Here is a 93331-nt window from a genome sequence, read left to right on the forward strand (position 1 = left end):
CGAACTGATAGCTCATCACCACGCCGGAGACGACGCCCATACCGAAGGCGACTGCGAAGATCTTCGACCAGAACAGGCAAAGATCTTTGTAGTACGCCTTGCCGGTTTTCAGCCAGCGCCATTCGAGGACGGCGATGAAGCTGGCGAGGCCGATGCTGAGCGCCGGGAAAACAATGTGAAACGAGACGGTGAACGCAAACTGAATGCGGGCGAGATCGAAGGCCGAGATTGCGGAGTTCATGAGCGTGAAAGTCGTGATGCCGGTGAGGGCGGACTACGCGCGTCGACCGTTGTCGGTGCGCACTGCGCTGGGCAGATGGCGCAAGAGTAGGGGATGAGCGAAATTTTTGCTGCAATGCGACGTGCGTCAAAAAACCGCGTTGTTTTGCGCGTATTTTCGTTTTTGAGACGGCAAAGGCTTGATAGGTATCAAGTTTTCCTTATTACGCGTTTGCGTGTGTTTCTGGTGATCGACACCGAACTGCGGCAATAGACCGCGCTGCAACAATGAGGCGCCGACGCGTTCGCGGCCCATTGCACCGGCCTGGTGTTTCCCCTCATCCGGCTTGACTTCGATATTTCCTGGGCATAAAGTTTTATTCATGTACAGGAATAAACGGCCGTGGCGCGTCCTCGGTCATTCAGGAGACAAGCCTTGCTCAATCTCACGCCCGGTTCGCTCGCAGGGATTCGCATCGTCGATCTGTCACGCGTGCTCGGCGGCCCGTATTGCACGCAAATCCTTGCCGACCACGGCGCCGAGGTGATCAAGGTCGAACCGCCGAACGGTGACGAAACGCGTACGTGGGGCCCGCCGTTCGACGGCGATACTGCGTCGTACTTCATCGGCGTGAATCGCAACAAGCTCGGGGTGGCGCTCGATCTGACGCAGGAGCCGGACCGCCGGAAACTGCTGACGCTGCTCGACACGGCCGACGTGCTCGTCGAAAACTTCAAGATCGGCACCCTGGAACGCTGGGGTCTCGGCTACGACATGTTGCAGGCACGCTATCCGCGCCTCGTGCATTGCCGCGTGTCCGGTTTCGGCGCGGACGGCCCACTCGGCGCCTTGCCTGGCTACGACGCCGCCGTGCAGGCGCTGACCGGTTTGATGAGCGTGAACGGCGAGGCGGGCGGCGCACCGTTGCGCATCGGCGTGCCGATCGTCGATCTGGTCACGGGGCTGAACGCGGCGCTCGGCATCCTGATGGCGCTGCGCGAACGCGAGACGAGCGGGCGTGGTCAGTTCGTCGAATCGACACTGTTCGACAGTGCGCTGTCGATCCTGCATCCGCATACGCCGAACTGGTTTTACTCAGGCAAGGAGCCGCAACGCAGCGGCAACGCACATCCGAACATTACGCCGTACGACATGTTCCATACGGGCAGCGTCGACATTTTTCTGGCGGTGGGCAACAACGCGCAGTTCGCGGGATTGTGCGCTGTGATTGACGCTCAGGCGCTCGTCGACGATCCGCGCTTTGCGAGCAACAAGGAGCGCAGCGCCCATCGCCGCGAATTGCGTGCCGAACTCGAGCAGCGCTTTGCGTCATGGGAAGGCGAATTGCTTGCCGATACGCTGATCAGGCGCGGCGTGCCGTGTGCGCCGGTGCTGGGGCTGGGTGCGGCGCTGGAGCATCCGCATACGGCGCATCGCGGCATGCGGGTGGAGATCGGCACGTACAAGGGCATTGCATCGCCGATCAAGCTGAGCCGCACGCCAGCCAGTTACCGCAGCACACCGCCGGCGCTCGACGAGCATGCCGGGCAGGTCTTCGGCAAGCGACCCGGGAACGACTGACGGTTCGCTTCGCCTCGCTCAACCTCGTTAATCCCGTCGATACATCAAAGAGCGGCCGCGTGCCGCCAAGGAGACAGCATGTGCACGAACCGCGCAGGACGACGCTCGCCGTCGGGTTTTACGTCCCGTTCCATGGGGCGCATTGAAGGGACGTCCAGCACGCACGGAGACGCACAATGCTCGCGCTGATCGGCACGGTCGCCATCGTCGCGCTGTTCGGGCTGATCATCACGAAGCGCCTTTCGCCGCTGGTCGCGCTGATCATCGTGCCGATCGTGGCGGCGCTCGTTGCCGGCTTCGGGCTTTCGACGGGCAAATACATCGTGCATGGCGTGCAGAATATCGGGCCGGTGGCCGGCATGTTCGTGTTCGCCATTCTGTTCTTCGGCATCCTGACGGATGCGGGCATGCTCGATCCGATCATCAACGGCGTGTTGCGCGTAGTTGGTTGCCACCCGACGCGGATCGTGATGGGCTCGGCTCTGCTCGCGCTGCTGATTCACCTCGACGGTTCCGGGGCGGTGACGTTCCTCGTCACCTTGCCTGCGATGCTGCCGCTCTATACGCGCCTCGGCATCGACAAGCGGATTCTCGCGTGCGTGGCCTCGATGGCGGCGGGCGTCAATTTTCTGCCGTGGGTGGGGCCGATGCTGCGCGCCTCGGCGGCCTTGCATATTCCCGGCACGGTGATTTTCTATCCGATGATCCCGGTGCAGATCGTCGGTCTGATTTTTGTATTCGGCACGGCATATATGCTCGGCAAGCGCGAAGAAAAACGCCTCGGCCTCGATCGCGCGAGCGCCGCCGCGGTCGCGGCAACGACGCGCGAATTGACCCCCGAGGAGCAGGCGTTGCGCCGCCCCGGCCGCTTCTGGATCAACCTCGCGTTGACGCTGGTCGTACTGGTCACGCTGGTATCGGGCATTGTCGATCCGATGGTGATGTTCATGCTCGGCACGGTGGCCGCGTTGATCATCAACTATCCCGACGTCAGGCAGCAGCGCGAGCGAATCGACGCGCACGCCAAAGCCGCGCTGATGATGGCGAGCGTCCTGCTCGCGGCGGGCGCGTTCACCGGCATCATGTCCGGCACCGGCATGCTCACGGCGATGGCGCAGGTGGTGGTGCAGCACGTGCCGGTCGACCATGCGCGCCATATGCCGTTCGTGCTCGGGCTCGTCTCGATGCCGTTGAGCCTGCTGTTCGATCCCGATTCGTTTTACTTCGGCATTCTGCCGGTGCTGGCTGAGAGCGCGAAGATTCTCGGCGTGCCGCCGGTGCAGATGGCGCAGGCCGCTTTGCTCGGTCAGATGACGACCGGTTTTCCGGTCAGCCCGCTGACGCCCGCAACCTTTCTGATCGTCGGCCTGACCGGTGTCGAACTTGCCGAACATCAGAAATTCACGATTCCCTTTCTCTTCGCCGCCACGCTCATCATGGTGTTGACCGCGGTGCTGGTCGGCGTGTTTCCGCTTTGAGCGCGCTTTGCATGTGTTTCGCATGTGCTTTGAACGTATTGCGCATGTATTGCGCGAGGCGCAGGTAACTTAGGACATTGACATGAATTTCGATCTCACCGAAGACCAGCAATCGATCCAGGCCGCGATCGAAAAGATCTGCGAAAAATACGACGACGAGTACTGGCTCGCCCGCGATCGCGACGGCGGTTTTCCGCACGACTTCCACCGCACGCTAGCCGATGCCGGCTGGCTCGGTATCGCGATGTCGCCGGAATACGGCGGCTCCGGTTTAGGGATGACCGAGGCCGCGCTGATGATGCGCACGATCAGTGGATCGGGCGCGGGGTTATCGGGAGCCTCGGCGGTGCATATGAACATCTTCGGGCTGAACCCGGTGCAGGTGTTCGGCAATGAAGAGCAGAAACGCCGCTTTCTGCCGCCGCTGATCGAGGGCCGCGACAAAGCCTGCTTCGCAGTGACCGAACCGGACGCCGGCCTCGATACCACGCATCTGAAAACCCAGGCCATACGCGACGGCGACCACTATGTGTTGACCGGCCGCAAGATCTGGATTTCCACGGCGCAGGTCGCGAGCAAGATGCTGATCATCGCGCGGACCACGCCGCTCGAGCATGCCGCCAAACCGACCGACGGTCTCACGCTGTTCTACACCGACCTCGACCGCGAGCGCGTGGAAGTGCGCGAGATCGAGAAGATGGGCCGCAAGGCGGTCGATTCGAACATGCTGTTCATCGACAACCTGCGCGTACCGGTCGAGGATCGCATCGGCGACGAAGGCGCGGGCTTTCGCTACCTGTTGCACGGGCTGAACCCCGAGCGCATCCTGATTGCCGCCGAAGCCGTCGGCCTCGGTCAGGCGGCGTTGAAACGCGCAACGCAGTATGCGAAGGAGCGCGTGGTGTTCGGCCGGCCGATCGGCCAGAATCAGGCGATCCAGCATCCGCTCGCCCAGGCCTGGATGCAGCTCGAAGCGGCCAGCCTGATGGTGTTCAAAGCCGCCTCGCTCTACGATGCCGGCCAGCCCTGCGGCGCCGAAGCCAACGCGGCCAAGTACCTTGCTGCCGAAGCCGCGTTCCAGTCGTGCCAGACGGCGATCGCCACGCTCGGCGGGATGGGCTATGCGAAGGAATATCACGTCGAACGCTATCTGCGGGAGTGTATGATTCCGAGGCTCGCACCCGTGAGCCCGCAGATGATCATGTGTTTCATCGCGGAGAAAGTGCTGGGCCTGCCGAAGTCGTACTGAGCGTTTCTCCTCACCGCCATGGATGTCAAACTCGTTGCCCGCACGTTAGACCTGTTCGAATTGTTCGCCGCCGAGCAACGGCCGCTGCCGCTCACTGAACTCGCGCGTTTGCTGAACGTGCCGGTGTCGAGCTGTCTCGCGCTCGCTCGTACGCTGGTGAGCCGCGGCTATCTGTACGAGGTCAGAAAACGCGGCGGCTACTATCCGACGCGTCGCTTGCAATTGCTCGCGAACGCCATCAACGCGGTTGACCCGATTGTGGAGATGGTGCATCCACGGCTCGTCGAATTGCGCGACGCGAGTGGCGAGACGGCGGTGCTCGGCAAGATTCACGGCACGGCCGTGGTGTATCTCGATGTGGTCGAGTCGACCAAGGCGATCCGCTACACGCGCGCGCCCGGCGAGTTGCGGCCCTTGCACGCCAATTCTATCGGCAAGGCGATTTTCGGTGAGCTCGATGCTGCCGCGCAGCAGTCGCTCGGCGCGCAACTGTCGTTCGAACACTTCACCTCGGCGACCGTCGCCGATCTGCCCGCGCTCGTCGCGCAAGCGGCGGATGCGAAGGCTCAAGGCTGGTGCTCCAATCTCGGCGAAAGCGCGCCGGAGTTGTCGGCGATCGCGGTGGCGGTGACGATTAGCGGAGACCTGTACGGTCTTTCGGTTGTGGGCCCGACCGAGCGCATACAGAAGGATCAGAAGGCCCACGCGGTCGAATTGATGCGCGTGAAGCAGGCGATCGAAGCACAGGAAAAGCAAGAGCCGCAGGAATAAGCGGTGCGTGGGTGTCATGTTTCAATCCTGCGAGGTTTTAACGTTGCGATTCAATGTTGAAACCTACCGCAGCGGCCCATTGCTGCAACCCACCGCTGCGACCCACCGCTGCGACCCACCGCTCCAAAGAGTCCCCCCGCAAAACGCGCTCCTGCAAAAACTCAACACCGCTGTTACGCCGGCTACGCGATCGAGATAAACAGTTGCTTGCCACACGCGGCGGCGTATCTGCGCAAGGTATCGATAGAGGGTGAATGCTGCCCCGACGCAAGCGCCCGCTCCAGCCGGGTGATGGCCGGTGCTTTCGTGCCCATGCGTTCGGCGACCTGCGCTTGCGTCAAGCCGGCTTCGCGGCGCGCGGCGAGCATCTGGTCGAGCAGCGCGAATTCTTCGCGGTTCAGCCGCTCGTATTCGGCGCGTACTTCGGGATCGGCGAGCGCCCGTTCGCGCATTGCCTTATAGGTTGCCATTTCGGGTCTCCAGCAGTCTTTTGCGCGCCACGTCCAGTTCATTGCGCGGCGTTTGTTGCGACTTCTTCACGAAGCTGTGAAGCATGACGATTTTCCGTTCCACGATCGAGCAGTAGAACACTCTGGCGATGCCTTCGGCGCCTTTCAGGCGCATCTCGAACAAACCACCGCCCATTGACGCGGTGTGCGGCTCGCCGAGATTCGGGCCGTATTCCTCCATGCGATCGGCCAGCGCGATGAAGCGTGCAAGCAGCGTTTTCGGCAGGGAGGCAACGTTCACTTTGACCTTTTCGTTGTAGAAGTCGATCGTAAATGCCATTGAAATTGATGATAACAAATATGTTATTTGTGCGCAAGCAGGCCGGCTCGCGGTGTGCTGCTGTGATTCAGCAAACGGCGGCCGCGCTGCGAGGCAAGGATCGAACGACGAGAAGAGGGCGAAGGCAGGACCGCGATGAGCGGTTACGACGGCGTTGGCGCAACTAGCTGTTCGGCCGGGTTGAGTGGTGCTGAACGCGATATCGGGCGCGGCACGATGGAGGTCTCCTGTGGCATTGGCTGGCTGAATGGGCGGCGCGAATCAGATCCGCGCGTCATTCACCGACAATAACTCCGTTCGCGCCGACTTTCTATTAGCCGGATGGCTAGCCAATCCGTCAAATAGTCGGCCAGCCGATGAGCGCCGCGCGGCGCAACGTCGAACGAACCACCAGGCGGTGGAACGGTGCGATGGCAACGATATAGAACCGCCCGAGTCCGTTGTGACACTGCACGACAGTGGACAGAGTCAGATAGCGTGCGCTGCCCTCGCGGGTATCGCGCGTTTGCTGCAATACCGAAAGCCTGAAGTCGAGATGACTGTCGTTCTCGCCGAGGATGATCTCGCGCGCGCTGCGCGTGTAGATTCGGAAAATGTCGACTCGATCCCGCGCGCCGGGGGAAATCGCCGCGCGCAACTCTTTCGACGTTTTGAGCCCGAAGCGGGTGACCAACGCATCGCGTAGTCCCAGTAACTTCGCCACCCATTTCGCCTGATGCGCGAACAGAAAACGCGCGAGCAATTCCGGATCGTCGATCGCGTTGTCCGGCAAGCGGATCGCGTACGCGTCGGCAAGGTCCGGCGCATCGTACAGGCGAGCTACGCCGGATTCGGCCGGCAAAGCGACGGAAAGCACGGAACGGTTGGCGTCTGGCATGGGAGGGGGCTGCGCTAAAAGAGATCGGGGTGGAAAGGGCGACCTCGCCGCAGGATGCCGCAGGTCGATCGCGCGCGTGCGCATCAAGTCTACGCGTGCGCGACGATGCGCGCTCGGCAACGCGTGCTAAAGCGCCGGTGCTCGTCGAGCGTTCGGGGCGGCGCGTTGCTGGCATATGACTCAGCTTTATTTGCGCTTCTAGTTATATGACGTCGCATGAGCGGCGTGCTGATATGTGCTTGTTTGCAAAAGATAAATCTCCGCCTGATTAAGGCTCGTACGGGTAAATGCCTAGTTGAAATTCACTCGTGAATCGATAATAGTACGTTATCGTACAACTAGCTTATCGAAGCTGATCCGCTGCCGCCACGGCTTAACCGCTTGCCGTCCTCCGGCTTCAAGCGCGCGGCGCTGTAAAGGAACCTTATGAAAAAGATTGCCCTGAGTGGGGCCGGCGGCCAGCTCGGCTCGGTAGTGCGGGCGGCGTTAGTCGGCCGTGGCATTCCGTTGCGTTCGGCTGCGGGTTCGAAGCCCCTCGCACCGCTGGTGGAAGGCGAAGACGTGATGCACGGAGACCTGCGCGATCCCGCCGTCGTGGATCGACTGCTGGCAGGTGTCGACGTGCTGATCCACTTCGCCGGCACCAGCGTGGAGCGTCCGCTGCCCGAAATCATCGACAACAATCTGCGCGCGCTGGTCGAGGTGTACGAAGGCGCGCGCCGGCAAGGCGTTCGGCGCGTGGTGTTCGCCAGCTCGAACCATGCGATCGGCATGTATCCAGTCACTGACCACCTCAGTCTTGATTGCGCGCTGCGTCCGGACGGTTTCTACGGCCTGAGCAAGGTGTGGGGCGAAGCGCTGGCAAGAATGTATTGGGACAAGCACGGCATCGAGAGTATTTGCGTGCGCATCGGCAGTTGTCTTGAGCGGCCGACCGAGCCGCGGCACCTGAGCACCTGGTTCGGTCATCGCGACCTGCTGCATTTCCTCGACCGCTGTGTCGACGCAGAGGACGTCGGTTTCATCACCGTGTGGGGTGTGTCGGCCAACACACGTAGTTGGTGGGACAACAGCGGCGCGGCGCGCCTCGGCTATCAGCCGACCCAGAACGCTGAAGTCTACGCCGAGGAAATACTGGCGCGGCCGAACCCGCTCGATGCTTTGGGGCAGCGTTACCAGGGCGGCAGCTTCGTCGGCATCGATTACTCGCGCGACGACGCAGTTGGCCACGGCACAGCGGGCCGGCCGTTCTGATCGGTTAAGGAATACGAGGAAACGCAGTCATGAAAATCAAGGGCATCCGCTGGTGGATGGTCAGCCTGGTCGCGGCCGGGCTCATCATCAATTACCTCGCGCGCAATACGCTGTCGGTGGCGGCGCCGACGCTGATGAAGGACCTCGACATCACGACCGTGCAGTATTCGCATGTCGTGGTGGCGTGGCAGCTTTGCTATGCGTTCATGCAGCCGGTCGCGGGCTACGTGCTCGATACCGTCGGCACCAAGATCGGCTTCGCGGCGTTCGCGCTGGCCTGGTCGCTGGCCTGCGCTGCGGCGGCATGGTCGACGGGCTGGCGCAGCCTGGCGTTTTTCCGCGGCGTGCTCGGAATCGCCGAAGCGGCCGGCATCCCGGCCGGCGTCAAGGCGACGAGCGAGTGGTTTCCGGCCAAGGAGCGTTCCGTTGCGATCGGTTGGTTCAATATCGGCTCATCCGTCGGCGCGTTACTGGCGCCGCCGCTGGTCGTCTGGGCGTTGTTGCACGGTCAATGGCAATGGGCTTTCCTGATCGTCGGCGTGGCGGGGATAGTCTGGAGCGCGCTGTGGATGCTGCTGTACAAGCACCCGCAGAAACAGAAACTGTTGAGCGACGCCGAGCGTGATTACATCCTCAGCGGGCAGGAAGCAAAACACAGCGACGCCGGTGCGGCCAAACGCAGTTGGGTGTCCATGCTCGGCAGCCGCGATTTCTGGGCAATCGGCATTCCCCGCATTCTTTCCGAGCCGGCCTGGCAGACCTTCAACGCGTGGATCCCGCTGTACATGATGACCGAGCGGCACATGAACCTGAAGGAAGTCGCGCTGTATGCGTGGATGCCTTTTCTGGCCGCGGATATCGGTTGCGTGCTGGGTGGCTATCTCAGCCCGCTGTTTCATAAGTACGCGAAGGTCTCGCTGTTCACGTCCCGCAAGATGGTATTCGTTGTTGGCGCGCTCTGCATGATCGGGCCGGCTTGTGTCGGGTTGGTGGCGAGCCCTTATGCGGCCGTTGCGCTGCTGTGCGTCGGCGGCTTTGCCCACCAGACCCTGTCGGGTGCGTTGTACGCGATTACCTCCGACATGTTCGGCAAGAACGAAGTGGCGACCGCCACGGGGATGGGCGGCATGGCGGGTTACCTGGGCGCCGCGGCGTTCACGGCGCTGTTCGGCGTGCTGGTCACGCAGATCGGATACAGCCCGCTGTTCGTGGTGCTGGCGGTGTTCGACATTGTCGCAGCGGCTGTGGTGTGCCTGCTGGCCCGAAGTGGTGATAAGACCGTCGACCCGCGCTGGGTGGCGGCGGGTGCGGCGGCCAGGTGAGTTGCGGTTGTTGGGTCCGGGCCGCGAAGTGAATGGACGCGCCGTTCCCCTTTCTCTATTTGCATGGAGCAGGGGGAGCGGCGTTTGGAGTTGGATCTTCGGGCTTAAGCGGTCTTCTGGCCGATTTCGTGATTGGCCAGTATTTCGAGCGCGCGCACCATGGCGGAGTGATCCCACGCCTTGCCGCCATGCGCCACACAGGCGTTGAAGAGCTGCTGGCAGGTGGCCGTGTTCGGCAAGGAAACGCCGAGCGCCTGGGCCGTCGAGAGCGCGAGATTCAGATCCTTCTGGTGGAGCTCGATCCGGAAGCCCGGATCGAAGGTGCGCTTCGTCATCCGCTCACCGTGCACTTCGAGAATGCGCGAGGACGCAAAGCCGCCCATCAACGCTTCGCGCACGCGCGCCGGATCGACGCCGGCTTTGGAGGCGAGCAGCAGCGCTTCGCCGACGGCTTCGATCGTCGCAGCGACGATCACCTGATTGGCCACCTTGCACACCTGGCCCGCGCCAACAGCGCCGATCAGCGTGACATTCTTGCCCATCATGTCGAAGAGCGGCTTGACGCTCTCGAAGGTCGCCGTTTCGCCGCCCACCATGATAGTCAGCGAACCGGCCTTCGCGCCGACCTCGCCACCGGAAACCGGCGCATCCATATAGTCCGCGCCATGCTCACGCACGCGGGCGGCGAAGTCGCGGGTGGCCATCGGCGAAATCGAGCTCATGTCGACCACGGTTTGCCCGGGACGCAAGGCCTCGGCGAGGCCGTGTTCGCCAAACAGCACGCGTTCCACGTCCGGCGTGTCCGGCACCATGACGAAGATCACGTCGGCATGCGCGGCCACCGCGGCCGGGCTGTCACACGCGACGGCGCCCGCCTGGACGAGGTCGTCGGGTACGCCGCTGCGTGTAAACGCCGCAAGCGCCACGCCGTTCTTGAGAAGGTTGGCGGCCATGGGCTTGCCCATGATGCCGAGTCCGATAAAGCCTGCTTTTTGCATGGAAATCTCCGGAGATGTCGTGGCGGCCGTCTTTACTTCCGGTCCGCCTGTTTCTGCATGAAGTGTTGCTGAACGGTCTGCGCGGCGGCTTTCAGCAGCCCCATATCGGCACAGACTGCGATGACGCGGCAGCCCATCGAGAGATAGCGCTCCGCGTCGGCCTGCACGGGCGCGAGGATGCCGCTCGGCTTGCCGGCGGCCTGGGCGCGCTCGAAAACGCGCGCTATCGCCTGTTGCACGTCAGGATGATTCGGCTTGCCGATGTGGCCATAGGCTGCTGCGAGATCGGACGGTCCGACGAAAACGGCATCGACGCCGTCCACGGCGAGAATCTCGTCGATATTATCGACCGCCTTGCGGCTTTCGATCTGAACGATGACACAGACGTTGTCGTTGGCGATGTCGAAGTAATTGGCAATGGTCGCGTAGCGATTGCCTCGTTGACTCACCGAGACGCCGCGGATGCCCTGAGGCGGGTAACGCGTCGCCGCGACGGCGCGCGCCGCATCTTCGGCGCTGTCGACGAACGGCACCAGAAAATTCGAGAAGCCGCTATCCAGGAGTCGCTTGATGAACACGCTGTCGTTGGCCGGCGGGCGCACCACCGGCGCGCTCGGGCTGTCCTTGAGCGCCATCAGCTGGGGAATCAGCGTCAGAACGTCGTTCGGCGCGTGTTCGGCATCCAGCAGCATCCAGTCGAAGCCGACCGTGCCGAGCAGTTCCGTGGCAATCGGGCTAGCGAGCGAAGCCCAGCAGCCGATCAGGGTTTCGCCACTGCGGACGGCGCGGCGAAAGCTATTGGGTAAGGGCTGGTAAGGCGTGACGGCTGTCATGCGGGTGTCTCCTCGAACTGTGCGGTGAACTGGGCGAGCTCCAACGTTTACTAAAAGTGGATGTTATAAGTCATCGTATGTCTTGGTGAAGGTTAGCATCGGTGCGATAGGTTGTAACGGCCACGTAAACCCGGATTACTCCTAGGGAAAGGGTTTCAGGTTGCGCGGACGCCATTTAATGTTATAGGATGACTTATATCTATGGTGTCCATCCAAGGAAAGTGAAATGTCTATTACCGGCGAAATGTTGATTGGCCGCAAAGCAGTGCGTGGCGAGGAAAAACCCCTGCGTGCGTTCAATCCTGCCACGGGTTCCGATATCGCCGAGCCGGTGTTCGGCAGCGGGTCGGTCGCGAATGTCGAGCGTGCCTGTGAACTCGCACAGAAAGCGTTCGATCCGTACCGGCATTTGCCGCTCACGTTGCGCGCCGAGTTTCTGGAGCGTATCGCGGACGGCATCACGGCGCTCGGCGACGCGCTGATCCAGCGTGCGCACGAAGAGTCCGGCCTGCCGAAGGCTCGTCTCGAAGGCGAGCGCGGCCGGACGACCGGCCAGCTCAAACTGTTCGCGCAAGTCGTGCGCGCCGGTCAATGGCTCGCCGCCACGCTCGATTCACCGTTGCCCGAGCGCAAGCCGCTGCCGCGTTCCGATCTGCGGATGCAAAAGATTCCGGTGGGCCCGGTCGCCGTGTTCGGCGCCAGCAATTTTCCGCTCGCGTTTTCGGTGGCGGGCGGCGACACCGCTGCGGCACTCGCGGCGGGCTGCCCGGTGGTGGTGAAGGCGCATCGCGCGCACCTCGGTACGTCGGAGATGGTCGGCCGCGTGATCCAGCAGGTCGCGCAAGACATGGACCTGCCTGAAGGCGTGTTCTCGATGATCGTCGGCGCCGGCAATGCCGTTGGTGAAGCGCTGGTCGCGCATCCGGCGATCAAGGCGGTGGGCTTCACGGGTTCGCGCGCGGGCGGCACGTCGCTGATGCGTGTCGCGGCCGCGCGGGCCGAGCCGATTCCGGTCTACGCGGAAATGAGCAGTATCAACCCGGTGTTTCTCCTGGCGAATGCATTGTCGCAGCGCGGTGAGAGCATCGCGCGGGGCTTCGTCGATTCGCTGGTGCTCGGCGCGGGGCAGTTCTGTACCAACCCGGGGCTTGCGATCGCCGTCGACGGCGAGGCGCTCAAAGGCTTCCTTGCAACGGCGTCCGAAGCGCTGAGCGGCAAGCCGGCCCAGACCATGCTGACGGCCGGCATCCACGCCGCCTATGAAGAGGGCGAAGGCAAGCTGGCGGCAACGCGGGGTGTCGAAACGGTCGCGCAAGGCGTTGATGCGACGGGCCCCACGCAAGCGCGCGCAGCCTTGTTCGTGACCGACGCGCTGACCTTCCTGTCCACGCCGGCGCTGGAGGACGAGGTTTTCGGGCCCGCGTCGACCGTCGTGCGATGCAAGGACGAGCAGGAACTGCTCGCGGTTGCCGAGCACTTCGCCGGTCAGTTGACGGCCACGGTGCAAATGGATAGCGCGGATCTGGCGGTGGCGAAGAAATTGGTGCCGATTCTCGAGCGCAAGGCCGGGCGGATCCTGGTCAACGGTTTCCCGACCGGCGTCGAGGTGTCGCACGCGATGGTGCATGGCGGCCCATTCCCGGCCACGTCCGATAGCCGCGCGACGTCAGTGGGGACGACGTCGATCGAGCGTTTCCTGCGTCCGGTGTGTTATCAGGATTTCCCGGCTGATCTGCTGCCGGAATCGCTGGCCGATGCCAACCCGCTGGACCTGTGGCGTTGTCGTGATGGCGAGATCACGCGTAGCTGACCGATGCATGAGCGGCGCCTGAGCGGGCGCCGCGCGAGATAAAAAATGGCCGGGATGCATGTCAATGCTCCCGGCCATTTTCTTGCGTTTGGCTGTATGGATCGGGGAGATGGATAACAGGAATGAGCGGACTATGTGTTACCCATGTCTCCGCACACCTGTTACCTATGTCCCCGGTCCATACCGTTCAGCGTAATGAATCAGAGGAACTGACGCGTGCCCAGCGCAAAATTCTAGCTATTGGCTTCCGCGCTTTCGTTGGCGCGCCGCAACCGCTCGCGGCTATTGGACAGGTGCATGCGCATTGCCGCGCGCGCCCCTTCGGCGTCGTGCCGCGTGATCGCCTCGAGAATGCTTTCGTGCTCAAGGTTGACGAGCGACAGATACGCGTCAGGTTCGGCGCGTGCGATCCCCGCCGAATCCAGCCGATTGCGCGGGATCAGCGCGCTGCCCATTTGCGTGAGGATGTCGACGAAATACCGGTTGCCGGTTGCTCGCGCCACGGAGATATGGAACTGCAGATCGGCGTCGACGCTATCCAATCCGTTGTGGCGGGTGGCTTCGATCGCATCGAGCGCGGCGCGCATGCGCGCGAGATCGTCCGGTTTGGCCCGTTGAGCCGCCAGACCCGCGCATTCCGTTTCGAGGCTGATGCGCAGTTCCAGGATCGACAGCACGTCGCGCAAGGTGGTGGCGGGCACCATGTCGATACCCAGCTTTTCGCGCTGCGGTTCCAGCACGAAACTGCCGATGCCGTGGCGCGTCTCGATGATCTTGCCCGCCTGCAGGCGTGAAATCGCTTCGCGGATAACCGTGCGGCTCACGCTTAGCGTGACCATCAATTGCGACTCGGTCGGCAGTTTGTCGCCGGGCTTCAAGGCGTTAGACGCGATTTGCTCGGTAACGTAGCTGACGACAAACTCGGCAAGATTGCGCGCGCGTCGTGGCGGTACCGCGGATGCCAGTGGTGTAGCCATCAAAAACGCCCCTCGAATCAGATAGTTGCAGATACTTTCTGTGATTCATTATACCGTCGTCTGACGACTGATTATATAAACGCCAGATCATTTTTAGGCATCGGCATTAAACCCGGTGTCGATGCCCGGTTTCAGGTGCCTGGCGGACGCGCCGCCTGGTTTTGCAAGGTGCGCAGGGAAGTACGATAACAGCCTGACCGCGGGCTCCGGCGCAGTTTGATCCGTTTGATGGCTTTCACGATCACGGGGTAGCTAACGCCGTCAGCAGGGCGTTCAGGCCGAAGAAAACCGGCGCGCTGTTGAGCACCAGGTCTTCGCGAGGGACGGGGGGCGGGCTCGCGGTGCGGCTCCATTCCGCCGTTGTCTACAGAATTTTTATCAATGAAAAAGCGCCCGGCGACGTTGCCGTCCCGGGCGCTCTTTGCGGTGCTGCATGCGTGAGCCAGCTTTGCGCTGGCTTCGCGCGTTACTGCGTTACTGCGCGCCGAGCTTCTTGATCAGCGTGTCGAGTTGCGCCATTTCTTCTTCGGTCAGATCGGTCAGCGGCGCACGCACCGGACCTGCGCTGTGGCCGACCAGTTTCGCGCCGGCCTTCACGATGCTGACCGCGTAGCCCTGGCGGCGGTTGCGGATCGCCAGATACGGCAGGAAGAATTCGTCGATCAGCTTGCCGACCGTTGCATGGTCGTCCGCGGCAATCGCGCGATAGAAATCCATCGCCGTCTTCGGGATGAAGTTGAACACGGCCGACGAGTACACCGGTACGCCCAGCGCCTTATAGGCTGCGGCGTAGACTTCAGCGGTCGGCAGGCCGCCGAGGTACGAGAAGCGGTCGCCGAGGCGGCGGCGGATCGACACCATGTTCTCGATCTCGCCCACGCCGTCCTTGAAGCCGATCAGGTTGGGGCAGCGCTCGGCCAGCTTTTCGAGCATGTCGGCGTTAAGCTTGGAGTTCGCACGGTTGTAAATGATCACGCCCATGTTCGGCACGGACTTGCAGACTTCTTCCGCGTGCGCCGCAATGCCTTCCTGGCAGGCTTCGGTCAGATAGTGCGGCATCAACAGAATGCCGTTCGCGCCATGACGCTCGGCTTCTTGCGCATACGCGATCGCCACGCGGGTCGGGCCACCCGCGCCGGCCAGAATCGGCACCTTGCCTTTGCAGACCTCGGTTGCCGTACGCACGACGTTCGAGTAGTCGTTATGCGTGAGCGAGAAGAATTCGCCCGTGCCGCCGGCGACGAACAGGGCCGACGCGCCGTAAGGCGCGAGCCATTCGAGGCGCTCGGCATAGGTGTCGGCGCGGAAATCGCCTTGCTCGTCGAAGTCGGTAACGGGGAAGGACAGAAGGCCTTCGGAAACGATCTGCTTCAGTTCCTGCGGTGTCGTCATGATGAGTATCCAGGGCGTCGAATAGGGGCGGTATGTAGAAATGAAGATTTCTTATACGTCATCGTACAACAACAATTCGACTAACTCAACGGGGTTTTGGCGGCATAATGCACGCTATAGGGTAAATACGGAACGTCTGAGCAATCTTTCATGTTGTAGGATGACGTATGAATGATTGATGCAGCCGGCGTGAAATCGCCACAAGGATCGATGTGATGCAACAAACTCCGCTCTACATTCGCGTTCACCCCAATGACAACGTCGCGATTGTCGTCAACGACGGCGGTCTGGGTGAGGGCGCCGTATTCCCCGATGGCCTCGCGCTGCGCGAGCGTGTTCCGCAAGGGCACAAAGTCGCGCTGGCCGATCTCGCGGAAGGCGACGAGGTCATCCGTTATAACGTGGTGATTGGTTATGCGCTGAAGGCCTTGCCGAAGGGCAGCTGGATCAACGAACACGTGATCCGCATGCCGAGTCCGCCGGGACTGGAAGATCTGCCGATCGCCACCATCAAGGCGCCGGACATGCCGCCGCTGGAAGGCTTCACGTTCGAGGGCTATCGCAATGCCGACGGCTCAGTCGGCTCGCGCAACATTCTGGCGATCACGACCACGGTGCAATGCGTGGCCGACGTGGTTCAGCACGCGGTCACGCGTATCAAGGCCGAGCTGCTGCCGCACTACCCGAACGTCGACGATGTGGTGAGCCTCGGCCACACCTATGGTTGCGGCGTCGCGATCGACGCGCCGGACGCGATGGTGCCGATCCGCACCGTGCGCAATATCAGCCTGAATCCGAACTTCGGCGGCGAAGTGATGATGGTCAGCCTCGGTTGCGAGAAGCTGCAACCCGAACGCCTGATGCCGCCGGGCACGATTCCGATTGCCGCTGCAGCGAATGTCGCCGAAGTGGCTGACATCGGCGACGTCGAGGCCGATCTGAACGGCGACGTGGTGGTGTTGCAGGACGAAGCGCACGTCGGCTTCCAGTCGATGATCGAGTCGATCACGAGAATGGCCGACGGTCACCTGAAACGGTTGAACAATCGCCGCCGCGAGACCTGCCCGGCCGCCGATCTGGTGGTCGGTGTGCAATGTGGCGGCAGCGATGCGTTTTCCGGGCTGACTGCGAATCCCGCTGTGGGCTTCGCCACCGATTTGCTGGTGCGCGCCGGCGCGACGGTGATGTTCTCCGAAGTCACCGAAGTGCGCGACGGTGTCGATCAACTGACGGCGCGCGCGGCGAACCCGGGGGTGGCTGCCGCGATCATCCGCGAGATGCAGTGGTACGACGATTATCTGAAGCGCGGCGGCGCGGACCGCAGCGCCAACACCACGCCCGGCAACAAGAAGGGCGGTTTGTCGAACATCGTTGAAAAGGCGATGGGCTCGATCATCAAGTCGGGCAACTCGGCGATTTCCGGCGTGTTGTCGCCTGGCGAAAAGGTCAGGCAGAAGGGCCTGATTTACGCGGCCACGCCGGCCAGCGATTTCATCTGCGGCACGCTGCAGGTCGCAGCGGGCATCAACCTGCATGTATTCACGACCGGCCGCGGCACGCCCTACAGTCTCGCGGAAGTGCCCGTCATCAAGGTCGCGACGCGCTCCGATCTCGCGCGCCGCTGGCACGATCTGATGGATATCAACGCCGGTACTATCGCGACCGGCGCCGCGACGATCGAAGACGTGGGTTGGGAGCTGTTCCGGCTGATGCTCGACGTTGCAAGCGGGCGTAAAGAGACCTGCGCGGAAAAACTCAAACTTCACAATGCGCTGACGCTGTTCAATCCGGCGCCGGTGACCTGATAGTACCGATCGTAATCACGACAAAGACTGAGACATGACTGACTCGAACCTTGACCGCCCGGCGGCGCAGAAACCTTTCCGCCGTCTTCTGCTTACCGGCGCGGCCGGCAACCTCGGCAAACAGTTGCGCGGTGCGCTCGTTGCCTGGGCCGACGTGGTGCGCGTCACCGATATCGCGCCGCTGGGCGAAGTGGCGGCGCACGAAGAAGCATCGATCGTGAATCTCGCGGATGAAGCCGCCGTTCACGCGCTGCTCGAAGGTGTGGATGCGGTCGTTCATCTTGGCGGCATCTCCGTCGAGGCGCCGTTCGAAGATCTGCTCGAAGCGAATATCCGCGGCCTGTACAACCTCTATTCGGCCGCGCAGAAGCAGGGCGTGAAGCGCATCGTGTATGCGAGCTCGAATCATGCCGTGGGCTTCCATCCGACGACATCGGTGGTCGATATCGACGCGCCGCTGCGTCCCGACAGCCTGTATGGCGTGACGAAGTGTTTTGGCGAATCGCTGTCGCGCTATTACTTCGACCGCTTCGGTCTCGAGACCGTGTGTCTGCGAATCGGTTCGTCGTTCGAGCAGCCCAAGAATCCGCGCATGCTCGTCACCTATCTGAGTTTTCGCGACTTTATCGAACTGGTGCGCTGCTCGCTGTTCACCAACCGGGTTGGGCATGCCATCGTCTATGGCGTGTCGGATAACCGGACCAAGTGGATCGACAACACCAAGGCGGCGTTCCTCGGTTTTCGCCCGCAGGACAGTTCGGTCGAGTTCGAGCACCTCTTTCCGGTCACGGCGCCTACGGCCGACCTCGGCGATCCGACGCAGCATTTCCAGGGCGGCCCTTTTGTGCTGGCCGGTCCGATGGAGCCGAAACGGTGAGCGCCATGGCGAATCCGCGGGTGGAGCGTGTCGAGGCGGCAGGGGAGGCGCCCGCGTCGGTCGGCGAGAGTCCGGTGTGGCGTGCGGTGGAACAGGCGCTTTACTGGGTGGATATTCCGGCGCAAAAGATCGTGCGCTTGCGGCCCGATTCGGGGGAGCGCGCCGAGTGGCAATTGCCGGAGCGGGTGGCGTGCATCGCCTTCGATCATCGCGGCACGGTGCTGGCGGGCTGTGAGACGGGGCTCTTCGCGGTCGCGCTGACTGAAGGCGCGGCGCGCGGCGAACCGATGAAGGTGGCGGGCAGAAAGCTCGCCGCGCCGCACTTCCCGTTTGCCGACATGCGCTTCAACGACGGCCGTTGCGATCGGCAAGGGCGCTTCTGGTCCGGCACGATGGTGCAGGACATGGCTGCGGCAAATCCGGCGGGTGCGCTCTATCGTTTCGACGAGCGCGGCGTGCTGTCGGAGCCGGTCATCGACGCGTTGATCACGCAAAACGGTCTGGCGTGGTCGCCCGACGGGACCACGATGTATCTGTCGGACTCGCATCCTCTGCGCCGGCAAATCTGGGCATTCGACTACGACATCGAGTCGGGCGTACCGCGCAATCGGCGCGTCTTCGCTGACCTCCATGATTACGCCGGGCGTCCGGATGGCGCCGCGGTGGATGCCGACGGCTGCTACTGGATCTGCGCGAACGACGCCGGCCTGTTGCTGCGCTTTACACCGCAAGGCAAGCTCGATCGGCAGATCGCTGTGCCGGCCGTGAAGCCTGCCATGTGCGCGTTCGGCGGCCCGGATCTGGATACGCTGTTCGTGACGTCGATTCGCCCCGCGACGGGCGCGAGCGAACATGACGGCCACCTGTTTGCCGTGCGCCCCGGCGTGACCGGGCTGCCCGAGCCCGAATACGCGGGCGAACTCTAAAAAGCGACGTACATGGGGTAGGGCGCCGGGGTATTAGCACGTCGGCGCCCAACAGTTTCAGCTTTTTATTCATCACTTGTCGTACAACATAGTGGCAAAAATGCCACTCTCGGGTCATCTTCCTCTCTACGAAAAATATCAAGCCGCCAGGTGGGGATTTTGCTCGACTCCCATTCTGACATGGCTTTTAAGCCATTTTTCGGCCTGAAAATTTTTAGCTCCAATTCATCGTCGTGCGGGTAAATACCGGCTGTACAACTCAAACTGCGTTTTATAGACTTCATATGTCGTCGTACAACATATGAGCCCCAACAAATTCATTTCAAGATAGTTTGAGGCTGCGGGACAAAGCGGGCAACGTCCTCCAAGCGCATGACGCCGTGCGTGGGATTTATGCCGAAGCAGTCGGAGTAAAGAAGTCGAGTTGTCTGACAGGAGTGCTGAGCATCTGTGCCGGGGAAGTCAAAGCAGGCCAGCACGGCAAACCGCTCGCTACCCAAAGGGGCTGCGTGTGTGGAGCCGGGAGACGCATCAAAACCATGTCGCATCCATAAGCGGCCCTCCGTAAGCGGCCCCGCGAAAGCGGTCTTCCGCAAACGGCCTTCCGCATCTGGATGATCTAATTTCAAGGAATGTCACGATGAAAAACAAGTTTGCCTCTTCCCGTGTTTCGATGATTGTCGCGGCCTCCGTGCTGGCGTTCAGCACCGTGTCGGCACACGCGCGCGTGTTCCGGGTGTCGGACGTGCATGGCGACACCTATCCGACCAATATGGCCGTGAAATACATGGGTGAAGAAATCAGCAAGGCAACCGGTGGCAAGGATTCCGTGAAGGTCTTCGGCAACAGCGCGCTCGGTTCCGAAAACGACACGATCGACCAGGTACGGATCGGCGCACTCGATATGGCGCGCGCCAACGGTGCTGCGTTTAACGAGATCGTGCCGGAATCGATGATTCCGTCGCTGCCGTTCCTGTTTCGCGACATCGACCATTTCCGCAAAGTGATGTACGGCCCGGAAGGCCAGAAGATTCTCGACGCCTTCAAGGCGAAGGGCATGATCGCGCTGACGTTCTATGAGAGCGGCGCGCGCTCGATGTACGCGAAGAAGGCCATCCATTCGCCCGCCGACATGAAGGGGCTCAAGGTGCGTGTGCAGCCTTCGGATCTGATGGTCGACGAAATCAAGGCGATGGGCGGCACACCGACGCCGATGCCGTTCGCCGAAGTCTATACGGGCCTGAAGACGGGTCTCGTGGATGGCGCGGAAAACAATCTGCCGTCGTATGAAGAGACCAAGCATTTCGAAGTCGCGCAGGTCTATTCCGAAACCCAGCATTCAATGACGCCGGAAGTCCTCGTGTTCTCCAAGAAGGTATGGGACACGCTGACGCCGCAGGAACAGGACATCATCAAGAAGGCGGCGGCTGACTCCGTGCCTTATTACACGAAACTGTGGACTGCGCGTGAAAACGACGCGGCAAAGACGGTGACCAAGGGTGGCGCGACGATCGTTACCGCGTCGCAGATCGACCGTCCTGCTTTCGTGAAGGCGATGCAGCCGGTGTGGGCGAAGTATGAAAAGACGCCGCAAATGAAGCAGCTCGTCGACGAAATCCAGGCAGTCAAATAAGTTCGGAAATAACGTGGCGGGGAAAGACCGCGCAGCACGCGCTGCGCGGGTTTCCCGGCACGCGGTTTCCTGAATCCGGTGATAGTCAGAAGGATTCCTGAAGATTAAATATAAATCCGCCGTATGCAAGGATGGGGTCAATGAGATTCATGAAACGCCCAAATGATTTTCTCTTCCGCGTGCTGGTGGTCGTGGCGTCGGCGAGTCTCGCCACGCTATGCCTGCTGGTGATTTATAGCGTCGTGATGCGCTACGTCTTCAGCGATGCACCGGATTTCGTCGAGCCCATCGCCCTCCTACTGGTGATTGTGATCGCCATGTTCGGCGCCGCGCTCAAAGTTCGCGAAGGCGGCCACATCGGGCTTGACTCGCTAGTCAAGAAACTGCCGCCGAAAGGCCAGTTGATCGCCCATGCGTTCCAGCATATTTGCCTGATCGTGCTGGCGGTGGCGATTTTCTTCGGCTGCGGGCAAATGGCGGAGACCACCATGGACGACAAGATCCCGATTCTGGGCCTTCCGGAAGCGCTTCGTTATCTGATTCCGGTCATTGCCAGCGCCTGCATCGCTCTGTTCTCGTTCGAGAACCTGCTGGGGCTTTTCGCACAGAAACACAAATAGAAGAATCATGGAACTTGCCATCCTCTCAGTTAGTTTCCTCGTTTTCCTCGTATTCGGGGTTCCTGTTTCGTTCGCGTTGGGACTCTCGTGCGTCCTGACGTATCTGTATGAGGGCTTGCCGGCGGCCACCGCCATGCAGTCGATGATTTCGGGAATGAACGCGTTTTCGTTTCTCGCGGTCCCGTTCTTCATTTTCTCCGGCGAGTTGATGCTGCACGGCGGTATCGCCGACCGCATCCTGCGCTTCGCGCAGGCCACGGTGGGGCATTTCCGCGGCGGGCTCGGCATGGCTAACGTGGTCGCGTGCACGCTGTTCGGCGGCGTGTCAGGTTCGCCGACGGCGGATACGTCCGCCATGGGCGGCGTCGTCATTCCGTTGATGAAGCGCGAAGGCTACAGCGCGGCCTACGCGGTCAACGTGACGACCCATTCGTCGCTGGCGGGCGCGCTCATGCCCACGTCGACGAACATGATCATCTATGCGTTCGCGGCCCAGGGCATCACCGGCACGCTGAACGGGCATCAGATGAGTGGTGTGTCGATCGGCGATCTGTTGTTTTCGGGGCTGTTGCCGGTTCTGTGGGTGATGGGTTTCGTGCTTATCGCCGCGTACTGGCAAGCGGTCAAATTCGGCTATCCGCGCCGCGCTGACGGCTCGACCGAATTGCAGCGCTTTCCGGGCTGGTTCGCGGTGGCCCGCACGTTCCTCGGCGCGCTGCCCGGCTTGATGGTGATCGCGATCATTCTGTTCTGCGTAGCGAGAGGGATTGCCACCGCGACAGAAGCAGCGGCGATTGCCGTGGCTTATTCGCTAGTCTTGACCATCGTGGTGTATCGCACGATGACGATGAAGAAACTCGCTCATGCGCTCGCCAAGGCGGCGAAAACCACCGGCGTGGTGTTGCTGCTGATCGGCGTGTCGAACATGCTGCGCTATCAGATGGCCTATCTGGAGATTCCCGACGCCATCGAACACATGCTCGACGGTGCAACGAGCCTGCCCTGGTTGATGCTGCTTTACATCAACATCATCCAGATTTTTCTCGGCACGTTCGTCGACATGGCCGCGCACATTCTGATCACCACGCCCTTGTTCCTGCCGATGGCGATGCATGCAGGCGTCGGCCCCGTTCAGTTCGGGATCATGATTCTGCTGAACTGTGCATTGGGCCTCGTGCATCCGCCGATTGGCTCGGTGCAGTTCATCGGTTGCGCGATCGGCAATGTATCGATAGGTGAAACCACCAAAGTGGCGTGGCCTTATTACCTGGCGATCTTCAGCGCGATCAATATCGTGACGTACGTACCGATGTTCTCGACATGGTTGCCTAGCCTGATCAATGGTCACCCGGTGTTCTGAACGCTCGATCCAGAATCGGCGCCGGTGTGGCACTGCCAGATACGACAAATAAGTTTTTTACAGAGGAGCAGAAATGAAAAAGGTAATAGCAACCTCGGCCCTTGGGTTGGTCGCCCTCGGCGCACACGCCCAAACCAGCGTGACGCTGTACGGGATCATCGATACGGGGATCGGTTATCAGAGCAGCCAGACGTCACTCGGTTCGACGACCGGCGGCCGCTCGGCCGTCAAGATGGTGAACGGTGTCTGGGCAGGCAGCCGCTTCGGCTTGAAGGGTGCCGAAGATCTGGGCGGCGGCACGAAGGCGATCTTCCAGTTGGAAGAAGGCTTTAACAGCGCAACCGGCGCGCAATCGACCTCGGGTCTCGCGTTCAACCGGCAGGCGTATGTCGGCGTGGCCAACGCAACCTACGGCTCGCTCACGGCCGGCCGTCAATACACGTCGTACTACACGCTGCTGTCGCCCTATAGCCCGACCACGTGGCTGACGGGCGCGTACGGCGCACACCCGGGCGATCTCGATTCGATGGATACGCTGTACCGTGCGAACAACTCGCTGGTGTACACATCGCCGAACATGTACGGCCTGACTGTGAGCGGTTCGTATTCGCTGGGCGGCGTAGCGGGCAGCACCAATGCGGGCTCGACGATCAGCGCGGCGATCCAGTACCTGCACGGTCCGTTCGGGATCGCGGCGGGCTACCAGCGCATCAATAACGCGGCGCCGGGCGGCGGTGCGTGGGATCCTAACTCCACGACGTCGAATGCGGGCGCGCAGACGGCTGTGTCGGGCATCAATAACGGGTACCAGACGGCGCAGGCGCAGCAGCGCGTTGCGGTGACGGGCGGCTATGCATTCAGCTCGCAGTGGGACGTCTCCTTCTCGTATTCGAACGTGCAATATATTCCAGGCGTCAACTCGCTGTTCCACGGTGAGGCGATCTTCAATACGGCTGGCGCGGTGCTGCACTTCAAGCCGTTGTCAGCGCTGGACCTGGCGGCTGGTTATAGCTATACGCGTGCAACGGAATCGAATGGCATCTCGAGCTCGGCACGTTATCAGCAATTCAACCTTTCGCAGTACTACAGCCTTTCCAAGCGTACTGGGCTGTATGCCGTGGAGGCCTATCAACGTGCGGGCGGCCAGACCTTGGCGCCGACGAAGACTGGCACAACCATCATCAACGCAACGGCCGATATCGGCGATGGCCAGAACAGTGCGCCGTCCTCGTCACGCAGTCAGTTTGCTGCGGGTGTGGGCATCATTCACCGGTTCTGATTGCCTGGGGGTGTAGCGGCGTTTGTCGACGCTGCTACGGCGACGCGTTTCAGCTACGCGTCGCCCGGAAATACCTGCTGCGCGCGCAACGCGCGCGGCATTTACGCGTCCGCGTCGGACCACAAACGCCCACCCGTCGCCCAGTTTTCGCGTTTGACGTCGGTCAGGATGATGTCGACTGAATTCGGTTCAACGCCGAGCGATTCGCAGGTCGCTTTAGTAATGGCTTCGACGAATTGGCGTTTCTGTTCCACCGAGCGGCCTTCGAAGAGTTCGATATGAAACGTGGGCATTGTTGTGGCTCCGTTTAAGAATGTGATTGAGGACGTTAAGGCTGAGGACGTTGGGGCGCGAATTCAATCGCGATAGGCGCGATCGATCCGGTCGAGCTTGCGTAGCAAAGCCGGCCATTCCAGCGCGCCTTCGATCGCACCGCCGTCATACAGTTGGTCGGCAGTGCGTGCGGCTACGGCATCGCCCGGCACGACAAGCTCGCTGCCGCATGCTTGCGCCTGCAACTGGATTTCGCAGGCCTTGATCAGCGTCGCCATCAATACATAGGCTTCCGCAACGGTGCGGCCGGCGGTCAACGTGCCGTGATTGCGCAGCAGCATGGCGGGTTTGTCGGCGAGATGCGCGACGAGGCGTTCACCTTCGGCCGGCGTAAAGGCGAGACCTTCGTAATCGTGATACGCGAGGTGACCGTAAAAACGCAGCGCATGTTGCGACGCGGGCAGCAAACCGGCCGGTTGCGCGGAAACCGCTACGCCCGCTGTATTGTGCAAATGCATCACGCAAAAAGCATCGGCGCGGGCCGCGTGCACGGCGGCGTGCAAGGCGAAGCCGGTGGCGTTGACCGGATGCTCGCTCGCGCCGACGATATTGCCTTCGATATCGATCTTCACCAGGTTCGACGCGCACACTTCGTCGAACGCGAGGCCGAACGGGTTGATCAGGAAGTGGCCGGGTTCGCCGGGAACGCTCGCTGAGATATGCGTGTAGATCAGATCGTCCCAGCCGTTGAGCGCCGCGAGGCGATAGGCGCCCGCCAGGTCGACGCGGGTCTGCTGTTCCGCTTCGGACCTTGGGCCTGCCTCGGCGACACGGCCGGTGGGCGTGTGGGTGAACGACATGTCTGTCTCCTGAGATTGCTTGACGGGCTGCGGCCTTGGCGGATTAACCCGCGCGCCGGGCCGATGCCGGCGAAGTCACGCGCCGTCTGCCTTCTGCACGCTCCGCCGGTTCGGGCACTGCCGTACCGCGCGGAAAACGATTAGCGAGCCACTGCATGCTCCACGTCGCGAGTACGAACGGCGCGGTCATGGCCGGTAACGCATAGTAAGCGGCCGCCATCTGCAGCGCGACCGAAAATACGATACCGCCGAGCGTCATCGCGATGCCGCAATCGGCCAGCGCGATCGCGGTCAGCACGCCGTTGAATCCTAACAGGCCTGCGTCGAACGAGCTTGCAGTCGCACCTAGCAGCAGGTGCACGGCGCTTGCCAGGCCCGCGCCGACCAACGCCCACAGCGCGTGCCGTCTCGAGGCAGCCGCAATGCCGATCAAAACGAGCGCACCGGGCAACGCGCCGGATGCAAAGCCGGTTTGCGCGAATCCGGCAAGTAAGCCGCTGCTCAATTGCGCCGCGCTGAGCGTGGGTTCAGTGGCGACGCCTGCTTGCTGAGCGACGTGTGCCACCAGCGGCAGCCAAAGCCACGTGACGATCAAACAGGGGCTTGAGAAATAGCCGAGGCCGCGCGCGCGCAACCAGCGCGACCAGGGTTCCAGCAGCCATGCTGTGCCCGTCGCGGCCAGAATGGCCACGGCGGCGGCTGTCGCGTTGTCGGCGATGAAGCTGAACGCGGCGAGACCGGCCAGCGCGCCATTAAATCCGTGCAGACCGGCGCGGGTCTCGTCCTCGCCGTAGCCGGCCAGCACCGCGCTCACATTGGCCGCGATTGCGCCAATCAGCGCCGCACAGGCGAGGCGCGGATCGTATAGCAGCCACGCGCCGAGCAGGCAGGCGCCGGTGAAGGCGTTCGGCTGCAGCACGATCTGGCCGAGACTGCGCAGCAAGGTGCGCAAGGCGGCGGATTGTGCTTCGGTTGCGGCGGCGTGCATGGTTTGAAGGCGGCGAATTCGATGCGGCACGACTTTGTCGTGCGCAGATCAGCTGCGCGCAGCGGGCCAGGTTGAGAATGAACCGCGAGCATAGACTACTGGTGCCGCGCCGGGCATCGCCGCCGTTGATAGTGGCTATTTGCGACAGACGCGCAACCTGGCGTCATGCGCCGAAAGCCGAAAAACCCCTGTGTCGGCGAACCGAAAGCTTTCGCGCTACGATAGAAACCCGGCGCGTTTGCCGCGCCGTTTCACAAGGAGACGGGCTGATGCGTGAATTAAGGTGGGCATCGGAAGAGGGTGATGGCTTCGAACATCTGGCGTTCGAAGCGGGCGCAGACGGCTTTGCGGTGGAAAGCGTTCTGGTTGGGCAGCGCTACGGCAAGGCATACGGCCTGCACTATAAGGTGCGCTGCGATGCGCAATGGCGTACCACGTACGCATGGCTGAAAATCGTCGGCGGCGGCGAGCTGGAATTGCACGGCGACGGCGCCGGCCATTGGCACGACGGCCATGGCCTCGTACTGAGCGCGATTGAAGGGTGCATCGATATCGATATCGCCGCCACGCCCTATACGAATACGTTGCCGATCCGCCGTTTGCAACTGACTGAAGGCGAACGCCAGCCGATTTCCGTGGCCTATATTTCTACGCCGGATTTACAGGTCACGCGTGCCGAGCAGGCCTATTCCTGCATCGAGTTGAATCGCATATATCCATATATCGCTACGAAGGTATCTTCCGCAATTTCACCGCAGACCTGACGGTGGATGAAGACGGCCTTGTGATCGACTATCCGACGTTATTTACGCGCCTGCCGCGCGGGCGTTGACCGCCGAGGTGCCGGGACCGCCGCTGTCTGCTGGCTGCAGCGCCCGGTGCTGCTCGACAAAGCGCGCGATGCCGGCCGCGATACGCTCGGGTTCGCGTAATACGACCCAATGGCCGGCATCGATTTCAGTGCGGCTATACGCGCCGAGCCAGCCTTCGAGCCCGATGGAGAGCTCGGGCCCGACATAGCGATCGCGCAGCGGCACGATGAATTGCACCGGCGCATGCGCGTGGCGCGCGCGGGGGTGCAGCAACCTGTCGATGAAATTGGCGCGATAAAGATTCAGGCCGTTGATCGCGTTGCGCATCTGCGCAGGATCGCGTTCAGGACGCACCCGTTCAGTCAGGCGCAGCCATACAGGCCACATGCGTGCGCCGCCCGCGCGCCACACCAATTCCGGCAGCAACGGCAGGTGAAAGAAGAAGATGTACCAGGATTTGAGTGTCTGCCGAAGACTGCCGCCGGGCGGCCGCCTGGTTGCCTGAAGCGCATTGGACTGTTCCGCACGATCCGCGCCGGCGCCGCGTAAGCCGAAAGACGCGTGATCCAGGCACGGCCCGGAGATCGACGTGTACGACACAATGCGGCCTTTGAAAGCCGGATCGGTGACCGCTTCCCAGCTTTGAATCGAACCCCAGTCGTGGCCGACCAGGTGAAATGGCCGCGCGCCGCATGTCGCATCGGCGACGGCCGCGAGATCAGCGGCCAGCCGTTCGAGCCGGTAAGCCGCGCGCGAGTCAGGCGCGTCGGACGCCCCGGCGCCGCGCATGTCATAGCTGATTACGCGGTAGCGCGCGTCGAGCTGTGCGCGTACCGGTTCCCACACTGCCGCCGAATCCGGATAACCGTGCACCAGCACGATCGGCGGCGCGTCGCGCGGCCCACTTACGTAGACTGCGAGCCGCACGTCGCCGGCCTCGACCGACAGCGTGTCGCGTATCACGCGGCCGCCTGCACGCCGCGTCGCGCGGCTTTGCGTGCGCTCGGCGTGGCCGCGTTGGTGGCGTCGACCGCTGCGACGAGGCCGTCGATGCGCGACAGTTGCGCGCGATTGTCGTGATCCCACGGATGGAAGCCGGGCCGGAAAAAGCTCAGCCATTCACCGGCAATACGCGGAAACACGCCATGACGCGGGCCGTACAGATACTTCACGACGCGCCACATGCCGCGGATATGCTTGCCACGCTTGCGGTCGGCGATCAGCAGACGCACGTGGTAGTCGAACACGATCAGCCAGAACAACAGCGTAGTGGACAGCATCGTGCCGGTGCGCAGCAGATAGCGTCCGAGTCCGGGTTTGAGCACGGTATTCCACACGTCGTACGAAACCGACTTGTGTTCGGTTTCTTCGAGCGCATGCCACGTCCACATCTGCGTATAGCCTTCGACCGAACCGCCGATCCGCGATGCGTCTTCCAGCAGCAAACCCGCCAGCATCGCCGTGTAATGCTCCAGACAGACCGTGACCGCAAGTTGATACGAATGCGGCAGAATCTTGCGGCCAAAGTTGAGAATCGCCCACAGCCGCTTGTCGAGTTTATGCGCGGGCAAACCCGCTTCCTGAAGCAGATCGTTGTATTCGACGTGCTCGCGCGTATGCATCGCTTCCTGGCCGATGAAACCGAGCACCTGCTTCTTCAGCACGGGGTCGTCGATCTGGTCGCGGTAGTTGCGCACGCTGTCCATGAAGAAACGCTCGCCAGCCGGGAATAGCAGCGAAAGCGCGTTGAAGAAGTGTGTCACATGCGAGCCCTGTTCGTGCCAATCCGAGGCACGTTCGGGCGGTAAGTTGAAGCGAAGGTCGCGGCGAACCGGCATCATGGCCATTCTCCTTGTAATCCCTTATGTCCTGTTGATGGTGCTGACCGGGCGGATTGCATTGCGCGCTGTGTGCCAGCGGGTGGCGGGCGGCGCATCACGCACGCCGGCCGTCCAGTTGCGCGGCGCGGCGTGCGCGCTTTTCCGCAATGCGTTTCATGCGGCGCGTCTGCATCACGACCAGCGCCTGATAGGCCGCCGGCAGCGTGCGGGCCAACCAGTCGGCGGCGCGCGCATCGCGGCCGATCAGCACGCGCCGCTTGTTCTTGCGCACGCCGTCGAGAATCACGCGTGCGGCTTCGTCGGCGGTGGTGATGAAAAACTTCTCGAAGTCGTCTTTGCCCTGCTGTTCGTTTTCCAGCATGAAGCCGACCATGTTCGACGAGATCCGGCTCGATTGCGCGATGCTCGTGCGAATGCCGCCCGGGTGCACGCACGTCGCCGACACGCCGCATTTCATCAGATCGAGTTCCTGGCGCAGCGCTTCGGTAAAGCCGCGCACGGCGAACTTGGTCGCGTTGTAGCCGCTCATGCCGGGCTGCGAGAACAGGCCGAACACGCTCGAGGTATTGACGATGTGTCCCGCGCCGGATGCCTTGATATACGGCAGAAATGCCTTCGTGCCGTGCACCACACCCCAGAAATTGATGCCGACGATCCACTCCAGGTCGGCGTACTCCATGCCTTCGATGGTGCTCGACAGCGCCACGCCCGCGTTGTTGAACACGAGGTTTACGCGCTGATGCTGCGCGGCCGTTTCGGCGGCCCATTCGAACATTGCGGCGCGGTCCGATACGTCGAGCACGCGCGTGGTGATACGCAGCGGTGAGCCGACGATGTGCGGCGCGGCAGCCTGTGCGAGTTGCGCGGTTTCGGCGAGGCTCGTGGCGTTGCGGTCGGCGAGCGCGAGGTGGCAGCCTTCGCGTGCCAGCCGGATCGCGAGCGAACGGCCCATGCCCGAGCCGGCGCCCGTGATCGCGGCCACTCTGTCGGTGAAGTTTTTCATTGGCTTATCTCCTGTCCTCTCTGAACGGTGCCTTGTCGTTATGCTTTTTTGTAGCGTGCTTTTATCAGGTTGCTTCCGCGGATGTCGTGGCCGCAGGGGTGGCCGCTGGGTTGGCCGCATTACCATGCGTATGCACAGGTTGCTGCTGCGAGCCCCCGTGTCCGCTCAGCGGTTGCGCCGCGGGCGAATATGCGAGGTAATCGTCCATGCTGAAGGTGCGGGTCGCCTGGCGGAATTTGTAGGCGAATCCCGGCCACAGCGTCGTGTTCTTGCCGGTCTTCGGATCGAGATACCAGCTCTTGCAGCCGCCCGTCGACCAGATTGCCCGGCCGAGTTTCTGCTGGATCTGCTCGTTGTAGGCGCGCTCGACATGCGGACGCACTTCGATCGCATCGGCGCGTTCCGCGTTCATCGTCTTCAGCGCGCGCAGGACGTATTCGACCTGCGACTCGATCATGAACACCATCGAGTTGTGACCGAGGCCGGTATTCGGACCGACGATCATGAAGAAGTTCGGATAACCAGGCAGTGTCGTACCGAGATACGCATGCGCACCATCGCGCCACGTATCGACGATATCGACGCCGCCGCGGCCGCGTACCACGCCCGCCGGAAACGGATCGGCCACCTGAAAGCCGGTGCCGAAGATCAGGCAGTCGGCGGGATGGCGCGCGCCGTCGGTCGTGATCACCGCATCTTCTTCGACACGGGCGATGCCGGTGGTCGTCACCGACACGTTCTGGCGCGAGAGCGCCGGGAAGTAGTCGTTCGAGATCAGAATGCGCTTGCAGCCCATCGTGTAGTTCGGCGTGAGCGTGGCGCGCAGTTGCGGATCGGGCACCTGGCGGCGCAGATGCCGCTCCGCGACTTTCTGCGCGGTCTTCATCAGCGAAGGATGAACCGCGAAGCCGAAGGCGCGCGATTCGAGCATGCAGTAGAGCGCTGAGCGCATGATCTTCTGCGTGAACGGCAGACGCTTGAACAACCACTGTTCGAATGGCTTCACCGCGCGGTCGGCCTTCGGCATGATCCACGGCGGCGTGCGCTGGAACAGGTTCAGATGCGAGACGTGCGGCGCGATCTGCGGCACGAACTGAATCGCGCTCGCGCCGGTGCCGATCACCGCGACGCGTTTGCCTTCGAGCGGATACGTATGGTCCCAATGCTGCGAGTGGAACGCTTTGCCCTTGAATTTCTCGATGCCGGGAATGTTCGGAATAGCCGCGCGCGACAGTCCGCCCATGCCTGAGATCAGCACGCGCGCCGACCATTGCTGACCGTTTGCGAATGTCAGTTGCCAGCGATGGCGGGTTTCGTCGTAGATCGCGGAGGCGAGTTCATGGCCGAAGCGCAGATGCCGCTGAATGCCGAACCGTTGCGTGCAGGCTTCCAGATACGCGCGAATTTCCGGTTGGCGCGCGAACATGCGGGTCCAGCGCGGATTCGGAGCGAATGAGAACGAATAGACGTGGGATTGCACGTCGCAGGCACAACCGGGGTAGTGGTTGTCGCGCCAGGTGCCGCCGACCGATTCGGCCTTTTCGGCAACGATGAAATCAGTCATGCCGGCTTGCCGCAGGCGGATCGCCATGCCAAGGCCCGCAAAACCGGAACCGATGATGGCGATATCGGTATCGACGGGCGCGTCGTCGGGGGGCATCATGCGTGCGTTCATCCGATCCGTCTCCTTTTGTTCGTTCTTAACTGTTACATTGGTTGATGTAACAATAGAGGCTGTCAACGGATGACGCAAGTGGGCGGTTAGACGCCCGGCTCTAAGACAAGTCGCGCGATTTTTCGCAATGTGAAATAAAGGCGCGGACGTCAGACGTAAAAAAGCGGACCTTGGGTCCGCTGTTCCTAGTCACGCTGCTCAGGTGTAAGACGCGCAGCAGGGCAGCGTGCTGCCCCGTTTCACTTCGCGGCCAAGGCCGCAGCCACCTCGCGGTTCTGCCAGACGTTGTCCTTCACGGTGATTTTTTGCGGAATCAGGTGCGCGCCGTAAAACGCATCGGCGACGACCTGCTGCGAGCGCGCGATGTCGTCGGTCACGGCGGTGGTGCCATATGGATAGCGACGCACCCAGGTTTCGACCAGCTTCTGATCGAGACCGACCTTCGGCGCGATCAGCGCAGCAGTTTCCACCGGATGGGCGTTCACCCATAGGCCCGTGGTGCGCAACTGCCCGAGAATCTCGCCGATCACATCCGGATGCTGCTGCGCGAAGTCACGCGTCGCTTCATAGAAGTTGTAGGGGCTGTTGAGCTCCGAATAGTCCACGAGCGTGCGCGCTTTCAGCGCCTGCTGCGCGGCCGCGTAGTACGGATCCCAGATGACCCATGCGTCGACAGTGCCGCTTTCGAAGGCGGCTCGCGCATCCGCGGGCGCGAGATACACCGGCCGGATGTCCTCGTAGCGCAGGCCCGCTTTCTTGAGCGCTTCCAGCAACAGATAGTTCGAGCTCGAACCCTTCTGCAGCGCGACGCTTTTGCCCTTCAGTTCCGCCACGCTACGCAGCGTCGAATCGCTTCTGACCAGAATGGCTTCGGCATGACGCCCGGACGGCTCGGCCCCCACGTACACGAAGCGCACGCCGCCGGCTTGCGCGAACACGGGCGGCGGTGCGCCGGTGTAGCCGAAGTCGACGCTGTTCGCATTGAGGGCTTCGAGCAGTTGCGGACCCGCCGGAAATTCGAACCATTTGACGCTGTAGCCGAGCGTTTTGAGCTTGTCGTCGAGTGAGCCTTGTGCCTTGAGGATCGCGAGCAAGCCTGATTTCTGATAGCCGATGCGCAGCACCTTGCCCGCCTCCTGGGCGCCGCCGCTACCGCTGCTTTGCGCGGTTGCGCTCAAGGTGGTGAATGCCGCCAGCAACGCGGCGGCGACGTGAAGCGAAATACGGGTGTGACGGGCCATCTGGCGGATCTCCATTGCGTTCGATTGATCGAAGATCGTCGCATGGACGTCCCGCCGGTCAAACGAAGCAATGCAGATTTGAATATGACGCGCGCGCGAACGGCGGGGGCATGAAAGCCCTTGCGTGAACGCTGGAAGCGAGCGCGTTTGCCGCGGACACAAAGCAACAAGCAGCTTAGCTAGCGAGCGCAAATGGCCGCGTGCAAACGCTATTTTTTAGGCTTATCTTTCTTTGCCGCGGCACGTAAGGCAGCCGCGCCTTCGGGTGCGTGACCCAGCTTCTTTTCCATGATCGCCGCGACGCGGTCGCCGAGATAGTCGCCGGAGGCTTCTTCCAGCGCGCGGTTCATTTCGCTTTCCACCAGCACCATGGCCAGCGGCCGCACGCGCCAGATGGCGTCGACCAGGGCGGGCACGTCGGCGGGCGGCGGCAGGGCGTCGGCGTCATAGCGATCCAGTTGACGAACCACCAGATCGACCAGCGCCTTGGCGACCGCATTGAAATGCGGCCTGGCGATGCCCACGGCGTCGAGCAGGTCGGCGAGCGGTATACCTTCCCTGGCCATGGTCGCGCCCGCGGCGAGCGCGGTAGGGCTGCCGGAAACGAAGGAGAGGCCGTTGCGCTCCAGCAAACCCAGATCGACCGCTTTGCCCAGCGCGCTTGGTGAGGCTTTGTCGCCGAACATTTGCAGCAGTTCGATCAGCGAGTATTTTTTCGGCCGCTCGCGCGACCAGCGGCTGCCGATTGCGGTTTCAAGACCGAGGATCGAACGCAGGTCGTGGCCTTCGTCGACGGCCATGATCAGGTCCTGGATATTGGCGAGCGTGTAGCCGCGCGCGAGCAGATGGTTGATCAGCTTCAGACGCGAGACATGCGTGTCGTCATACACGCCTACGCGGCCGCGCTTTTCCGGCGGCTCGAGCAGGCCGCGGTCCTGATAGGCGCGCACGTTGCGCACGGTGGTGTCGGTGACGCGCGCGAGCTCGTCGACCGTGTATTCGTTGCGCGGCGTGGCGCTTGCCGGGACGCCTGGGGCATCGGACAAGGACGGCATGGGGGGCGGCGTAGGGGTGGGCATGGGGGGATTTTAACGCGCCACGTCGTCCGGCACGGTTGAATTGCCTACGCCCAGGGTTCGCTGCATCAACGTGGTGTCGAGCCAGCGGCCGTGTTTGAAGCCGACCGCCTTCAACGTGCCGGTCAATTCGAAGCCCAGTTGCGCATGCAGCGACAGTGAGCCGCCGCTGCCGCCGTCGGCGATCACGGCGACCATCTGACGCCACGGGCCGGTTTCGCAGCGCGCGATCAGCGCCTGCAATAGCACGCGCCCCAAGCCTCGCCCGCGATACGCGTCGCCGACGTAGATCGAATCTTCGATGGTGTTGCGATAGGCGGCGCGCGGCCGGTACGGCGTCGCGTAACAATAGCCGGCGACTTCGCCGCCGATCTCGGCCACCATGTACGGCAGTCCGTGACTGCGTACCGACGCGAGGCGCGTGCGCAGTTCGTCGACGGAAGGCGGGATTTCTTCGAACGAAGCGACGCCGGTCAGCACGTGGTGGGCGTAGATCGCCTGGATCGCGGGCAGATCGGCTTCGGTGGCATCGCGGATCAAGGGCGCGGTGGACAGCGGGGCGGTAGTGGAGTCGGCTGAATGAGGCGCGGAGGGCGCGGGGCGGGTGGTGCTCATACGGGTTCCTGACGTGGCCGGTGAGTCTGCGGATTCTTTTACTATGCCCGCCGCGCGCGAGAATTTGAAGCGGGTCAAAAATCGCCACGCTCTATAGGGGGTATCAGTGCATGCATAGGCGGCCGGCGCGATCGAGGTGTGGTGCGTAGCGCCCGGCCATGTGGTTGTGCCGGGCGCTACGGATTTTCGTCGCGAAGACGCATGCACGTGGCATGCGTTTCGCCTATTAGTTGTGCGAGTACGTATCCGGCTGCGTCACATGCCCGCGATGACGCCGGTGATGCTTTGCCTTGTGCTTCGGCTTGGCCTTGGACGAAGCATGCTCCGCGGGAAGCGGTTGCTGCTGGGCTTGCTGCGGTTGCGACTGTTGCGCCTGCGCGCCGGCTGCCGGTGCCGGATGGGCATTGCCGGACGGCAGCGTGCTCTGGCCTTCGCCGAAGCGATAAGTCTGCGAGGTTTGCGCGTACGAGGTGGCGGACAGCGTCAGGGCGGCAACGGCGAGGCAAATCGAAAACTTCATGAATCCTCCTTCTGAACGAGCCGGTGAGGATACCGCAACGCGGCTCCCGTATGCACCGATGCCTCGCTCGGGCATTACGCGCCAGCTTGCGGAAACACGGGTTCGCCAAGCGTCAGCATCAACCGGTTGGCCCAGGCGAAGATTGCGATAGCGTGGGTCAGGTCGAGAATTTCCGCGTGCGTCAGGCCGTTCGCTTCGAGCCGTTTGATTGCCGCGGCGTCGACGTTTTCCGGGTGATCAGTCAATTCGATCGCGTACCGGATGATCGCGCGCTCGCGTTCCGTGGTGCCTGCCGTCGATGGCTCTTCGAAAACCTGTTCGATCGCGTCGGTTCGCTTCGCGAGCTGGCCGAATCGTTGTGCATGCACCGAAGCGCAATACACGCAGCCGTTCACGCGCGACACTACGGTACTGGCGAGTTCGCGCTCGGCGCGCGGCAGGCCGCCAGGCGCATACATGATCGCGTTGAAGACCCCGGAGCGCTGCCGCAAAATTTCCGCCTGTTGGACCAGCAGCAGATAGTAGTCGGAGGTTTTTGCGTGCGGATGACTTTCTTCGAGCACGGCGATCTGCTCCGGCGTGGCGTCGGCGAGGCTGACTGTGTCGAGCCATGCGCGCCAGCCGAGCGTTTCGAAGGTGAAGCCGTTGAGGCGGTCAACTGGCGATGTACTGGTGTTCACATGACTCATGCTGCCTCCTGCACTGCGCGCAATGCCTTCAGGCCCGCTACCACGCGTAATTGGTAGGTGACGAACGCAATCAACTGCGACAACGCGACGATGCCGCGTGTCGTGATACCGGCTTGCTGCAGCGTATGCAAATGCTCGGGGCGCGCATCGACCGGTTGGTGGGTCAGCAGCTTGACGTGCGAGAGGATCGCGATCAGGCGTGCGTCGGTGGCGGCGTCGAGCGTGCCTGCTTCAATTGCGTCGAGTGTGACCGGTTGTGCGCCGGCGGCGATGAGCTTCGCCGTGTAGGCGTCGGCGAGATCGTTGGCTAGCGAGAGGCGCGCGGCATACCACGCGGCAAACAAACGCTCCTGCAGCGACAGGTCGGGCAACGCCGGATCGAACAACGCGTCTTCGCTGCGTTGCGTGTGCAGCGCGACTTTGTCGCGAGCATGGCGGAGCGCGGCGAGCGGGCTGCCGGCTTGCAGGCCGGCGAGGGCGTCGATGGTATCGATGGTATCGATGGTATCGGCGCCTGAGGGCGCGGCGGGTTGGGTCGGTGACGCGAGGTCGGGCATGTCGGCTCCGGCGGGTTAGTCAGTGTTTTCAGCAGCGTTCTCTACCGGCAAGCGAGCGCGCGAAGTCTCGGACGATGCATCCGCATCGGTCCATTCATCCCCTCGCAATTCCGCCGTATCGAAGGCGAGCAGCGCCTGATAGTGCCGCTCGCGATCCGCATCGAACAGGCGGCTGGCGATGCCGCGCGCAAGACGCTGCGCGCCGTCGCTGATCGCGGGGATGTCGCCGGAAAGCTTGCCGTGGCTGAGGCTTGCCGCATGATTGAAACAATGAATCTGCGTCAGCGCGGCACACGTGCCGGGCTCGCGCTCCTGAAACGCGAACGCGGCGCCGAGATCCGGCGACTCGGCCAGTTCATACGAAGGCAGCGACGGGTCCGCCCGATAGCGGTCTTTCCAGCGCCGCACGAAGCGGGCGAACGGCGCGAATTCGGCGCGCGTGTCGATATCCGAGTGAAAACCGGTCGCGAAGATCAGAAAGTCCACCACGTAGCGGCCTTTCGGCGTCGTGACCGCGAGCGCGCCGTCGAGTTCGTCGAGCGCAAGCACCGGGCTGCCGACGTGAAAGCGCGCGCTGGCATGGCGTGAAACTCGCAGCACGCTGTCTCGCGGCGGCGGCGTTTGTTCAGTTTGCGCGTAATGCAGGAAACGCCATTTGGATGCGTCGTCGAGATCGGCGAAACCGTGCACAAGGCCAGGACTGCCGATGCCGGTCAGCTTGTTCACGCGCGGAATATCGTTGCGGCGGATGAACAGATCGACGCTGGCGGCCCCCGCTTCGAGCGCGGTCGCCGCATTGTCGAAGGCGGACGCCCCCGCGCCGATGACACCGACACGCTTGCCGGCCAAAGCGGCGAAATCGATTGCATCCGCGGAATGCGCCCAGTAGCGGCGTGAGACCGTATTGGCGATAGCCGGCACGGATGGGCCGCCCAAACCGTCGCGTCCGGTGGCGAGCACGACATGCCGCGCGAGCACCGTGCGTTGTACGCCTGCTTCTTCGAGATCGAGTGCAAGCAGACCGTCGTCGCGCGGACGCAATGACGTCAAGGTGGTGTCGTTGTGTACCGGGAGATCGAGCACCTCGCGATACCAGCGCAAATAGTCCATCCACTGCGTTCGTGGAATCTTGTAGAGCGCGTCCCACGCGGCGCCGCCGAATTGCGCCTCGTACCACGCGCGAAACGTGAGGGCCGGCATGCGCAAGGCAGGACCTGTCAACTGCTTGGGCGAGCGCAGCGTTTCCATGCGCGCGAAAGATACCCACGGGCCTTCATGTCCCGCTGGCGCGCGGTCGAACACCTGCAGATTGTCGATGCCGAGCCAGCGCAGTTCCGCCGCCGCCGCGAGCCCTGCCATGCCGCCGCCGATCACGGCGACATCGAGTACGCGTTCTGCGCCGGCGAAACGCGGTGGGACCCATGAAGGCGCGGGCAATTCCAGCCAGCGCAGATCTTCACGCAAGCGGGCTTCGAGAGCGGCAAGGCGGTTCATACGGTGTGTTCCGGATGTTTGGTGCGCGCACGGGAGACGCGCGTTTCGCGCTGTAGCAGCGCATCGTGTTGCTGGGCAGGATGCAGCACCACGCCTTCCAGCAGATCGCGGGTCGCCTGTTCGATGGTTTGCAGCAATGCGTCGACGGCGGCGCGGCGCGGTTTGCCCGCCGGCGTCACGACACCGAAGAAGAACGGAATCGCGCAGTCGAGCGGTCGCGCCGTCACACCTTCGATCGAAAGGCCGAGCCCGGTGGCGGGATCCACGATCGCGACACCGGCGCCCGCGCGAGCGGCCATCACCGCGTTCAGCGAGGCATTGGTTTCGAGAAACACTTCGGCGGACAGGCGCGCGGCCGCGAACGCCGCGTCGATCCGATGCCGCAGCCGAAACCGGTTCGCCACGGTGACGATGCGCCGGTCGACCAGATCGCGCAGCGCGATGTGCGGCTGCGTGGCGAGCGGGTCGCCGCTCTGCACGAGCGCCACGCAGGGCGCTTCGGCGATCCAGTGGATGTCGAGCCCCGCATGCCCGATCGGCAGCGTGACCAGACCGATATCCGCGGTACGGGTCAATACTTCATGCACGACGTGTTCCGCCGACAAACTGCGCAACTGGAATTGCGGCGTGTGGCCGAGCGGCGGCAGCGACGCGATGGCGGGCGGCACGATCGACGCCGCCAGCGAAGGCGTGGCCGCCACGCGCAACGGTTCCGCTTCGTCCAGACCGATGGCACGCGCCCGTTGCTCGATGGTCTTCAGCCCGATAAGCGAGCGCTCGACTTCTTCATAAAGCAGAAACGCACGATGCGTCGGCGTGACACGCGGGCCATTGCGATTGAAGAGCGCATAGCCGAGATCGGCTTCGAGTTCCTGAATCTGGCGCGTGACGGCCGGTTGCGAGCGGTTGAGCAAACGTCCCGCGCCGGTGATGCTGCCGGCGGACATGACCGCCGAAAACGCTTCGAGTTGATGCAGCTCCATGACTCGCCCTGGCAATTTGGTCTGCGCATTGTAGGGTTGTCTGAATGCGGGATTTATATAATCAATTCCGATATCGACAGCCAAAAAAATGCGAAGCGAGTCGGCGGGCGAGCGCGCGACGCCGCCGATTTTCTTTCATGCGATGCGTGCCGGAAGAGAGAAAAACCAATTGCGTCAAAGGGATGCCTTAACGTGCCGGCGCACGGGCGTGAACCGAGGCTCGTCGCGTTGCTGTGCGCGAGCGAGGACATCCTCTGCGGCGTGATAACCATATTCCCAAAACTTCGTTGGTTCGCCGGAATTCACCGTGGTTACATGGCCCCACTTTGAAGATGACAGCAGGGGCAATCATGAAACACGTATCCAAATCATCGCGAACCAGCTGGTCACGCTGGCTGAAAACGCTGCCGGTGCTCGCCGCAATGGTGGGCATCACCGCGACCTCGGTGGCCTATGCAGGCGCCGCGACGGGCGAGCCGTATCTCATCGGCGTGAGCGGACCGTTGACCGGACAGGATGCGCAATACGGCACGCAGTGGAAGCGCGGCTTCGATCTCGCATTGGAGCAGATCAACAGTGAGGGCGGCATCAAGGGCCGTCCGCTTGCTTATGACTTCGAGGATAGCCGTGGCGATCCGCGCCAGGCGGTGTCGATCGCGCAGAAGTTCGTCGGCGATCCGCGTATTCTGCTGGAGCTGGGTGACCTGTCGAGCACAACCTCGATGGCGGCCTCGCCGATCTATCAACGCGGGCAACTCGTGCAATTCGGCTTCACCAATTCGCACCCCGACTTCACCAAGGGTGGCGACTACATGTGGAGCACGGCACTCAGTCAGGCCGAGGAGCAGCCGCTGCTCGCGCACTATGCGACGAAAGAACTCGGCTTCAGGCGTATTGCCGTGCTCTATCTGAATACCGACTGGGGCCGCACCAGCAAGGACATTTTCGCCAAGGCCGCTGCGCAGGATGGCGCGCAGGTTGTCGCGGCAGAAGGTTATCAGCCGACGGAAAAAGATTTCCGCGCGACGCTGGTGCGCGTGAATGAAGCGAAGCCCGACTCGCTCGTGCTGATCTCGTACTACGCGGACGGTGCGCAGATCGTGCGCCAGGCGCGTTCGTCGGGTTTGACGCAACCGATCGCGGCGGTGGGCTCGGTGTATTCGCCGAAGTTTCTCGAACTGGGCGGCGAGGCCGTGAACGGCGTCTTCACCGAATCGAATTTCTTCCCGGGCGACAAGCGGCCTGAAGTGCAGGACTTCGTGCGGCGTTATCGCGCGAAGTACAACGGCGAACCCGATACCTTCGCCGCGCGCGCTTACGACGCGATGATCGTCTCGGCGGAAGTCATGCGCCGCTACGGTGCGACCCGTCAGGCGGTGCATGACGGTCTGAAGCAGATCAAGGATGTGCCGAGCCTGATTTTCGGCAAGGTGCAGTTCGATCAGGAGACGCGCCGCGTGGCCGGCGCGCGCAGCGTGTACCTGGTCGTCAAGGACAACCAGTTCACGCAATGGGACGGTGCGAAGCCGCAGATCGCTTCGAAATAACGTTTCAGCAATGCACAGGCAACGCCTGAGCAACGTGTCTGCTTTTCACCGGATCTGAATGCTATGGCTTCATGGCTCGACTACACGATCAACGGACTGATCGTCGGCAACATCTATGCTTTGCTGGCGGTCGGCCTCGCGCTGATTTTCGGCGTATCGCATCTGATCAACTTCGCGCACGGCTCGGTGTACATGATCGGCAGCTTTATCGGCTGGTTGTGTTTGACGCGGCTCGGTTTGCCCTTGCCGCTGGCCTTGCTGGCCGTGGTGGCCGGCTGCGGGCTGCTGGGCATCGCGATCGAGCGCATCGGCTTGCGGCCGCTGCAGGGCGCGGCGCGGATTGCTCCGCTGCTGGCGACGATCGGCATCAGCTTTGTGCTCGATCAGTGCGCGCAGTTGCTGTTCGGCGCCGATCCGCGGCCGGTGCCGAGCACGCTGCCCGAGTGGCACATTCGCCTTGGCGGCGCGACGATCGGCTCGCTGGATCTGTTGATTGCCGGCATCGGCGTGACGGCGGCTGCCGTGCTCTATGTGTTTTTGCGTTTCACGCGTTTGGGCTGGGCCGTGCGCGCCACCGCGCAGGACCGCGACGCGGCGCAGCAGATGGGCGTCAACGTCAACGGCGTCAATCAGGCGGTGTTTGCGATCGCCTGCGCGCTCGGCGGCGTGAGCGGCTTGCTGGTCGGCATGTACTACAACAGCATCGATCCGGCGATGGGCTTCCAGGCCACGCTCAAGGGCGTGGTGGCATTGCTGATCGGCGGTCTGGGCAACGTGCCGGGCGCGATTGTCGGCAGCCTGCTGCTGGGTCTGGTCGAGAGTTACGGCGTGGCGATCTTCGGCACCAGTTACCGCGATCTGTTCGCCTTCGTTTTGCTGTTGCTGTTTCTGGTGTGGCGTCCCAATGGACTCTTTAGCGGCAGCCGCCGTTTGCCGCCCGAGCCGATGACCGGCACGTTCCTGTCCGCCGGCAAAGCGGTGAAAGTGCCGCGTGCGGTGGTGATTGCGCTGACGCTGGCTGCGATCGCGCTGCCGTTCGTCGCCAGTTCGTCCTACCTCCTGCAAACACTCACCAATGCCTGGCTGTACGGAATGTTGGCGTTGAGCCTGACGCTGGTGGCGGGCACGGTCGGGCAGATTTCGCTCGGCCATGCCGCGTTGCTGGTGATCGGTGCGTACGCGTCCGCGTTGCTGTCGACGAATCTCGGCTGGTCCCCGGTCGTGACGATCTTTTGCGCCGGTCTGATCACCGCCGCGCTCGGCACGCTGCTGGTCTATCCGGCGTTCCGTTTGCGCGGCCACTACGTGTCCATTGCGACGCTCGGCATCGGCGAGGTAGTGAGTCTTGTGATTCTCAACTGGGACAGTCTGACGCGCGGCCCGCTTGGTATCGCCGGTATTGCGCCATTGTCGGTATTCGGCTGGACGCCGGATAGCGCGCGTGCGATCTACTGGTTCGCGCTGGGCGTGCTGATCGTGCTGGCGCTCCTGCAAACACGGTTGTTGGGCTCGCATCTGGGCCGTACGCTGCGTGCGATTCGCGAAGACGAAGTCGCCGCGCGCTCGCACGGTATTCGCCCGAACCGCTACAAGGCGATCGCATTTGCGTTCGGCGGACTGGCGGCCGGCATCAGCGGCGGGATAGCGGCGCATCTGTATAGCTACATCAACAACCAGACCTTCGACTCGCAAGTATCCATCCTCGCGTTGACGATGGTGATTCTCGGCGGTCTCGGCAACGTGCTGGGCGGCATTGTCGGCGCGGTTGCGCTGATCGGCTTGCCGGAGATTTTTCGCTGGGCCGCCGACTACCGGATGCTGATCTACGGCCTGGTATTGCTGCTGCTGGTGCGGTTCAGGCCGCAAGGGTTGCTGGGAACGGTATGACGGAGCGCACATGACACAGATTCTTCTCGACGTGCGCGGCGTGACGCGGCGCTTCGGCGGACTGACCGCGGTGAACGGCGTCGATCTTTCGATTGCGGAAGGCGAACTCGTCAGCGTGATCGGGCCGAACGGCGCGGGCAAGTCGACACTGTTCAATCTGATCACCGGGCTCGACACGCCGGACGCAGGCAGCGTGCAATTCGACGGCCGCGACATTACCGGCGTGCGGCCGGAAAAACTAGCCGCGCTCGGACTTGCGCGGACGTTTCAGCATGGCCGCGTGTTCGGCAATCTGAGCGTGCTCGACAACGTGTTGATCGGCGCGCATGCGCGTTTGCGCGCCACCCGCACGGGTTGGCCGGTTGTCGGCGCGATTGCCGAAGTCGCGCGCGCCCTGATCGGACCCGCGTCGATCCGCCGTGAAGACGCGGCGCTGCGCGATGAAGTGCGCGAGATCATCGCGGGATTCGGCGAGCGCCTGACGCCGCGCACCGATCACCCGGCGCATAGCCTGTCCTATGCGAACCGGCGGCGCGTCGAGATTGCCCGCGCGCTTGCCTTGCATCCACGCATCCTGTTGCTGGATGAGCCGACCGCCGGCATGAACGAGTCCGAGACCGCCGAAATGCTGGTGCTGATTCAGCAACTGAAAGCACGCGGACTGACCATCCTGCTGATCGAACACAAGCTCGACATGGTGATGCGTTTATCGGATCGCGTGATCGTACTCGACAACGGCGGGAAAATCGCTGAAGGGCTGCCGCGTGACGTACGCAATGATCCGCGCGTGATCGAAGCGTATCTGGGGCATCGCAATGTCGGCGGCGCGGCGGCTGTGCGCGTCGCGGCCTGAACTTCTGGAACATCGACGATGAGCGACGCTCTACTGAAACTCGAACACATCGAGACGTTTTACGGCCCTGTCCAGGTGCATTTCGACGTCAATTTTCAAGTGCGGCGCGGGCAGATCGTGAGCTTGCTCGGCGGCAATGCGAGCGGCAAATCTACCACGATGAAGCTGATTCTCGGTCTGCACAAGCCGCGCTCGGGCAGCATAACGTTCGAAGGCGAGGCGATCACAGGACTCAGCACGCCGCAGATCGTGCGGCGCGGCGTTGGCTCGGTGCCGGAGGCGCGGCGGCTGTTTGGCGACATGACGGTGCGTGAGAATCTGCTGATGGGTGCCTATACGCGGCGCGACCGCGCTGCCATCGACGAAGACTACGAGCGTGTGCTAGGCCTTTTCCCGCGGGTGAACGAGCGCTTGGCGCAAAAGGCCGGCACGCTTTCCGGCGGCGAGCAGCAGATGCTGGCCATGGCGCGCGCGCTGATGAGCCGGCCGAAACTGATCTGCATGGACGAACCCACGATGGGTTTGTCGCCGCTTTACGTCGATAAAGTGCTGGAGTTGATCGACACGATCAACCAGCAAGGCGTGACGTTCTTCATGGTCGAACAGAATGCCAGCCTCGCGCTGGAGATCGCGCATTACGGCTACGTGCTGCAGACCGGCCGCGTCGTGCTCGAAGGCACGGCTGAATCGCTGCTCGGTGATGAGCGGATCCGTGACGCGTATCTCGGGGGTGAGGCCGCGGCGACGACTGCGTCCTGACGCGCTTGACTTGGTGTGCCGGATGCTGGGCACTGGGCACCGGACATGGCGGGCGGTTTGTGCGGTTGCCGATTCGACTGCCCGTGCTTGGCGCCGCGTAGCAATATGCGCATGCTTTGCTTTGCTTTGCTTTGCTTTGCGTTGCGTTGCGTTGCGTTGCGTTGCGCTGCGTTGCGCTGCGTTGCGATGCAATGCGTTGCGATGAATTGCTTTGCGCGGGGCCCCGGTGGGCTGATCGTCAATCACGCGCTTATCGCGAAAGCCGCCTCAAAGATCGAACTGGTCGAATTCGCTTTGCAGCTCGCGGTTACGTGCAACGCGCTCGTCGATGCCCGGTCCGAGCCGTTCGACAATCGCCGAAATCAGCAGGTTGAACAGGCACGTGAGCGGCGCCAGCGAATCCCAGAACTGACCGACATCGGTCTTCACCTGCAAAAGATCACCGTCGAAGTCGCGTGCCCACGGACAGTAAATGTCGGTGACGAGCGCGAAGGGCAGGCCACGGCGCGTGGCCGCCTCGCAATAGCGGCGCGCGATCATCGAATAGGCGCGCGTATCGGTAACGATCAGATACGGCGACTTGAACCCGGAGTTCAGCGAATCGACGTATGACCCCGACATGCCGTCGGAATAGAACACGCGCGGGCGGATGTACTCGAGGTAACTGTAGAACGCATTGCTGATGCCACGCGTGGACTGAATGCCGAGGATATAGACGGCATCCGCGTTTGAGATGCGCTCGGCCACGCGGGCAAACACCGGCGATTGCGCGAGCTGGTAGACATGCTGGATCGCACCGATTTCAAGTTCGAGCGAGTGGCCGAGCGCCGGGTTGGGGGCGGGGTTGGCAACCTCGGCCCCGCTTGCTGACGATGTGGTTTCTTCGTGCTGGCCGGAGGCGCGGCGAAACGCGTCGAGGCGGTCGGTAATCAGCCACGGGCGCTCCTGCGCGCCGCGCAACTCGCGCTTCAGGTCATCCAGGTTCTGGTAGCCGATGCTGCGCAAGAACCGGCCCACGGAGATGCCGCTGGTGCCGGCTTGCTGGGCGATCTGGTCGGCGTTTTCAAGGCCAAGCCGGTCGAGATTCGCCAGCATGTAGCTGGCGACGCGCTTGGAGGTGGGCGTGAGTTCGGCAAAGCGGGCTTCGACGGTTTGAGCAAAAGCGGTCGGCATCTTGGTCGCAGCGCGAGTGGTGGGTCGATATCGAGATGATGACATATTCATCCGACAGCCGACCCCGCTCAGTCCCGAAAATCAGGGAACGCATGTGCGGCCGAGATGCCGTTCAGACAGCCGGCCGCACCGGCGCGCTTCGGGAGAAGCGCCGCGCGCCCGCCACACACGCCACTACCACGACGGTCACCAGGATCATCGCGGGAGGCACCTGTTCGTGCAGCAGCAAGCCGGCGAGCAGCAGACCGAAGAACGGCTGCAGCAACTGCAGTTGCCCGACCCCTGCGATGCCGCCGAGCGCCAGGCCGCGATACCAGAACACGAAGCCGATCAGCATGCTGAAGAGCGACACGTACGCGAGCGCCCATAGCGCCGCGTGGCTCACGCCGTCAAACGAAGCAGGCCGCGTCCACCAGGCGAGCGGCAGCATCACCGGCAGCGACAGCACGAGTGCCCACGAAATGACTTGCCAGCCGCCGAGATGGCGCGACAGCCGCGCGCCTTCGGCATAACCCAGACCGCAGAGGACGATCGCCGCGAGCATCAGCGCATCGCCGACCGGCGACGCGTCGAGCCCATGACGCAAGGCGAACGCGACCACTGCGCCACTGCCGAGCGCGGAGAACAGCCAGAACGCCGGCTGCGGGCGCTCGCCGCCGCGCAGCACGCCAAAAATCGCGGTGGAAAGCGGCAGGAGTCCGACGAACACCACGGCGTGCGCTGCGCTCACGTGACGCAGCGCGAGGGCAGTCAGCAGCGGAAAGCCGACCACCACGCCGAGCGCGACCACCACTAGCGGGATGAGGTCGCGCTTGACAGGTCGGGCCTGGCGAAACACCAGCAGTAGCAGGAGACCCAGCGTGCCCGCGATGGTGGCGCGCGCGACCGTCAGAAACACCGGATCGAGGCCCTGCACGGCGATGCGGGTGGCGGGTAGCGAGCCGCTGAAAATCAATACACCCACCATGCCGCTCACCCAGCCGTTCGTTGTCTTGTCCATCGAAAGAGTCCATGCGCATTGAAAATGGAACCTGCAGCATGCGCTTTCGAGCGGCAAAGGGTAAGCTACGGATCAGTACAATTCGTACAAACTGTACCGAACATGGAGCAGTACAGATGGCGGAAAGCGATAACAACCGGGCGGTCTTGGGCGCGTCGGCGGGCACGCGGGTCGGCACGGTGATGGACAGCTTGCGCGAGCGCATCGCGAGCCGTTCGCTGATGCCGGGCGCGCGCGTGCCGTCGATCCGCGTGATGACCGAGACACTCGGCGTGTCGAAGTCGACCGTGGTGGAGGCGTACGACCGGTTGGTCGCGGAAGGCGTGATCGTGGCGCGGCGCGGTTCGGGCTTTTTCGTGTCCGGCCATGCGCCACCCCTCGCGCTGGCCGATCTCGGGCCACGGCTGGATCGCGAGGTCGATCCGCTGTGGCTCACGCGGCAGTCGCTGGAGGCCGGTGCGAAGGTGTTCAAGCCGGGCTGCGGCTGGATGCCGCCTTCGTGGCTGCCGGAAGACGGCGTGCGCCGCGCGTTGCGTGCCGTGGCGCGCGATCCGCAGTCGCCGCTCGCCGAATACGCGAGTCCGCGTGGTTTGCCCGCGCTGCGTCAGCAACTCGCCTGGCGGCTCGCGCAGCACGGCGTGGAAGCGCCGCCCGAGCAGATCGTGCTGACCGACGGCGGCACGCACGCGCTCGATCTGGTCTGCCGCTTTCTGCTCGAACCCGGCGACACGGTCCTGATCGACGATCCGTGCTACTTCAATTTCCAGGCGCTGCTGCGCGCGCATCGCGTGCGCATCGTCGGTGTGCCTTATACGCCGTCCGGGCCGGATCTGGCGGCATTCGAGCGGGCGCTGATCGAACACCGCCCGCGGCTCTATGTGACCAATTCCGCGATCCACAATCCAACTGGCGCCACGCTTGCGCCGGCCGTTGCGCATCGGCTGCTGAAGCTGGCGGGGGAGCACAACGTGCTGATCGTCGAGGACGATATTTTCGCGGACTTCGAAGACGAACCCGCGCCGCGTCTTGCGGCGTTCGACGGTCTCGCGCGGGTGGTCTCGATCGGCAGCTTTTCGAAGACCTTGTCCGCGGCTGTGCGCTGCGGTTATATCGCGGCGCGCAGCGAATGGATCGAGCCGCTGGTCGATCTGAAGCTGGCCACCTCGTTCGGCAATGGCCAGCTCGCGGCGAGCGTCGTACATCGTTTGCTGGTGGATGGTACTTACCGGCGGCATCTGGAATCGATGCGCGCGAAGCTCGCGGACGCCATGGGCGAGACGATCAGACGGCTGGGTTATGCCGGCCTTGAAGTGTGGACGCGGCCACGTGCAGGCATATTCGTATGGGCGCGCCTGCCGGATGCGCTCGACGCCGCCGATATCGCGCGTCACGCGTTAACTGAGAGTGTGGTGTTCGCGCCGGGCAATGTGTTCAGCGCGTCGCATTCGGCGGCCGGCTTCCTGCGTTTCAACGTGTCGCAATGCAACCGGCCGAAGGTGTACGAGGCGCTGCAACGGGCGATGGACGTGTCGGCCGCAGCGAAAGAGCGTGTCTGAACGCGCGCGCCTCGCTACGCGACGTTACTTGCACAGCAACAGCAGACGCTCCTGATCCGAGCAGGAGGCGCGTGGTTTCTGCGCGGCTTGCGCCGCTGTCGCGCTGATCGCCGCACTCTTGTTCGCAAGACACGCGCGCAGATGTTTTTCCACCGGCCCGTAGTATTTCCAGCCGCGCACGAGAGGCGGCAATTCGAGTTTCACCTGCTTCCACTTCGGGTGCCCGTGCTCCTGCAGATTGTCGAAGTTGGCGCAGAGCGAGTCCGCAAAGTGATTCAGATTACCGACGGTATCGCGCAGACCGTAATCGTAAGTGACGAGAAAGGCCTTGACCGTTAGCGTGGGGACATCTTCCTTCAGCCAGTTCGGATAGCTGGTCGCACGCAGCGTCGTGGGGAAATACGTTTGCTTCGCACGGGCGGTTTCGGGCGCGTTGGGATCGATCTTCAGCGGGCGGATCTGTTGCAGCAGTTCGGGATTCATGTCGTTGAACAGTTTTGCCGGCTGCCCGACCACAATGATCGCAACGTCCACCTTCCTGACGATCAATGCGGCCAGCGCATCTTCGTTGCTCAGGTGCTGGATGTTCTGCTCGGGAATCGCCTGTCCGAACATCAGGTGATAGAGCGTCGTGGCGGTCTGGGCCGTGCCGCTGCCGAGCAGGCCCACGCTGATGCTCTTGTCCTTGATGTCGGCGAAGGTTTTCATCGGCGAGTCCGCGCGCACCACGACGTTAATTTCCTCGTCGTAGAGCGGCATGATGAGCCGCAGCGGCCGGATTGTCGTGCCCGCGTCGGCATTGCCGGTGTTGGCCATGTCGATGAAGGCCTGATACACGTCGGACTGCACCAGCGCGAGCTTCACGCCCGGCTCGAAGCGCATGCGCTGCACGTTTTCAGCCGAACCCTTCGACGCCAGCACTTCCAGATCGATGCCCGCCGGCTGGGCCACCCATTTCGACAGATCCTGGCCGATCTGAATATAGGTGCCCCGTTCCGGACCGGTGACGATCTTGTAGTGCGCTGGCTCCGCGCCGGCAAACGAGGACATGATCATTAGCGCCAGCCCCAGCCATCCCGCCAGAAGTCTCTTCAGCATGATCGATCTACCTATCGTTCAGGGTTGAACAGCCTCTTGCGCCGGCGCGCGCGAAGCACCGGCGAGCCGGCCTGCCTTCTCATGTTCAATGTATTGCGCCTGCCATGTCCGTCTGTTGCCGCTCAGAGGGCACGCGAAACGCCAGTGCGATCGGGCGTGCCATGCTTCATGTGATCAGTCAGACAAATCGGTCTTGCGAACGGCTATGAGATTCGGTATCCGAACGATTTATCGAAGACCGGAATACCTGTTTACGCATGCGGCTTGAGCGGCGCCCAACCTGTCTCGCGAATCACACGCTCGAGGATCGATTTAGCGGTGTCGTTGCCCGTGTCGATCGCGAGCGCCTCGTTGGCGTGCTGGCGTGCACAACTCCACGACTGCTGCGAAACACATAGTTGCGCGGCCTGCAACGCGGCGTCGCGGCGCGCGGCGAGCGGCTTCAAGTCGGTCTGCAGGCTTTGTGCGTCGGCGTTGCCGGGTTGCAGCGTCTGTGCTGCGCCGAGCGCCGCTTGTGTCGCGGAGAGATCGTTGGCGTGGAAGGCCAGACGCGCTGCCTGCAGCGCTTGCGCGGCATCGCGGAACTGCGGCGCCGCTGGTTTTATGGGCGCTGCGGGCGGTGGTGGCGCGATGGGCGTGGCTACGATTGCCGGTGTGGTCGTGGCGGGACTGGCAGGGGCAGTCGGCTTAATCGCAGCAGTCTGATTCGTCGACTGAGATGGGGCGTATAGCGCAATCGTGCCGGTTGCCGTCCTGGCATCCTGAGGATTGTCCGCGGTCTGCTCCGTGCTGCCGGTTTGCGATTCGTGGTTGTCGCTGTATAGCGTGAAGGCGCCATACGCTAGTCCGATTGCGCCAATCGCCACGATTGCGAGTAGCACCCGGCGCATCGGGAACATGCCGCGGCTGACGGCATACGGCGGATCGGCGAGCTGCGGAATCGGCACATCCGAAGACTCGAGTACCGGCGCTTGTATCGGATCGGGTATGGGAGGTTCGAGAGGCGCGGCTTCACCGGTAATCGCAGTCTGCGCGGCGAGGCCGGCTTCATCCAGTTGGGTCGGATCAAAGCCGTTTTTTTGCGCTGTCTTGCTGACAGCACTGGCGCGGCTGCCGGGAATCACAACGCGCTTGTGCGGGCCGGCGTCAAGCGGATGCACCGCGCCGCAATACGGGCAATAGTCGACTTGCCGGTACAGCGCACCGCCGCAGCGTTTGCAAGGCGTCGGGAAACTATGGCCGAGTATTGTCTGGGTGGACATGCTGTGGACCCACCTGTGGAAAACGGTGCCGTTACGGCATGCTCCCGATCGTGCTGACGCAGGCGTAATGTCCGCGGAAACCACGATCGACATGCGCTGAAGAATCCTGGGACGCAAGTCCTCGCTTGCGGTGCCGCTGATTGCAATATGTGGCGTTTCAATGAGAACGTCAATCGACGTTCTTACCTACTTTATATACGGTGAGCACATTTGTAGGTACGACGAAACACTGCATATGTCGGTAGGACGAATGGGCCGATGATTTTTTTCATATCGCTTGTGCCGTCCTAGCGCACAGGCGACGAAGCAAATGGAGCGATGGCGGAATTGGCAGAACGAAATGGAACGAAATGGTCGCGATGAAAACAGAGCGAGGTCGAAGCGCGCGGCGTTCGACCTCTTCATCAAGCGTTTGCAGAAAACGTTTGTTGGAAACGGGATGCCGGATCAGTGCTTGCGCAGCGGATGATCCTTCAGAAACCATGCAAGTGCAAAGGCCAGCACGACGACGCAGGCCGCCGACAGATACACCGTGTGCAATGCACCGGCAAACGCTTGCAGATAATCGTCGCGCAATGCTTCAGGCAACTGGTGGATGGCTGCCGGTCCGAGCGTGTGCGGCAATTCGGTGTCGGGCGGAATCAGTTTTTCCAGACGCGCGGCGAGGCCGTTCGAAAACACCGCACCAAAACTGGCGACGCCGATCGAGCCGCCGATCGAACGGAACAGCGTGGCTCCCGACGTGGCAACACCCATGTGCTTGAACTCGACCGTGTTTTGCACGGCGAGAATCAGCACCTGCATCACCATGCCGAGGCCGAAGCCGAGAATGCCCATGTCGATATACATCACACGAATGGGTGTGTTGATCTGCAGGCGTGCGAGCAGCAGCATGGCGATGGCCACGAGGAACGTGCCGGCGATCGGGAACATGCGGTACTTGCCGATCTTGCTGATCAGGCGCCCGGTCACCATCGACATCACGAACAGACCGCCCATCATCGGCAGCATCTGCATGCCGGCTTCGGTCGGCGTCGAGCCTTTGACCACTTGCAAATACAGCGGCAGGAACGTGACCGAGCCGAATAGCGACACGCCGATGATGAAGCCGATCAGACTGCTCAGCAAAAACGTCCGCTGTTTGAAGAGCTCGAGCGGCATGATCGGTTCGACGGCAGTGCGCTCTTCGTGGATGAAGCCCCAGATCGCTACCAGCCCCATCCCCAGCGTGAACCACAACTGCGGCGACGACCACGGCAGAATCGTGCCGCCCTGGCTCGTGAACAGGATGATGCAGGTGAGCGCGCCTGCGAGAAACGCGGCGCCCATGTAGTCGATGGTGTGCTTCACATGCCGCACGTGCGGTTTGAAGACCGCACCGATGACAGCCAGCGAGATAATGCCAAGCGGCAGGTTGATGTAGAAAATCCAGCGCCATGACAGGTGCTCGACGAGAAAGCCGCCGAGCAGCGGCCCGACCACTGTCGCGAGACCGAACACGCCGCCGAATACACCCTGGAAGCGGCCGCGTTCAGCCGGCGGAATCACGTCCGCGATGGCGGCCATCGTCACGACTAGCAGACCGCCGCCGCCGAGCCCTTGCAGCGCGCGCAGCATGATCAACTGCGTCATGTTCTGGGCGATGCCGCACAGCGCGGAGCCGACGAGGAACACGACGATCGCCGTCTGCAGCACGATCTTGCGGCCGAACAGATCGCCGAATTTGCCATACAGCGGCACAACGATGGTCGAGCTGAGCAGGTAGGCGGTGACCACCCACGAGAGGTTGTTGAGGCCGCCGAGTTCGCCGACGATAGTCGGCAGCGCCGTCGAGACGATCGTCTGATCGAGCGCGGCGAGCAGCATGACCAGCAGCAGCGCCGGAAACAGCAACCGGATCGGCGGGTGGCCGGTGGCCTGCGGGCCGGATTGCGCTTCGGGTTGCGCATCGGGCCGCGTCAGTCCGGCGGGTTGAGTCGTTGTCGATTGTTCCATGGCGCCACGGTGTTGAAATTAATTAATTCAGAGATTAATATATGCGACATCGCGTCACTCGTCAAATTGAATGCAATGGCAAGGATTCCGTCAGATGACCGGGAAGTGAAACGCGCGCCGCGCAGTGCGGCCGCTGTGAAGGCACGCAGGCTGTCGAAACCGGCGGCGTCAGTCGTAGTGAGCGATTCTACTGACGCTCCAGATTCCGCGCCGCCGCCTGCGTCCACGCGTCGCCCCGGAAGGCCATCGGGTTCGGCGCGCGGCCCGGAGCAGCGCAGCCGTCTGCTGGACGCCGCGCTCGCCTTGTTCGCGCGGCAGGGCATCGTCGACACCACGCTCGGGGAAATTGCCCGCGAGGCGGGTTTCACGCCCGCGATGATGCATTACTACTTCAAGACGCGCGATCAGCTGCTCGACGTGTTGATCGATGAGCGTTTCGCTCCGCTGCGCGCAGGGCTTGGCGTGCCGTTTCAGGAACATCCCGACGACCCGGTGGCAGCCATCACGCAACTCACGCAGCGTCTGGTGAAGACGGCGAGCGACCATCCGTGGTTTCCATCGCTGTGGGTGCGCGAAGTGATCAGCGACGGCGGCCTGCTGCGCCAGCGCATGCATGAACGGTTCGGCGATACGAATCAGAAGGCGTCGCTGTCAGCCATCGCGCGCTGGCAGAAGGAAGGTCGCCTGAATGCCGGGCTGGAGCCGTCGCTGGTGTTCGTCACGCTGCTGGGTATGACGATTCTGCCGTTGGCTGCCTCGAAGCTGTGGCGTAACGATCCCGCGCGGCGCAATATCGGCAGCGAAGAAATTGCGCGGCATGCGGTTGCCTTGCTGGTGCAGGGCGTCGGTCCCGGTCCCGGCAAAGCGAACTGACGCCCCCGCTGACGCAACAGCAAAACTCACGAAGCCGCCGCGGCACGCAACGTGCTACCTAGAAGTGGACATGAACGCCGCGCAAGAGATGCAACAGCGCCGGCGTCGCAACAGAACATGAATGTCAGAACAGACGCTGGGGCGGGCAAGGCGGTAGACATGGGTTTGCATCAGCCGCTACGGCGAATCGGGTGTCGGCATCGGTCAGCCAGTGCAATGGGGCCGAGGGCCGATTTTTCATCGGCGTGCAATTTTGGCGCGTTACTGTGCGCACGCGTTGCGCCCAGGCCATGTTCTACAATCGCGGGCCTGCATGCAACTCGACGCCTGAAATCGAGTCGGAACCATGAACAGCCATACCGCAGCAGCGCAAATCAGCGGCAAACAGCAAGACGATACGTTGGCCGCGTCTGACGGCCTAACCGGTTTTTTAGAGCAACAACAGAACATGAACGGAGCATTGAGACTCGATCAGGCCACGATCGTGCTCGTCGAAGACGACCCGGATAGCCGGGAATCACTGGCCTTGTTACTCGAGGCGGAAGGGGCGCATGTCGTCGCCGTGGCGGATGCGGAAGAGGGCGTCGAAGCGGCGCTGCGGCTGTTGCCGGACGCCGTGGTGTGCGACCTCGACTTGCCTGCCATGGATGGCTTTTATCTGATCCAGCGGCTGCGCGATCACGAGATTCGCGGTGACCACGCGCCTTCGGTGGCCGTGGCGCTCACGGGCCATACCGACGATGCTTACCGCTTACGCAGCATCGGCGAAGGCTTCCAGCATTTCATGACCAAGCCGGCATTGCCCGAAGACCTCGTGACATTGCTGCACGACGCGATCGACGCTCGCGCGGCGGGCTGAGAGGTTCGGCGGCCGGACGGCGGTTTCTTGCCGCAGAGCCGTGCAGGGCACGCTTTGGTCTGCTGAAACGGCCTGCAATCAGGATGCGATTCCGATTGCGGGCGTCGTTGTCATTTGGCCGCGGCGACAGGTGCAGCAGCACTGGCGCTGGCCGCTTCCACTGCCTGACAGGCGGAACACAATCCCTTCAATTCGATTTCATCGCTGGCAAGGCGGTAACCCGCGTCTTCTATTTGAGCGACGAGCGCCTGGCGCAGCTTCGGCTGATGCAGCTCGGTGACGTTGCCGCATTGCTGGCAAACCACCAGAATGCCGTGCTGGCATTGCGTCAGGTCGTGACAGACGGTGAACGCATTGATCGATTCGATTCGGTGCACGAGCCCTGCCGAGAGCAGAAAGTCCAGCGCCCGGTAAACCGTGGGCGGCGCCGAGCCGGGGTGGATCTGGCGCATGTCGTCGAGCAGCGAATAAGCTTTGGTGGCGCGCCCGGAATTCAGCAGCAATTCGAGCACTTTACGGCGGATCGGCGTGAGTTTTTCGCCGCGTTCGCGGCAATATTCGTCCGCGAGAGTCAGTGCGGCTTCCTGCGATTTACCGTGCCCACCATGCAAATGCCCCGGCTCATGATGATGAGCGGAGGCGGCAGGGGTGGCTTTCTCGGTGGTCGCGGCGGGCTTGGCGGTCTTCATGCGTCGATTATAAAGGCCATCGTGCCTGGCTGTGCCGCTGTGCGTTGAGCCTGCCGCCCGCGGCTGGGCGCAGCGGCGAGGCATGGGCCCGCTCAGAGGCTTACGTCAAGGGCTTACCCCAAGGGCTTACGTCAGCGGGAAATCAACGTATTTCTTGAAACCCGGGCGCGTCGCAATCCGCGAGTACCACCGCTCCAGATTCGGCAGCGGCGGACGCTCGACGCCGTCCAGCCCGAACCAGCGTTTCGCGTACGCCCCGATCACGATATCGGCGAGCGTGAACTTCTCGCCTTCGAGGAAGAAGCGGCCTTGCAGATGATTGTCCAGCAGGCGCCACAGCAACGTGACCGCGCCGAAGTCGCTGGCGAGCTTGTTGGCGTCGCGGTCTGCGGCCGGCGTACGCACGAGGGCCCAGAACACCGGTTTTTCCGCGGGTTGCAGCGTGGTGAGCGACCAGTCGAGCCAGCGGTCGATGCTGGCGCGCAGCTTCGGATCGGACGGATACAGGAGGTTCGATTCGTCGTATTGCAAGACCAGATAGCGCAGGATCGAGTTCGATTCCCACAGCACGAAGTCATCGTCGACCAGCGTCGGAATTTTACCGGTCGGGTTCATGGCCAGATAGTCGGGCTCGTTATTGCGGCCGAATTGCAGGCCCGCGTCGATGCGTTCGTATGGCAGCACCAGTTCGTCGCAACACCACAAGACTTTCTGTACGTTGACTGAATTGGTGCGTCCCCAGATCGTGATCATCCGGTCAATCCTTTCTTTATATTGACAGTTGGCAAGCCGCGCCTGGCGCGCGGCGTTCAGCCAGTAACGATACACGATGCGCATGGATTTGCGTGCCGGCAGCCGGTAATCGTTACTTGAAAGCTTGCCCGAAGCGTTGACGACGCGCTTTGCCCATGCAACCCCGCGTGCCGCCCAATACGCCACGCCGGCAACACGCGGGCGTTGCGTACAATGAGCGCACCCGAATACGACGAGGCACCGCATGGCCCGCATTGTCCCCGACGACTGGAAGAGCTTCGCCGCCACCGGCGCGGCGGCACGCGAACGCGAAACCCTTGCGTTGCTGGAAGAAGCGCTTCCCGATGGCTACACCGTCTATCACGGCGTGCATTGGACCCGCCTGAACCAGAACTTCTCGGTGTTCGGCGAGGCCGACTTCGTGATCGTCAGCCCGGCCGGGCGCGTGATGATCGTCGAGCAGAAAACCGGTTTTCTGCGCGAAACGCCCAAGGGGCTCGTCAAGGTCTATCTTCAGACGGAACGCAATGTGGCGATCGCGCTCGCGCACACCGTCGAAACGCTGCACCGGCGCTTCACCGCGGCGTTCGGCGCGGGCACCTATTTCATCGAAGAACTGCTGTATTGCCCGGATCACATCGTCAAGGACGCGGCGATTGCCGGCGTGAATCCCGCGCGGATCGTCGACGCGACGCGTAAGGAGCGGCTTGCAGCGATCATTCGCGAAGCCTTGCCGGCCGACGAGCCGCGCCTTGCCTGCGCACCGAAAATCCACCACTTTCTCGCCGACGAACTCTCGCTGACGCCCGACGCCAGCGCGCTGGTCGGCCAGGCCGGCACGCTCGTCACGCGTCTGGCCGGCGGCCTCGCGACCTGGGCGCGACGGCTCGAGTTTTCGCCGTTCCGGCTGCGCGTGATCGGCACGGCCGGTTCCGGCAAGACACAACTGGCGGTGCAGGTGATGAAGGACGCCGTGGCGCGCGGCCAGCGGCCTTTGTACGTGTGTTTCAACCGGCCGCTCGCGGATCACATTGCGCGCGTTGCGCCGCCTGAGGCCAAGGTGGCGAACTATCACCAGCTATGCGACTGGATCGCGCGCGACGTGGGCCGTGAGCCGGATTTCCAGTCCGGCGACGTGTTCAATCAGCTTGAAACGACTTTCGCCGAAACGCCGATCGACGCGCGCTGGCAATTCGACGTGTTGATCGTCGACGAAGGGCAGGATTTCCAGGAGCCGTGGGTGGCCGCGCTAGAGCGCCTGTTGCGGCCGGGGGCAGCATGGTGGTGGCTCGAAGATCCGCTGCAGAATCTGTATATGCGCGAGCCGGTCGAGCTGTCCGGCTGGACTACGCTGAAAGAGACTACCAACTACCGCAGTCCGCGCGACATTCTCGACTATGTGCGCGACGTGGTCGGCGCCTCGGTGCCCGTCGCGGCGGCTCTGGCGTCGGGCAGTCCGTTCGACGGCTCCGATATTTCGCTCTCCGTCTACGACGAAGCGAATGCCGCCGAAGGCAGCATCGAGGCCACCAAGCGGGCGATCACGCAGGCCTTGTCGCTCGGCTTTCGCAAGCAGGACATTGCCGTGCTGTCGTTTCGCGGCCGCGAAGGCTCGGCGATGACCGGGCAGGATCATCTCGGACCGCATCGGCTGCGCAGTTTCACGGGTAAATACGATCTGTTCGGTAACCCGGCGTATCGCGAAGGGGACGTGCTGTTCGAGTCGATCTACCGCTTCAAGGGACAGGCGGCGCCGTGCGTGATCCTCACGGAAGTCGATTTCGACAGGTTCGACGAGCGGATTGCACGCAAGCTGTTCGTCGGCGCCACGCGTGCGACGATGAAGCTGATCATCGTCGCTTCGCAGCGGGCCGCCGCGCATTTGCATCTGCGTGATGGCAAAGAGGTCAAGGAAATCAAAGAGGCGAAAGAAGCCTAGCCGCTCCGCTCACGTCCACGCGCGCGCGCCCACCAATATCCCCGTTTGCGTACGCGCGTCCCACCAGATCACGCGCAGCAACGGCGCCTGCTGGGCGATCAGCAGCGCCTGCACCGGATCGCTCTCGACAAAATGCGTGACACCGCCGCGCAACGCCGCCGCAGCCTTGTGAGCGGCGGCGCCGGCGGCGCTTTCGTCGTGAGTGCCGGGCGTGCGCATCACCAGTTGCATATGACCGAAACCGTGCCGCGCGAGCCACGCTTCGGTGCGCGCGCGATCCACTTCCGGCCGGCCGGTGATGATCGTGCGCACGCGTGGCAGATCGATGCCCGGCAGCACCTCGAACGGCAGCAGCGCGTCGCGTTCGGCGAGCGCCGCGGCCAGATCCTCGTCGTAGCGCGCGAGCGGCACGTCGGGTAGCAGAATGCCGTCGAGGTCGATCGCGTAAGTGGCATATTCGTGATCGTCGGCCATGGCGGGCGCGGCGCCCGCCTGGGCGGCCCCCGCTTCGACGCGCTCCCAGTCCTCGCGATAACGCTCGGTGTAGGCGTGCCGCTCCCACGGAAACAGCGCGAAGTAGCCGCGGGCGTCGATCGCGTAGTTGGGTTGCGTGCGGCTCAGGTCGTCGACGGCGGCGGTCAGCGTCCTGACGTCGAGACCATGCTGCTGAAGGAACGCGATGCAATCGGTCAACGTGAAACCGCGCCCCGCAATGTCTTCGCACAGCAGCACTTTCGAACCTGCGGACGGGATCGGCAGCGTCGAATCCCAGGCGACGCTGCGCGACTGGCGGTCGTAACGCAGAAATGCGACCGGCGTGCCGGCCGCATGCGACACCATCAGCGCAAGCGGCGCGCCGCCACGCAGAATGCCGATTGCCATCGTGAAACGCTCCGCCAGCAAGGCGGGTTGCAGCGATTCGATCCAGTGATCGAGTTGTTCGTACGTCAGGGGCAAAACCGGCTTGTTCATGACTCTTGAGGCGTCGCAATGCGCACGTAGGGCAGGTGTCCCGTAGACGGAAAGCGGCGTACGGCAAAGCGCAACGACAGTTCCCCGTTTTTGAGACAAACAGATTTGGCGATATTATGCCTGCGCTTCAGTGTCGCGCGTCGAGGTGACGCGCGTCGCCGGACGGGCGTGCGGCAAAGACCCATGCTGCGGCCGGAGAAGCATGCAGCAGGTTCGCGGGCAGATCGTGCCGATGCAGCGTAGCGGTCCACAAAAATAACAAACGATGGAAAAGCCAAACAGATGACCAAGGTAAGCGTAGCGGTGAATGACAGGAAGGGCGCATGGTGGGGATTGGGTGTGATCCTCGCTCTCGCCGCATGGAGCATGCAGGCGCAGGCGCAGGCAGAGTCGTTGCCGTTGTCGCTCGACGTGAGGGGCAAGATCAGCAGGACCAACGACGCGGCGCATCAGCTGTATCACTTCACCGAGGCACAATTGCTCGCGCTGCCGGCGCATTCGATTACGACCGCCACCACGTGGACCCCGCGTTCCACCTTCACAGGACCGCTGCTCGCGGATATCCTGAAGACAGTCGGCGCATCCGGCAGCGCAGTCGAGATCCATACGCTCGACGACTATACGTACACCATTCCGGTGTCGGACTGCGATCGCTACGGCGTGGTCGTTGCGTACAGCATGAACGGCCGGCGCCTGAAGATCAGCGACTTCGGGCCGCTGTTTCTTATTTATCCGCGCGACGTATTCCCCGATGAACTCATGGGTGCGGCGGGCGATTCGAAATTCGTATGGCAGATCAAGGCACTCATCGTCAAATAACGCGGCGCCCCTGGCGTCGTGTCCTCTATGTGCTGATCTGGCTGACCGCGCTTGCGGCGCCGGCAGGCGCGATCGGCTATCTGCTGTACGCGAACCTGCTCAATCCGCGCGCCACCGAACAGCTGACCGGTCAATACGATGGCTTCTACTGGGACGCCGCGCAGCTGCAGATCGCCTATGCGCGTTTCGAGAACCAGTTGCTGCTGTACCAGTCCGGCGTCGACGACGACTATCCGCGGCTCATGCTGCGCTACCAGTTGCTGCAATCGAAGCTGCACGTCATGGCCGGCTCGACACAACGGCTGACCACGCAGCTCGCGCTGCTGCAACGCCAACAGGAGGAAATCCAGTCGCTCGATCATTTGCTGGACGGAATTCAACCTGAAGTGGCTGCGTTGCCGAAGGATCGCAGCCGCGCCGATCAGATCGTCGCGGCGCTGCGCCAGCATTGGAACGAGGTCAACGATCTCGCGCTGAGCCGCCGTTTCGCCGACGTAGCCGACCGTGAGGCGATGAACCGCGATTTCATCGACAAGCGCCGCATGCTGTTCGCGGGCGGCCTGTTGCTGCTGTTGCTGTCGGCGGCCGCGACCACGCTGCTGGTGTTCAATGGCCGGCGCCGCACGCGCCTGATGCGTCAGCAGCACGCGGCGCTCGAAGCGGAGCATCAGGCGAGCCGCGCGGCGCGCGAGGCGAGTTTCGCGAAAGACGCGTTTCTCGGCATGATCAGCCACGAATTGCGCACGCCCTTGCACGCGATCGTGTCGTCGATCGAATTGCTGGGCTTCAACTATCACTCCGAGGCCGACCGCAAGGTCATCCAGCGCCTCGAAACCGCGGGGCGGCATCTGGAAGCGCAGATGAAAGACCTGACCGACTATGCACGGCTCGGCGCCGGCAAGCTCGAACTGCGTCACGAGCATTTCGAGCCGCGCGAACTGCTGGCCTCGATCGTCGACGAACACGCGATGTCAGCGGCCGCGCGCGGCCTCAAGCTGGAGAGCGAGGCGAGCGGCATGAGCGGTCTCGTCGATTCGGATCCGCATCGTATCCGCCAGATCGTCAACAACCTGGTGACCAACGCGATCCGTTACACCGAAACCGGCACGGTGCGCGTGCAACTGAAACAGCGGCCGGCGGTGCTGATCTTCGTCGTCAGTGATACGGGGCCGGGCGTGCCGCATGCGCAGATTCCGCTGATTTTCCAGGAGTTCACGCAACTGGACGCGTCGCGCACGCGCCGCTTCGAGGGCGCGGGGATGGGGCTCACGATCGTGCAGGGGCTGGTCAGGTTGTTCGGCGGCACTGTCGAAGTGGCGAGCACAGTGGGCGAGGGCACGATCTTTACGGTGACGATTCCGGTTACGCCGGTCGTGGCCACCGCGGCGCCTGGCGTGGCCGCGCGCGCCGAACCGGGCGGCGCGCGTCCGTGCGTGTTGATCGTCGACGACAACCGGTTGATTCGCGAGTCGCTCAGCGAAATGATCGCGCACATGGATTTCGACGCGCACGCGGTCTCCAATGCCGACGATGCGCTCGCGTGGCTCGACGCGCGTCGCTGTGACGTGGTGTTGCTCGATCTGCATATGCCGGATCGTGACGGTTATACCTTCCTCGCAGATTTTGCGGCACGCAGCGGGCCGTCGTCGGGGGTTCCGGTGATCGTGGTGAGTGCATATGCGCCAGAGGCGGATCGCGTGAGGAGCGCGTCAGGGGAAGGGGGAGAGGCCGGCTCGCAGCCGTTCTTCGACGCGTTATTAAAGCCGGTACATTACGAGGAGCTGCGCAGCGCGTTGCAGCGTGCTTTGGCTTCGCGGCATACGGCGTAACGAGACGCCTTGGGGCAACGCAGATGGAGGCGTGCTCAACCTGAGCACGCACCGTCAGCCGCTTGCCGGCGCGCCAAGGTCGACGTCAAGGCCGGTTGAGACGCTTGGACAGATCGGCGACCAGGATCGCCATGCGTGCCGGCTTTTCATAGCATGCAACGTCATAATTGCGAATCACCTCGCTGATTTCCGATTCGCTGGCCTTGCCGGTCAGCAATTCGCCCGTCAGCACGAAAATCGGCGCGTCCGGATTCTCCGACGCCCGCACCGCGCGGATTGCCGCCGCCGAGGTTTGCGAGCCGAACAGCCAGTCGATCACGATGCCGTCGAAGATCTGCGTTTGCAGTTGTTCGGTGAATGCCGCGAGGCCGTAAATCGCCACCGCTGCGAAACCGCTGCGCTCGAGATAATCGCGCAGGTTGTCGGCGGAGGCACGATCGTCGTCGACCACGGCGATGGTCGGCTTGTCGGTTTCGGCACGGCGCGGATAGATCTCGATCTTGTGGACTTCGTACGCGCTTTGGTAAAGCGTGCCGTCGTGACGCGCCACGCGCCATTGGCCCAACTTCGAATACGCGACGAATTCAGGGCGGCTGCCCGGTTCGAGCGCGGCGCCGACCCACGCGGTGCAAGCCAGCTCGAGCGGGCCGACGCAGAACACCGCCTCCTGGGCGATGGCGCCGACCATGCCCGGATCGAGCGACTGTGCGCCGAATAGCTGAGCGGCAGGTTCGCCGAACACCTCGGCCACCTTCTTGATCTGCGAGAGGGTCCACGGACTGTTGCCGCGCAGCTTGCGGTGCCCCTGCGAAAAACTCAGATCGAGGATGCGGCATAGCTCAGTGGTTTGCTGGCGTTTGCCGATTCCATGCCGGCTCATCAACTCGCGCACGCGCTCGGCGACGGCAATGGAGTCAGGTGAGTGTGTTTCGTTGGTCATACTGCGCGAAGATCTGCCTTCTTGAAGGGTGGCTGGGGCATGCGATACGGCGCGCGCGGCGCGCCCATGCACATTGGATGCGTATTGAGGCGGCTACACAGGGGACAGCAAATGTACAGTAAAAAGTTTCACGGCCTGAGTTTCGGTATGACCGCCGCCGAATCTGTCGGTGCGAGATGCGAACAAACAAATTCGGCGATCCGTTTATGCTTTTAGCATTGGATGTATTTTACCGATTAACCGGACGGAATCTGTAAGTAATTCCGATTGAATTTTTTCTCATGCGTCATTGCGCCGGCGGCATCTTGTCGAGCCTGGCCGCTGAGTTTTTCAGACCTTTGAAAATCCGCTCGGCGACCTTGCCCGGAAAGCGCTCGGGCAATTCGGCCGAGACCCGGGCGATGACCTCCGGTGTCTGTTCGATCAGCCTCTGGATCAACGGCTCGGCGTTCGCACCGTATGAGCATCTCAGCGCCATGGTATTGAAGTGGCGCCGCTGCACGTCGCGAAAGGCGTCGTGTTTGCTGCGCGACCACATTGCCATGGCGAGCCTGGCCTTGAACCATGACCACTGGTTCGGGCCGCTGCCTTCCACTGGCCAGATCGACATGACGTCGTAAAGCGGCGTCAGGCGGTACTGGCCGCCCGCCAGCAGGCGAATGCTGAAGTTCTTGGCGTGGCCGTCCGGCGCCGCCAGCATCCAGAAGAGAATCTGGCTGGCCAGCAGCGTCTCGATGTCCTGTTGCGCCGACACCGATTGCTGGAGAATCCGCGCGAGGTCCAGGACGCCCGGACCGCCTTCGTTTTCGTACTTGCGATGCGAGGGCACGCCGTACACCTGGCAGAAGTCTTCCTGTGGCAGGCGCAGCAGCCATTGGCCGCTCGAATGCAATTGCCGGTCGAAGCGTTCGACGCTCAGCACGCGCTGCTTGCCGAAAGTCATGATCTCGGTGTTGGCCACCGGCAAGCCATAGGCGCGCAAAATCCGCAGGCACAGCCATTCGTTTTCGACCGAGGTGCTGAGGTCGGCGAGTTTGTTGCCGACCAGCCCAAGCGGCAGTTTGAAAATATGCGTGGTGGGCGTGGCGCCATGCGGGCGTTGCCACTTGCCGTCGTGCCACAGCAGGGCGGTTTTCTCCTGCGCGCCGGCGAGCGAGATGCGGAAATCGTCCGCGTCGTCGGCGGCGCCAAGGGCGGGCGTGCTGACGGTGCGCGCCAGCATGGTTTCGATCTCGCTGTCGGAGAGCGGGGTGCCCTCGATCCGTTCGACGCCGGCCGGCGCGTCGTCAACGGCCAGCAACTGAACCGCGCCCACGCAATCGCGGCCGATGGCTTGCAGCAGGTCGAACGCATCGAGCGTATCGGTCTGGTAGCGCTGGGCGATGCGCTTTCTGATCGCCTCGCTGTCGGGTAGCAGATTGTCGAAATAGTTGAGTACCCGTGGCCCTTTGTGCGTCACATTGCTGGGCGTAAACGGTAGTGAGAGCGAAAGCGGCCGGCCCGCGGGCGAGGCGACCCATGCGGGATCGTAGGCGAACTCCATGGGGCCGCGGGTGGGCAGACGCCAGACGCCGACGCGCTCGCCGTTAGCCCATACCGAAAGCGCCCGCGAATGAGTTTGACGGCCCATGCTTACCACTCGATCAAAGGCGCCGGTTCAGGCACCGGCTGGTTTTTGTCGCGCACCTGCAATTGCAGGCCGTAGGCGCCGCACAGCGCCAGTAATTGGGCGAGGGTGAGGGCGGTGGCGTCGGTTTCCAGCGCCGAGATGCGGCTCTGGCTGACGCCGATGCGTGCGGCGGCTTCGGCCTGCGTGAAGCCGGCCTGGCGCCGGCCGGCCGCCAGCAGTTGGGCCATCTGGTCAGGCGAGGCGACGAGGTGGATCATGGTAAATTATCCGCGTAACGAATAAATGCACTTTATGCGTCACACGGATATTTGTCAAATATTCGTGTGACGCATATTCGACAAATATCTGTCTGGCGAATAAATGGCAAATATCTGCATGACGAATAAATTCCGTTTGCGTGTCCCGCTGGCGGGACGGCCGGGTAGCATGCTGTGAAAATATTTTCTACCGACTCCGCGCAACCGATGAACCGACCGACACTACGCCATACCGAGGTGCCGTATCACACGCAATGGGGCAGCCCCGAATGGGTGCGCCATATCGTCGAACAACAGGGCGACCCATGCGACGATCCGGACTGGCAGCGCAGCGGTTTTGCTGACCCGGAACGTTACCGTTTCTGGGCCAAACGCCTGTGCGGTCTGACCTGCCTCGAATCCGCACTCGACTACTGGCGCATCGAACACGCGCCGCGCGCCGCGTTGCTGGATGAAGCGTTGCGCCACGGCGTGTACCGGTTGCGCGATGACGGCGGCGTCGACGGCTTGATCTACCGGCCGTTCGCCGACTGGATCGGCGAGGCATTCGGCATTCAGGTCGAGGTGCTGCCGCAGGCGCCGCTCGAAGAGATCGCCGCGCGCATCGACGGCGACACGCTGGCGATCGTCTCGGTGAGCCCCGAGATCCGCTATCCGGAGCGGCCGAATCAGCGCCAGGGCGGGCATCTGATCCTGCTGCACGGGCGCGATCGCGATGGCGTATGGTTTCATAATCCATCGGGTATTGCGCCTCACCAGGCGGATGTCTATCTGCCGTTCGCAACCATGGCGCGTTTCTATGCAGGGCGTGGCATGACGCTCACCCGCATGGTGGGCTAGACGCCGCAGCAGGCAAGCCGCACGGCAAGCGTACTGATCGGGCCCGTTTTCTGCTGAGGAGCTTCATACCGACTTTTGCGATACCGGAACCCGTCATGAAGCGAACCTATGCCGTGCTTGCCGCCAGCCTCGTCGCGCTCGGCGCCGTCACCGCAGCGCATGCGGCCACCGAGGACGATCAGGCCAAGGCCTGCCGCGGCGACGCGATGCATTTCTGCGCCACCGACATTCCGAACAAGGAAAAAATCACCGCCTGCATGAAACAGCACCTCGACGAACTCAGTCCGGCGTGCCGTGCGATGTTCAAGGGTGGCAAGAAAGACGATGCCAAAGCCGCCTCGCAATGAACGCAGCGGCGGCGCGCCGCTGCTTTTCAGTGAGTTGCGCTAATTCCCGGCTGCAGCCGCGTTCCCGCGTTCCCGCGATCCGGCGATCCCACGATCCCACGATCCCACGATCCGGCCCCACGGCGCGCCGGGCGTCGTAGAATCGCTTGTCCCGATTCCCGGAGTAGCCGCGTGTCTGACCAGCCACACCCGCAGCCACGCCCGCCACGCTTTCGCCTGCCGCGCCGTGCCCGCACGCCCTGGCAGGCGCCGCGCGCCCGTACGCTGTTTACGCGCCCCGCGGCCTCGCCGCAGCGCGTGCTGCTGCGGCGTATCTACCTCGTGCTCGGCCTGTGCGTGCTCGCCTTCGCCGTGCTCTATCTCGACCGTGACGGCCTGCGCGACGCCAACCGCAAGGTGCTCGGCATCGTCGACCTGATGTACTTCACGATGGTCACCGTCGCCACCGTCGGTTATGGCGATATCGTGCCGGTCACCGCCCGTGCGCGCCTCATCGACGCCTTCTTCATCGTGCCGATCCGTATCGTTATCTGGTTCGTGTTTCTGGGCACCGCTTATCAGTTCGTCATTCAACGCGTCATCGAGGAATTCCGTATGAAACGCTTGCAAAAACAGTTGCGCGATCACGTCGTGGTGTGCGGCTACGGATTGAGCGGGTCGGTCGCGGTGCGCGAGTTGCTGGAAAGCGGCTTCGCCGCGGAGTCGATCGTCGTCATCGATTCGCAGCAGGCGGCGCTCGAAGCGGCCACGGCGCTGGGCGTGGCAGGCCTGCTCGGCGATCCGGCGCGGGAGGATCTGTTGCAGCAGGCGCAGGCGCGCATCGCCAAAGCGGTCATCATCGCCGTCAGCGACGACGCCATCGCGATCCTGCTCACGCTGACCGTGCGCAGCGTCGCGCCGGACACGAAGATCGTCGTGCGGATCCAGGAGCAAACCTACCAGCGCCAGTTGCGCCAGGCCGGCGCGGATGTGATCGTATCGTCAACCAAGATCGGTGGACTGCTGCTCGCGGACGCGGTGGGCAGCAACTACATCGTGCCGTTCGTCAACGATCTGCTGTCGGCGCGCGGCCGTGTCAATCTGGTGGAACGTCCGGCAACGGCCCTGGAAGTCGGCCGCTGGAGCAATGCGCTGCCGGGCGCAGTGGTGGTCGGACTGATACGCGCGGGGCGCATGCTGTCGTTCTATGAAGACGCGCCGTGTCCGATCGAATCAGGGGATTTGCTCATGGTGATCCAGTCATCGCGCCATGTGGACGAAACCGAAACGTGAGCCGACTGCGAGCCGAACGTGAACGGAGCGTCCAGCGGCGAGTGCCTGATGCCAGGAGCACGACCGGGTCCACGCGCCGAAGTTTTCCCTAACGTTTTCCCTTTTCCACCAGCAGGAAGGCCGTCAGCATGAAACTGAACCGCATGATCAGCACGGTCGAAGTGCACACCGCCGGCGAGCCGTTTCGTATTGTCACGAGCGGCTTGCCGAAGTTTCCCGGCAAGACCATTGTTGAGCGGCGCGCGTGGCTCAAGGAGCACGCCGATCACCTGCGCCGTGCGTTGATGTTCGAGCCACGCGGCCATGCCGATATGTACGGCGGTTATCTGACGGAGCCGGTGAGCGAAGGCGCGGACTTCGGTGTGATCTTCGTGCACAACGAGGGTTATAGCGACCATTGCGGCCATGGCGTGATCGCCCTCGCGACCGCGGCCGCTGCGCTCGGCTGGGTCGAGCGCAGCGAACCGGAAACGCGCGTCGGTATTGACGCGCCGTGCGGCTTCATCGAAGCATTCGTGCAATGGGACGGCGAGCAGGCGGGGCACGTGCGCTTCGTCAACGTGCCGTCGTTCATCTGGCAGCGCGACGTGACGGTGCACACGCCGACCTTTGGCGAAGTGCGCGGCGATATCGCCTTCGGCGGCGCGTTCTATTTCTACACGTCGGGCAAGCCCTTCGATCTGAACGTGCGTGAAGCCGAGATCGATCGGCTGATCCAGTTCGGCGACGAAGTCAAACGCGCGGCCAACGCGGCCTTCAAGGTCGAGCATCCCCTGATTCCGGAAGTCAATCACATCTACGGCACGATCATCGACAACGCGCCGCGTCACGCCGGCTCCACGCAGGCCAATTGCTGCGTATTCGCCGACCGGGAAGTGGACCGTTCGCCGACCGGCTCCGGCACCGCCGGCCGCGTCGCACAACTCTATTTGCGCGGTGAGTTGGGACGCGACGAGACGCTGGTCAACGAATCGGTGATCGGCACGATTTTCCGCGGCTGCGTGTTGTCGGAGACGAAGCTCGACCGCTTCGACGCGGTGATCACGGAGATCGAAGGCGATGCGCACGTGTACGGTTTTGCAAACTGGATCGTCGACGAACGCGATCCGTTGACTTACGGTTTTCTGGTGCGCTGAATCGAACGCATCAACTTGCCTGGACAGGAAAAGCCCCTTATGACGCACCCGACCACGCAGATTTTCGACGCCGCCGCCACTGCGCGGCTGATTCCGTATGCGACGCTCGTCGACGCATTGAAGCGCGCGAATATCGACTACGCGCAGCAACGCATCGCGAGTCCTGAACGGCTCGTCGTGCCGCTCAACGACGGCGGCATCATGCTGTCGATGCCGGCCACCGCGCCCGATCTCGCGATCCACAAGCTGGTCAACGTGTGCGCGAGCAATAGACCGCGCGGCATCCCGACGATCCATGGCCAGGTGATGGCCTTCGACGCCGACACCGGCGAGACGCTCTTCATTCTCGATGGCCCGACGGTGACCGGGCGTCGCACGGCGGCGATGTCGATGCTCGGCGTACGCACTTTCGCGACAACCAGGCCGCGTGAATTCCTGCTGATCGGCACCGGCACGCAGGCGGCGAATCATCTGGAAGCGATCGGCGAACTGTTTCCCGACGCACGCGTGTGGGTGAAGGGCAGTGCGCCCGCGCGGGCCGAAGCGTTTTGCGCCGCACATGGCACGCACGGTGCGCACGGCGGCAAAGTGCGCGAACTGCAACCGCTGGCCGACCCTGATGCGACCACGCCCGATTCAATCGACGTGGTGATCGCGTTGACCACCAGCAAGCAGGCCGTCTACGACGAAGCCGCGCGCGCGGACCGGCTGGTGATCGGCGTGGGCGCGTTCACGCCGGCCATGGTCGAGATCGGCGCGCGCACGATCGCAGGCAGCGCGCTATTCGTCGACGACGAAGCCGGCGCGAGGCACGAGGCCGGTGATTTCATCCAGGCCGGTGTCGACTGGTCGCAAGTCGGTGGAATTGCCACCGTGGTGGAAAACGCCGCGTTATTACCGTCGAAACGACCCATTGTTTTCAAAAGCGTCGGCTGTGCGGCGTGGGATCTGGCGGCCTGCCGCGTGGCGCGCGAAGCCTTGTCAGGCGGCTGATCGCGGCCCGTTCGCCGCGCCCGGCGCGTTAGGGTTCGCCAGTTCGGGTTGGCATCTTGCGCCAACCTGCGGCACATGTTGCCGTGCAAACAATCTCAAAACGTTGCACCATAGGCGTTTGCCAGAAAAAAGCGCCGGTCCGCCGGCGTTTTTTTGCCCTTTGTCCGTTGATTTGACGCCTACCACGACGCTGCGACCGCGCTATGACGACCCAACATGCTTCTGCCACCCCCGACCTGCCGCTCGACATGATCATCTTCGGCGGCACCGGCGACCTGTCGTTCCGCAAGCTGCTGCCCGCGCTCTACATGGCGCATCTGCACTGCAATCTGCCGCCGGATACCCGCATTCTCACGATCGGCCGCAAGCCGTGGTCGCGTGAGGAGTACATCACCGGATTCATGGAAGCGAAGGCGAAGCCCTTCATCGAAAAGAAGGCGTTCGATGCCGCCGCCTGGGATAAATTCCTCGCACTGTTCGAGTACGTGCGGATGGACGTCGATTCGATCGAGGATTACCAGCGTCTGAAGGAAGTGTCGCGCGAAGGCGTGCGGCGCGTGTTCTATCTCGCGACCTCGCCGGACCTGTTCACGAATATTTGCGACAACCTTTCGGCGGCGGGACTGGTCGACGAGAATTCGCGTGTCGTGCTCGAGAAACCGCTGGGCCACGATCTGGCGTCCGCGCAGGAGATCAACACGGCGGTCGGCAAGCATTTCAGCGAAGCGCAGATTTACCGGATCGACCATTACCTCGGCAAGGAAACCGTGCAGAACCTGATGGTGCTGCGCTTCGGCAATGCGATTTTCGGCCCGCTGTGGCAGGCGCCGTATATCAAGCGCGTGCAGATCACCGTGGCCGAAGAGGTCGGCGTGGGCAGCCGCGCGGGCTTCTACGATAAAACCGGCGCGCTGCGCGACATGGTGCAGAACCACCTGTTGCAATTGCTGTGCATCGTCGCGATGGAGCCGCCGGTGTCGCTCGATCCGGACGCGGTGCGCGACGAGAAGCTCAAGGTGCTGCGCTCGCTGCGTCCCATGACGCCCGAGGATATTGCGCGCGATACCGTGCGCGGCCAGTACACGGCCGGTGCGGTAAATGGCGAGCCGGTGAAGGGCTACCTCGAGGAAGACAACGTGCCGGCCGGCAGCCGCGCCGAGACTTTCGTCGCGTTGCGCGCACATATCAACAACTGGCGGTGGGCCAACGTGCCGTTCTACCTGCGTACCGGCAAGCGTATGCAGAAGAAGGTGTCGGAAATCGTCATCGAGTTTTCCGAGTTGCCGTTCTCGATCATTCCGAGCGGTGGGCGCAACTACGGCAACCGTCTCGTGATCCAGCTACAGCCGGAAGAGTCGATCCAGCTGCAAATGCTCGCGAAGGAACCGGGCAGCGGCATGCACATGCTGCCGGTGAATCTGAATCTGGATCTGCAGCAGGCTTTCACCGAGCGTCGCGCGGAAGCGTATGAGCGTTTGCTGATCGATGTGATTCGCGGCCGCCTTACCCATTTCATGCGCCGCGACGAACTCGAAGCCGCATGGGCATGGGCCGAACCGATTCTGGAAGGCTGGAGCAAGTCGGGCGACAAGCCGCGTGGCTATACGGCCGGCACGTTCGGACCGGCTGCGTCGACGGCGCTGATGGCGCGTGAAAACGCCGTGTGGGCGGAAGAATCGCAGTAAGCAGAGCAGGCGGTCAGTAGGCGTCGGGGGTACGTCGGCGCTTTGACCTGTGCGACTGGCATTGAAAAAAGGCGGCCCGTTTTTGCGAGCCGCCTTTTTTGTTACGTGTGAGCCGTTCTGGCCTACGGCAACGAAATCGTCAACGTGGCCGATTGCGGCCCGAGCTTGACCACCTGCGAATACGGCGCAAGCGTGCGCAACGTCTGATCGCGCAGATACGTATTCAGGCCGAGATAAGCGAGCAGCCCAACCAGCGCGAACACCGCACCGATTGACCACAACGGCACCTCGCGCTTGAGCCGGTGGGCGACCTGATCCGGCAACGGCCAATGCGGCGCGAACGGTGCGCGCTTGCCCTTCATGTGAGCGATTTCGTCGCCGATGCGCGCGGTCAGATAGGCGAGCTTTTCCGGTCCTTCGAGCAGATACTTGCCCTGGAAGCCGAGCAGCAGGCACATATGGAACACTTCGAGCGATTGCAAACGCGCGGCGCCTTGCGCACGGCATTCCTCGAGATACTGGAAGAATTTCTCGCCGGCCAGTTGCTCGCCGAACAGCACCAGTTGCAGCGGCCGGCGTTCCCATTCCGTGCGAATCTTGAAAGTCGACGACAACACCGATTCGTCGATCGCGGCGCAGAACGCAAACTTGGATGCGTAGACATCTTCCGCCGACGCATTGAGTTTTTTCGCACCGCGCTCGAAGTCGCCGAGAAACTGCTGGATGCGCTGGCTGAATTCGTGCGCCTCGCCAGGCTCGCGGCCGTTCTTCAGCAAAAACAGCATGAAGAAACCGTCGTACAGCAGATCGAGCAGCGAGCGGACCTGATAGCTCGGCTCGGTCATGGGGGCGGGCGTCGCGGCAGGCGTGCTGCCGCCAAACAGGGAAGGCGCGTAGCTCATGATGTGACGGCGATCAGTTCGAGTTGAAGATCGTTGATGCCCGACGGCGCGTAGATCATTGCCGATTGGGCCTGCAACATGCGGTCATACAGGGCGCCGCGCGATTCGCAGGAGAAGTAGCACGCGCCCGGCCGCACCGGAATGGCGGGCGGCACTTGTGGCGTGTAGACGAGGCGCACGCCCGGCATGGCCGAGAGAACCAGCTTGTCGACGTCGTCCGGCGCACCGACCTTGAAGCGGGCGGGTACGGCTTCGACGAGTTCGGCGGTGGGCATATCCGCGGAGACGGCAATGTAGAACAGGGTCTTGTCGTCGATCTTGCCCGAATCGAGACGGCCCGCATGAAACGACGGGCGCACTTCTTCGAGCGAGATGGCGAAGTAGCGCGTGGAGATCACGGTTTCGAGCAGATCGCGCAGGATCGTGTCGAGACGCGCAAAACCGGGGCCCGGATCGTCATGTCGGTAAGCCGGCAGATCGGATAAGGCATAGCCCTTCGAAAACGTCATCAACTGGCCGGCCAGACGCAGCAATTCCTGAAACAGACGTTCCGGATGCAGCGCCGAATGCTGATACAGATGCGCGAGCGAGGCGAACGCGGCGCTCGCGGTGTGCAATAGCCAGAACGAGGCGATGTCGCCCGAACGGAACTCGATGATGTTCTTGGTGGGTTCGCGGTGAAAACCATACAGCGCGTTGACTTTGGCCTGCAGCGCGTCGATCAGCTGGCGCAGCCGCTGATGCAGGATCGGCGACGCGTCGATGGCGAGGCAGGGCGGCACGAACGTGTCGTCGATTTCAAAACCCGAGGTGGCCGTGCGGCGCACGCGCACGAGCGGCACCGACAGCAACTGGTCGCGCGGCTCGCTATGCGCAATGAGTTTAACGCTGGTCTTCAGGAAGGTGATGTCGGCTTCGGCGGCGTCCGTGAAATGATCGGCCACGGGCGTCTGCTCGCTGACATAACGCGACACGAAACCCGCATTGCTGTCTTGCGAATAATTTGCGCCGGCTTCGCGCAACGGATGCAGCGCGAGATAAAAAGTGAACTCATTGATGCCGTCGGGCAGCGTGTCGAGCGCGATCGGCGGCGGCAGTCCGTCGGCTTGCGGCGCGGAGTAGAGCGCGCCATCCGGAAACACCAGCGAGAGTTCGCTCACGCGCAGCACATTGCTGCCGAGCGCGTCGCGGTCGAGGCGCGCCGAACGCACGCCCCAGTTGTACGGCTGGATTGCCTGGATCGATTCGAACAGGCGTGCCTCGTGATAGGCGTCCTGACGCTGAAAATGCTGCGGCCTCAGAAACAGGCCTTCCCCCCAGAGCACTTTTGCTGAATAACTCATCTCAAACCTGTTATATGCGTTCAGCGTGTGGCGCGTCCGGAGATAACCGATTCCAACGCCACATTGTTAATTCTCTAAAAACTGTTAAATCGTATTTGCGCGGCATCTTTAGCCGCAGCTTACCGAAGACAGCATATTTAACGGCTGGGCGGGCAATCCCTGTTCTGGCGGGATCACCGTACCGTTGGTCACCGTCATTGCACAGTTATGCAGCCCGATCATTATGCCGGATTTCTCCGACTTCGCCGGGTCGAAGGCGAATTTCCAGCGTTGCATCGCCGGATCGCGAAATAGAGCGACGATACCGAATGCCTGCGCTTCACGCGAGACTTTTTCTGTCACGACGTAACGTTGACCGGGGATCAGTGTCACTTCGCGCACACCCAGCAGATCGCCGCCGAGTAGGGTCTTTTCCCTGGCCGGATCGGTAAATGCGTCGAATGGCGCCTGCTGGAATGAAGTGGGGTCTTTCAGAACATAAAGCCGCACGACCAGCGCTAATGGGCGTTTGTCATTGGCGGCATTCAGATTCGGCGCGGCATATAACGTGAGGCCGACATCGCGTGGCGGTTTTTGTGCGTCCGGCACCTCGGGCTTGCCGAGGCCGCTCGCCTGCAGAACCGCGTTGGCAGCGGCTCCCAGCGCCGGCACGGCGGCCGCGCAGCCGCCCAGCAACGCGCACGCCGCGGCACTGGCAATCAATAGCGATGCATGGCGAACAAGACGCGAATTCATATACATCGACCGGCTCGGCGCCGTCCCCCGTCAAAACATCAATAACGAATTCAATCCGGAAAATTTGCAGCAACGCTATGCCGCGTAATGCCGCTTTATGCAAGACGCATTGTTCTCCCGCACTCGGCTCTTTGCAGACCGGTGTACGGAAATTTTTTCCGTTCTCCGCAATGCGACTATTGCACCAGGAAACAATTTCTGCCTGTTTCGTTTAAATCATCCACATGCATTTTTTTGTGCAATGCTTCTTCACACGAAAGTTGAATTATCGAAAATTGGCCTGTACTATACCCGCGCAGTTGAAGCAAAGCAAAATCCGGTTTCTCCTTGAATTAAAAAAATCGCACGTCGGTGAAAAACGATGAATGAGCGTCTGTTAGTAAAACTATCTGGGGTAGTGTTGGCATGCGGCGTGATTGCCGGTTGCGCGACACAAGGCAACAATACAGCGACCACACCGGAGGCTTTTAATAAGCAACTCGCGGACGCGGATACCGTCGCCAAGGGTGGTGATCAGGATCGCGCCATCGCGCTTTATCAGCAATTGTCAAAATCCGATCCGACACGTGAAGAACCGTGGTCGCGCATCGCGCAAATCCAGTTCACGCAGGGCCATTACGGTCAGGCCATCGTCGCCGCGCAAGAAGCGTTGCAGCGCGATCAGACGGATCGCCAGGCCAAGAGCGTGCTGGCGGTAGCCGGCCTGCGCGTGGCCACGCAATCGCTCGGCGAACTGCGTCAGGACGCATCGCTCGCGGGCGATGCGAAGTCGGACGCGCAGGCGCTCGCCAAGCAGTTGCGCGATACGCTCGGCGAAGCCACGTTGTTCCCGCCTGACCCGAACGACAAGCCCGCCGTGAAGAAGAAACGCATCATTCGCCACGTCGCCAAGGGCAAGCCCGCGGATACGCCGGACGCGACCACCAGCGCCGCGGCTCCGGCCACGTCGCCGGCTGCTCCCGCTGCTCCCGCCGCACCGGCGCCTGCGGCACCCGCCAAAGCCGCGCAAAGCGGCGGCGCGTCCGATCCGTTCAGCGCGCTGCGCTGAGCCCCACGCCTGATCCATCTGCATCCGGGAGCCGACGATGGCGAAGAAAGAAAGTATTCAAAAACGTTTGCAAAAAGTGCGGCCACCCCGCGTTCAACTGACGTATGAAGTCGAGCGCGGCGATGCGATCGAGGTGAAGGAACTGCCGTTCGTCGTCGGTGTGATTGCCGATCTGGCAGGCCAGTCCGAAGTCGAGCAGCCGAAGCTGCGCGATCGCAAGTTCGTCAATATCGATCGCGACAATTTCGACGACGTGATGAAAGCGATCGAGCCGCGCGCCGCGTTTCAGGTGGAAAACCGCCTGAGCGAAGCGGGCGGCAAATTTGCCGTCGACCTGCGTTTCAAGTCAATGGCCGATTTCAATCCGGATGAGGTAGTCGCGCAAATCGAGCCGCTGCGCCGTCTGCTCGAAGCGCGCTCGAAGCTCGCCGACCTGCGCAACAAGCTGGCTGGCAACGACAAGCTCGAGGACCTGCTGAGCGAGGTGCTCAACAACACGCAGCAACTGCAGACGCTGGCGAAAGATCAGGGCAACGCAGCAGACCAGCACGCCGGTGCGCCGGATCACGACAAGCAGGGCGAATAAGTACGTACGGGGTGTGAGATGAACCAGCAAACGGCAGCAGCCCAACTCGCCACCGCGCAAGGCGGCACGGAATCCACGCTGCTCGACGAAATCGTCGAGAAAAGCCGGGTGGCGAAGTCCGATTCCGAACATGCGCGCGCGAAAGACCTGATCGGCGAACTTGTGCACCAGGTGCTCGACGGCACCGTGGTGGTGTCTGACAACCTCTCGGCCACCATCGACGCGCGCGTCGCGGAACTCGACCGCCTGATCTCCGCGCAATTGAGCGCGGTGATGCATGCGCCGCAATTCCAGCGCATGGAAAGCACGTGGCGCGGCCTCGACTACCTCTGCAAGGAAAGCAATACCGGCTCGACAGTCAAGATCAAGGCGCTCCACGCGCCGAAACGCGACCTCGTGCGCGACTTCAAGAACGCTATCGAATTCGATCAGAGCGCGCTCTTCAAGAAGGTCTATGAGGAAGAGTTCGGCACCTTCGGTGGCGCACCGTTCGGCACGATCATTGGCGACTTCGAAGTGACGCGTCAGCCTGAAGACGTGTATTTCATCGAACAGATGGCGCATGTTGCTGCCGCGGCGCACGCACCGTTCATCGCCTCGGCGTCGCCTGAATTAATGGGTCTCGAGACGTTTGCCGATCTGGGCAAGCCACGCGATCTCGGCAAGGTGTTCGACACCGTCGAATACGCGAAGTGGAAGTCGTTCCGCGACTCCGAAGACTCGCGCTATGTCGGCCTAACCTTGCCGCGTTTCCTCGGTCGCCTGCCTTTCAATCCGAAAGACGGCGCCACTGCGGAAGGCTTCAACTTCGTCGAAGACGTGGACGGCACCGATCACAGCAAATACCTGTGGTGTAACGCAGCGTGGGCTTTCGCAGCGCGTCTGACAGCCGCGTTCGACGACTTCGGCTGGTGCGCGGCGATTCGCGGCGTGGAAGGCGGCGGTCTGGTGGAAGACCTGCCCACCCACACGTTCAAGACCGACGACGGCGAAGTCGCGCTGAAATGCCCGACCGAAATCGCGATTACCGATCGCCGCGAAAAGGAACTGAGCGACCTCGGTTTCATTCCGCTCGTGCACTGCAAGAACTCGGATTACGCGGCATTCTTCGCCGCGCAATCGGTGCAGAAGCCCAAGAAATACAGCACCGATAGCGCGAATGCGAACGCCGTGCTGTCCGCGCAGCTGCAGTACATCTTCTCGGTATCGCGCGTGGCGCACTACCTGAAGGCGATGATGCGCGACAAGATCGGCAGCTTCGCATCGGCGCAGAACGTCGAAGTATTCCTGAACCGTTGGATCTCGCAGTACGTGCTGCTGGACGACAACGCGACCCAGGAGCAGAAAGCGCAGTTCCCGCTGCGCGAGGCATCGATACAGGTCTCGGAGATTCCGGGCAAGCCTGGTGCGTATCGTTCGGTCGCGTTCCTGCGCCCGCACTTTCAACTGGACGAGCTGTCGATCTCTTTGCGGCTTGTCGCTGACCTGCCGAAACCGGCAAATTCATAAACGAAGCCAGAAAACCCGTGCCGGCCGCGCGGGTTAGCTGTTAAAACCACCTCTTTGGGGAGTCGATGAGTTATGAAGGACATCTATTTAAAATTCGGCAATCCGGCGATCAAAGGCGAGTCTGCCGATAAAGATCATGCTGGCTGGATCGAAATCGATTCGTGGAGCCACTCGATTACGCAACCGCGTTCGGCAACGGCTTCGACGGCAGGCGGTCATACGTCCGAGCGTTGCGAGCACGCGGACATGCAGTTCACGAAAGACATCGACGTGGTCAGCCCGCTGATCTATCAACACGCATCGGGCGGCACCACGTTCGACGAAGTGACGATCGACTTCATGCGTTCGGACGGCGAAGGCAATCGCATCAAGTACCTGGAAGTGAAGCTCAAGTACGTGATCATCTCGAGCGCCACGCCGAGCGTGGTGGGCGAAGGCCTGCCGACCGAACAGTTCTCGCTGAAGTACGCTGCCGTGCAGTGGAAGTACACGCAGCAGAAGATCGGCGGCAACCAGGGCGGCAACGCGCAAGGCGCGTGGAGCCTGACGAAAAACGACAAGACGTACGCGGTCTGATGCCGGGGCACACGCGGCGCGCGGCCTGAAAAGGTTGACGCACGCCGCGTGCGCCTCGCGTCGAACCGGTTTTTCGGACGCTGATGAAACGCTTCGAACCCAGCTTTCTCGACAAGCTGTTCGACGACGAACCGCATCTGCCGGCTTCTCCGGCGATGCGGCAATTGTCGTTGGACGAGTTGAAGGCCACCGTCGCACGCGACGTCGAGGCGATCCTGAATACGCGGATCGCCCTGACCGAGCACGAACTGGCGGCGCTGCCGGAATGTCAACGCTCGGTGCTTACCTACGGCCTGAACGATTTCGCGGGCTTGAGCCTCGCGAGTCACTACGACCGTACGTTTATCTGCAAGTCGATTCAACAGGCAATCGCACGGCATGAGCCGCGCTTGCAGCAGGTAGCGGTCACGCTCGAATTGAACGAACAATCCACCAACGCGTTGAACTTTGCGATTCAGGCGCTGCTGGTGGTGCATCCGGCGGAAGAACCGGTGAGTTTCGATGCGATGCTGCAGCCTTCTACGCTGCAATATTCGGTGACGCGCGCACGCGCGAAGCTTTAGTACCTGATTTTGGCGGCTGGATTTTAGTATCTGCGTTTTAGTGTCTTGAGTACCGCTTTGCCGCCGCCGTTACGCGCAATGGTGGCGATAGTTTGGGCGGAGACGGTTCAGGTTCGGGGATAGATCGATGGAAGAATTGCTGCCGTACTACGAGCGCGAATTATCATTTCTGCGGCGCTATTCGCGCGATTTCGCCGAACGCTATCCGAAGATCGCGGCGCGCCTCGCGATGTCAGGCGAGCACTGTGAAGATCCGCACGTCGAGCGGATGATCGAATCGTTCGCGCTATTGGGCGCGCGCATCAACAAGAAGCTCGACGACGATTACCCCGAATTCACCGAAGCGCTGCTGGAAGTGCTATATCCGCACTACCTGCGGCCGTTTCCCTCGTGTTCGATTGCGCAGTTGGGTACGTCGGCGGCGCTTAGTCATCTGACCGAACCGGTGCTGGTCGAGCGGGGCACCGAACTCAAGTCGCGCCCGATTCGCGGGGTGCAATGCCGTTTCCGCACCGCCTACGATGTGACGCTGGCGCCGATCCGACTCTCCGAGGCGAAGTACACGTCGGTGGCGATGGCGCCGAGTGCGACCGTGTTGCCGGGCAATGCCACGGCGATCGTGTCCATCACGTTCGAATCGACGGCGGCGCAGCTCGATCTCTCCGCATTGAAAGTCGGCACGCTGCGCACGCACCTGCACGGCGAACAATCGTTTATCGCGGCGCTGGCGGACTGCCTGTTCGTCAACGCGATGGCCACGTATGTCGAAGCTGACCGCCGCGGCGTGTGGACACAACTGCGTGAATCGCCTGTCGTACAAGCGGGTTTTGACGAAGACGATGCGCTGATCGACTATCCGGCCAAATCGCATCCGGCGTACCGGTTGCTGACCGAATACTTCGCGTTCCCCGAAAAATTCAATTTCGCCGATTTCAATCTGGCGGCGATGACGCGCGCGAGCGGCCGCTGCCAGCGTCTGACGCTGCACGTCGTGCTCAAGGAAGTACGCAGCGATTCGCATATCGCGCGTTTGCTGGATTCGTTGTCCGCGCATCATTTCCGGTTGTTCTGCACGCCGGTGGTGAACCTGTTCGAACAGCACGGCGAACCGATCCGCATCAGTCATCAGGCGATTTCTTACCCGGTGATCGCCGAAGCGCGCCGCGCGTTCGCGTACGAGGTGTATTCGATCGACTCGGTGAAACTCGTCCGGCAACAGGCGCATGAAGAATCGGTGATCGAATTCCGGCCGTTCTATTCGCTGCATCATGGCGAAGCCGCCCGTGCGGGGCACTACTGGTTCGCGCGGCGCAACGAGTGGGTCGCGCAGAAAAGCCCGGGTTACGAAACCGAAATCTCGATCGTCGATATCGATTTCGAACCGGCCGCGCCGCAAACCGATACGCTGAGTCTCGATCTCACGTGTACCAATCGCGACCTGCCGGCCGGGCTCGCTGTGGGCCTTGAAGGCGGCGATCTGTTTCTGGAGGGCGGTTCACTGACCGGCAGCATTGCGATGCTGCGCAGGCCGACGCCCAGCGTGCGTTTCGAGCGCGGGCGCGCCTCGCACTGGCGGCTGATTTCGCATCTGGCGCTGAATCATGTGTCGCTTGCCAATAGCGGCCTGTCGGCGCTCAAGGAAATGCTGGTGCTTTACGATTTGCGGCGCACGGCAGTGTCGGCGCGGCATATCGACGGCCTGGTCGGCATCGAGCAGCGCGCAGCGGTGCAATGGCTGCCGGGCAAACCGTTTGCGACCTTCGTGCGCGGCATCGAGATTCGCTTGACGATCGACGAAGAGCATTTCGTCGGTACGAGTCTCGCCTCGTTCGTGCGGGTGATCGATACGTTTTTCGGGCTGTACGTGCATCTGAACAGCTTTGTGCAACTGGTCGTCGTGTCGAAGCGCACCGGCGAGGAGATTCTGCGATGCAAACCGCGCAGCGGCGAATCGATCCTGGCGTAGTCGAGCAACTTCTCGACGAGCCGCATCGCTTCGAATTTTTTCAGGCGGTGCGGATTCTCGAGAAGTGGTTCGCCCAGCAAACGCCGTCGAATAATGGACGCCCCGGCGAAATCGTCGCGCAGCGGATTGCCTTTCGCAATTCGCTGTCGATGTCGTTTCCGCCTAGCGAAATTCACAGCGCACAGTCTTACGACGATGAAGGCGCGGCGCTGAAAGAGAAGCCGCAACGCACCGCCGCGCTCGAAACGGGTTCGCTCCACAAGGTCGATATCACGCCGGCGTTTTTTGGTTTGCTGGGTGGGCAGGGCGCCTTGCCACTGCATTACACCGAGCAGATCATCGCGCGCGAGCAGATCAAGCGCGACCGGGCCGCGCGCGAATTCTTCGATGTATTTTCGAATCGCGCGACCGCGCTGTTCTACGCGGCGTGGAAGAAGTACCGGCTGCCGTTTCATTACGAACTGGATCGCGACGAACGCTATCTGCCGCTGTTGCTCGCGCTGGCAGGCGTTGCCGACGACGACACGCGCAACAGTCTGCAAAACGGCGAAGGCGCGCTATTCGACGAAGCGATCGCCGGTTATGCATTGGCGGCACGGCACCGGCCGGTTTCAGCGGCCTATTTGCAACGCACGCTGTCCGAGTACTTCAAGGTGCGGGTGCGCGTCGAGCAGTTCGTCGGCAAATGGTACGACGTGCCGCGCGATCAATTGACCGTGCTCGGTGGTGTCAACGCGACACTCGGCGCCACCGCGCTGGCGGGCGAGCGGGTCTGGCAGCGCGACATGCGCGCGCGGCTGGTGATCGGACCACTCGACAAATCTGACTACGAGGCGTTTTTACCCGGTGCCGACCACGCGGTAGCGCTCGAACGCATGTTGACGCTGCTCGCCGGCGTGACGCTCGAATACGAGGTCTCTCTGGTGCTGCGCCGGAAGGAAGTGGGCCCCAGCATGCTGAGCGGCGGCGCGCGCCTCGGCTGGGACGCCTTTTTGTGCACGCGGGAAGCCGACCGTGACCGAGCGGACGCCCGCTACGAATTGCACGTGATTCACTGACCATAACGATAGAACCAGGACCTGGATCGCACGACATGAGCACGTCCCTCAATACCCTGATCGCCAAACTGAATCCGACCTGCCGGCAGGCGGCGTTGCTCGCGGCGAACAACTGTCTCGCGCGCGGTCACTATGAGGTCGACCTCGAACACGTGTTGCTAGCGCTGCTGGATGAACCGGCGAGCGATGTCGCGCTGGTGCTGCGTGTGAGCCGGGTCGACGCCCATGCTTTGCGCTCGGATATCGAGCGCGAATTGCAGCGGTTGAAGACGGGCAATACGCGCACGCCTGTGTTTTCGAAGCATCTGATCGATTTGCTCGAACAGGCGTGGTTGATCGCGTCGCTCGATTCGCAGATTGGACGGATTCGCTCGGGGCATTTGCTGCTCGCGTTGCTGACGGCGCCGGACCTCGCGCAGTTTGCCGAGCGCATGTCGCCGCTGCTGCGCGAAGTGCGGGTGACGGATCTGAAGCACAAGTTTGACGAAATGACCGCGGGATCGCGCGAGGTCGAACGTAGCAACGCGGCGGAGAACGCTGCAGAAGGTGTGAGCGATGCAGCGACTGCCGATTCAGCACCCGGTGCGCCTTCTAAAACCCCTGCGCTCGACACCTACACCAGCAATCTCACGCAGCGCGCGCGCGAAGGCAAGATCGACCCTGTGATCGGCCGCGAAAGCGAGATTCGCCAGACCATCGATATCCTGATGCGTCGGCGGCAGAACAATCCGATCATGACCGGCGAGGCGGGCGTCGGCAAAACGGCGGTGGTCGAAGGCCTCGCACTGCGCATTGCGGCGGACGACGTGCCCGCGCCGCTGAAAGGCGTCGCGTTGCATGTGCTGGATATGGGCCTGCTGCAAGCCGGTGCAAGCGTCAAAGGCGAGTTCGAGAACCGCCTGAAGAATGTAATCGACGAGGTGAAGAAGAGCCCGCATCCGATCATTCTGTTTATCGACGAGGCGCATACGATCATCGGCGCGGGTGGCCAGGCCGGGCAGAACGACGCGGCGAATTTGCTGAAGCCGGCTTTGGCGCGCGGTGAATTGCGCACCATCGCGGCGACCACGTGGAGCGAATACAAGAAGTACTTCGAGAAAGACGCGGCGCTGGCGCGGCGCTTCCAGGTCGTGAAGATCGAAGAACCGGGTGAGACACTCGCGGCGGCGATGTTGCGGGGCATGGCCGCATTGATGGAGAAGCATTTCAATGTCCGCGTGCTGGACGATGCGATCACCGAAGCGGTACGTCTGTCGCATCGCTACATCAGCGGCCGTCAATTGCCGGACAAGGCGATCAGCGTACTCGACACCGCCTGCGCGAAAGTCGCGCTCGCGCATAGCTCGACGCCTGCTGCGATCGACGACACGAAGAAACGGCTCGAACGCATCGACGCCGAAATCGCCGCGCTGGAACGTGAAGTGGCGAGCGGCGCATCGCACGACGAGCGGCTCGCGGAACTGCGCAGCTTGCGCGAAGAAGACGTGAAAGAGCTGGCCACTGACGAGGTGCGCTACGACAAGGAACGGGCATTGGTGACCGAGATCGTCGGCTTGCGCGCGGAAATCGACGCCGCGCGCGTGAGCAGTACAGATGCCGCGCAAGCCGACAAGGCGCAGCAGGCGCGCGAGACGCTGGCCACGCGGGTTGCGGAATTGCATGCATTGCAGGGCGGCCAGCCGATGGTTCCATTGCAGGTGGATGGCCACGTGGTCGCTGAAATCGTCGCTTCATGGACCGGCATTCCGCTCGGCCGCATGATCAAGGACGAAATCCAGACTGTGCTGAATCTGCAGCCGCTGCTGGCCGCGCGTGTGATTGGCCAGGACCACGCGCTCGATGCGATCGCACAACGCGTGCGCACCGCCAGTGCGAATCTTGAAGACCCGAACAAACCGCGCGGTGTGTTCATGTTCGTCGGACCCTCGGGTGTCGGCAAAACCGAAACCGCGCTAGCGCTCGCCGATGTGCTGTACGGCGGCGAACGCAAGATGGTCACGATCAACATGAGCGAGTACCAGGAAGCACACAGCGTGTCGGGCCTGAAGGGCTCGCCGCCGGGCTACGTCGGTTACGGCGAGGGCGGTGTGCTGACCGAAGCGGTGCGTCGCAATCCGTATTCGGTGGTGCTGCTCGACGAAGTCGAAAAGGCCCACCCGGATGTGCTGGAAATGTTCTTCCAGGTGTTCGACAAGGGCACGATGGATGACGCAGAAGGACGCGAGATCGATTTCCGCAACACGCTGATCATTCTGACCTCGAACGTCGGCTCACAGGCGGTGATGCAGTCATGCCTGAACAAAAGCGCCGAAGAACTGCCCGATGCGGACGAACTCGCGGAGACGTTGCGACCGCAACTGTACAAGACGTTCAAGCCGGCATTCCTCGGCCGTATGAAAGTGGTGCCGTACTACCCGATCTCCGACGACGTGCTCGCCGAAATCATCGATTTGAAGCTGGAGCGGATTCGCCGCCGCATCGAGTCGAATCACAAGGCGGTTTTCGAGTGGGACGAATCGCTTGTCGACGCCGTGCTGGCGCGCTGCACTGAAGTGGACTCCGGCGCGCGCAATGTCGACCACATTCTGAATGGCACGCTGCTGCCCGAGGTCGCGCAGCAGGTGCTGGAGCGTATGGCGAATGGCGCGGCGATCGAACGTATCGCGGTGCGTGCGAGCGAGGCGGGTGAGTTCGAATACACAGTGGTGTAAAGCGGCATGTTCCTGCCGCTGCCCATTTTTTAATGCCGAAGTACCGGATACTTATTGCTTTCTGTCATGCCGACTAATCTGAACACGCTGCTGGCGCCGATCAGCGATGCCTCGCCTTGCGGCGAAGACCTGCTGTTTTCCGCGGATTTCGACGCGATCCAGCACGCGCGCCGATTCGAAGACCCATCGCTCGATCAGGGCGAATGGGTCACGGATATCAAGGAGGCCGACTGGCCCTTCGTGGTCGAACGCTCCAGCAACTTGCTGCAGACGCAGACCAAGGACTTGCGTCTCGCTGTCTGGCTCACCGAAGCGCTGGCCATCGAAGAAGGCGTGACGGGTCTCACGCAAGGGTATGGGCTGCTGACGGGGCTGTGCGAACAGTATTGGGAGCACGTGCATCCGCTGCCCGAAGGCGACGACACCGAATACCGCCTCGGCAACGTCGCATGGCTGGTCAGCCGCACCGGCGATCTGCTGCGGGCAATGCCACTCACGTCCTCGCAAGGCAGTTCGTACAGCACGATCGATTGGGACGTGGCCACGCATGTCGCACAGGCGGTCAAGCGAGATCCGGATCACGCCGACGACATCGCGCGCGGCAAGCCTTCCATCGAGCAGATCGAGGCGTCGAAACGTGCCACGCCATCAGCGTTCTATGCGACGCTGCTGGTCGATCTGAAAGCGTTCGAAGCGGCGATGCTCGCACTCGAACAGCAACTGGACCAGCGGGCCGCCGATTCAGCGCCGAGCTTCCGTCAGGCGAAAGATGCGTACGAAAGCGTCTACCGGTTGGCGGAACGCTTCGCACGCGAACTGGGTGTCAGCGCCGAGGCGTCGCCGCCGAAAGCGCCGAAGCCGGAAGAGCACGAACGCGCCGAGCCTACCTTCAAGACTTCACCGCAACGCGAGGAACCCGTGTTGACGACCATGCCGACCACGATCAGCCCGATTGCCGGAATCCAGAGCCGTGCGCAAGCCGTCGCGCAGTTGCGTGCTGTGGCCAAATTCTTTCGCAGCACCGAGCCGCATAACCCGGCCGCTTACCTTGCGGACAAGGCGGCGGAATGCGCGGATATGCCGTTGCATCAGTGGTTGTCTTCGGTGGTGAAGGACGATGGGTCACTCGCGCATATTCGCGAGTTGTTGGGTGTAAAGCCCGAAGAAAACAGCTAGCGTTTTATTGAGTGCAAACAAAAAGCCTGGCAGCGAAATCGGTGCCAGGCTTTTTTTTCACCAAGTCAAGCAAGCAGCAACTCAAGACCCCGCGCGAAACTCAATACGTCGGTTACGCGCTCGCCCATCGGTCGTATCGTTCGATGCGATCGGCTGATCCGGACCCACGCCTGTGGTCGACATCTGCTCGGGCGGGATGCCCTTGGCGACCAGATAACCCTTCACCGCGTCCGCCCGCGCCTGACTCAGCGCGATATTCGAGGTGCGATTGCCTGCGTTGTCGGTATGGCCGATGATCGCCACCGTCTTCGTTTGCATCTTCGACAACACGGCCGCCATCTGATCGAGAATCGCGCGGCCTTGTGGCGTAAGCGTTGCGCTGCCCGTCTCGAACTCGATCGTGCGATTCGCCAACGTCTGATCGAGCAGGCCCTGTTCCGATGCGCTTACGCGCAGGCCGTTCTTGATCGTATAGGTCGGGTTCAGCGCATTCGCCATATCGCTTGCGAGCTGCTGGCGCTGCGATTCGTTGTGCACTTCGCCCTTCACGTCGATCTGCGTGCCGTCGATCTTCAACTGGCCTTTGCTGATCTGCTTCAACTGCGGGCCGATCAGCTTTTGCACGTTGGCGGACCAGTTCGGCGGCGTCGCGACGTCGGCGACTTCGATCTGATCGACCACGTTGGCCGCGCCGTAGGTGTCGCGCAGACGCGCGAGCACCGCCGCCTTGGTCGCTTCGTCCGGTACCTTGCCGCCTACCACCACCTGGCCCGGCGTTGCATTGGCGGGCGGCGGCGATGCGCTGATCGCGCCGGTGCCGGCACCGGTGGTGCCGCTGGCGAGGCCGGCCGTGCTGACCGCGGGCCCGGCATTGCCCGGTTGCGCCGGCGAAGGTGCGGGCAGAATCGTCGTGCGAATCGCAATGCCGCTGTTGTCGACCGGCGTGACGCGCGCCGGGCCGTCGTTGTCGGCATGGGCGAACGCGCTGATGAGAAGGCCCGCCAGAAGCGAGGCTATACGCATGGGTTGGCTCGACATCGTGTCACGCTCCCGTGAAGGCTTCGCGGAACGTGTCGATGCTGACACGCAACGACAGTTGCGGTTGGTCGAGATAGCTGACGAGCTTGCTGATGCCATGGTCGTTTTGTGCGTGTTCGTCGATCCACTCGGGATCGTCGATATCGATGTTATGTGCCGCGTACGCCTGCGGATCGACCACGCTGTGCAGCGTTTTGGCCGAGGCGCCGTTAAAGCCGATGATGAGCCGTTCGCGCTCGGCAATCGTGCCGATAAAAATCGCCAGTTCGAAATCGGCCTGCGAGACGAACGGTGCGATCAGTTCGAGCCAGAACGCGGCGACGAGCGAGCGATAGAACGGATCGTTCGGCAGCGGCAGCGTCAACCCGCGTTCGAGATGCGATGAACCGCTTTGCATCACCGGACGCAGCAGCGAACCGAGCGCCAGCATCGCGCCGCGCAAACGCACCGGATGGCCGCTGGCGAGCAGCATCTGTTCGAGGCCGGAGAGCGTCTGATGTTCGACGAAGTCGTTGAAGGTGCCGTCGTGCGGATTGCCCGGGCCGCCGCCGATTTCGATCGGCACTTGCGTTTCGCCGAGCGCATGTAACGCGCCGGCCGGCTCGCTCGTACCGAGCAGCGGCTTCATCTGCGAGGCGATGCGCGACCACAGGCGCGCAAAGGCCAGTGGACTGTGCGCGAGGAACGTCAGTGGTTTTTCGACTTCAAGCGCCGTGGCGGCAAGAAACGGAAAGCGCCGCGACGATTGATCCTGGCTCGCCACCATATGGCCGGCAATGGCCAGCTTGCTGCGCGAACCGAGGAACGCGAAATGCATCGGCTTGGCGTTTTCGTAGACGATCTTCCAGCGCGGATCGTCGGTGAGTAACTCCATCGCTTCGGCGATCCAGCGGTCGAGCGTGGCCAGCAACTGCGGGTTATGCGCGCTTTTGACGAAGTCGCCGCGCGACGGAATCTTGCCGAAGTAGGCGATTTGCGCCTGCACGGTTTGCGTCATTGCGCACCCCCTGTGTTCGAAACCGTGGCGGCCGCCGTTGCGGACCGTGCCGCCGGCGAAGCCGGCACGACAACTGGCGCGGCGCCTGGCGCCCCCGGTGTTCCTGTTGGTACTGGCCCACCCGCGGCCGTCGCATTGACCGAATTCGCCGCGGCGCTCACGTCCGCCACCGAGGAAGGCAGTCGCAAGCCGCGCAGGCTTTGCTGTTGCGGCGCGTCGCTGCTGCCGCCCGACGCTTGCGACGTGCTGATGATGCGCATGCTGACGGCCACCGTCACGTTGCCTTGCGTCCACGACAGATCGAACGTGCCGTCCGGACGGCGCTTGCGTTGCGCCGAGTTGATCAGCTTCTCCAGACCGTAGCGGCCCGGCTCGTTGACCAGTTGCAGCGTACGGCCGTCGAAGGTGGTGGCATTCAGCGTCGCACCAGGTGAGCCCGACGGATTTGGCCACACGAAGTTGGTCCACTGTGGCGGCGTATTGCGGTAGCGCATTTGCTGGCCGTCGATCGCGAGTGTGTATTCCGTGGTGCCGCTGCTAGGCTGCGGCAGGATCTGGAACACGGTCTGCGGTTCGGCGGAACTCTGGCCACCCGAGGTGGCAGCCCCGCCGGCAAGCGGGGCCACCCAGCGCGCGAAACCGCTGGTGAAGTCCGGCGTCAGGGCAAGACCCATATCGCCCCACGTGCGCGAGGTCAGCGTGTCGCCGCGGCGCACCGCGAGCGGTCCGAGCGTGGTGCCGACAAACTTGGCGATTGCGCCGTCCGGCCCAAACACCTGGGCAATTTCACCGGCGCCGGCTTCGACTTTCGCATCGCCCGCAAACGGATACTTGCTTGCCAGCGAGCTCTGGAAGGTCTGATAGACCTGCGCGTTCCACACCTTGTTGACTTCGACGCTGGCCGGCTGGATCACCACCGCATACGCCGCCATCAGCGGACGCACCAGCAGCGGGCGTAGCGCCTTGCGTTGCGAATCGGTGAGGCCCGTGAGCATCTGTTCATCGACGTACTTCAGCGAATCGGCCAACTCGGAGCCGCTGCCGTCGAGCGTCTGCTGCATCAGCTGACGCGCGCCCGGTCCCGGATCGCCCTGGTTCTTGATGACGTTAAAGCGCGTACGCACCTTCGAGAGCGTGTCCATGTAGCCCTTCAACATCGAACCGTTGTCGCCGGAGACGACGATACGGCCCAGTGCCGCGAACTCCTGACCGATCGGTCCCATCGGTACTTCGACCGGATTGCCGTTGATGTCGATGTTGGCGTTCAATTGACCGGTCGGCGCACGCGAGAACCAGTTCTTGAACCAGCTGGTCACACCGGTTTGCGCACGCTTCAGGTTCGCATTGAAGAGCGACGGGTTGTCCCACGAGGTCTGGTCGTACGCGGTTTCGAGCACCTTGCGGATCGGCGAATCCTGCGGATCGCCGAGACGGTTCATTGCATCCACGGCCTGACCGAAGCTGCCGAAGTTCTGCACGGCAATGCCTTGCATGAACTTCTGCCAGTGCATTGCGTATTCCGTCTTGTACATCGCCACGAGTGCTTTCTGGATCTGCTCAGGGCTGCCTTCGAGCGTCAGGTCGTCGTGTGCGGAGGTGTTGAGCACCCAGTCCTTGGCCTGCAATTCCTTGGTAGCGGCGTCACGGATCGCCGGCTGCACGTACTGGAACCACGCTTCACGCGTGAAGGTGCCGGGGATTGCGTAGCTGCCGGCCACCAGCGCCGTATTGTTTTCGCCGACGATGCGCGCGATGGTCATCGGCGCGAAACGGGTCGACGCACGCGCCTTGATTTCCTCGTAGACGCGCTGACGGGCCGGCATGCCGCGCACCACGCGGCGCAGATTTTCCCGCGTCTGGTCGACGAGGCCGAGGTTCTGGTCGATCATCGGCCAGTCGTTGTCGGATACGCGTGACAGGTAGAAGGTGATCATGCGCTCGGCGCTGCGGATCATCTCGTCGCGGGGCATGTTGCCGCGATTCGTTTCGAGCCAGCCACGCCAGAAGCGGGCGACCTGATCGGTCAGGTGAGCAGTTTCCACGTGACGCTTGTCGCTCAGCATCAGGTAGGTCTTGAGCGCGTTGTACGCGTCTTCGACGTTGGTCGGCGACGCGTCGCTATACAGGCCGCCCTGGCTGTTCGCCGCCATCGCCGTGTGCGCGGACACTGGAATCGCAGCGGCGTCTGGCGTGCGGTTCAGCGGCGCGAGCTGATCGGGGTGCGCGTTGACGTCCTTCAGGAAGGACGCGAGATTCTGCGAGACCGGGTCGAGCAGGATCTGGCGCACGCCGTTGTAATACTCGGTGAGCAGGTGCTGTTCGAGGCGGTCGCCCTGATACAGCCCGAGCGACACTGCCAGCGGTTTGTCGCGGCGGAACTGTTCGAGCTGGTCGATGCGGTCTTCGAGAATATCCATGGCCTGCAGGCGCGATTGCAGGTCGTTGCGGTTCTGCTGCAGGCGCACCACGTTGTCGAGGTCGGCCTTGACGTTGTCGGCGAGCTGTTGATTGCCGATTGTCGACCACGTCCAGCCGCCGAGCGCCAGCGCGAGCACCGCGACGAAGCCAAAGAACGTGGCATAACGCATGCGCGTCTTGGCGGGGCTCGCGAACTGCTTGACGGTCTGCCGGTCGGCGAAAATCACTTTGGAGAACAGGTCGCGCAGGAAGAAGCCGTTCTTCGAGAACGCGCTATGCGGCTTGGGCAGGCTCTCCGCGGAGAGGCCGAAACGGTTGGCGATGCGCGTGGCGGCGGCGCTGTTGGTCTCGCCTTCCTGCAGCGCGCTGGTGAAGTAGAAGCCGCGGAAAATCGGCTTGTGCTGGAACGGGTTGGTTTCGAACAGCGTGGCGAGGAACGCGCGCAATGCGGGCTTGATCGTCGAGAATTCGAGCGGGAAGCTCAGTTGACCCGGCGACAGCTTGTTGCCACGATTGATCGACATCTGCGCGACACTGATTTCTTTCAGGCCGTCGTAGAGCTCTTCAAAGTGCTCGTCGAAGAGGCCGACCACGTCACGCTTTTCGTCCGGCTCATAGGGCAGGGTGGCGCCCCACACGCGGTCGTATTCATGACGGTCGCTGCCGCTGAAGAATTCGGTGAAGCCCGTGATCAGGTCGGCCTTGGTGAACATCACATACACCGGCGCGAACACTTCGAGCTTCTCGGTCAGTTCCTGCACCCGTTGACGCAGATTCTTCGCGAGGTTGATGGCGAACTCGGGCTTGCTGCCGGTCAACTCGGCAATGCTCGCCGTGACGATGATGCCGTTGATCGGCGCCTTCGGCCTAAAGCGCTTGAGCAGGCCGAGAAAGCCGAGCCACTCGGTGCGGTCTTCCTCGTGCACCGAATAGCGGCCGGCGGTGTCGAGCAGAATGCCTTCGGTCGTGAAGAACCAGTCGCAATTCCGCGTGCCGCCAATGCCGTGAATGACCGCGTTGTTCTTGTCAGCGAAAGGAAATTGCAGGCCGGAATTCAGTACCGCGCTGCTCTTGCCTGCGGCCGGATTGCCAATCACGATGTACCAGGGCATTTCATACAGCGCCGAGCCGCCGGACATCTGACCGATCTTCGAGGTCTTGATCGTTTTCACTGCGTCGACGAGGCGCGTGCGCAGCACGTCGAGTTCGGCCTGGCGCGCGGGCGTCGGCGCGGGGCCGGTGTCGCTCTGCTTTTCGGCTTGTTGCTCGAGCATCTCGCCGAGCTTGTTGTTCGCGCGCCGCGCGCGCAGACGGCGGACCACCCAGACCAGCAACCAGAGCGCGATCACCGCGCCGAGCACGATGGCGGGCCACATCAGGTCGATCTGCAAGGTATCGGCGCCGATGAATAAAACAGCGGCGAGCGCGAGTAGGCCGATGATCGAGAGCGTGCGTGGATGGGTCAACACGTTAAGAATGCGTCGCATAAGCCGTTCAGGTCTTGGTGATGGGTGTTGTGGCGCGTGTGTGACAAACAGCATGGCGCGAGCGCGGGCAAAATCGGCCTGCGCGGCGTTTGAAACAAAAAGAAAGCATATTCAGGCGAAAGCAAATGCGGCCGGATTGTTAAATCCGCCATAAGATGTTCCGCCGGCGGCGATTGGATGAATGCCGTTATGCAGGCGGCATTGCCGATTTTTGCCAGAAAATTTACTTGAACACCCCATTGCCAACCTCGTTATTACCGATTTCGCCTTAATGACCACGCCCCAGGACGAAGCCGGGTTTGTGATATTCAACGTGCCCGAGATCCATCAATTTCCAGCGGCCACCCCACGTCAGGCCGACCTGTTCGGCCGTCTGTCCGTATAACTGATAACCTCGCATGGCCCAGGGATCTTTTTCTGAAATGACGAGCTTGCCATCGCGCAAAAACGCATTGTCCGCGGCAAGACCGTATTGGTGATAGCTTTGAAACGCCGCGGCATTGGTGACGTTGCCCCCCATTTGCGCCAGGCGGTTTTGCCGCTCTGGACTGCGATAACCTTCCAGCAATGCCATTTCATACCCATACTGCTCGTGCATGATTTTGTAAACGAGCAATAAACGCGTTCTGAAATCGGCGTCGAGCAAATTCCAGTCGCGGCTCGCATCTTTCAGCGCAGGCCGGATCTGCTCCACTTCCTGCGTTGCAAATACCTCGGGCGGCAGCGGCGGCGGGGGCACGAGCTGTTCGCCATTCAATAACGCGGCAATTTTCTCATCCGGTACTCGTGCAGTGTCGTCGAATTGGAATAATTGCCGGCCGCGTAAAGCCAATGCCACCAATGGAGGCGTCGCAAGAATACCTGTGGTGGTAAAAATCAGCAAGCGCCGCTTTGCCAGTAACTTTTGCATATCGGCTGCAGTGGATTGCGAAATTTTTGCCGAGCGTGCTAATTGACCGCGAGCCCGTAAAGCACCTTGAGATGCTCCACGCATAACGCGGCCATGAATGGCGAGTGCGGCGCCTAATAAAGAGGCGCGTACCGCCGGCAATAGCAGCATTGCGGCGATCACAACGGCGACGGCGAAATAGGCGAGAAGTACTACGGCAATCAAAGTCGACCCCGGAAATTGGAAACAATTGTATTTTGTAATGCTTGCTCTTAGAATCAGGCCTGCTCGGAGAGGAGCCGGAACGGTATTATCACGGCGAAATAATCCAGGATTCAATGAGACAGTGAATGAGTGCGCCGGAAAGTTCGAATTCCAAAGCCCCACCTAGCCTGTTATCCGATAAGGCTAAGGGCGCCGATGGCAATGGTTCGCGAATTCTCGCGAATCTGGAAGGCCGCGTCGCGCCGCCTGCCGATAAACCACGCCGGTCGAAAACGCCGCTCCTGCTGGTCGCCTTGCTGGTGATCGCGGCCGGTGGTTGGGGGGCGTGGCACATGCAGCAGCGTTTGCAGACAGCGTCGCTGGCGTCAGCCACGCCCGTCGGCGCCGGGAAAGCTGCTGCGCCTGCGTCGGCCGCCAGCGGTGCGCCGCAGGTCACTGCGAAAGCGGAGGCGCCGGCGGCTGCATCGTCGCAAGCGGCTACGATCGTTGCTGACGACAGCGATAGCAAGGCGCCGGCGGCGTCCGCGAGTGCACCCGCAAGCGGTGATGAAAACCGCTTGTCGCGCGCGCTTGCCGATGGCGCCGAGCCGAGCAACGCGTCCGCACCCGTTGCGTCCGCGACGGCCGCGTCGGCGGTTGTAGTGCCGGCGGCAAAGCATCGCAAGAGCTCGACGGCTATTGCCGGCAATGCGAAACACGAAACGGCAGCGCACGGCAAGAAGGAAAACGCGAGCGCAAGCAATCATCACGCGAGCGCGCCGACGGCGGTGGCTCAAACGAAGAAATCGCGCCCGGCCGGTAACGCTTCGAAAGATGATTCGGATGCCGATCTATTGGCCGCGCTCGTGGCACGAACCAAGCCGGCTGACACGAAAGCGGCGGACGGCAATGCGGCCACCAAGGTCAGCGCATCGGCTGCTCCTGGGAACGCCAAGCTGGCCGAACGCGTAAAAGAGTGCGGACAACGCGGCTTCTTCGAAGACCAGTTGTGCCGCTGGCGCGTGTGCGATGGATCCTGGGGTAAAGACCCCGCCTGTCCGGGTTCGGCGCCGCAGGCGCGCCAACCGTAATCAGGTATGTGCCGCGGGTCCTTGTGACTCGCGGCAACCAGACATGTGATCCGCACGGCTCATATCCGCCGAATCCGAACTGCACCACGAACATCTGGGACACGCTGACGCTCGCGTATCTGATGCGTCCGTCGTTTGCGACGCAGGCGGTGGAGGAATGGGGGCGTGGATACGAGCTTCGGCGCCAATGACGGCAAGTCGACCGCTTACACCAGTTCGCCGCCGGCGGGTTTGAAGATGACAGTGGTTAAACGCTTCGACAATCCGGGCTTTTCCAATTTCCATGTTGATCTGCTGACGCATCCGGTGCCGGTGACACTACCGAACTAGCGCGTCCGTGGTGTTGCGCGCCTGCCTGAAACCCGCCTCAGGCGGGATGCAGGCCGCGCAACAGTTGACGGACCCGCGACAGGTCCTGATCGACGTGTTCGGTCTGCTCGAACAACTCCGCGAGCCAGTCGACGAAGGCCCGCACGCGTGGCGACACCCGGCGATTCTTCACATACGCGACCGAGACCGGCATCGGCACGGGTTTCCATTGCGGCAGCACTTCGCGCAAGAGTCCTGAGTCGAGATAAGGTTGCGCGGCGATTCGCGCGGGTTGAATCAGGCCGAGTCCTTGCAATCCGCAGGTGAGATAAGCCTGCTCGTCGCTGACTTTGACGAAGCCTTTGACCTTGACGTTTTGCGCTTCACCGTCCACTTCGAAATCGAAGTCGACTTCGCGGCCGTTATGCGGCGACATGCAATTAACGGCTGCGTGTCCGCGCAGATCGTCGAGGTCGACGGGCGTGCCGTAGCGGGCCAGGTAGGCCGGGCTTGCGCACGTCACGTGCTCGAGGGTGCCTAGTTGCCGTGCGATCAGATTCGAATCCGGTAATTCGCCTAGCTGGATGCTGCAGTCGATGGCTTCCGAGATCAGGTCTACCGAGCGGTTGCTGATGCCGATAGCGAGATCGAGATTCGGATAGCGGGTGTGGAAATCTTCCAGCGCCGGCAGGACGATGGTGCTTGCTACTGCGCCGGGCATTTCAATGCGCAGGCGGCCGGTCAGGTTGTCTGTTGCGTGACGGAGGCTCGCTTCCATTTCGTCGATGTCGGCGAGGATTTGCGCGCAGCGCTCGTAGTAGGCTGCGCCTTCCGGGGTAATGCTCAGGCGCCGCGTCGTGCGGGTCAGGAGGGCGGTGCCTAGCAGCGCCTCCAGATTCTGGACGATGGTTGTCGCGGTTGCGCGGGGGATGTCGAGGGACTCCGCTGCGCGGGTGAAGCTGTTGGTGTCCACGATTCGGATGAATGTCCGCATTGCAGTTATTCTGTCAATCACGATTCAAACTCCAGTTTGGGGGATAAGGTTTTTTTCTGTTTGTTTTGGGGTTGGTTGTTTGCCTGGGGC

Annotated in this window: 83 protein-coding genes and 2 pseudogenes (1 of these 85 cut by a window edge); 42 read left to right on the top strand and 43 right to left on the bottom strand. The window is 62.4% G+C overall.

Features of this window, described 5'->3' with window-relative positions; all coding sequences use genetic code 11:
• Together PQQ95_RS27135 and PQQ95_RS27140 are read right to left on the bottom strand one after the other, a co-directional pair.
• On the bottom strand, nt 1-241 hold the start of the coding sequence (locus PQQ95_RS27135; protein WP_408442935.1) for a cytochrome ubiquinol oxidase subunit I. 1172 nt of this gene lie to the left of the window's left edge; 241 of the gene's 1413 nt are visible here — the first part of the coding sequence; the start codon lies at nt 239-241; its stop codon lies off the left edge, out of view.
• A gap of 126 nt (nt 242-367) precedes the next feature.
• Nucleotides 368-604, bottom strand: coding sequence for a hypothetical protein (locus PQQ95_RS27140; protein WP_408442938.1), 237 nt, complete (start codon nt 602-604; stop codon nt 368-370).
• Between the two features lie 51 nt (nt 605-655).
• On the opposite strand from PQQ95_RS27140, the gene PQQ95_RS27145 reads away from it, so the two are divergent.
• The 4 genes from PQQ95_RS27145 (at nt 656) to PQQ95_RS27160 (ending at nt 5299) form a co-directional block, all read left to right on the top strand.
• Nucleotides 656-1801: a CaiB/BaiF CoA transferase family protein gene (locus PQQ95_RS27145; protein ID WP_408442941.1), complete on the top strand. Its 1146-nt coding sequence runs from the start codon at nt 656-658 to the stop codon at nt 1799-1801.
• 176 nt (nt 1802-1977) lie between these two features.
• A complete protein-coding gene (locus PQQ95_RS27150) occupies nt 1978-3279 on the top strand; it encodes a CitMHS family transporter (protein WP_408442944.1) in 1302 nt (433 codons plus the stop codon).
• 82 nt (nt 3280-3361) lie between these two features.
• On the top strand, nt 3362-4528 hold the full coding sequence (locus PQQ95_RS27155) for an acyl-CoA dehydrogenase family protein (protein WP_408442947.1): 1167 nt from the start codon (nt 3362-3364) through the stop codon (nt 4526-4528).
• Nucleotides 4529-4546: 18 nt separating this feature from the next.
• Nucleotides 4547-5299, top strand: a complete 753-nt coding sequence (locus PQQ95_RS27160) for an IclR family transcriptional regulator (protein ID WP_408442949.1) — start codon at nt 4547-4549, stop codon at nt 5297-5299.
• A gap of 182 nt (nt 5300-5481) precedes the next feature.
• Here PQQ95_RS27160 and PQQ95_RS27165 read toward each other — a convergent pair whose 3' ends face one another.
• From PQQ95_RS27165 to PQQ95_RS27175, 3 genes are all read right to left on the bottom strand, one after another.
• Entirely contained in the window at nt 5482-5769 is a 288-nt protein-coding gene (locus PQQ95_RS27165) for a helix-turn-helix domain-containing protein (RefSeq protein WP_063498788.1), read from the bottom strand.
• On the bottom strand, nt 5756-6088 hold the full coding sequence (locus tag PQQ95_RS27170) for a type II toxin-antitoxin system RelE/ParE family toxin (RefSeq protein WP_408442952.1): 333 nt from the start codon (nt 6086-6088) through the stop codon (nt 5756-5758). The genes PQQ95_RS27165 and PQQ95_RS27170 overlap by 14 nt, the downstream gene beginning before the upstream one ends.
• Nucleotides 6089-6425: 337 nt before the next feature.
• Nucleotides 6426-6965, bottom strand: a complete 540-nt coding sequence (locus PQQ95_RS27175) for a DUF2867 domain-containing protein (protein ID WP_408442955.1) — start codon at nt 6963-6965, stop codon at nt 6426-6428.
• 426 nt (nt 6966-7391) lie between these two features.
• Here PQQ95_RS27175 and PQQ95_RS27180 point away from each other — a divergent pair, with 426 nt between their 5' ends.
• The gene (locus PQQ95_RS27180) at nt 7392-8219 is read left to right on the top strand and encodes an NAD-dependent epimerase/dehydratase family protein (RefSeq protein ID WP_408442958.1); all 828 of its coding nucleotides are present in this window, start codon (nt 7392-7394) and stop codon (nt 8217-8219) included.
• 29 nt (nt 8220-8248) lie between these two features.
• Nucleotides 8249-9541: an MFS transporter gene (locus tag PQQ95_RS27185; RefSeq protein WP_408442961.1), complete on the top strand. Its 1293-nt coding sequence runs from the start codon at nt 8249-8251 to the stop codon at nt 9539-9541.
• Between the two features lie 104 nt (nt 9542-9645).
• Here the strand turns inward: PQQ95_RS27185 and PQQ95_RS27190 are convergent, their stop codons facing one another.
• Both PQQ95_RS27190 and garL read right to left on the bottom strand, forming a co-directional pair.
• Nucleotides 9646-10671, bottom strand: a complete 1026-nt coding sequence (locus tag PQQ95_RS27190; RefSeq protein WP_408443148.1) for a 2-hydroxy-3-oxopropionate reductase — start codon at nt 10669-10671, stop codon at nt 9646-9648.
• The gene (garL, locus tag PQQ95_RS27195) at nt 10572-11372 is read right to left on the bottom strand and encodes a 2-dehydro-3-deoxyglucarate aldolase (RefSeq protein WP_408442963.1); all 801 of its coding nucleotides are present in this window, start codon (nt 11370-11372) and stop codon (nt 10572-10574) included. Before garL ends, PQQ95_RS27190 begins: the two co-directional genes overlap by 100 nt.
• A gap of 226 nt (nt 11373-11598) precedes the next feature.
• On the opposite strand from garL, the gene PQQ95_RS27200 reads away from it, so the two are divergent.
• Complete coding sequence (locus PQQ95_RS27200; protein WP_408442965.1) at nt 11599-13182, top strand: aldehyde dehydrogenase (NADP(+)); 1584 nt, start codon at nt 11599-11601, stop codon at nt 13180-13182.
• A gap of 233 nt (nt 13183-13415) precedes the next feature.
• On the opposite strand, the gene PQQ95_RS27205 is transcribed toward PQQ95_RS27200, so the two are convergent.
• Together PQQ95_RS27205 and kdgD are read right to left on the bottom strand one after the other, a co-directional pair.
• A complete protein-coding gene (locus PQQ95_RS27205) occupies nt 13416-14159 on the bottom strand; it encodes a FadR/GntR family transcriptional regulator (RefSeq protein WP_408442968.1) in 744 nt (247 codons plus the stop codon).
• A 474-nt stretch (nt 14160-14633) separates the two neighbouring features.
• Nucleotides 14634-15551, bottom strand: a complete 918-nt coding sequence (kdgD, locus tag PQQ95_RS27210) for a 5-dehydro-4-deoxyglucarate dehydratase (protein WP_408442971.1) — start codon at nt 15549-15551, stop codon at nt 14634-14636.
• A 215-nt stretch (nt 15552-15766) separates the two neighbouring features.
• On the opposite strand from kdgD, the gene garD reads away from it, so the two are divergent.
• From garD to PQQ95_RS27245, 7 genes are all read left to right on the top strand, one after another.
• Nucleotides 15767-17356: a galactarate dehydratase gene (gene garD, locus PQQ95_RS27215; RefSeq protein ID WP_408442974.1), complete on the top strand. Its 1590-nt coding sequence runs from the start codon at nt 15767-15769 to the stop codon at nt 17354-17356.
• A gap of 34 nt (nt 17357-17390) precedes the next feature.
• On the top strand, nt 17391-18233 hold the full coding sequence (locus PQQ95_RS27220) for an NAD-dependent epimerase/dehydratase family protein (protein ID WP_408442977.1): 843 nt from the start codon (nt 17391-17393) through the stop codon (nt 18231-18233).
• A complete protein-coding gene (locus PQQ95_RS27225) occupies nt 18230-19159 on the top strand; it encodes an SMP-30/gluconolactonase/LRE family protein (RefSeq protein ID WP_408442979.1) in 930 nt (309 codons plus the stop codon). Before PQQ95_RS27220 ends, PQQ95_RS27225 begins: the two co-directional genes overlap by 4 nt.
• 640 nt (nt 19160-19799) lie before the next feature.
• The gene (locus tag PQQ95_RS27230; protein WP_408442982.1) at nt 19800-20792 is read left to right on the top strand and encodes a TRAP transporter substrate-binding protein; all 993 of its coding nucleotides are present in this window, start codon (nt 19800-19802) and stop codon (nt 20790-20792) included.
• Nucleotides 20793-20932: 140 nt separating this feature from the next.
• Entirely contained in the window at nt 20933-21412 is a 480-nt protein-coding gene (locus PQQ95_RS27235) for a TRAP transporter small permease (protein WP_408442985.1), read from the top strand.
• Between the two features lie 7 nt (nt 21413-21419).
• Entirely contained in the window at nt 21420-22772 is a 1353-nt protein-coding gene (locus tag PQQ95_RS27240) for a TRAP transporter large permease (RefSeq protein ID WP_408442988.1), read from the top strand.
• 73 nt (nt 22773-22845) lie between these two features.
• The gene (locus PQQ95_RS27245) at nt 22846-24051 is read left to right on the top strand and encodes a porin (protein ID WP_408442991.1); all 1206 of its coding nucleotides are present in this window, start codon (nt 22846-22848) and stop codon (nt 24049-24051) included.
• A gap of 101 nt (nt 24052-24152) precedes the next feature.
• Here the strand turns inward: PQQ95_RS27245 and PQQ95_RS27250 are convergent, their stop codons facing one another.
• The 3 genes from PQQ95_RS27250 to PQQ95_RS27260 form a co-directional block, all read right to left on the bottom strand.
• Nucleotides 24153-24344, bottom strand: a complete 192-nt coding sequence (locus tag PQQ95_RS27250) for a 4-oxalocrotonate tautomerase (RefSeq protein ID WP_154567521.1) — start codon at nt 24342-24344, stop codon at nt 24153-24155.
• Between the two features lie 63 nt (nt 24345-24407).
• A complete protein-coding gene (locus PQQ95_RS27255) occupies nt 24408-25184 on the bottom strand; it encodes a class II aldolase/adducin family protein (RefSeq protein WP_408442994.1) in 777 nt (258 codons plus the stop codon).
• A gap of 43 nt (nt 25185-25227) precedes the next feature.
• Entirely contained in the window at nt 25228-26172 is a 945-nt protein-coding gene (locus tag PQQ95_RS27260) for an urea transporter (RefSeq protein ID WP_408443150.1), read from the bottom strand.
• Between the two features lie 269 nt (nt 26173-26441).
• On the opposite strand from PQQ95_RS27260, the pseudogene PQQ95_RS27265 reads away from it, so the two are divergent.
• Nucleotides 26442-27004: pseudogene (locus PQQ95_RS27265) on the top strand (putative glycolipid-binding domain-containing protein).
• Here the strand turns inward: PQQ95_RS27265 and PQQ95_RS27270 are convergent.
• The 12 genes from PQQ95_RS27270 to PQQ95_RS27325 all read right to left on the bottom strand — a co-directional run bounded on the left by PQQ95_RS27270 (nt 26979) and on the right by PQQ95_RS27325 (nt 38678).
• On the bottom strand, nt 26979-27947 hold the full coding sequence (locus tag PQQ95_RS27270; RefSeq protein ID WP_408442997.1) for an alpha/beta fold hydrolase: 969 nt from the start codon (nt 27945-27947) through the stop codon (nt 26979-26981). The pseudogene PQQ95_RS27265 and the gene PQQ95_RS27270 sit on opposite strands and share 26 nt — an antisense overlap.
• On the bottom strand, nt 27944-28825 hold the full coding sequence (locus tag PQQ95_RS27275) for a metal-dependent hydrolase (RefSeq protein ID WP_408443000.1): 882 nt from the start codon (nt 28823-28825) through the stop codon (nt 27944-27946). Before PQQ95_RS27275 ends, PQQ95_RS27270 begins: the two co-directional genes overlap by 4 nt.
• Nucleotides 28826-28919: 94 nt before the next feature.
• Nucleotides 28920-29828, bottom strand: a complete 909-nt coding sequence (locus PQQ95_RS27280) for an SDR family NAD(P)-dependent oxidoreductase (protein WP_408443002.1) — start codon at nt 29826-29828, stop codon at nt 28920-28922.
• Between the two features lie 64 nt (nt 29829-29892).
• Nucleotides 29893-31503, bottom strand: coding sequence for a flavin-containing monooxygenase (locus PQQ95_RS27285; RefSeq protein WP_408443004.1), 1611 nt, complete (start codon nt 31501-31503; stop codon nt 29893-29895).
• Between the two features lie 239 nt (nt 31504-31742).
• Nucleotides 31743-32744: a sulfonate ABC transporter substrate-binding protein gene (locus tag PQQ95_RS27290; protein WP_408443006.1), complete on the bottom strand. Its 1002-nt coding sequence runs from the start codon at nt 32742-32744 to the stop codon at nt 31743-31745.
• Nucleotides 32745-32953: 209 nt separating this feature from the next.
• Nucleotides 32954-33823: a MerR family transcriptional regulator gene (locus PQQ95_RS27295; RefSeq protein WP_408443008.1), complete on the bottom strand. Its 870-nt coding sequence runs from the start codon at nt 33821-33823 to the stop codon at nt 32954-32956.
• Between the two features lie 9 nt (nt 33824-33832).
• Nucleotides 33833-34435: a GNAT family N-acetyltransferase gene (locus PQQ95_RS27300; RefSeq protein ID WP_408443010.1), complete on the bottom strand. Its 603-nt coding sequence runs from the start codon at nt 34433-34435 to the stop codon at nt 33833-33835.
• Nucleotides 34436-34661: 226 nt separating this feature from the next.
• Nucleotides 34662-34955: a hypothetical protein gene (locus tag PQQ95_RS27305; RefSeq protein WP_408443013.1), complete on the bottom strand. Its 294-nt coding sequence runs from the start codon at nt 34953-34955 to the stop codon at nt 34662-34664.
• Between the two features lie 74 nt (nt 34956-35029).
• Nucleotides 35030-35644: a peroxidase-related enzyme gene (locus PQQ95_RS27310; RefSeq protein ID WP_408443016.1), complete on the bottom strand. Its 615-nt coding sequence runs from the start codon at nt 35642-35644 to the stop codon at nt 35030-35032.
• Complete coding sequence (locus tag PQQ95_RS27315; protein WP_408443019.1) at nt 35641-36201, bottom strand: CMD domain protein; 561 nt, start codon at nt 36199-36201, stop codon at nt 35641-35643. The genes PQQ95_RS27310 and PQQ95_RS27315 overlap by 4 nt, the downstream gene beginning before the upstream one ends.
• A 15-nt stretch (nt 36202-36216) precedes the next feature.
• The gene (locus tag PQQ95_RS27320) at nt 36217-37695 is read right to left on the bottom strand and encodes an NAD(P)-binding domain-containing protein (protein ID WP_408443021.1); all 1479 of its coding nucleotides are present in this window, start codon (nt 37693-37695) and stop codon (nt 36217-36219) included.
• Nucleotides 37692-38678 (bottom strand): LysR family transcriptional regulator, encoded by a 987-nt coding sequence (locus PQQ95_RS27325; protein ID WP_408443024.1) that lies wholly within the window; start codon nt 38676-38678, stop codon nt 37692-37694. Before PQQ95_RS27325 ends, PQQ95_RS27320 begins: the two co-directional genes overlap by 4 nt.
• A 350-nt stretch (nt 38679-39028) precedes the next feature.
• Between PQQ95_RS27325 and PQQ95_RS27330 the strand changes: the two genes are divergently transcribed.
• The 4 genes from PQQ95_RS27330 (at nt 39029) to PQQ95_RS27345 (ending at nt 43724) form a co-directional block, all read left to right on the top strand.
• On the top strand, nt 39029-40225 hold the full coding sequence (locus PQQ95_RS27330) for an ABC transporter substrate-binding protein (protein ID WP_408443026.1): 1197 nt from the start codon (nt 39029-39031) through the stop codon (nt 40223-40225).
• Nucleotides 40226-40288: 63 nt separating this feature from the next.
• Complete coding sequence (locus tag PQQ95_RS27335; RefSeq protein WP_408443029.1) at nt 40289-42112, top strand: ABC transporter permease; 1824 nt, start codon at nt 40289-40291, stop codon at nt 42110-42112.
• Between the two features lie 10 nt (nt 42113-42122).
• The gene (locus PQQ95_RS27340) at nt 42123-42965 is read left to right on the top strand and encodes an ABC transporter ATP-binding protein (protein WP_408443031.1); all 843 of its coding nucleotides are present in this window, start codon (nt 42123-42125) and stop codon (nt 42963-42965) included.
• Nucleotides 42966-42983: 18 nt separating this feature from the next.
• Nucleotides 42984-43724, top strand: a complete 741-nt coding sequence (locus tag PQQ95_RS27345; RefSeq protein WP_408443034.1) for an ABC transporter ATP-binding protein — start codon at nt 42984-42986, stop codon at nt 43722-43724.
• A 267-nt stretch (nt 43725-43991) separates the two neighbouring features.
• Here the strand turns inward: PQQ95_RS27345 and sapR are convergent, their stop codons facing one another.
• Together sapR and PQQ95_RS27355 are read right to left on the bottom strand one after the other, a co-directional pair.
• The gene (sapR, locus tag PQQ95_RS27350) at nt 43992-44897 is read right to left on the bottom strand and encodes a sap1 transcriptional regulator SapR (protein WP_408443037.1); all 906 of its coding nucleotides are present in this window, start codon (nt 44895-44897) and stop codon (nt 43992-43994) included.
• 112 nt (nt 44898-45009) lie between these two features.
• Entirely contained in the window at nt 45010-45897 is an 888-nt protein-coding gene (locus PQQ95_RS27355; RefSeq protein WP_408443040.1) for a DMT family transporter, read from the bottom strand.
• 116 nt (nt 45898-46013) lie between these two features.
• On the opposite strand from PQQ95_RS27355, the gene PQQ95_RS27360 reads away from it, so the two are divergent.
• Complete coding sequence (locus PQQ95_RS27360; RefSeq protein ID WP_408443042.1) at nt 46014-47453, top strand: aminotransferase-like domain-containing protein; 1440 nt, start codon at nt 46014-46016, stop codon at nt 47451-47453.
• A gap of 24 nt (nt 47454-47477) precedes the next feature.
• Here the strand turns inward: PQQ95_RS27360 and PQQ95_RS27365 are convergent, their stop codons facing one another.
• From PQQ95_RS27365 to PQQ95_RS27375, 3 genes are all read right to left on the bottom strand, one after another.
• On the bottom strand, nt 47478-48551 hold the full coding sequence (locus PQQ95_RS27365) for a TAXI family TRAP transporter solute-binding subunit (protein WP_408443045.1): 1074 nt from the start codon (nt 48549-48551) through the stop codon (nt 47478-47480).
• Between the two features lie 251 nt (nt 48552-48802).
• Nucleotides 48803-49813, bottom strand: coding sequence for a hypothetical protein (locus PQQ95_RS27370; protein ID WP_408443046.1), 1011 nt, complete (start codon nt 49811-49813; stop codon nt 48803-48805).
• Nucleotides 49814-50260: 447 nt separating this feature from the next.
• Nucleotides 50261-51808 (bottom strand): MDR family MFS transporter, encoded by a 1548-nt coding sequence (locus tag PQQ95_RS27375; RefSeq protein WP_408443049.1) that lies wholly within the window; start codon nt 51806-51808, stop codon nt 50261-50263.
• Nucleotides 51809-51883: 75 nt separating this feature from the next.
• On the opposite strand from PQQ95_RS27375, the gene PQQ95_RS27380 reads away from it, so the two are divergent.
• Together PQQ95_RS27380 and PQQ95_RS27385 are read left to right on the top strand one after the other, a co-directional pair.
• The gene (locus tag PQQ95_RS27380; RefSeq protein WP_408443052.1) at nt 51884-52681 is read left to right on the top strand and encodes a TetR/AcrR family transcriptional regulator; all 798 of its coding nucleotides are present in this window, start codon (nt 51884-51886) and stop codon (nt 52679-52681) included.
• Nucleotides 52682-53027: 346 nt separating this feature from the next.
• Nucleotides 53028-53540, top strand: a complete 513-nt coding sequence (locus PQQ95_RS27385) for a response regulator (protein ID WP_408443055.1) — start codon at nt 53028-53030, stop codon at nt 53538-53540.
• Between the two features lie 110 nt (nt 53541-53650).
• Here the strand turns inward: PQQ95_RS27385 and PQQ95_RS27390 are convergent, their stop codons facing one another.
• On the bottom strand, nt 53651-54229 hold the full coding sequence (locus PQQ95_RS27390; protein WP_408443058.1) for a Fur family transcriptional regulator: 579 nt from the start codon (nt 54227-54229) through the stop codon (nt 53651-53653).
• Nucleotides 54230-54355: 126 nt separating this feature from the next.
• On the bottom strand, nt 54356-54982 hold the full coding sequence (locus PQQ95_RS27395; protein ID WP_408443061.1) for a glutathione S-transferase family protein: 627 nt from the start codon (nt 54980-54982) through the stop codon (nt 54356-54358).
• Between the two features lie 244 nt (nt 54983-55226).
• Between PQQ95_RS27395 and PQQ95_RS27400 the strand changes: the two genes are divergently transcribed.
• A complete protein-coding gene (locus PQQ95_RS27400; RefSeq protein ID WP_408443063.1) occupies nt 55227-56921 on the top strand; it encodes an ATP-binding domain-containing protein in 1695 nt (564 codons plus the stop codon).
• A gap of 9 nt (nt 56922-56930) precedes the next feature.
• On the opposite strand, the gene PQQ95_RS27405 is transcribed toward PQQ95_RS27400, so the two are convergent.
• Nucleotides 56931-57893 carry a phosphoribosyltransferase gene (locus tag PQQ95_RS27405; RefSeq protein WP_408443066.1) on the bottom strand — a complete coding sequence of 321 codons (963 nt, stop codon included), beginning with the start codon at nt 57891-57893 and terminating at the stop codon, nt 56931-56933.
• A 282-nt stretch (nt 57894-58175) separates the two neighbouring features.
• On the opposite strand from PQQ95_RS27405, the gene PQQ95_RS27410 reads away from it, so the two are divergent.
• Both PQQ95_RS27410 and PQQ95_RS27415 read left to right on the top strand, forming a co-directional pair.
• Nucleotides 58176-58712 (top strand): putative pterin-binding protein, encoded by a 537-nt coding sequence (locus PQQ95_RS27410; protein ID WP_408443068.1) that lies wholly within the window; start codon nt 58176-58178, stop codon nt 58710-58712.
• Nucleotides 58682-60541: an ATP-binding protein gene (locus PQQ95_RS27415; protein ID WP_408443071.1), complete on the top strand. Its 1860-nt coding sequence runs from the start codon at nt 58682-58684 to the stop codon at nt 60539-60541. Before PQQ95_RS27410 ends, PQQ95_RS27415 begins: the two co-directional genes overlap by 31 nt.
• 85 nt (nt 60542-60626) lie before the next feature.
• Here the strand turns inward: PQQ95_RS27415 and PQQ95_RS27420 are convergent, their stop codons facing one another.
• The 3 genes from PQQ95_RS27420 to PQQ95_RS27430 all read right to left on the bottom strand — a co-directional run bounded on the left by PQQ95_RS27420 (nt 60627) and on the right by PQQ95_RS27430 (nt 63368).
• A complete protein-coding gene (locus PQQ95_RS27420; RefSeq protein WP_408443073.1) occupies nt 60627-61481 on the bottom strand; it encodes a helix-turn-helix domain-containing protein in 855 nt (284 codons plus the stop codon).
• Nucleotides 61482-61767: 286 nt separating this feature from the next.
• On the bottom strand, nt 61768-63111 hold the full coding sequence (locus PQQ95_RS27425) for a type II toxin-antitoxin system HipA family toxin (RefSeq protein WP_408443075.1): 1344 nt from the start codon (nt 63109-63111) through the stop codon (nt 61768-61770).
• A gap of 2 nt (nt 63112-63113) precedes the next feature.
• Nucleotides 63114-63368 (bottom strand): helix-turn-helix domain-containing protein, encoded by a 255-nt coding sequence (locus PQQ95_RS27430; protein WP_408443078.1) that lies wholly within the window; start codon nt 63366-63368, stop codon nt 63114-63116.
• A gap of 207 nt (nt 63369-63575) precedes the next feature.
• Here PQQ95_RS27430 and PQQ95_RS27435 point away from each other — a divergent pair, with 207 nt between their 5' ends.
• From PQQ95_RS27435 to zwf, 6 genes are all read left to right on the top strand, one after another.
• Nucleotides 63576-64208 (top strand): cysteine peptidase family C39 domain-containing protein, encoded by a 633-nt coding sequence (locus PQQ95_RS27435; RefSeq protein ID WP_408443081.1) that lies wholly within the window; start codon nt 63576-63578, stop codon nt 64206-64208.
• Between the two features lie 95 nt (nt 64209-64303).
• On the top strand, nt 64304-64555 hold the full coding sequence (locus tag PQQ95_RS27440; RefSeq protein WP_408443083.1) for a hypothetical protein: 252 nt from the start codon (nt 64304-64306) through the stop codon (nt 64553-64555).
• A 171-nt stretch (nt 64556-64726) separates the two neighbouring features.
• Nucleotides 64727-65827, top strand: a complete 1101-nt coding sequence (locus PQQ95_RS27445; RefSeq protein ID WP_408443086.1) for a potassium channel family protein — start codon at nt 64727-64729, stop codon at nt 65825-65827.
• Between the two features lie 128 nt (nt 65828-65955).
• Nucleotides 65956-66963 (top strand): trans-3-hydroxy-L-proline dehydratase, encoded by a 1008-nt coding sequence (gene lhpH / locus PQQ95_RS27450; protein ID WP_408443089.1) that lies wholly within the window; start codon nt 65956-65958, stop codon nt 66961-66963.
• A gap of 39 nt (nt 66964-67002) precedes the next feature.
• Nucleotides 67003-67956, top strand: coding sequence for a bifunctional Delta(1)-pyrroline-2-carboxylate/Delta(1)-piperideine-2-carboxylate reductase (lhpI, locus tag PQQ95_RS27455; protein ID WP_408443093.1), 954 nt, complete (start codon nt 67003-67005; stop codon nt 67954-67956).
• Nucleotides 67957-68159: 203 nt separating this feature from the next.
• Nucleotides 68160-69641 (top strand): glucose-6-phosphate dehydrogenase, encoded by a 1482-nt coding sequence (zwf, locus tag PQQ95_RS27460; protein WP_408443095.1) that lies wholly within the window; start codon nt 68160-68162, stop codon nt 69639-69641.
• A gap of 122 nt (nt 69642-69763) precedes the next feature.
• On the opposite strand, the gene icmH is transcribed toward zwf, so the two are convergent.
• From icmH to tssJ, 3 genes are all read right to left on the bottom strand, one after another.
• Complete coding sequence (gene icmH, locus PQQ95_RS27465) at nt 69764-70543, bottom strand: type IVB secretion system protein IcmH/DotU (protein WP_408443098.1); 780 nt, start codon at nt 70541-70543, stop codon at nt 69764-69766.
• The gene (gene tssK / locus PQQ95_RS27470; protein WP_408443101.1) at nt 70540-71886 is read right to left on the bottom strand and encodes a type VI secretion system baseplate subunit TssK; all 1347 of its coding nucleotides are present in this window, start codon (nt 71884-71886) and stop codon (nt 70540-70542) included. Before tssK ends, icmH begins: the two co-directional genes overlap by 4 nt.
• 108 nt (nt 71887-71994) lie before the next feature.
• Nucleotides 71995-72621, bottom strand: coding sequence for a type VI secretion system lipoprotein TssJ (gene tssJ / locus PQQ95_RS27475; protein ID WP_408443152.1), 627 nt, complete (start codon nt 72619-72621; stop codon nt 71995-71997).
• 361 nt (nt 72622-72982) lie between these two features.
• On the opposite strand from tssJ, the gene PQQ95_RS27480 reads away from it, so the two are divergent.
• The 9 genes from PQQ95_RS27480 (at nt 72983) to tssA (ending at nt 83814) form a co-directional block, all read left to right on the top strand.
• Nucleotides 72983-73669, top strand: coding sequence for a tetratricopeptide repeat protein (locus PQQ95_RS27480; RefSeq protein WP_408443104.1), 687 nt, complete (start codon nt 72983-72985; stop codon nt 73667-73669).
• 37 nt (nt 73670-73706) lie between these two features.
• Nucleotides 73707-74255 carry a type VI secretion system contractile sheath small subunit gene (gene tssB / locus PQQ95_RS27485; protein WP_408443107.1) on the top strand — a complete coding sequence of 183 codons (549 nt, stop codon included), beginning with the start codon at nt 73707-73709 and terminating at the stop codon, nt 74253-74255.
• Nucleotides 74256-74273: 18 nt separating this feature from the next.
• Nucleotides 74274-75764, top strand: coding sequence for a type VI secretion system contractile sheath large subunit (gene tssC / locus PQQ95_RS27490; RefSeq protein WP_408443110.1), 1491 nt, complete (start codon nt 74274-74276; stop codon nt 75762-75764).
• Nucleotides 75765-75836: 72 nt separating this feature from the next.
• Nucleotides 75837-76340, top strand: coding sequence for an Hcp family type VI secretion system effector (locus tag PQQ95_RS27495; protein ID WP_054036475.1), 504 nt, complete (start codon nt 75837-75839; stop codon nt 76338-76340).
• 83 nt (nt 76341-76423) lie between these two features.
• Entirely contained in the window at nt 76424-76903 is a 480-nt protein-coding gene (tssE, locus tag PQQ95_RS27500) for a type VI secretion system baseplate subunit TssE (RefSeq protein ID WP_054036473.1), read from the top strand.
• A 127-nt stretch (nt 76904-77030) separates the two neighbouring features.
• A complete protein-coding gene (tssF, locus tag PQQ95_RS27505) occupies nt 77031-78869 on the top strand; it encodes a type VI secretion system baseplate subunit TssF (protein ID WP_408443113.1) in 1839 nt (612 codons plus the stop codon).
• Nucleotides 78833-79927, top strand: a complete 1095-nt coding sequence (gene tssG, locus PQQ95_RS27510) for a type VI secretion system baseplate subunit TssG (RefSeq protein ID WP_408443115.1) — start codon at nt 78833-78835, stop codon at nt 79925-79927. The genes tssF and tssG overlap by 37 nt, the downstream gene beginning before the upstream one ends.
• Before the next feature lie 35 nt (nt 79928-79962).
• Nucleotides 79963-82638, top strand: coding sequence for a type VI secretion system ATPase TssH (gene tssH, locus PQQ95_RS27515; protein ID WP_408443117.1), 2676 nt, complete (start codon nt 79963-79965; stop codon nt 82636-82638).
• 66 nt (nt 82639-82704) lie between these two features.
• Nucleotides 82705-83814, top strand: a complete 1110-nt coding sequence (gene tssA, locus PQQ95_RS27520; protein ID WP_408443120.1) for a type VI secretion system protein TssA — start codon at nt 82705-82707, stop codon at nt 83812-83814.
• An 81-nt stretch (nt 83815-83895) separates the two neighbouring features.
• Here tssA and PQQ95_RS27525 read toward each other — a convergent pair whose 3' ends face one another.
• From PQQ95_RS27525 to PQQ95_RS27540, 4 genes are all read right to left on the bottom strand, one after another.
• Complete coding sequence (locus tag PQQ95_RS27525; RefSeq protein WP_408443123.1) at nt 83896-84837, bottom strand: OmpA family protein; 942 nt, start codon at nt 84835-84837, stop codon at nt 83896-83898.
• Between the two features lie 19 nt (nt 84838-84856).
• Nucleotides 84857-85849: a type VI secretion system-associated protein TagF gene (tagF, locus tag PQQ95_RS27530; protein WP_408443125.1), complete on the bottom strand. Its 993-nt coding sequence runs from the start codon at nt 85847-85849 to the stop codon at nt 84857-84859.
• Complete coding sequence (gene tssM, locus PQQ95_RS27535) at nt 85846-89754, bottom strand: type VI secretion system membrane subunit TssM (protein ID WP_408443128.1); 3909 nt, start codon at nt 89752-89754, stop codon at nt 85846-85848. Before tssM ends, tagF begins: the two co-directional genes overlap by 4 nt.
• A 268-nt stretch (nt 89755-90022) precedes the next feature.
• Nucleotides 90023-90868: a M15 family metallopeptidase gene (locus tag PQQ95_RS27540; protein ID WP_408443129.1), complete on the bottom strand. Its 846-nt coding sequence runs from the start codon at nt 90866-90868 to the stop codon at nt 90023-90025.
• Nucleotides 90869-90993: 125 nt separating this feature from the next.
• Here PQQ95_RS27540 and PQQ95_RS27545 point away from each other — a divergent pair, with 125 nt between their 5' ends.
• Entirely contained in the window at nt 90994-91938 is a 945-nt protein-coding gene (locus PQQ95_RS27545) for a hypothetical protein (protein WP_408443132.1), read from the top strand.
• 68 nt (nt 91939-92006) lie between these two features.
• A pseudogene (locus PQQ95_RS27550) lies at nt 92007-92268 on the top strand (nucleoside hydrolase); the annotation flags it as partial.
• A 37-nt stretch (nt 92269-92305) separates the two neighbouring features.
• Here the strand turns inward: PQQ95_RS27550 and PQQ95_RS27555 are convergent.
• Entirely contained in the window at nt 92306-93262 is a 957-nt protein-coding gene (locus tag PQQ95_RS27555; RefSeq protein WP_408443134.1) for a LysR family transcriptional regulator, read from the bottom strand.
• Nucleotides 93263-93331: the final 69 nt, after the last annotated feature.

It is taken from the genome of Paraburkholderia caffeinilytica (assembly GCF_046030355.1).
GTDB classification, from domain to species: domain Bacteria; phylum Pseudomonadota; class Gammaproteobacteria; order Burkholderiales; family Burkholderiaceae; genus Paraburkholderia; species Paraburkholderia caffeinilytica_B.

Excerpts from the sequence above, each read along its gene's own strand:
- PQQ95_RS27170 (WP_408442952.1), bottom strand. The coding sequence starts at position 6,088 with ATGGCATTTACGATCGACTTCTACAACGAAAAGGTCAAAGTGAACGTT.
- PQQ95_RS27355 (WP_408443040.1), bottom strand. The coding sequence starts at position 45,897 with ATGGACAAGACAACGAACGGCTGGGTGAGCGGCATGGTGGGTGTATTG.
- PQQ95_RS27300 (WP_408443010.1), bottom strand. The coding sequence starts at position 34,435 with ATGAGCACCACCCGCCCCGCGCCCTCCGCGCCTCATTCAGCCGACTCC.
- PQQ95_RS27260 (WP_408443150.1), bottom strand. The coding sequence starts at position 26,172 with ATGCACGCCGCCGCAACCGAAGCACAATCCGCCGCCTTGCGCACCTTG.
- PQQ95_RS27340 (WP_408443031.1), top strand. The coding sequence starts at position 42,123 with ATGACACAGATTCTTCTCGACGTGCGCGGCGTGACGCGGCGCTTCGGC.
- PQQ95_RS27385 (WP_408443055.1), top strand. The coding sequence starts at position 53,028 with ATGAACAGCCATACCGCAGCAGCGCAAATCAGCGGCAAACAGCAAGAC.
- tssF (WP_408443113.1), top strand. The coding sequence starts at position 77,031 with ATGGAAGAATTGCTGCCGTACTACGAGCGCGAATTATCATTTCTGCGG.
- PQQ95_RS27160 (WP_408442949.1), top strand. The coding sequence starts at position 4,547 with ATGGATGTCAAACTCGTTGCCCGCACGTTAGACCTGTTCGAATTGTTC.
- PQQ95_RS27380 (WP_408443052.1), top strand. The coding sequence starts at position 51,884 with ATGGCAAGGATTCCGTCAGATGACCGGGAAGTGAAACGCGCGCCGCGC.
- PQQ95_RS27320 (WP_408443021.1), bottom strand. The coding sequence starts at position 37,695 with ATGAACCGCCTTGCCGCTCTCGAAGCCCGCTTGCGTGAAGATCTGCGC.
- icmH (WP_408443098.1), bottom strand. The coding sequence starts at position 70,543 with ATGAGCTACGCGCCTTCCCTGTTTGGCGGCAGCACGCCTGCCGCGACG.
- PQQ95_RS27220 (WP_408442977.1), top strand. The coding sequence starts at position 17,391 with ATGACTGACTCGAACCTTGACCGCCCGGCGGCGCAGAAACCTTTCCGC.
- tssK (WP_408443101.1), bottom strand. The coding sequence starts at position 71,886 with ATGAGTTATTCAGCAAAAGTGCTCTGGGGGGAAGGCCTGTTTCTGAGG.
- PQQ95_RS27525 (WP_408443123.1), bottom strand. The coding sequence starts at position 84,837 with ATGCGTATAGCCTCGCTTCTGGCGGGCCTTCTCATCAGCGCGTTCGCC.
- PQQ95_RS27250 (WP_154567521.1), bottom strand. The coding sequence starts at position 24,344 with ATGCCCACGTTTCATATCGAACTCTTCGAAGGCCGCTCGGTGGAACAG.
- PQQ95_RS27245 (WP_408442991.1), top strand. The coding sequence starts at position 22,846 with ATGAAAAAGGTAATAGCAACCTCGGCCCTTGGGTTGGTCGCCCTCGGC.
- lhpH (WP_408443089.1), top strand. The coding sequence starts at position 65,956 with ATGAAACTGAACCGCATGATCAGCACGGTCGAAGTGCACACCGCCGGC.
- PQQ95_RS27180 (WP_408442958.1), top strand. The coding sequence starts at position 7,392 with ATGAAAAAGATTGCCCTGAGTGGGGCCGGCGGCCAGCTCGGCTCGGTA.
- PQQ95_RS27140 (WP_408442938.1), bottom strand. The coding sequence starts at position 604 with ATGAATAAAACTTTATGCCCAGGAAATATCGAAGTCAAGCCGGATGAG.
- PQQ95_RS27280 (WP_408443002.1), bottom strand. The coding sequence starts at position 29,828 with ATGAAAAACTTCACCGACAGAGTGGCCGCGATCACGGGCGCCGGCTCG.
- PQQ95_RS27285 (WP_408443004.1), bottom strand. The coding sequence starts at position 31,503 with ATGAACGCACGCATGATGCCCCCCGACGACGCGCCCGTCGATACCGAT.
- PQQ95_RS27430 (WP_408443078.1), bottom strand. The coding sequence starts at position 63,368 with ATGATCCACCTCGTCGCCTCGCCTGACCAGATGGCCCAACTGCTGGCG.
- garL (WP_408442963.1), bottom strand. The coding sequence starts at position 11,372 with ATGACAGCCGTCACGCCTTACCAGCCCTTACCCAATAGCTTTCGCCGC.
- PQQ95_RS27315 (WP_408443019.1), bottom strand. The coding sequence starts at position 36,201 with ATGCCCGACCTCGCGTCACCGACCCAACCCGCCGCGCCCTCAGGCGCC.
- PQQ95_RS27290 (WP_408443006.1), bottom strand. The coding sequence starts at position 32,744 with ATGGCCCGTCACACCCGTATTTCGCTTCACGTCGCCGCCGCGTTGCTG.
- PQQ95_RS27185 (WP_408442961.1), top strand. The coding sequence starts at position 8,249 with ATGAAAATCAAGGGCATCCGCTGGTGGATGGTCAGCCTGGTCGCGGCC.
- PQQ95_RS27390 (WP_408443058.1), bottom strand. The coding sequence starts at position 54,229 with ATGAAGACCGCCAAGCCCGCCGCGACCACCGAGAAAGCCACCCCTGCC.
- PQQ95_RS27230 (WP_408442982.1), top strand. The coding sequence starts at position 19,800 with ATGAAAAACAAGTTTGCCTCTTCCCGTGTTTCGATGATTGTCGCGGCC.
- tssM (WP_408443128.1), bottom strand. The coding sequence starts at position 89,754 with ATGCGACGCATTCTTAACGTGTTGACCCATCCACGCACGCTCTCGATC.
- tssA (WP_408443120.1), top strand. The coding sequence starts at position 82,705 with ATGCCGACTAATCTGAACACGCTGCTGGCGCCGATCAGCGATGCCTCG.
- tssE (WP_054036473.1), top strand. The coding sequence starts at position 76,424 with ATGAAACGCTTCGAACCCAGCTTTCTCGACAAGCTGTTCGACGACGAA.
- PQQ95_RS27495 (WP_054036475.1), top strand. The coding sequence starts at position 75,837 with ATGAAGGACATCTATTTAAAATTCGGCAATCCGGCGATCAAAGGCGAG.
- tssC (WP_408443110.1), top strand. The coding sequence starts at position 74,274 with ATGAACCAGCAAACGGCAGCAGCCCAACTCGCCACCGCGCAAGGCGGC.
- lhpI (WP_408443093.1), top strand. The coding sequence starts at position 67,003 with ATGACGCACCCGACCACGCAGATTTTCGACGCCGCCGCCACTGCGCGG.
- PQQ95_RS27310 (WP_408443016.1), bottom strand. The coding sequence starts at position 35,644 with ATGAGTCATGTGAACACCAGTACATCGCCAGTTGACCGCCTCAACGGC.
- PQQ95_RS27440 (WP_408443083.1), top strand. The coding sequence starts at position 64,304 with ATGAAGCGAACCTATGCCGTGCTTGCCGCCAGCCTCGTCGCGCTCGGC.
- PQQ95_RS27405 (WP_408443066.1), bottom strand. The coding sequence starts at position 57,893 with ATGAACAAGCCGGTTTTGCCCCTGACGTACGAACAACTCGATCACTGG.
- PQQ95_RS27370 (WP_408443046.1), bottom strand. The coding sequence starts at position 49,813 with ATGTCCACCCAGACAATACTCGGCCATAGTTTCCCGACGCCTTGCAAA.
- PQQ95_RS27305 (WP_408443013.1), bottom strand. The coding sequence starts at position 34,955 with ATGAAGTTTTCGATTTGCCTCGCCGTTGCCGCCCTGACGCTGTCCGCC.
- PQQ95_RS27330 (WP_408443026.1), top strand. The coding sequence starts at position 39,029 with ATGAAACACGTATCCAAATCATCGCGAACCAGCTGGTCACGCTGGCTG.
- zwf (WP_408443095.1), top strand. The coding sequence starts at position 68,160 with ATGACGACCCAACATGCTTCTGCCACCCCCGACCTGCCGCTCGACATG.
- PQQ95_RS27395 (WP_408443061.1), bottom strand. The coding sequence starts at position 54,982 with ATGATCACGATCTGGGGACGCACCAATTCAGTCAACGTACAGAAAGTC.
- PQQ95_RS27360 (WP_408443042.1), top strand. The coding sequence starts at position 46,014 with ATGGCGGAAAGCGATAACAACCGGGCGGTCTTGGGCGCGTCGGCGGGC.
- PQQ95_RS27150 (WP_408442944.1), top strand. The coding sequence starts at position 1,978 with ATGCTCGCGCTGATCGGCACGGTCGCCATCGTCGCGCTGTTCGGGCTG.
- PQQ95_RS27165 (WP_063498788.1), bottom strand. The coding sequence starts at position 5,769 with ATGGCAACCTATAAGGCAATGCGCGAACGGGCGCTCGCCGATCCCGAA.
- sapR (WP_408443037.1), bottom strand. The coding sequence starts at position 44,897 with ATGCCGACCGCTTTTGCTCAAACCGTCGAAGCCCGCTTTGCCGAACTC.
- PQQ95_RS27345 (WP_408443034.1), top strand. The coding sequence starts at position 42,984 with ATGAGCGACGCTCTACTGAAACTCGAACACATCGAGACGTTTTACGGC.
- PQQ95_RS27375 (WP_408443049.1), bottom strand. The coding sequence starts at position 51,808 with ATGGAACAATCGACAACGACTCAACCCGCCGGACTGACGCGGCCCGAT.
- PQQ95_RS27200 (WP_408442965.1), top strand. The coding sequence starts at position 11,599 with ATGTCTATTACCGGCGAAATGTTGATTGGCCGCAAAGCAGTGCGTGGC.
- PQQ95_RS27420 (WP_408443073.1), bottom strand. The coding sequence starts at position 61,481 with ATGACCAACGAAACACACTCACCTGACTCCATTGCCGTCGCCGAGCGC.
- PQQ95_RS27335 (WP_408443029.1), top strand. The coding sequence starts at position 40,289 with ATGGCTTCATGGCTCGACTACACGATCAACGGACTGATCGTCGGCAAC.
- PQQ95_RS27480 (WP_408443104.1), top strand. The coding sequence starts at position 72,983 with ATGAATGAGCGTCTGTTAGTAAAACTATCTGGGGTAGTGTTGGCATGC.
- PQQ95_RS27410 (WP_408443068.1), top strand. The coding sequence starts at position 58,176 with ATGACCAAGGTAAGCGTAGCGGTGAATGACAGGAAGGGCGCATGGTGG.
- PQQ95_RS27235 (WP_408442985.1), top strand. The coding sequence starts at position 20,933 with ATGAGATTCATGAAACGCCCAAATGATTTTCTCTTCCGCGTGCTGGTG.
- PQQ95_RS27425 (WP_408443075.1), bottom strand. The coding sequence starts at position 63,111 with ATGGGCCGTCAAACTCATTCGCGGGCGCTTTCGGTATGGGCTAACGGC.
- tagF (WP_408443125.1), bottom strand. The coding sequence starts at position 85,849 with ATGACGCAAACCGTGCAGGCGCAAATCGCCTACTTCGGCAAGATTCCG.
- tssJ (WP_408443152.1), bottom strand. The coding sequence starts at position 72,621 with ATGAATTCGCGTCTTGTTCGCCATGCATCGCTATTGATTGCCAGTGCC.
- PQQ95_RS27205 (WP_408442968.1), bottom strand. The coding sequence starts at position 14,159 with ATGGCTACACCACTGGCATCCGCGGTACCGCCACGACGCGCGCGCAAT.
- garD (WP_408442974.1), top strand. The coding sequence starts at position 15,767 with ATGCAACAAACTCCGCTCTACATTCGCGTTCACCCCAATGACAACGTC.
- kdgD (WP_408442971.1), bottom strand. The coding sequence starts at position 15,551 with ATGACGACACCGCAGGAACTGAAGCAGATCGTTTCCGAAGGCCTTCTG.
- tssB (WP_408443107.1), top strand. The coding sequence starts at position 73,707 with ATGGCGAAGAAAGAAAGTATTCAAAAACGTTTGCAAAAAGTGCGGCCA.
- PQQ95_RS27155 (WP_408442947.1), top strand. The coding sequence starts at position 3,362 with ATGAATTTCGATCTCACCGAAGACCAGCAATCGATCCAGGCCGCGATC.
- tssG (WP_408443115.1), top strand. The coding sequence starts at position 78,833 with ATGCAAACCGCGCAGCGGCGAATCGATCCTGGCGTAGTCGAGCAACTT.
- PQQ95_RS27240 (WP_408442988.1), top strand. The coding sequence starts at position 21,420 with ATGGAACTTGCCATCCTCTCAGTTAGTTTCCTCGTTTTCCTCGTATTC.
- PQQ95_RS27400 (WP_408443063.1), top strand. The coding sequence starts at position 55,227 with ATGGCCCGCATTGTCCCCGACGACTGGAAGAGCTTCGCCGCCACCGGC.
- PQQ95_RS27415 (WP_408443071.1), top strand. The coding sequence starts at position 58,682 with ATGGCAGATCAAGGCACTCATCGTCAAATAACGCGGCGCCCCTGGCGT.
- PQQ95_RS27275 (WP_408443000.1), bottom strand. The coding sequence starts at position 28,825 with ATGATGCCGGTTCGCCGCGACCTTCGCTTCAACTTACCGCCCGAACGT.
- PQQ95_RS27545 (WP_408443132.1), top strand. The coding sequence starts at position 90,994 with ATGAGTGCGCCGGAAAGTTCGAATTCCAAAGCCCCACCTAGCCTGTTA.
- PQQ95_RS27255 (WP_408442994.1), bottom strand. The coding sequence starts at position 25,184 with ATGTCGTTCACCCACACGCCCACCGGCCGTGTCGCCGAGGCAGGCCCA.
- PQQ95_RS27435 (WP_408443081.1), top strand. The coding sequence starts at position 63,576 with ATGAACCGACCGACACTACGCCATACCGAGGTGCCGTATCACACGCAA.
- PQQ95_RS27175 (WP_408442955.1), bottom strand. The coding sequence starts at position 6,965 with ATGCCAGACGCCAACCGTTCCGTGCTTTCCGTCGCTTTGCCGGCCGAA.
- PQQ95_RS27365 (WP_408443045.1), bottom strand. The coding sequence starts at position 48,551 with ATGCTGAAGAGACTTCTGGCGGGATGGCTGGGGCTGGCGCTAATGATC.
- PQQ95_RS27325 (WP_408443024.1), bottom strand. The coding sequence starts at position 38,678 with ATGGAGCTGCATCAACTCGAAGCGTTTTCGGCGGTCATGTCCGCCGGC.
- PQQ95_RS27295 (WP_408443008.1), bottom strand. The coding sequence starts at position 33,823 with ATGCCCACCCCTACGCCGCCCCCCATGCCGTCCTTGTCCGATGCCCCA.
- tssH (WP_408443117.1), top strand. The coding sequence starts at position 79,963 with ATGAGCACGTCCCTCAATACCCTGATCGCCAAACTGAATCCGACCTGC.